This is a genomic window from Pseudomonas vanderleydeniana (genome assembly GCF_014268755.2).
Lineage (GTDB): Bacteria > Pseudomonadota > Gammaproteobacteria > Pseudomonadales > Pseudomonadaceae > Aquipseudomonas > Aquipseudomonas vanderleydeniana.
This window is the reverse complement of sequence record NZ_CP077093.1, coordinates 5167783-5283125: the sequence shown is the minus strand read 5'-3', so window position 1 is coordinate 5283125 and position 115343 is coordinate 5167783. Positions and strand designations below refer to the sequence as shown.

Here is a 115343-nt window from a genome sequence, read left to right as displayed (position 1 = left end):
AGGGCGAGAGGGCGAAGATTTGGCATTTATCCGATATTCCCTTTGAGGCTGGGCACGGTACCGCGGGCGATCGCCGCCAGGGCGAAGCCGAGACCGGCCATCAGGATGATCGCCGCACCGGACGGTACGGGCAGGTCGAACAGGATCGGCAGCAGGATGCCGCTCAGGGTGCTGACGGTGGCGATCGCCACGGAGATCCAGAAGAAGCCCTTGAGCGACTGGCTGAGCAGGCGCGCGGCGGCAGCCGGGATCACCAGCAGGGCACCGACCAGGATCGCGCCGATGACCTTGACCGCGGCCACGGTGATCAGCGTTACCAGCACCACGAACAGGTAGTCGAGGGCCTTCACCGCGACGCCGCGTACGGCGGCCAGCTGTGGGTTGAAGCTGGCCAGCATGATCCGGTTGTACAGCGGCAGGCTCAGGCCCAGCACCAGCGCACCGACCACCAGCAGTACCAGCAGGTCATTGCCGTTGACTGTCAGGACCGAGCCGAACAGCACGTTTTCCAGGATGTGGATGTTGATCTTGCCGGCCAGTATCAGCAGCAGGCTGGCGCCGAGGGCCAGCGACACCGAGAGGAACACCCCAATCAGCGTGTCCGGGGCCAGGCCGGTACGGTTGCGCAGGTAGTTGAGCAGCACGCCGAACAGCAGGCAGTAACCGAACAGGCTGCCGTAGGGGCCGGTGTAGGGTTCGCCGAGCAGGATGCCGATGGCGACGCCAGTCAATGCCGCGTGACCTACCGATTCGGAGAAGAACGCGAAGCGCTTGACCACCACCAGGGTGCCGAGGCCACCGAGTACCGGGCCGATCAACAGACCGGCGAGCAGCGCATTGATCACGAAACCATAGGCCAGTGCCGCTGGCAGCAGGCCGTCGGCGGCCCAGCCCTGGATCATCAGGCGAAAAGCTTCATAGGTCATGGTTGAGTGGCCTCGCCGCGTGGGTGAGTGGAAAACAGCGTCAGCAGGCGCTCCGGCGTCAGTGCTTCGGCGGGGCTGGCATCGAACAGGATCCTGCGGTTGAGGCCGGTGACCCGGTCGGCCAGGCGCTTGACCGCCTCCAGGTCGTGTTCGATCCACAGCACGGTGATGCCGGCGCGGCGCCACTCACCGAGCAGGCGCTCGAACACCTGGATACCGGCCTCGTCGAGGGCCGACATCGGCTCGTCGAGCACCAGCAGTTGCGGTGGCGGGATCAGCCCCTGGGCCAGCAGCACCCGCTGGCGTTCTCCGCCCGACAGGGCACCCATGCGCCGCTTGCGCTTGTCCTGCATGCCGACCCGCTCCAGCGCTTCGCCGATCGCCCCGGCGAAGTGCCGCGACAGGCCGAGGAAGGCCGGGCGGCGCTGGCACATGGCAGCCATGAAATCGTCGACGGTCATCGGCAGGCCACGGTCGAACTCCAGTGCCTGGGGGACGTAGCCGATGGTGCCCGGTGCACCCTGCCATTGCAGGCTCAGGTGGCCCTGGTGCGGCATCTGCCCGAGCAGGGTCTTGATCAGCGAACTTTTGCCACCGCCGTTGGGACCGACCAGCGCATGCACGTGGCCGGGGCGGACCTGGAAGCTGACGTTGTCGAGAATGGTGGTGCGGCCCAGGGTCAGGTTGATCCCGTCGAAGTCCAGGGTCGGCCCGCTGGCGATGCGCTCGATGCTCTCGGCGGCGGTCATGCGCCCGCCTCCTGGATCGCCTTGACCACGGTGTTGAGGTTGTTGCTCATTTCCTTCTCGTACTTGTCGGCGGTGTAGTCACCATAGGAAATGTGCGACAGCGGGTAGAGCTTCACCCCGGACTCGCGCTGGATGGTCTCGACGTAGGTGGACGGGAAGTCCAGCTCCGAGAAGATCACCTTCACATCCAGCTCGCGCAGTTGGTCGATGGTTTTCTTCAATTGGCTCGGACTCGGCTCGATCCCGTGGGCCGGCTCGACCACGGCGGTGACTTCCAGGCCGAACTCGCGCAGCAGATAGTCATAGGCCGCATGCACCGTCGCTACCCGCAGGTCGGCGTTGGGCGCCTGGGTCAGTTTCGCCAGGGCGTCGGCGCGCAGCTGGCGCAGGCGCTTGCCGTAGGCGCGGGCGTTGGCGGTGTAGAACTTGGCGTTGTCCGGGTCGAGCTTGCCCAGTTCGCGGGCGATGTTGTTGACCTGGGCGATGGACGCGCTGATGGACAGGAAGGTGTGCGGGTTGACCACCTTGCCGGCGCCACGTGCGGCGATACCGGTGGCAGCCAGCAGCGGTACGTTCTCGTTGGCCTCGATCAGCGGGATCTGTGGTTTCTCACTGGCGGCGATCATGCGGTCGGCGAAGTCGTCGTGGCCGACTCCGTTGAGCACGATCACGTCCAGCGTGCCGATGCGCTTGATGTCCTCGGCCCGTGGCTCGTAGGCATGGGGGTTGAAGCCGGCCGGGATCAGCGGCACCACCTCGGCCTTGTCGCCGACGATATTGGCCACGTAGCTGTAGTAGGGGTGCAGGGTGATGCCGATGCGCAGGCGTTTGGCGGTGTCGGCATGGACCTGGAAGGTCGACAGGAGCGGCGCGAGCAGCAGGGCCAGGAGCAGGCGACGGCGGCTGAACAGGGCTGAAATGGACATGAGGGGGCGATCTTCTCCGGGTGAACGGTGTTTGGAGCGGCTCAGTGGCGATGCTGGCGGGTCACGCCGGCGTCGAATTGCGCGACCACCTGCTGCCAGCCAGCGGCAATCAGGGCGCTGTCGGCAAGGTCGCCGGGCACTGTCGGGTTGGCGTTGCGCGTGAGCCAGATATCCGGCGCGGCATTCGCGTCACTGCCGATCCGCATCAGGAACGAGCCGGCTGTCGTCGAGACCTGGCTCAGGCCGAGGTACGCGGGCGACTCCAGCAACTGCCAGCGGTGGCCGCCGCGACTGACCGAGCTGGCATCCTGGGCGAAGGGCGCGAAGCCTTCCTCGGCCAGTTGCGCGGGGGAGGGCAGGGCCTGCTGGTCCTGCTGCAGCAGGTGGATCTCGTCGAGGGTGACCCGCAGGTCGGCGTAGATGCCCTGTTCGCCCGGCGTGAGGTCGCGGCGGGCATCCAGTTGGTGGGCCGCGACCGGCGCGACATCCTGTTTCTCGCCGTGCAGGGCCACCACGGAGCCGGCGACCAGCAGTACGATCAGGCAAAACAGCAGGACGTAGAGGGTTTCGTGGCCGGCACCGGCGGGGCGTACAACCTGGGTGGTAGAGGTACTCATGGGGCTTCGATGTCCGCCTTGTCGACTTCCACGACATGGCCGGGGCCGGCGTCGAAGAGTACGTAGAAATCGGTGGCAGGTTTCTTGAAGGTCAGCGTCGAGTCGTCACCGAGCTTGCCGGGCACCAGTACGGTTTCGTCATAGCCGATCACGTCCAGGGTCACGCCGGCCGCACCGCTGCCATCGGAAAAGCCGCCCTTGCACTGGATCTGCTCGGCGTCGATCTGCTTGCATTCGCACATCGGGTTATGTGCCCAGGCATTCAGGCTCAGACCGCTGGCGGCGATCAGTGCTGCGCTGCTCAGCAGGCGTCGCAGGGGAGCGCAAGAGGTGAAACGAGGCAATGGGGTCATGGGCGTGCACCTTGTTTTTTCAACCAGGCCATGGTCAGTGGCGATGCCTGGCTCAGGGGAATGGAGGCCTGGTGGACCGAACCGTCCCAGCCTTCGAGAGTGACCCACAGCTCGGCGTCGTCGGCGGTGTTCTGCGGGATCGGCACCACGGCGCCCATGCGGTAGGGGGTGCCGAAGAAGATCACCCCGGCGGCGCGCAGGCTGCGTGGCTTGCCAACCCGCAGGTAGGTGGCCTTGACCTGCTCGCCGCAGCTGGCACAGAGCGTGGCATTGAAACTCTTGAAATAGCCGGCAGGGCCGTCGCGGCGAGGCGCCTCGTCCCACAATTCGGCCAACTGCAGGCTCCAGGGCCCGGCCTGCAACTCATGGACGTGCTGGCCCAGCCCGGTGTCGCCACGAAACAGCGCCGCATCGGAGAAGTAGCGCGGCATGAAGCCCAGCGGAATCAATACCAGCAGGATGTTCAGGTGAAAGCGCCACTTGTGCCAGAGGCGGCTCAGGGGCGAGATCGGGTGTACGGCTTCGGCCTTGCTCACAGGTTGACCTCCGGGGTTTCGGCGCCGAGGGTGGTACGGGGCCTGGCCTTTTCGGCTCGCTCGGCCTTGTTGCTGCGTTTCAGGGCATTGAGCGTGGCCAGCGCGGTGCGCTTGCTCCAGATCAGCAGGCCGCTGAGGACCATCATGCTCAGCAGCAGGCCGAAGAAGAACCAGATCAGCTTGACCCACAGCCCACCGAAGTCACCGGTGTGCAGCGGTCGCATGGACTCGGTGACGAACTCCAGGCCCGTGCGGTCCGACAGCAGGCGCGACTGTTCGACCTTGCCGTTGTAGGGGTTCAGTTCCAGGGTCTGGTACATCAGTGGGTACCAGCTTCGGCCGCCGACCTCGAAGGCACTGTAGGCGTTGCCCGGCAGGCTGATGAAGCTGGCATCGAGCCCGGGTACCTGTTGCTGGGCGATGCGCAGGGCTTCGTCGGCACCGAGTCTCGGGGCCGCTCGACCATCGGCCGTCAACGGTGCGCTGTCGTGGGAGATGATGGCCGGGATGGGCCGGGTGGCGATGCTGATCTGGTTGTCGGCGAGAATCGCCTGGATCAGGAACCAGGTGCCGGTGATGGAGATCACCGCGATGAACCAGATCGACCAGATCCCGCTCAGGCGATGGAAGTCCCCCCAGAAGATCCGGGCCCCGTGGTTGAAACGCAGGGTTGGCTTGAGAAACCCTTTCCAGAAGCGCTTGTAGACCACCAGGCCGGTGATCAGCGAGGCCAGCATCGGTATACCCAGCAGCGATACCAGGTACCAGCCCCAGCTGTAGCCGTTGGTGAACGGCACCAGCCACCAGCCATGCAAGGCCCGGGTGAAGTTCTTGAAGTTGAACTGCGGACTGATGCCCTGGATCACCCCGGTGTAGGGATTGACGTAGACCGTCACCGAGCGTCCGTCCGGATAGCCGATATCGGCCAGCAGGGCGAAGTGGCTTTCGTCCGGGCGCTGGATCGACTGCACGATCAGCTCGGGCTCATTCTTCTTGATGGCGGCCAGCACCTGGTCGTAGCTGAGCAAGGGCGCGTCATCGGAGGGTTTGCTGGCGCGGATATCGGGGTTGGCCAGCCAGACGATCTCCTGGCTGACCACCGCCAGGGTGCCGGTGACACAGACGATCAGGACAAAGAACCAGATGGGTAGCGCCAGCCAGCTATGGACCAGGAACCAGATTTTCGAGCGGGACTTCTTGGACATGGAAAGCGGATTCTCGACATCGGAGGAGGGTGCGGGGCCTGAGAGGGACCGCGCGCCCGAAAAAACCGGTCGTGGCTTTTGCCTACGCGAACGGCTGCATCTAAATGAGACGAATGAGCGGGCAAAAAACGCAGGGCTATATGAAAGTAAATGTTTCAGTGGCCGACAGCCGGTGTCCGGCACCGGCTAATTTTCCCCCTCGACCATCCGTTCCCTCCTGTGAAACCCGCTGTGTCCCACGTTCGGGCGTTGGGGCGGCGGCCGAGGATCAAGGGAGAAGAGTCGTCATGAACAATGCGTTGAGTTTGGATATCCGGCCGCTGCTGACCGGTTCGGGCACCTTGCCCATGCTGATCCAGGCGCCTGAGCCCGGGCTTGACCTGCGCGAGGCGTTTGCCGAGTGCAAGGTCCTGATCGACCAGCACCTGTACCGGGCCGGCGGTGTCCTGTTGCGCGGTTTCGATGTGGGCGGTCCCGAGGCTTTCCGTGAGTTCGCCGCGGCGTTCGGGCATCCGCTGCTCAACTACGAGTTCGGTTCGACTCCACGCAGCAACGTGACCAAGGGGGTGTACACCTCCACCGAATACCCGGCGCACCAGAGCATTCCGCTGCACAACGAGCAGGCCTACACCCTTGAGTGGCCGATGAAGATCTGGTTCTACAGCGTGATCGCGGCCCAGACCGGTGGCGAGACGCCGATCTGCGACAGCCGCGAGGTCTATCGCCGGATACCGGCGCGTATCCGCGAGCGGCTGGTCAGCAAGGGCCTGATGTACGTGCGCAACTTCGGCAACGGCCTGGACGTGGACTGGAGCCAGGTTTTCAATACCGAGGATGAAGCGCAGGTCGAGGCCTACTGCCGGGCCCATGCCATCGAGTGCGAATGGAAGGATGATGGCGAGTTGCGTACCCGCCAGCGTTGCCAGGTGGTGGCGCATCACCCGGTGACCCGGGAAATGGTCTGGTTCAACCAGGCGCACCTGTTCCACGTTTCCAACCTGCAACCGGAGGTGCGCGAAGCGCTGCTCGAGGTGGTGGACGAGGAAGACCTGCCGCGCAACGTCTACTACGGCGACGGCTCGGCCATCGAGGTCGACCTGCTCGACGAGGTGCGTGGCGTGCTGGACGAATGCACCATCAGTTTCCCCTGGCAGGAAAACGATGTGCTGATGCTCGACAACATGCTCGCCGCCCACGCCCGTTCGCCGTTTACCGGCAAGCGCAAGGTGGTGGTGGCGATGGCTGAGGGCTATTCGCAGCCCGCCGACTGACGTCACTCGTCGCAATTGCCACGCCGATCCGCAGATTTTTACCGCTCTGCTTCGCCATACCCGAGAAACCGCCTGTCGGCACGCTAAATCCTCGGGTTGGCGGTTCGTCCTTGTTGATACGACCAGGCCCCACCGGCCGTGCCGCCGATCAGCAAGGACCCTCTCACATGAAGCCCCAAGACGCACAGAAACTCGCTCGCCGTTTCATCGAGCTGCCCCAGGACAAGCGCCGTATCTTCCTGGCTGCCATGGACCGGGAGGGCGTCGATTTCTCGCTGCTGCCCATCGCCGCCTGCGAGGGCGTCGCCGAGCGGGACGGCCTGTCCTACGCACAACAGCGCATGTGGTTTCTCTGGCAGCTCGATCCCCACAGTGCGGCCTACAACCTGCCAATGGCGGTGCGCCTGGATGGGCCGCTGGACCTGGCGGCGCTCGAGCAGGCCTTCAGTGCCCTGGTGGCCCGGCATGAATGCCTGCGCACGACCTTTGGCCAGGACGGTGAGCGGGCGTTCCAGCGCGTCGCCCCGGCGACAGCCGCCGCGGTGCGGGTAGACGACCTGCGGGCCCTGGACGAACCACGGCGGCGGGCTCGCGCACGGCAGATCATGGCCGAGGAAGCCGGGCAGGCGTTCGACCTGCAGCAGGGGCCGCTGCTGAGCATTCGCCTGTTGCGCCTGGACGAACAGGAACACGTGCTGCTGCTGACGCTGCACCACATCATTGCCGACGGTTGGTCGATGAACATCCTGATCGAGGAGTTCAGTCGCTGTTACGACGCTTGCGTGGCCGGTACCACGGCCGAGCTGCCGGCACTGGCCGTGCATTATCGCGACTACGCACTGTGGCAGCGCAGTTGGCTCGAAGCCGGAGAGCAGGCGCGGCAACTGGCCTACTGGCGTGAGCACCTGGGAGAAGAGCATCCGGTTCTCGAACTGCCCACCGACCGGCCGCATCCTGCCCAGGCCAGTCATCGTGGCGCACGCCTGGAGGTGCAGGTCGACCGCGAGCTGCGCCAGCGACTCAAGAGCCTGGCCCAGCGTCAGGGCGTGTCGCTGTTCGTGGTGCTGCTGGCGTCGTTCAAGAGCCTGCTGCATCGCTACAGTGGCCAGAGCGATATCCGCGTGGGCGGCCTGATCGCCAACCGCACCCGCAGCGAGACCGAAGGCCTGATCGGCTTTTTCGTCAATACCCAGGTACTGCGCAGTGATGTCCGCGGCCAGACTCCGTTCGTCGAGTTGCTGGAGAGCCTGCGCCAAGCCTCCTCGGGCGCGCAGGCGCATCAGGAGCTGCCGTTCGACGCCCTGATCGAAGCCCTGCAGCCGGCCCGCAGCCAGAGCCACAACCCGCTGTTCCAGGTGATGTTCAATCACCAGCCGCTGGTTACCGACGTGCAGGGCCGGCAACTGGCGAGCGGGTTGCGGGTCGCCCACCTGGACGACGAGCAGGGTATTGGAGCGGCCCGCCAGCACGCGGCCGCCAGCGACCTGATGTTGGAAACCCGCGAGGAAGGCGAGCAGCTGTTCGCGGCCTTCACTTATGCCACCGATATTTTCGACGGGGCGACCATCGAGCGCCTGGCCGGGCACTGGCGCAACCTGCTGGTTGCCGTGTGCCAGGACCCGCAGCGACCGATCGGCCAGTTACCGATGCTGGCGGCAGCGGAAGTCACTGGCCTGTTGGGCAACGGTGACGAGAGCGTGGCGCCTGCGGACAGTCCGTTGTCGATGGTGCAACTGTTCGAGGCCCAGGCCCGTCGCAGTCCCGAGGCGACCGCGCTGGTTCTGGCCGATGCGGCCCAGGCGCCGAGCCTGAGCTATGCCGAACTCAATCGCCGGGCCAATCGCCTGGCGCATCTGCTGCGTGGGCACGGGGTGGGTCCGGAGGTGCTGGTGGGGTTGGCGATCGGGCGCACGCTGGATCTGGCCGTGGCCATCCTGGCGGTGCTCAAGGCGGGCGGTGCCTATGTGCCGCTGGACCCGCAAATGCCGCCGGCGCGCCTGGCCCATGTGCTGCAGGACAGTGGTCTGAAACTGCTGCTGACCCACAGCCAGTGGCTGGACGGCCTGCCGCCGCTGGATGATGTCGAGGCCTTGTGCCTGGACCGTATCAACGACGGCGGTTATGCCCAGGCCGACCTGGAACTGGCGCCGGCCCCGCAGTCGCTGGCCTATGTCATCTATACCTCAGGCTCCACTGGCCGGCCCAAGGGCGTCGGTATCAGTCACCAGGCGCTGACGGAGTTCGTCGCCCGGGCCACGGAGTACAGTGGGTTGCTGGCGAGCGACCGGGTTCTGCAGTTCGCCACCAGCAGCTTCGACGGCTTTGTCGAGCAGTTCTTCCCGCCGCTGAGCCTGGGAGCCTGCGTGGTGCTGCGTGACGAGCGGCTGTGGGACAGCGCCACGCTGCACGAAGCGATCCTGCGTCATGGCATCACCCTGGCCGACCTGCCGGCGGCCTATTGGCACCTGCTGGTACAGGACTGGGCGGCCCGTCCACCCGCCGGCTATGGCGCCCTGCGCCAGATCCATATCGGTGGCGAGGCCATGGCTGTCGACGGTCTGCGCCTGTGGCAGCAGGCCGGGTTGGGTGGCGTGCGCCTGGTCAATACCTATGGCCCGACCGAGGCGACCGTGGTCTCCAGCACCTACGACTGCACCGGGCTGTCGGCCGAAACGGTGTCCTGGCGCGGTGTGCCTATCGGTTTCGGCCTGGCTCGGCGGCGCCTGCTGGTGCTCGATGGCGATCTTGAACTACTGCCTCAAGGTGCCATCGGCGAGTTGTACATCGGTGGCCCGGGCCTGGCCCGTGGTTACCAGGGCCAGTCGGCCCTCACTGCCGAGCGCTTCATCGCCGATCCCTTCACCCCGGGGGAGCGGCTCTACCGCACCGGTGACCGTGCGCGCCTGCGTGAGGATGGCGCGGTGGAGTACATCGGCCGGGTCGACCATCAGGTCAAGGTCCGCGGTTTTCGCATCGAACTGGGTGAGGTCGAGTCGCGCCTGCTGCAGTGTCCCGGTGTGCGTGAGGCGGCGGTCCTGGCGCTGCCCCTGGCCGGTGGCACGCAACTGGTCGGCTACCTGGTGGCCGACCAGGTCCTGGAGCCTGCGCAGCAGAGCGTCTGGCGACTTGCGGTCAAGGCGTCCCTGCAGGGCCGGCTGCCGGACTACATGATCCCCTCGCACCTGCTGGTATTGCCACGCCTGCCGCTGACCCCCAGCGGCAAGCTGGACCGCAAGGCCCTGCCGGTTCCCGATCCGAGCCAGTTGCAGGCCAGCTACCGCGAGCCCCAGACCGACACCGAGCGCTGCCTGGCGGGGATCTGGGAAGAGGTGCTGCAGGTGCCGAGGGTCGGGCTCGACGACCACTTCTTCGAGTTGGGTGGGCATTCGTTGCTCGCGGCCCAGGTGATCGCCCGGGTCAAGACGCGCCTGGAGGTCAGCCTGCCGCTGCGCAGCCTGTTCGAAAAACCGCTGCTGAGCGAACTGGCCGCCGAGCTGGCGACGCTGGGGCAGGGCGCTGCAGATAACGACTGGGCCGACATGGAACAGTTCATGAGTTCGTTGGAGGAGTTTGGAGCATGAGTGGCAACCCTGCGGTACGTATCGCCAAAAGATTCATCGGCCTGCCGCTGGAGCAGCGTCGGCAGTTCCTGGCGAAGCTGAGCGAGGAGGGCAAGGACTTCAGCCTGTTGCCGATGCCGGTCAGCCGCCATGATGTGGCGCGGATTCCCCTGTCCTATGCCCAGCAGCGCCTGCTGTTCCTCTGGCAGCTCGACCCCACCAGTGCCGCCTACAACATGGCGGCGGGCCTGCGCCTGCACGGCCAGCTCGACGAGTCGGCGTTGCAGCGTGCCTTCGAGCATATCGTCGAGCGCCATGAAGTCCTGCGCACGGTGTTCCTGATCGATGGCGAGCAACCCTGCCAACAGATCCTCGGGCACCTGGCGGTGCCGCTGACCCGGCTGGACCTGTCGGGTTGCGCCAACGAGACGCGTGAGACCGAGCTGGCCGAGCGGGTGGGGGCGATCACTGCGCAACCCTTCGACCTGCTCAACGGGCCGCTGCTGAGGGCCAGCCTGATCCACCTGGCTGCGGACGAATGGGTGTTGGTGGTGAGCATGCACCATATCGTTTCCGACGGCTGGTCGATGGATGTGATGGTCAGGGAGTTCGTCCAGGCCTACCAGGCGTTCAGCCAGGGGCGCGAACCGGGCCTGGCCGACCTGCCGCTGCAGTACGCCGACTATGCGATCTGGCAACGCAGTTGGCTGGAGGCCGGCGAGGGGGAACGGCAGCTGGACTACTGGCGCCGGCAACTGGGCGAGGAGCAGCCGCTGCTGGACGTCGCCGCCGATTTCCCGCGGCCGCCCGTGCAGAGTTTCGAAGGGCGGACCCTGAAGTTCGACTTCGGTGCCGAACGCTCGCGTCAATTGGCGGCCTTTGCCCGCAGCCAGGGCATCAGCCTGTTCATGCTCGTGCTGGGCGGCTACTCGCTGTTTCTTTCGCGCCAGTCCGGCCTGCGTGACATCCGGGTCGGCGTGCCGAATGCCAACCGCGGCCGCCCGGAAGTCGAAGGCCTGATCGGCTTTTTCGTCAACACCCAGGTACTGCGTTGCGAAGTCGACGAGCGCCAGAGTTTCCTCGACCTGCTGGGCCATCTGCGCGAAAGCAGTTTCGGCGCCCAGGCACACCAGGAGTTGCCGTTCGAACAACTGGTGGACGCCCTGGCGCCCGAGCGCAACCTGGACCACAACCCGCTGTTCCAGGCCAAGTTCAACCAGAACGTCGGCATGCAGAAGCAGCGCTCGATGCAGTTGCCGGGCCTGAGCGTGGCCGAGTACCCGCTGCACAAGGACGGTACGCACTTCGACCTGGCCCTGGACATCACCGACGACGGCACGTTGATCCATGGCGAGCTGACCTATGCCAGCGACCTCTACCAACACGCAACGGTCGAGGGCTTTGTCCCGGCATTGCTCGAGCTGTTCGATGCATTGCTGCAGGCCCCGCAGGCTCCGCTGTTCAGCCTGAACCGAGCGCTGCCAGCACTGCCGGCAGTCAGCCTGGAGAGCGCGCCGCTGGTGTTGCAACACTGGGATGCCCAGGTTCGTCGCCAGCCCGAAGCGCTGGCCGCGCGTTGCCTTGGGCAAACCCTGAGCTTCGCCGAACTGGACCAGGCTGCCAACCGCCTGGCCCATCACCTGCGCATGCGGGGCGTGGGCATCGGTGAGCCGGTCGCGGTGCTGATGGAGCGTTCACTGGATTGGCTGACCAGCCTGCTGGCGATTCTCAAGGCGGGTGCGGTGTACATGCCGCTCGATACCAAGGCCCCGGATGAGCGCCTGCGGCAGATGCTCGAACGGGCCGGTGCGCGACTGTTGCTGGGCAGTGAGGACGATACACGACTGGATGGCCTGGTGCCGTCCGGCTGCGCCGCCCAGGCATTCAACCCGACCGACTGGCGCGAGCAGCCGGCCACTGCACCACGACTGGAGCTGTCGGCCCAGTCTGCGGCCTATGTGATTCATACCTCCGGCTCCACCGGGCAACCCAAGGGCGTGCTGGTCAGCCATGGTGCCCTGGCCAGTTACGTGCAGGGCCTGACACAGCGCCTGGACCTGGCGCCAGGCGCCAGCATGGCTCTGGTCTCGACTATTGCCGCCGACCTCGGGCACACCATGCTGTTCGGCGCCCTGTGCGGCGGTCGCACCCTGCATGTGTTGCCGGAGGCGCTGGGGTTCGACCCGGACGGCTTTGCCCAGTACATGAGCGAGCACCGAGTCGGCATCCTGAAAATCGTTCCCGGGCACCTCTCGGCCCTGTTGCAGGCGACCCGTGCGGCCGATGTCCTACCGGAACACGCACTGATCGTCGGTGGCGAAGCCTGCTCGCCAGCGCTGGTGCGCCAGGTTCGCGAGCTGAAGCCGGGCTGCCGTTTCATCAACCACTACGGTCCCAGTGAAACCACCGTTGGCGTGTTGACCCACGAAGTGTCCGCCGCCGCAGCCATCGACCGTGGCATTGCCATCGGCCAGCCGCTGCCAGGTGCCCGGACCCTGGTGCTGGACGATGTGTTGAACATCGCTGCCGTGCAGGTGCCGGGAGAGTTGTACATCGGTGGTGCCAGTGTCGCCCTGGGTTACCTGGGGCAACCGGGGCTGACGGCCGAGCGCTTCCTGCCGGACCCTTATGGCGAGCCGGGCAGCCGGGCCTACCGCAGCGGTGACCGGGTGCGCAGCAACCGCCAGGGCCTGCTGGAGTTCATGGGGCGCAACGACGACCAGGTGAAGATCCGCGGCTACCGCGTCGAACCGGCGGAAGTCGCCCGGCTGATGCAGGGCTTCGACTCGGTCGCACAGGCTGCGGTCCTGGCGTTGTCGATGGAAGACGACGCCACGCGCCTGCAACTGGTGGCCTACTGCGTGCCGGCCGCCGGCAAGGTTTTGCAGGTCGAGGAATTGCGCCAGCGCCTGCAGGCTTCTCTGAGCGACTACATGGTTCCAGCGCAGATCCTGCTGCTGGAGCAACTGCCGCTGACCGCCAACGGCAAGCTGGACAAGCGGGCCTTGCCCAAGCCGGGCCTGGTCAAGCAGCAATACACCGCGCCGGTGGGCGAGATCGAGGAGAAGCTGGCGGCGATCTGGGCCGATGTGCTCAAGCTGGAGCGGGTCGGCAGCACGGATAACTTCTTCGAGCTGGGCGGCGACTCGATCCTCAGCCTGCAGATCATCGCCCGGGCCAAGCGCCAGGGGATCAAGCTCAGTCCCAAGCAGTTGTTCGAGAAACAGACCATCGCCCAGCTGGCGACGGTGGCCAAGCTGATCGAAAAGAAAGCGGCCGTCGAGGCACCGCGACAGATCAGCGGAGAACAGCCATTGCTGCCGATCCAGGCGCGCTTCTTCGAAATGGATGTTCCCCAGCGTCATCACTGGAACCAGTCGGTCATGCTCAAGCCGCTGCAGGTGCTGGAGCCCAAGCATCTGGAAATGGCGCTGGCCAGCCTGCTGGAGCATCACGATGCCTTGCGCCTGGGCTTCTCCGAGCAGGGCGGGCAGTGGCAGGCCCGTTATCAGCCGGCCAACAATGCCGTGCTGTGGTTGCGTGAACTGGATGACACGGCCGGGCTCACTGCCCTGGCCGATGAGGCTCAGCGCAGCCTGGACCTCAAGGACGGCCCGCTGTTGCGTGCATTGCTGGTGCAGTTGCCCGAGGGTGAGCAGCGCCTGCTGTTGGTCGTACATCACCTGGTGGTCGATGGTGTGTCCTGGCGGGTGCTGCTCGAGGACCTGCAGAGTGCCTACACCGCCATCGTTGCCGGCCGTACCGTGCAGTTGCCGGCCAAGAGCAGTGCATTCCAGCTCTGGGGCGAACGCCTGCAGGCATACGCATGCAGCGAGGCACTGGCAACCGAGCGCGGTTACTGGTTGGGCACCTTGGCCGAGTCCGGTGCACAACTGCCTGACGAGCATTTGGAACATCCGCAGCCTGGTGTCGGTCATGCCGCTTCGCGGTTGAACAAGGCGTTGACCCGGCAATTGCTCAGCGTTGCCCCGGCCGCCTACCGTAGCCAGATCAACGATCTGCTGCTGGCTGCCCTGGCCCGGGTTCTCTGCGACTGGAGCCGACAGCCGTCGGTGCTGATCCAGTTGGAGGGCCACGGTCGCGAGGATCTGTTCGATGACCTCGACCTGAGTCGCACGGTCGGCTGGTTCAGCAGCCTGTACCCGGTGCGCCTGACTCCACAGGCGGACCTGGGCGCCTCGATCCGTGCGGTCAAGGAACAACTGCGGGCGGTACCGAACAAGGGGATCGGCTATGGCCTCCTGCGTTACCTGGCGGATGCGGATTTCTCCCGTCAGTTGCAGGCCTTGCCTGAAGCGCGGGTGACCTTCAACTACCTCGGGCAGTTCGACGGTAGCTTCGATCAGGCCGAGGGCGCACTGTTCGTGCCCAGTGGCGAGAGCAGCGGTGCCAACCAGGCCGAAGAGCGCCCGGCCAACTGGCTGAGCCTCAATGGCCAGGTATTCGACGGCGAACTGGAACTGGACTGGGGGTTCAGTCGCGCGCGCTATCAGCCTGCGACCATCGAGGCCCTGGCCCGCGCCTATGAGCAGGAACTGGGCCGCCTGGTCGAACACTGCAGCCAGGGCGGCCAATTGGGCGTGACGCCGTCCGATTTCCCGCTGGTGACACTGACCTCGGCCCAGCTGGCGCGCCTGCCGGTGGCCATGGCGGATATCGAGGACATCTACCCGCTGTCGCCGATGCAGCAGGGCATCCTGTTCCATGCGGTCGACGAGCCGGATGGCGCGGCCTACACCAACCAGCTACGGGCCGATGTGCGCCACCTGGACGTCGAGCGGTTCCGCGCGGCCTGGCAGCAGGGCCTGGACCGCCATGAGGTCCTGCGCTCGGTATTCGTCTGGCCGCAGGACCTGGCGGCACCGTTGCAGGTCGTTCGGCGCCAGGTGCAGATCCCGCTGGTGGTGCATGACTGGCGCGGACGCAGCGACCTGCCGGCAGCCCTCGAGCAACTGGCACGAGACGACCTGGCGGCAGGTTTCGAGTTGGGCCAGGCCCCGCTGTTGCGCTTGATCCTGGTACGTACCACGGCCAGCGATTACCACCTGATCCACACCAGCCACCATATCCTGATGGACGGTTGGAGCACGTCGCAACTGTTCGGCGAAGTGCTCCAGCGCTATGCCGGTGCCGCCGTCCCCCAGGGGGCTGGCCGCTATCGCGACTACATCGAATGGCTCGGCCAGCGTGACGCCCAGGCCAGCCAGGCTTTCTGGGCCAACGTCCTGGCCGAGCTGCAGGAGCCGACCCGCCTGGCCAATGCCGTGGGTTGCCGGCAGGGGCTGACGGCCGGGCATGGCGAGCACGAACACCGGTTTGGCGCGGCCCTGACCGCCGACCTGAACCGCTTCGCCCGCGAACACAAGGTCACCCTCAACACCCTGGTGCAGGCCGCCTGGCTGGTCATGCTGCAGCGCTACACCGGGCAGGACTGCGTGGCCTTTGGCGCCACCGTGGCGGGTCGACCGACCGACCTGGCCGGGGTGGAGCAGCAGATCGGCCTGTTCATCAATACCCTGCCGGTGGTCGCTGCACCCTCTGCCCAGTTGCCGGTGGCGACCTGGTTGCAGCAGGTGCAGGACCTCAACCTGGCGCTGCGCGAGCACGAGCATACCCCGCTGTACGATATCCAGCGCTGGGCCGGGCTTGGTGCGGGCGGGCTGTTCGACAGCCTGTTGGTGTTCGAGAACTACCCGATGGCCGAAGCTCTTGGCCAGGCTTCGGAAACGGGTCTCGAATTCACCGCTATCCGTCGCCAGGAACAGACCAACTACCCGCTGACGCTGGTGGCGGTCACGGGCGCCGAACTGAGCCTGGGGCTGAGCTATGACCGGGCCTGCTTCGATGCCCCGACCGTGGCGCGCCTGGGGCGTGAGCTCGAGCACCTGCTACGGGCCTTCATGGCCGAGCCGCAACAGGCGCTGGGCAACCTGGAACTGCGGGTTGGCGCGTCGCGCCAGGCGGCGCTGGACTGGGGCAGGGGCACAGACACGGCGACTGACCCGCGTGACGTGCTCACCCGCCTCAATGCCCAGGTACTGGCCCAGCCGCAGTCCCCGGCGATCCTGTTCGCCGAACACGAAGTGGACTATGCGAGCCTCGACCGCAGTGCCAATCGCCTGGCCCACAAGCTGCGCGAGCTCGGTGTGGGGCCGGAAGTGCGGGTCGGCGTCTGCCTGAGCCGCACCCCGCGGATGATCGTCAGCCTGCTGGCGATTCTCAAGGCCGGCGGCGCCTACGTGCCGCTGGACCCCGAGTATCCGCAGGAGCGCTTGCTGCATATGCTGGAGGACAGTCGTGCGACGGTACTGTTGAGCGAGTCGCGCCTGCTGCGGTTCCTGCCACGGGACCTGTCGTCCCGAGTGTTGCTGGTGGAGGAGGGTGAGGACTGGCTGCAGGCCTATCCGGCCCAGGCCCCAGCGGTTTCGATCCTGCCGCAGAACCTGGCCTACGTCATCTACACCTCCGGTTCCACTGGCAAGCCCAAGGGGGTGGCGATCAGTCACGGCAACCTGGCGGCGCTGATCCAGTGGTCCCTGGGCGTCTATGGTATCGAGCAGTTGCGCGGGGTACTGGCCTCGACCTCGATCTGCTTCGATCTGTCGGTCTGGGAGATCTTCGTCACCCTCGCGGCTGGCGGCTACCTGGTGCTGGCGGACAACGCCCTGGCCCTGGTCGAGCTGCCGCAGCGCGAGCGGGTCAGGTTGATCAACACCGTACCGTCGGCGATTGCCGCCCTGCAGCGCGCCGGACAGATCCCGGCGTCGGTGAGCACCATCAACCTGGCCGGTGAACCCCTGAAGCAGACGCTGGTGGATACCCTCTATGCCAGCACGACGGTCAAACAGGTCTACGACCTCTATGGTCCGTCGGAGGACACCACCTACTCGACCTTCACCCTGCGCACCGCCCAGGGCTCGGCGAATATCGGCCGGCCGCTGGACAACACCGACGCCTACCTGCTCGATACCCAGTTGCTGCCGGTGCCGGAAGGGGTGGCGGGGGAGCTGTACCTGGCCGGTTCCGGGGTCTCCCGTGGTTACCTGATGCGGCCGGGGTTGACTGCCGAGCGCTACGTGCCGAACCCGTTCGGGGTTGCTGGCGACCGCCTGTACCGTACTGGCGACCTGGTACGCCAGGGCGAGCGGGAGCAGATCGAATACATCGGGCGGGCCGACCACCAGGTGAAGATTCGTGGTTTCCGGATCGAACTGAGCGAAGTCGAGGCGCGCCTGCTGCAACTGCCGTCGGTGCGCGAGGCCGTGGTGTTGGCCCAGGACGGGGCGGCGGGCAAGCATCTGCATGGCTATGTCGTGGCGACGCAGGCCAACGATGATGCGCGAGCCTTTGCCGATGGCTTGCGTACGGCGCTGGCCGGGCAACTGCCGGCGCACATGGTGCCGAGCCATCTGCACCTGATCGACGCCTTGCCGCTGACCCCCAACGGCAAGCTCGATCGCAAGGCGCTGATCGCCCTGGGCGGCAATCCGTTGCAGAGCCACTACCAGGCGCCGCAGACGGAGTTGCAGCGCGAGGTCGCCAGCCTCTGGCAGGAAGTGCTGGAGGTCGAGCAGGTGGGCCTGGGCGACAACTTCTTCCAGCTGGGCGGTCATTCGTTGCTGGCGACCCTGGTGGTGACGCGGATTACCGAGCGCCTGGGCGACAAGATCGCGCTCAAGGAATTGTTCGCCGCGCAGACGCTGCAGGCTTTCTGCGAGCGCATCGAGGCCCTGCGCGGTGGTTTGTCACCCGCTCAGGATGAATTGGCTAAATCGCTGGAGGCCCTCAAACGTCTATCCCTCGACGATCTGGAAAAACTGGTTTCCTGACCGGTTTCTTGACTGATTTTTTGAGAGGGAACAAGGCGTGCAGGAGTTAATCGAGTCGGTAGGGCAACTTTCGGCGATGCAGCGAAAGGGGTTGGCCACTCTGCTCAAGCAGAAGGGCATCAACCTGTTCGAGATCGCGCCGGTGTTCAAGCGTGCGGCTGATGAGCCGCTGCGCCTGTCCTACGCTCAGCAGCGCCAGTGGTTCCTCTGGCAATGGGCGCCGCACAGTGCGGCGTACAACATTGCCATGGCCCTGCGCCTGCAGGGGCGGCTCGATGTGACCGCGTTGCAGGGCAGCCTGCAGGCTCTGGTAGCGCGTCACGAGCCCCTGCGCACGGTGTTCACCGAGACCGACGGCCAGCCGCTGCAGGTGGTGCTGCCGAGCGGGGCGTTCGAGCTGCCGGTCGAGCGCCTGGCCGCGGGCGAGGGTGACGCGCGGGTCCAGGCGTTCGTGCTCGAACACAGCCAGGCACCTTTCGATCTGCGCAAGGGGCCGTTGATGCGGGCCGCGCTGTTGCGGGTGGCGGACGACGAGCACGTGCTGGTGCTGACGCTGCACCACATCGTCGCTGATGGCTGGTCGCTGCAGGTGATGATCGAGGAGCTGGTGCAGTGCTACCAGAGCCTCAGCCAGGGCCTGCCTCTGGAATGGCCGGCCCTGCCGATCCAGTATGCCGACTATGCGCTGTGGCAGCGTCACTGGATGGAGGCGGGCGAGCAGGAGCGCCAACTGGCCTACTGGCAGCAGGCACTCGGTGGTGAGCAGCCGGTGCTGGAGCTGCCGACCGACCATCCTCGTCCCGTGTCCCGCAGTTTTGCCGGGGCGAGCTGCAACCTGACCCTGGACCTGGCGCTCAGCGACGGGCTCAAGGCCCTGGCCCGGCGCGAGAGTGTCAGCCTGTTCAGTGTGTTGCTCGCGTCATTCCAGGCCCTGTTGCATCGCTACAGTGGCCAGGCCGATATCCGTGTCGGCGTGCCGGTGGCCAATCGCGAACGACCTGAGGTCGAGCGCCTGATCGGCTTTTTCGTCAATACCCAGGTGCTCAAGGCCGAGGTCGACGGGCAACAGTCCTTCGAGCAACTGCTGCACCAGGTCTGGCTGACGGTGCAGGAGGCCCAGGCCCACCAGGACCTGCCCTTCGAACAACTGGTCGAGGCCCTGGAGCCGGGTCGCAACCTGAGCCACAGCCCGCTGTTCCAGGTGATGTTCAATCACCAGGCGCAGAGCCGGCTCAAGTCCGGTACCGACCTGGACGGCCTGCGCATCGAGCCGCTGCAGTGGCAAAGCCAGACCGCCCAGTTCGACCTGGTGCTCGACACCCACGAGCAGCCCCATGGCATCGAGGCGGTATTCAAGTACGCCACCGACCTGTTCGAGCCGGCGACCGTAGAAGCCTTGCTGCAGCACTGGGCGAGCCTGCTGCGGGCGATCGTCAGTGATCCGCGCCAGCGTATCGCCGAATTGCCGCTGCTGGACGCCACGCAACAGCAACAGGTGCTGGCGCGCTGGAACCCGGCACCGCAGGTGCACCCGGTCGGGCGTTGCCTGCATCAGCTGATCGAGGAGCAGGCCGAACGGCATCCGGACGCCGTCGCCGTGCTCTGCGCCGGTGAGCGACTGACCTATGCCGAGCTCAATACCCGGGCCAACCGCTGGGCCCATCGGCTGATCGCCCGTGGGGTGGGCGCCGATGTGCTGGTGGGGGTTGCGGCCGAGCGTTCGCTGGAGATGATTGTGGCCCTGCTCGCGGTGCTCAAGGCCGGTGGTGCCTACGTGCCGCTGGACCCGACCTACCCCGAGGAACGCCTGCGCTACATGATCACGGACAGTGGCCTGAAGCTGCTGCTGGCCCAGGGGCATCTGCTGGAGCGCCTGCCGGTGCCGCTGGATGTCGAGTGCCTGGACCTGGGGGCCACTGACGTGGAGGGCCGGCAGGACAACCCGCTGGCGCGGGTCGACGTCGATAACCTGGCCTATGTGATCTACACCTCCGGTTCCACCGGCAAGCCGAAGGGCGCGCTGCTGCCCCACCGCAACGTGCTGCGCCTGTTCGACGCCACCCAGCACTGGTTCGGCTTCGACAGCCAGGACAGCTGGACGCTGTTCCATTCCTACGCCTTCGATTTCTCGGTCTGGGAAATCTTCGGTGCCTTGCTCCATGGCGGCCGGCTGGTCGTGGTGCCGCACGAGGTCAGCCGTTCGCCCGAGGCCTTCCACGCGTTGCTGTGCGAGGAGCGCGTGACGGTGCTCAACCAGACGCCCTCGGCCTTCAAGTCGCTGATGGCGGTAGCGTTGGCATCACCGCGTGAACTGGCGCTGCGCCAGGTGATCTTCGGTGGCGAGGCCCTGGAGGTGCAGAGCCTGCGCCCCTGGTTCGAGCGCTTCGGCGAGCACTCGCCGACCCTGGTCAACATGTACGGCATCACCGAGACCACCGTGCACGTGACCTATCGGCCATTGTCGCTGGCCGACCTCGACCAGGCGGCGGGCAGCCCGATCGGCGAGCCGATCGTCGACCTGTCCTGGTATCTGCTGGATGACGCACTGAACCTCACGCCAACGGGCTGCATCGGCGAGTTGTATGTTGCCGGTGCGGGCCTGGCGCGCGGCTACCTGAACCAGGCGGGGCTGACGGCTACGCGCTTCGTCGCCAACCCCTTCGACCCGCAGGGTGGGCGGCTCTATCGCACCGGCGACCTGGCGCGCATGCGCAGCGACGGGGTGATCGACTACATTGGCCGGCGCGACCAGCAGGTCAAGATCCGTGGTTTCCGGATCGAACTGGGTGAAATCGAATCGCGGCTGCAGGCGCATGACCAGGTTCGCGAGGCTGCGGTACTGGCCCTGGACGGGCAACTGGTGGCCTACCTGGTGGCGAGCGATGCGACCCTGCTGGCCGATGCCGAGCGCCAGGCCGCGCTACGCGTGGCGTTGCGCGACGATCTGAAGCTGCACCTGGCCGACTACATGGTTCCGGCCCACCTGATGCTCTTGCCGGCACTGCCGCTGACCGCCAATGGCAAGCTCGACCGCAAGGCCCTGCCGGCCCCCGACACCGCGCTGTTGCAGCAGGCCTATGTCGCGCCGCGTAGCGCGCTGGAGCAGCAACTGGCGGCGATCTGGAGCGAGGTGCTAAAGGTCGAGCGGGTCGGCCTGGGCGACAATTTCTTCGAGCTGGGTGGGCATTCGCTGCTGGCAACCCAGGTGATCGCCCGCGCGCGTCAGGCCCTGGGCATCGACGTGGAGCTGCGCAGCCTGTTCGAAACCCGCGACCTGGCCGCCTTTGCCGCCAGTGCCGGGCAGGGGGACGGCACGTTCGCGCCGGCGTTCGTCGCCGCCGATCGCCAGGCACCCCTGCGCCTGTCCTATGCCCAGCAACGCCAGTGGTTCCTCTGGCAACTGGAACCGGACAACAGCGCCTATCACATTCCTGCCGCCCTGGCTCTCAACGGTCGCCTCGATGCGCCGGCACTGCGCCGCAGCTTCGAGGCCCTGGTCGCACGTCACGAAAGCCTGCGCACCACCTTCGCCCAGCAGGATGGCGAGGCGGTGCAGGTGGTGCATCCGGTGGCGAGCTTCGAGCTGCCGATCGAGCTGCTGGAGGGCGCTGACAGCGCATCCCTGGCGGCCCGCATCGACCACGAAGTGCTGGCCCCCTTCGACCTGCAGCAGGGGCCGTTGCTGCGTGCCCGCCTGTTCCGCCTTGGCGAGGAACGCCATGTACTGGTGGTGACGCTGCACCACATCGTGTCTGACGGTTGGTCGATGCCCATCATGGTCGATGAGCTGATCGAGGCCTATGTGGCCTTCAGCCAGGGCCAGTCGCCGCAGTCCAGGCCGCTGCCATTCCAGTACGCCGACTATGCCCAGTGGCAGCGTGACTGGATGGAAGCCGGCGAGCAGGCACGGCAACTGGCCTACTGGCGTGACCAGTTGGGCAGCGACCAGCCGGTGCTGGAACTGCCGACCGACCGGCCTCGACCTTCGTTGCAGAGCCATGCCGGTGCCCGTACCCAGGTCGAGCTGGATCGTGCCCTGGTAGAGGGACTCAAGGGTATGGCCCGGCGGCAGGGTGTGACCCTGTTCATGCTGCTGCTGGCCTCGTTCCAGGCGCTGCTGCATCGTCATTCGGGACAGAACGACATCCGCGTTGGCGTGCCGGTGGCCAACCGCAGCCGGGTGGAAACCGAAGGTCTGATCGGCTTTTTCGTCAATACCCAGGTGCTGCGTGCCGAGTTCGACCTGCACACCCGTTTCGACCAACTGCTGCAGCAGGTCAAGCAGGCGGTCCTGGGTGCCCAGGCTCACCAGGACCTGCCCTTCGAGCACCTGGTGCAGGCCCTGCAACCGGAACGCAGCCTGAGCCACAGTCCGCTGTTCCAGGTGATGTACAACCACCAGACCGAACTCAAGGGGGCCGTGCGACCGCTGCCGGGTCTCGAGATCGAGGCGCTGGACAGCGGCAGCCCTACCGCCCAGTTCGACCTGACCCTGGACACCTTCGAAAGCGAGGATGGCCTGCGTGCGGCGCTGACCTATGCCACCGCGCTGTTCGACGCGGACACCATCGAGCGCCTGGCCGGGCATTGGCGCAACCTGCTGCAGGCCCTCGTCAGCGGCGGCGTGGAGCAGGCGGTCGCCGAGCTGCCATTGCTCGATGCCCGGGAAACGCAGCGCGTGCTGCAGGACTGGAGCCGGATCGAGGGTCACTACCCGGCCGAGCAGTGCGTGCATGAACTGATCGAGGCCCAGGCGCGGCGCACTCCCGATGCGGTGGCGCTGGTCTTTGGCGAGCTGCAGATGAGCTACCGCGAGCTGGACGGCCAGGCCAACCGTCTGGCCCACAAGCTGCGGGACATGGGCGTCGGTCCGGAAGTGGCGGTGGGGATCGCGGTCGATCGCGGGCTGGACATGGTGGTCGGGCTCCTGGCGATCCTCAAGGCCGGGGGTGCCTATGTACCGCTGGACCCGGAGTTCCCCGAGGACCGCCTGGCCTACATGATGCAGGACAGCGGCATTCGCCTGTTGCTCAGCCACAGCCCGTTGCTGGCACAACTGCCGGTGCCGGCGGGATTGCCGGTGTTGTGCCTGGACCAGGCCGCGGACTGGCTGCGGGGTTACGACGAGCAACCACTGCCAGGCCTGGCCCGGTTGCACAACCTGGCCTATGTGATCTACACCTCCGGCTCCACCGGCAAGCCCAAGGGCGTGGCTATCGAACACCACGCCCTGAGTGCCCACTGCCCGGTGGCGATCGAGTATTTCCGCCTGGTGCCGCAAGACCGCGTGCTGCTGTTCTCCACCCTGAACTTCGATGGTTTCGTCGAGCAGCTGTTCCCGGCACTGTGCCGTGGGGCGGGCGTGGTGGTGCGGGGCAACGAGGTCTGGGACAGCACCACCTTCCAGCGTGAGGTACTGCGTTCGGGTATCACCGTGGCGGACCTGAGCACGGCCTACTGGTACCTGCTGGCCCAGGACTTCTGTCGCCTGGGGCTACGCGACTTCGGTGCGCTGCGCCAGGTCAGCGCCACCGGCGAAGCAATGCCGGCCGAGGGTATCAACCTGTGGAAGCAGGCGGGTCTCGAACACATCCGCCTGCTCAACACCTATGGCCCGACCGAAACCACCATCACCGCCAGCTACCTGGAATGCGCGCCCTACGTGCGTGGCGAGCTGCCCCGGCCGGTGCTGATGCCGATCGGCCGGCCGCTGGGCGCGCGGCGCATGTACATCCTCGACGCGGCGTTCAACCCCGCGGTGCAGGGTGGCAATGGGGAGCTGCTGATCGGCGGCGCGTTGCTGGCTCGTGGTTACCACCAGCGGCCGGCGCTGACCGCCGAGCGTTTCATCCCGGACCCGTTCGACGAGCAGGGTGGTGGCCGGCTGTACCGCACCGGTGACGTCACCCGCTATCGCGACGGGGGCCTGATCGAGTACGTGGGGCGCATCGACCACCAGGTGAAGATCCGTGGCTTCCGTATCGAGCTGGGCGAGATCGAGGCGCGCCTGCAGGAACATGCACAGGTTCGCGAGGCCCTGGTGATCGATATCGATGGACCGTCCGGCAAGCAGCTGGCGGCCTACCTGGTACCGCACGATCCGGCGCTGGCCACGGCGGATGCCGCTACCCGGCAGGCCCTGCGTGGACAACTGCGTGACTACCTCAAGGCGGGCCTGCCGGACTACATGGTCCCGGCTCACCTGCTGGTCCTGGCGCAGATGCCCATGACCCCCAACGGCAAGCTGGACCGCAAGGCACTGCCCAAGCCGGACCCGAGTCTCTGGCAGCAGGACTACGTGGCACCGCGCAACGAGCGGGAGCAGCAACTGGCCGCGATCTGGGCCGAGGTACTGCAGGTCGAGCGGGTGGGACTGCACGACAACTTCTTCGAGCTGGGTGGCCATTCACTGTTGGCGGCCCAGGTGATCTCCAGGATTCATTCGAGTCTTGGCGTCGACATTCCTCTGCGACTTATTTTCGAGAAACCGCAATTGAACGAATTTTCCCAAGCATTTGAAGACGCAGGCCTGGCCCTGACCGATGACGGGCTGTCCGACATCGAACGCATGATGAACGAAATGGCGGAGGCCTGAGATGGACAAGACCACAGCACAACGGATTGCCCAGCGCTTCGTCGGCCTGCCGCTGGAACAGCGCCGCCAGATCCTGCAGAAGATGAGCGAGACCGGGCAGAGCTTCAAGCTGTTGCCGATCGCCGAGACACGCCATGATGTCCCGCGGATTCCGCTGTCCTACGCCCAGCAGCAGATGTTGATCCTCTGGCAGCTGGACCCGGAAAACAGCGCCTATAACGTGCCGATGGCGGTACGCCTGACGGGAATCCTGGACGAGGCGGCGATGGGCCGGGCCCTGGCCCTGCTGGTGCACCGCCACGAGGCCTTGCGCACCCGCTTCGTCTCGGTCGAGGGCGAGTTCCACCAGGAAGTCCTTGACGAGTCGCAGGTGCTCCTGCAGCGCGTGGACATCGCCGTTGAACCTGTCGAGACCCGCGAGGCGCGCCTGCAGGCGCGGGTGGCGGCCGAACTGGCCACCCCCTTCGACCTGCTGCTGGGGCCGTTGCTGCGGGTTCGGCTCTGGCGCCTGGACGAGCATGAGCACGTGCTGACCCTGTGCATGCACCACAGCGTCTCGGACGGCTGGTCGGGCGAGTTGCTGGTGCAGGAGTTCATCCGCTTCTACCTGGCCGAAGTCAGCGGCCAACCGGCAGGGCTGGCGCCGTTGCCGATCCAGTACGCCGACTACGCGATCTGGCAACGTGCCTGGCTGGAAGCCGGCGAGGGTGAGCGCCAACTGGCCTACTGGAAGCAGCAACTGGGCGAGGAGCAGCCACTGCTGGAGCTGCCGCTGGACCATGAGCGCCCGGCGGTGGCCAGTCATCGTGGGGCCATCGTCCACGCCAACCTGCCGCCGCAACTCTCGGCCCAGCTCAAGGCCCGGGCCCGGCAGAATGGCCAGACCGTCTTCATGCAGGCCCTGGCGGCCCTGGCCGTGGTGCTGGCACGCAGCAGTGGCCAGGCGGACATCCGCATCGGCGCGCCGAATGCCGGACGCAATCGCGAGGAACTGGAAGGGCTGATCGGCTTCTTCATCAATACCCAGGTGCTGCGCATCCAGGTGGATGAGCGTGACAGCCTCGAACAGTTGCTGGAGCAGGTCAAGCAGGTGGTCAGTGGTGCGCAGTCCCATCAGGAACTGCCGTTCGAACAACTGGTGGATGCCCTGGCCCCGGAGCGCAACCTGAGCCACAACCCGCTGTTCCAGGTCAAGATCAACCAGAACGTGCTCGCCGCACGCGGCAAAAGTGCTCCGGTACAGTCGGCCCTGAGCGTCGAGGCCTTCGCCATCGGCGTGGCCGATGCCCGTTTCGACCTGGCCCTGGACTTCACCGATACCCCGGAGGGGATCGAGGCCGAGTTCACCTACGCCACCGACCTGTTCGAGGCCGGCACCATCGAGCGCCTGGCCCAGGCCTGGCAGCAGGTGCTGGAACAGATGGTCGATGCCGCCCAGGCACCCTTGCTGGAGCAGCCAGGCGTTGCGGCCGATTACCCGGCCGCCGCCCAGGCACCGTTCCCCTGCAGCGATTTCCTCGCGCTCTGGGAGCAGGGCCTGCAGGCCGGCCATGGCAAGCCGGCGCTGCGCTGCGGGACGCAAGTGATCGACTATGACGAGCTGGAGCGCCGCTCCAACCAACTGGCGCGCCTGCTGCAGGTCGAGGGCATTGCGGCCGGGGCCGTGGTCGCGCTGTGCCAGGAACGCTCCATCGACTGGGTGGTGAGCCTGCTCGCGGTGCTCAAGGCCGGTGCGGTGTACCTGCCGCTGGATAACCGCCAGCCGGTCGAGCGCCTGCAACAACTGCTCAAGGACAGTGCCGCAGCCTTGTTGATCCACGCTCCGGGCGATAGCCTGGCGGCCGGCCTGGGTGTGTGCCCGGCGCTGGCTCCGGTCGAGGGGCAGTGGGCCGTGCAGGACGATTCGGCACTCGGCCTGGCGGTCGATCCCGAACAGCCGGCCTATATCATCTACACCTCCGGTTCCACCGGGCAGCCCAAGGGCGTGCTGATCAGCCAGCGTGGCCTGGCCAACTACGTTCAGGCGGTGTTGCAGCGCCTGCAACTGGCACCCGGCGCGAGCCTGGCGCTGGTTTCGACCATTGCCGCGGACCTGGGGCATACCCAGCTGTTCGGTGCCCTGGCCACCGGCCGGTTGCTGCACCTGATGTCCCATGAGCATGCCTTCGACCCGGACAGCTTCGCCGCCTACATGCACGAACACCGGGTCGATGTGCTGAAGATCGTCCCCAGTCATTTGCAGGGCCTGTTGCAGGCCGGTCGTGCGGCGGATGTGCTGCCACGGCAGTTGCTGATCCTCGGCGGCGAAGCCAGCAGTTGGGCGCTGATCGAGCAGGTCCGCGAACTGGCGCCGGACTGCCGGATCATCAACCACTACGGCCCGACCGAAACCACCGTGGGCATCCTGACCCACGAAGTGCATGAGCGTCTGGACGGTTGTCGCAGCGTACCGGTCGGCCTGCCGCTGGCCAACGACCGCGCGCAGGTGCTGGATGCCTACCTGAACCCGGTGGCCGAGCGTGTGCCGGGTGAGTTGTACCTGGGGGGCGCGGGCCTGGCCCAGGGCTACCTGGGGCGTGCGGCCATGACCGCCGAGCGTTTCGTGCCCGATCCCGCATCGCGCCAGGGCGAACGCCTTTACCGGGCTGGTGACCGGGCGCGCTGGGTCGATGGCCAGGTGGAATACCTGGGGCGCGCCGACGACCAGGTGAAGATTCGCGGCTACCGGGTCGAGCCGGGAGAAGTCGCCCAGTGGCTGCTGGGGCTTGCGGGCGTGGCCGAAGCGGTGGTGCTCGCACTGCCCCTGGAAAGTGATGCCACGCGCCTGCAACTGGTGGCCTACTGCGTGGCCGCGCAAGGCGCCAGCCTGAGTGGCGAAACCTTGCGCCAGCAATTGCAGGCCGGGCTGCCGGAGTACCTGGTACCGGCGCATATCCTGATGCTGGAGCGCCTGCCGTTGACCGCCAACGGCAAGTTGGACAAGCGGGCACTGCCCGTGCCGGGCGCGACCCAGCAGCGCTATGTCGCGCCGGTTGGCGAGATCGAGGAGAAGTTGGCCGCCGTCTGGGCCGATGTGCTCAAGCTGGAGCGGGTCGGCAGCACGGACAACTTCTTCGAGCTGGGCGGCGACTCGATCCTCAGCCTGCAGATCATCGCCCGGGCCAAGCGCCAGGGCATCAAGCTCAGTCCCAAGCAGTTGTTCGAGAAGCAGACCATCGCCCAGCTGGCGACGGTGGCCAAGCTGATCGAGAAGAAGGCCGCCGTCGAGGCGCCGCAACAGGTCAGCGGCGAGCAGCCGTTGTTGCCGATCCAGATGCGCTTCTTCGAAACGCAGATCCCCGAGCGCCATCACTGGAACCAGTCGGTGCTGCTCAAGGCCCGTGAAGCCCTGGATGCCGCGCATGTCGAGCAGGCACTGTCGACCCTGGTCGGGCAACACGACGGCCTGCGCCTGAACTTCGAGGAGCAGGCCGACGGCTGGCGGGCCCTCTACCGGGCGGATCAGCCCGGCGGCATGCTGTGGGTGCGCGATCTGTCGTCGTCCGCCGAACTGGCCGGGCTGCTGGACGAGGCACAGCGCAGCCTGGACCTGGCGCAAGGGCCGTTGCTGCGTGCGGTGCTGGTGAACCTGCCGGCTGGTGAACAACGCCTGTTGCTGGTGATCCATCACCTGGTGGTCGATGGTGTGTCCTGGCGCGTGTTGCTGGAGGACCTGCAAACGGCCTACACGGCCATTGCCCAGGGCCAGCCGCCCTTACTGGCGGCCCGTAGCAGCTCGCTCAAGACCTGGGCCGAGCATTTGCACCAGCATGCGCGGAGCCCGCTGATGGAGCAGGAGCTGGCCTACTGGCAGGAGCAGTTGCGCGGTGTGAGTGATACCTTGCCCTGCGACCGTCCCGACGGCGGCCAGCAGCGGCGCCATGTCGCCTCCGTGCAGACGCGGCTGGGCGCCGAGCTGACCCGGCAGTTGCTCCAGCAGGCCCCTGCGGCCTACCGCACCCAGATCAACGACCTGTTGTTGACTGCCCTGGCGCGGGTCATCAGCCGTTGGACGCGGCAGCCCGATGCGCTGATCCGCCTTGAAGGGCACGGTCGTGAAGACCTGTTCGAAGGGCTGGACCTGAGCCGCACCAGCGGTTGGTTCAGTACCCTCTACCCGGTCCGGTTGAGCCCCGAGGATTCGCTGGGTGGCTCGATCATGGCCATCAAGGAACAACTGCGTGCGGTGCCGAACAAGGGCATCGGCTACGGCCTGTTGCGCTACCTCGGTACGCCGTCGGCGCGCCAGGCCCTGCAAGGCCTGGCCGAGGGCAGCATCGTTTTCAACTACCTGGGCCAGGTCGAGCAGGGCGGTGATCGCGACAATGGCTTGTTCCAGCTCGCTGGCGAGGACAGCGGCCAGGGCCAGGACCAGGCCGCACCGCTGGGCAGCCTGATCAGCATCAATGGCCAGGTACAGGGCGGCGAACTGGAGTTGCACTGGGAGTTCAGTCGCGAGGTCTTCGACACGTCCACCCTGCAGCACCTGGCCGACGAGTATGCCCGGGAGCTGGAGGCGCTGATCGTCCACTGCGCCGCAGGTGCCGGCCAGGGCGTGACGCCATCGGACTTCCCGCTGGTTCGCCTGGGTCGTGAGCAACTGCAGCGCCTGCCGGTGGCAGCGCGGGACATTGCCGATATCTATCCGCTGTCGCCGATGCAGGAAGGGTTGTTGCTGCACACCCTGCGCGAAGCCGGTTCGGGCATCTACCTGATGCAGTACTGCTACCTGATCGACCATGATATCGACCGTGAGGCCTTCACCCGTGCCTGGTGCACGGTAGTCGAACGGCATGAGGTGTTGCGCACCTCGTTCTGCTGGGATATCGGCGACACGATCGTGCAGATCGTGCGGCGCAATGTCGCCCCGGATATCCGCTTCATGGATTGGCAAGGCGTGGACGCCGCCGACTACGAGGCCCGCCTGAATGCCGAACTGAGCGCCGAACTGCAACAGGGCTTCGACCTGGCCGGCGAAGTACCGTTCCGCCTGCGGCTGATCCAGCTGGGGCCGCAACGCTATGGTTTTGTCCTGAGCAATCACCATATCCTGCTCGATGCCTGGTGCCGCATGGGGATCGTGGCGGAGTTCTTTGAACTGTACGCGGCCGAGGTCGAGGGTCGTACCACGCACCTGCCGCTGCCACCGCGCTACCGGGATTTCATCGCCTGGCTGCAGGGGCACGACGAGCAGGCTTCCAGGACATTCTGGGAACGTGAGCTGGCCGGTTTCGAGCAGCCGACCGCCTTGCCGTTCGACCGGTTGATCAGTCGCGATGCCGGGACCTCGTCGACCGGTGACTGCCTGACGCGTCTCAGTGACGAACAGACCCGGCAGTTGTCCCGGATCGCCCAGTCCAGCCAGCTGACGCTCAACACCCTGGTGCAGGCGGCCTGGTCGGTGGTGCTGCACCGCTACAGCGGTGATCGCGACGTACTGTTCGGGGTCACGGTTTCCGGGCGTCCGGTGGAGTTCCCCGAGATGCAGGCCACGGTCGGGCTGTTCATCAACAGTATTCCGCTACGCGTGCGGATTCCCGGCGCGCAGAACCCGCAGACGGTCAAGGCCTGGCTGCAGGGGTTGCAGGAACACAACCTCGAGTTGCGCGAGCATGAGCACCTGCACCTGGTGACCATCCAGGGTGGCAGCGAGGTCGGCAAGGGCCAGGCGCTGTTCGACAGCCTGTTCGTGTTCGAGAACGCGCCGATCGAGGACAGCATCGGCGAACAGGCCGATAGCCTGAAGATCGAGTCCGGTTCCTCGCGGACCCACACCAACTATCCGATCACCGTGGTGATCTACCCAGGCTCCAGCCTGGGCCTGCACCTGTCCTATGACCAGCGTCTGTTCGAACAGGCAACCGTCGAGCGCCTGCTCGTTGACTTGCGTGAGGTGCTCCAGGCGTTTGCCGAGGGTATCGAGCTGGACTTCCAGGACCTGGTGGCGACATTGCAGACGCCGCTGGCGCCGGGCAACGATGCGGGCGACACACCCGCTGGCGATCTCGACCTGGGTTATGCACAGCTGTTCCAGCGGACCGTGCAGCGGGTGCCACAGCAGGTGGCGGCGACCTGCCAGGGGCAGGGCTGGACCTACGCCGAGCTGGATCGGCACAGTACCCGCATGGCCCAGGCATTGCAGGCTGCCGGGGTGTTGGCCGACGACCTGGTGGCGGTGCTCGGTGAGCGCGGCCTGCCCCTGCTGGGCATGGTGGTCGCCGGGTTCAAGGCCGGCGCCGGTTACCTTGGGCTGGATCCCGCGCTGCCGGCCCAGCGGCTGGCGGATATCCTCACCCTCAGCGGCAGCCGTGTGCTGGTCTGCAGCCATGGTTGCCGGGAACTGGCCGGGCAGTTGCTCGCGCGTATCGACGACCAGGCCCGGCCACGGCTGCTGGTCTGGGACCAGGTGCTGGAGCAGGATGCGCCCGCCGCACCACCGGCGGCCTTGCCTCTGGTCACGGCTCGTCACCTGGCCTATGTGATCTTTACCTCGGGTTCCACCGGCCTGCCCAAGGGCGTGATGGTGGAGCAGGGCGGGATGCTGAACAACCAGTTGAGCAAGGTGCCCTACCTGGGACTGACCGAGCAGGATGTGATCGCCCAGACCGCTTCGCAGAGTTTCGACATTTCCGTCTGGCAACTGCTGACCGCCGCTCTCTGCGGGGCCCGCGTCGAGATCGTGCCTTCGCCCATCGTCCAGGACCCGGCCGCCCTGCTCAGGCATGTGGAGCAGACGGGCATCACCGTGCTCGAGGTGGTGCCGGCCCTGATCCAGGGGCTGCTCGACCAGCCCGTGGCGCGGTTGGCGAGCCTGCGTTATCTGTTGACCACGGGCGAGGCGATGGCCCCGGCGCTGGCTGAGCGCTGGTTGCGCCAGTATCCCGATATTCCATTGATCAACGCCTATGGCCCGGCCGAATGTTCCGACGACGTGGCCTTGCACCGGGTGCAGTTGCAGGACCGCGAGCGTGCCTACCTGCCGATCGGCCTGGACACCGATCACAACCGGCTGAGCGTTCTCAACGATCTGCTCGAACCGATGCCGGAGCGCGCCACGGGCGAACTGCATATCGCCGGCCTGGGAGTTGGCCGTGGCTACCTGGGCGATCCGAAGCGTACGGCACTGAGCTTTGTGCCCAACCCGTTCGGCCTGACGCCGGGCGAGCGCCTCTACCGTAGCGGCGACCTGGTTCGTCGCCGGGCTGCCGATGGCGTGCTGGAGTACGTCGGGCGCACGGACTACCAGGTGAAGATTCGCGGCTTCCGTATCGAACTCGGCGAGATCGAGGTGCGCCTGCAGCAGCATGGCGCGGTGCGCGAGGCCGTGGTGGTCGATATCGACGGCCCTGGCGGCCGGCAGCTGGCGGCGTACCTGGTGCCGAGGGACAGCGGCTGGACGGCGGACGATGTCCCGGCGTTGCGCGAGCAGCTCAAGGAGCATCTGCGCGAGCACCTGCCGGAGTACATGGTGCCGACGCACCTGGTGGTACTGGAGCGCATGCCGCTGACCGCCAACGGCAAGCTCGACCGCAGGGCCTTGCCCAAGCCGGACGTCAGCTTGTTGCAGCACCACTATGTGGCGCCGCAGACCGAGCAGGAGCAGCAGTTGGCCGCTATCTGGGCTGACGTGCTGAAGGTCGAGCGGGTGGGCATGGACGACAACTTCTTCGAGCTGGGCGGGCATTCGCTGCTGGTCATGCAGGTGATGGTGCGCATTCGTGACCAACTGCATGTCGAGGTCTCGCTCAACGAGTTGTTCGAGCTGCCGGTGCTGGCGGACTTCAGTTGCGCGGTCCGGCAGAAAACCGGTCAAAGTGACCAGGCACAGGATGAATTGGCTAAATCGCTGGCTGCCCTCAAACGTCTTACTGCGGAGGAAATCGATAATTTGATCGCATAGCGGGAGAACATCAAAGTGCAAGAGCTGCTCGACTCCGTAAAATCGCTGTCCATCCGCGAGCGCAAGGCGCTCTCGGCGTTGCTCAAGCGACAAGGGGTGAACCTGTACGGGGTGACCCCGATTTTCAGGCGGGAGTCAGAGTCGTCTTCGGCGCTGTCCTACGCCCAGCAACGCCAGTGGATTCTCTGGCAGCTGGAGCCGGGCAGCGCCGCCTACAACATCCCCACGGCCCTGCGCCTGAAGGGAAGCCTGGACACCGAAGCCCTGCGACGCAGTTTCGAGGCGCTGATCCGGCGCCACGAAACCTTGCGCACGACCTTGCGCGAGGACGCCGGGCAGGTGCTGCAGGTGATCCATCCGACCGATGTTTTCACGCTGGCGCCGGAGCGCCTGGCGACCCCGATCAGCGAAGACCTCGACGAACAGATCCGCGCTTGCGTGGAGGACGAAGTGCAGCGGCCCTTCGACCTGGAGCAAGGTCCCCTGCTGCGGGTTCGGCTGCTGCAGATCGCCGAACAAGACCATGTACTGATCCTGACCCTGCACCATATCGTTTCCGATGGCTGGTCGATGCCGATCATGGTCGACGAACTGGTCCGCCTGTACGACGGTTTCCGCCAGGGCCGCGAGGTCGAACTTGCCGCCTTGCCGATCCAGTACGCCGACTACGCCCAGTGGCAGCGCGACTGGATGGAGGCGGGCGAGCAGGAACGCCAGCTCGGCTACTGGAAGGGCCAGTTGGGGGGCGAGCAACCGGTGCTGGAACTGCCCGTCGATCGACCGCGCCCCTCCCACCAGAGCCTGGCCGGACAAAGCCTGGCCATCGATCTGGCGCCGCAACTGGCCCAGTCCCTCAAGGCCGTTGCCAGGCAGCAGGGCGTGACCCTGTTCATGTTGCTGCTGGCATCGTTCCAGACCCTGTTGCACCGTTATTGTGGGCAGACCGACATCCGCGTTGGCGTCGCCATTGCCAACCGTAGCCGCGTGGAAACCGAAGGGCTGATCGGCTTCTTCGTCAACACCCAGGTCCTGCGGGCCGAGATCGATGCCCAGGCACCTTTCAGCCAGTTGCTGCAACAGGTCAAGAAAACCGCACTCGATGCCCAGGCCCACCAGGACCTGCCGTTTGAGCAGTTGGTGGAGGCCTTGCAGCCGGAGCGCAGCCTGAACCGTACGCCGCTGTTCCAGGTGATGTACAACCACCAGACCCAGGTGCGTGGCGAGGCACGCGAACTGGCCGGTTTGCGTGTCGAGGGCTTGTCCTGGGAAAAACGTACCGCGCAGTTCGACCTGACCCTGGACACCTTCGAAAGCGACGAAGGCCTGGGAGCGGCCTTCACCTATGCGAGTGACCTGTTCGACCCCGCGACCATCGAGCGCCTGGCCGGGCACTGGCGCAACCTGCTGCAAGCCATCGGCCGGGATCCGCAGCAGCGTATCGCCGCGCTGCCGATGCTGGACGCGGCGCAGCAGCAACAGACCGTCAAGGCCTGGAATCCGGCCCCTGCGGCCTACCCGGGCAGTGCTTGTGCGCATGAATTGATCGAGGCCCAGGCCCTGAAGGCGCCGGATGCAGTGGCAGTGACCCATGGCGCCAGCAGCCTGACCTATGGCGAGTTGAACCGTCGTGCCAACCAGCTGGCGCACCATCTGCGCGCCTGTGGCGTCGGGCCGGATGTGCTGGTGGGGCTGGCGGTGGAGCGGGGCCTGGAGATGCTGGTCGGCCTGCTGGCCATCCTCAAGGCCGGGGGGGCCTATGTGCCTCTGGACCCGGATTACCCCGAGGATCGCCTGGCGTACATGATCCAGGACAGCAACATCCGCCTGCTGCTGACGCAAAGCCACCTGGCCGGTCGCCTGCCGGTCCCCGACAGCGTGCGCAGCCTGTGCCTGGACCAGGAAGGCGACTGGCTGGAAGGTTATCCACAACAGAACCTGCCGACGCTGACCGACCCCGACAACCTCGCCTACGTGATCTATACCTCGGGTTCCACCGGCAAGCCCAAGGGCACGCTGCTGCCGCACCACAATATTCTCAGGCTGTTCCAGGCCACCGACGCATGGTTCGGGTTCGGGCCGCAGGATGTCTGGACGATGTTCCACTCCTATGCGTTCGACTTCTCGGTCTGGGAGATCTTCGGGGCGTTGATGCACGGTGGCCGCCTGGTCATCGTGCCGCGTGATATCAGCCGTTCGCCGCAGGATTTCTACCCACTGCTGCTCAGTGAAGGGGTCACGGTGCTGAACCAGACGCCTTCGGCGTTCAAGCAACTGATCCGGGTGGCCTGCGAGGCACCGCCGTCGCCTTCGCCGCTGGCCTTGCGCTACGTGGTATTTGGCGGCGAAGCCCTGGATGTTGGCAGCCTGCAGCCCTGGTTCGAGCGTTTTGGCGATCATCAGCCGCAACTGGTCAACATGTACGGCATTACCGAAACCACGGTGCACGTGACCTACCGACCGATCAGCCGCGAAGACCTGCTGCAGGCGGGCGTCAGCCCGATCGGCGAGGTCATCCCCGACCTGTCGTGGTACGTGCTGGATGCCGATTTCAACCCTGTGGCCCAGGGCTGCAGTGGTGAACTGCATGTCGGCCGTGCCGGCCTGGCACGCGGCTACCACCAGCGTCCGGCACTGACCGCCGAGCGTTTCGTCCCTGATCCGTTCGACGAGCAGGGCGGTGGCCGACTGTACCGTGCGGGCGACCTGGCCCGTTATCGGGGCGAAGATTGCATCGAATACATCGGGCGCCTGGACCATCAGGTGAAGATTCGCGGTTTCCGCATCGAGCTGGGCGAAATCGACGCCCGGCTGCGCGAGCATGCCGCTGTCCGGGAAGTCAGCGTCATCGATATCGACGGTCCGGGCGGCAAGCAACTGGTAGCCTACCTGGTGCCGAGCGACCCGGCGCTGCTGGAGGCGGATCCGCAGGTCCAGGGCCAATGGCGGCGTGACCTGCGCGAACACCTCAAGTCCGTGCTGCCCGACTACATGGTGCCAGCCCACTGGGTCCTGCTGCGCCAGATGCCCCTGACCGCCAACGGCAAGCTGGATCGCCGGGCCTTGCCTGCACCCGACGTTGCGCAGACGCAGAAAAGCCATGTGGCCCCCGTGACCACCGTGCAGCAGCAGGTGGCGCAGATCTGGGCCGAAGTGCTCAAGATCGAGCGGGTCGGGCTGGACGACAACTTCTTCGAACTGGGCGGCCATTCGCTGCTGGCGACCCAGGTCATCTCGCGGATTCGCCAGGGCCTCGAACTGGAGCTGTCGTTGCGCGATCTGTTCGAGGCCCAGGACCTGGCGGCGTTCGTGCGCAATGTCGAGGGTGGCGGCGGCGCCCCGATTGCGGTCGCGGCCATCGAACCGGCCGACCGGACCCAGCCGCTGCTGCTCTCCCATGCCCAGCAGCGCCAGTGGTTTCTCTGGCAATTGGAGCCGGATAGTGCGGCCTACAACATTCCGGCGGCCCTGCAACTGCGCGGCACACTGGATGTCGAGGCCTTGCGGCGCAGCTTCGAGACGCTGATCGCCCGCCATGAAAGCCTGCGCAGCACCTTCCGGGAGGAGGGCGAGCAGACCGTGCAGGTCATTCATCCGGCCACAACCTTCGATTTGCCGGTGGAACGCCTGGCGCAAACCCCGGCGGCCGGGCGCGAAGCGGCCATTCGCGGTTACGTCGAGCGTGAAGCCGCGTGTGCCTTCGACCTGGTGCAGGGACCGCTGCTGCGAGTCCGCCTGCTGCAGGTGGCGGACACCGAACATGTGCTGGTGCTGACGGTCCACCACATCGTCTCCGACGGATGGTCCATGCCCATCATGGTCGACGAGCTGGTGCGCTTGTACAGCGCCTACCACCAGGGTGTGGCTGTCGACCTGCCGGCCTTGCCGGTGCAGTACGTCGACTACGCGCAGTGGCAACGGCGCTGGATGGCCGAGGGCGAACAGGCCCGCCAACTGGACTACTGGACCGGGCAACTGGGAGGCGAACAGCCGGTGCTCGAACTGCCCACCGACCGTCCGCGGCCGACCCTGCGCAGCCAAGTCGGCGAGCGCCTGGCCATCGATCTGCCGCCCGGCCTGGCCGATGGCCTGCGGGTCGCGGCCCGGCAGCAGGGGGTCACCCTCTTCGTGTTGCTGCTGGCTTCGTTCCAGACCCTGTTGCATCGCTACAGCGGGCAGGCCGACATCCGTGTCGGGGTGCCGATCGCCAACCGCAACCGGGTCGAAACCGAACGCCTGATCGGCTTCTTCGTCAATACCCAGGTGCTGCGTGCCGGGTTCACCTCGAGCATGACCTTCAGCGAGCTGCTGCAGCAGGTCCGGCAGACGGCCCTGGAGGCCCAGGCGCACCAGGACCTGCCATTCGAGCAACTGGTCGAGGCGTTGCAGCCCGAGCGCAGCCTGAGCCACAGCCCGTTGTTCCAGGTGATGTTCAACCACCAGGCCGAAGGCGCGGGCGAGTTGCATACGCTACCCGGCCTGACGGTCCAGGGACTGTCCTGGGACAGTCATGTCGCCCAGTTCGACCTGGCCCTGGACACCCATGAGCATACCGAGGGCCTGAGCGCCGCGCTGACGTACTCCAGCGCACTGTTCGACCGCTCGACCATCGAGCGCATGGCCGGGCACTGGCGCAACCTGCTGGCGGCCATTGCCTGCGGTGCCCACCGGCGCGTGGTCGAACTGCCGATGCTGGGCGACGACGAGCGCCAGCGCATCATCGTCGACTGGAACCGGAGTGAGGCCCGTTACCCGACCGATCGCTGCATTCATGAGCTGATCGCCGAACAGAGCCGTGTAACACCGCAGGCGACGGCCCTGCTGTTCGATGATGCGGACATGAGCTACCAGCAGCTGGACCGGCATTCCAACCGACTGGCGCGCCAGTTGCGGGAGCTGGGCGTCGGCCCGGACGTGCTGGTCGGCGTGGCCCTGGAACGCGGCCCGCAGATGCTGGTAGGCCTGCTGGCGATCCTCAAGGCTGGCGGCGCCTATGTGCCGTTGGACCCGGATTTCCCGGCGGATCGCCTGGTGTACATGGTGCAGGACAGCGGGCTGGCGTTGCTGCTGACCCAGAGCCACCTGGGCCTCCACCAGGCCGTGGGGGCCGAAGTGCGCAGCCTGTTCCTCGACTCGTCGCAGGACTGGCTGCAAGGGTTCAGCGACGCACCGCTGGCCAATCTGGCACAGCCGGGCAACCTGGCGTACGTGATCTACACCTCGGGTTCCACCGGCAAGCCCAAGGGCGTCGCGGTGCCCCACGGGGCGCTGGTGAACTTCCTCTTCAGCATGGCCGAACAGCCGGGTATCGAGTCTTCGGACCGGGTGTTGTCGTTGACCTCGCTGTCCTTCGACATCGCCGGGCTGGAGCTGTACCTGACCCTGATGCGCGGCGCCGCCGTGGTGCTGCTGCGTCAACAGCAGAACAAGGACCCGCAGGCCTTGCTGGAGATCATCGGCAAGCAGCAGGTCACGATGATCCAGGCGACGCCGTCGACCTGGCGCATGTTGCTCGACAGTGCACCGCCAGGCTTGCTGGCCGGCTGCCGGATCCTCTGTGGCGGCGAAGCGCTGAGCGCAGAACTGGCACAGCGGCTGATCGAGCAGGCCGGGCATGTCTGGAACGTCTATGGCCCGACCGAGACCACCATCTGGTCGGCGCGGCACTACCTGACCTCGAGCGATGACATCTGGCTCGGCCGGCCGATCGCCAACACCCGCCTGCATATCCTCAGTGATGACCTCGACCTGCTGCCGCCGGGGGCCCGCGGCGAGCTGCTGATCGGTGGCGACGGCCTGGCGCGGGGTTACCACCAGCGTCCGCGGCTGACCGCCGAGCGGTTCATCCCGGACCCGTTCGACCCGACGGGGGGCGGCCGCCTGTACCGTACCGGCGACCTGACCCTCTACCAGGGTGACGGCGTGATCGAGTACGCCGGGCGTCTGGACCACCAGGTGAAAATCCGCGGTTTCCGGATCGAGCTGGGCGAAATCGAGGCGCGGCTGCAGGAACATGCCGGTGTCCGTGAGGCCGTGGTCATCGATATCGACGGCCCGGCGGGCAAGCAACTGGCCGCCTACCTGGTGCCCGAGGAGGCGAGCCCGGCCCAGGCGAACGAGGCGGCGCAGGACGTGCTCCAGCGCGAGCTCAGGGATTGGTTGAAGGCCGGCCTGCCGGACTACATGGTGCCGTCCTACCTGATCCAGCTGGAGCGGCTGCCGTTGACCCCGAACGGCAAGGTCGACCGCAAGGCGCTGCCGGCGCCACAGGCCAACCTGTCGCAGCTCGCCTATCAGGCGCCGCAGACCCCACTGGAACAAGCCCTGGCCGGGATCTGGCAGGAGGTGCTGAAGGTCGAACGGGTTGGCCTGGGCGACAACTTCTTCGATCTGGGCGGGCACTCGCTGATCGCGACCCAGGTGATTTCCCGAGTGCGCCAGGGGCTCGATGTCGAGCTGCCGCTGCGCACGCTGTTCGAAGCCGACAACCTGGCCGGGTTCGCCGAACGGGTTGCGCAGGGTACGCTCAACCGGGCGCCTGCCCTGTTGCGCAGCGGACGTGACCGGCCGCTGGCGCTGTCCTATGCCCAGCAGCGCCAGTGGTTCCTCTGGCAACTCGACCCGGACAGTGCCGCCTACAACATCCCGGCCGCCCTGCGGCTCGAGGGGGCGCTGGATGTCGAGGCGCTGCGGCGCAGTTTCGAGGCCCTGTGCGAACGGCATGAAGTACTGCGTACGACGTTCCACCAGGACGGTGAGCAGGCGGTGCAGGTCATCCATCCCGCCGCCGCGTTTTCGCTGGCGGTCGATGCCGACGTGCAACCGGCCGGCGAGGCGGAGATCGCCAGCTACGTCAATGAGGAAATCCGCCGTCCATTCGACCTGGAGTACGGCCCGCTGGTGCGGGTGAAACTGCTGCGCCTGGCGCCGCAGACTCATGTGCTGGTGCTGACCGTGCACCACATCGTTGCCGATGGCTGGTCGATGCCGGTCATGGTCGACGAGCTGGTACAGTTGTATGAAGCCTGCAGCCAGGATCGCGAGATCGAATTGCCGGCGCTGCCCATTCAATATGCCGACTATGCCGTGTGGCAGCGGCAGTGGATGGAGGCGGGAGAGCAGCGTCGGCAGCTGGATTACTGGCAGGCCCAGCTGGGGGGCGAGCAGCCGGTACTCGAGCTGCCACTGGACCGGCCACGTCCGACCCAGCAGAGCCATGCGGGTGATCGGCTGTCGGTCGAGCTGGACGCGCAACTGGTCCAGGCCCTGAAAACCACGGCGCGCGAGCAGGGCGTCACTCTGTTCATGCTGCTCCTGGCTTCGTTCCAGACCTTGCTGCAGCGCTACTCCGGGCAGGACGATATTCGTGTGGGCGTCCCGGTCGCCAACCGGACCCGGGTCGAGACGGAACGGCTGATCGGTTTCTTCGTCAACACCCAGGTGCTCAAGGCCCGGTTCAATGCGGCGCTGACCTTTGCCGAACTGCTGCAGCAGGTCAAGAGAACCGCCTTGCAGGCCCAGGGGCATCAGGACCTGCCGTTCGAACAACTGGTCGAGGCGCTGCAACCGGAACGCAGCCTGAGCCATAGCCCGCTGTTCCAGGTGATGTACAACCACCAGAGCCAGGTCAGTGGCGAAGGGCACCAGCTGTCCGGGCTGCAGGTGCAGGGACTGGTGCTGGACAGCCATACCGCGCAGTTCGACCTCACCCTGGACACCAGTGAGCACGAGCAAGGCCTGGGGGCGACCCTGACCTATGCCACCGCGCTGTTTGACCGCAGCACCATCGAACGCATGGCGCGTCATTGGCGGGCATTGCTGGTAGCGATCGGCAGCGATGCGACCCGGCGGATCGCCGACCTGCCGTTGCTGGACGACACCGAACGGCAGCAGGTCGAGCGGCAGTGGAACCGTACCGCGGCGGAGTATCCGGAGCAGGCCTGCGTGCATGGCCTGATCGAGGCCCAGGCTACACGCACGCCCGAAGACACGGCGCTGATCTGGCGCGACGGGCGCATGAGCTACCGGCAGCTGGACCTGCGTTCCAACCAGTTGGCGCATACCTTGCGCCAGGCGGGCGTGGGACCTGATGTGCTGGTGGGGATTGCGGTCGAGCGTGGTCCGGACATGCTGCTGGGCCTGCTGGCGATTCTCAAGGCCGGCGGTGCCTATGTGCCGCTGGACCCGGACTTCCCCGGGGACCGGCTGGCCTACATGATGCAGGACAGTGGCCTGCAACTGTTGCTGACCCAGAGCCCGCTGCTGGAGCACCTGCCGCTTCCCGAGGGCGTGCGCAGCCTCTGCCTGGACCGTGAAGAACAATGGCGCGATGGCGTGGACGATGCGCCGCTGGCGAATCTGGCCCTGCCGGACAACCTGGCCTATGTGATCTACACCTCGGGTTCCACCGGCAAGCCCAAGGGCGTCGAGGTACGCCACCAGGGCCTGACCAACTTCCTCTTCAGCATGGCCAGGCAGCCAGGGATCGATGCCCGCGACCGGGTGTTGTCGCTGACTTCGCTGTCATTCGATATCGCCGGCCTGGAGCTGTACCTGCCGTTGATGTGTGGTGCCTCGGTGGTGTTGCTGGACAACGGTGGTAACAAGGACCCGCAGGCGCTGGTCGAGCTGATCGAGCACAACGCGGTCACCCTGGTCCAGGCGACCCCGTCGACCTGGCGCATGCTGCTCGACCAGGCGCCGGCCGGCCTGCTCGCCGGACGCAAGGTCCTCTGCGGCGGCGAGGCGTTGAGCGCCGAGCTGGCGCAGCGGTTGATCGAGCAGGCCGGGCATGTCTGGAACGTCTACGGCCCGACCGAGACGACGATCTGGTCCGCCGCCCATTACCTGACCGCCAGCGACGATATCTGGCTGGGCCGGCCGATCGCCAACACCCGCCTGCATATCCTCGGGGATGACTTCGAGACCTTGCCGCTGGGCGCGCGCGGTGAACTGCTGATCGGTGGTCACGGCCTGGCGCGTGGCTACCATCAACGCCCGGGACTGACCGCCGAACGCTTCGTGCCCGATCCGTTCGACGAGCAGGGCGGCGGGCGCCTGTACCGCACGGGAGACCTGACCCGTTATCGCGAGCAGGGGGTGATCGAGTACGTCAGCCGTCTCGATCACCAGGTGAAGATCCGTGGCTTCCGTATCGAGCTGGGGGAAATCGAGGCCCGCTTGCAGGAACATGCCGCGGTCCGCGAAAGCAGTGTCATCGATCTCGATGGGCCGACAGGCAAGCAGCTGGCAGCCTACCTGGTGCTCAGTGACGTGGGCGCCGAGCAGCCCTGGGCGTCGTTGCACGCACAGCTCAAGGCGCACTTGAAGGCCGGCTTGCCGGACTACATGGTGCCCGCGTACCTGGTGCTGCTGGAGCGGATGCCACTGACCCCGAACGGCAAGCTTGACCGCAAGGCGCTGCCGCTGCCGGAGGCCAGCGCGCTGCAACGTACCCATGTCGCTCCGCGGACCGAACTGGAACAGCGCCTGGCCGACATCTGGGCCGAGCTGTTGAAGGTCGAGACGGTCGGCTTGAACGATAACTTCTTCGAGCTGGGCGGGCATTCGTTGCTGGTGATCTCCCTGGTCGGCCGGCTGCGTGAGGCCTTCGATGTGACGATCAAGCTGCATGACTTCCTGCTGATGGAGACATTGGCCGACCTGGCCGACTTCATGCGCGAAGGCGAGGCGAAAGTGAAGACGCCGGTCATCGGCATGAACGGCTGCCGTACCGATAGCGCTCCGCTGTTCTGCCTGCCGCCGGGCGGTGGTGGTACCTACTCCTACTACCCGTTGGCGGGGCAACTGAAGGACAACCGGCGAGTCTACGGGCTGGTCAACAAGAGCTATGTGGTGCCGGGTTGGTTCGACCGCTCATGGGAAGAAATGGTCGGCTACTACGTCCAGCAGATCCGCCAGACCCAGCCTGAGGGACCCTACAACCTGCTGGGTTGGTCCCTGGGTGGCGCCCTGGCGATCGAAGTGGCGCATGTGCTGGAGCAGGGTGGCGACCAGGTGAGCTTCCTCGGCCTGGTGGACACCAGCCTGCCGGCGGCACTGCAGGTCTTTGCGCCCGAACAGGAGCCGGCGCCGGATGCCGCAGCACCGGAGCAGAGCCTGTTCGCGAACCTGGTCGGCAGCCTCCTGGCCTTCGTCCCCGGTGTCGAGGAACAGGCCATTGTCGGGCTGATCGAGCAGGCGCGGGCGCAGTGGACCGACGAGCAAGTGATTGCCGACTGGGTCATCGACCAGGTCGCGTTGGCCGGTGGTGTCAGTGCCGACGGCTTGCGCGAGGTCTACCGCGATATCGCCGTGCAGGATGAAATCGAGACCGGCTACCGCCTGCTGCGCACCAATGCGATCCTGAGCGAGGCTTTCACGCTCAAGCCGTTGCAGGTCAAGCCGGACTGCTGGTGGGCGGGGGCGAGCAAGACCGCCGAGGAAATCGGCGCGGCGCAGGCCGTCCTGGCGCAGCAGTGCGCGTGCAACGGACTGGCCGCCTCGACGGCGCTGGAGGAGAACCATGACAGCATCATTCTCTCCCAGGCCTTGTTGACGGCGGTGCTGGAGCGTCTGAAGTCAGTCTGACCGAGCAGGCGGGACATGAAAAAGCCAGGGCCCATGCCCTGGCTTTTTCATGTTGTGAATGGAAGTGTGGCTACGGTCTTCCTGCTGGTGACCTGTGACCTGTGACCTGTGACCTGTGACCTGTGACCTGTGACCTGTGACCTGTGACCTGTGACTTGTGACCCTATGACTTGTGACCCTATGACCTATGACCTATGACCTATGACCTGTGACCCTGTGACCCTGTGACCCTGTGACCCTGTGACTGGTGATCTGGTGATCTGGGGCGAATCAACTTGTTGTGGCGAGCGGGCTTGCCCGCGCTGGGGCGCGCAGCGGCCCTGAAACCTGCATCCCCGATGTACCAGAAGTACCGGGTGCGGAGGACTTGCGGCCGCTTCGCAGCCGAGCGCGGGCAAGCCCGCTCGCCACAGAATCAGTCGCCCATAAAAAAACCAAGGGTCGCCCCTTGGTTCTTTTAACGCCAACCTTGTGCGGTCAGAAGTCGCCGCGCAGGGTGACCATGAAGTTGCGAGGTTCGCCGTAGTAGCTGCCGCGACGCAGCTCGCCGGTCGCCTCGTAGTACTTCTTGTCGAAGACGTTCTTCAGGTCGAACGACAGTTTCCAGTTGTCGTCCAGCTTGTACTGCGTGCGTGCATCCCAGATGGCCCGGCCCGGGTTGGGAATATCCTGGCCGTTGAAGTGCGATACGTAGCCACTCTGGGTCGATACACCGCCGCCCACGCTCAGGCGATTCAGGTCGCCTTGCAGGTTGTACATGGTGGAAACGCGCAGCATGTGTTTAGGCGTTTCCGAGTCGATTGAAGATCCGTCGTCGTTGCGGGTGATGTTGTAGGTGTAGCCGGCGCTCATCTGCCAGCCGGTGGCAACTTCGCCGCTGGCTTCCAATTCTACGCCCTTGCTGGTGCTGGGGGGACCGTTTACATAGCAGGTGCCGGTGTTGGGGTTTAATGTCGCGCAGATGCTCGAATCAGCAGTAGTGTCTTCCTGGGACAGATCTTTCTGCTTGATGTAGAACACGGCGGCGGAGACGTTCAGGCGGCCATCATACAGCGCACCCTTGATGCCGGTTTCATAGTTCGAACCCAGGGTCGGTTTCAGGCTCTTGCCGGTTTCGGTCCGGTAATTGCTCTGCGGGCGGAAGATATCGGCATAGCTGGCGTACCACGACCATTCTTCGTTCAGGTCGTAGATAAGCCCGGCGAACGGTGTGAATTTATTGTCTTCACGGTAGTTGTTGGGTGTAGCTTTGGTCGGTGTGGCAACATAGTCATACCTCGTATTGTCGTTCTTGTACCAGCTTAGACGGCCACCAAGCACCAGACTCAGGGGCTCGGCCAGGCGCAGGCGCAGGGTGCTGTAGAGGCCATACTGACGCTGGGTGATATCGTCCAGGCTCTGCCAGGCCGGCTGTTCCGGCTTGGAGATAAGGTGGTGGTTAGGATCGAAGACGTCAATCGGCAGGTCGATTCCTACCAGCGACTGCTTGCTCAGAATGTGTTGCTGCGACCAGTTGGCACCGACCATCAACTCATGGGTCAGGCCAAAGGCGTCGAAGTTGCCCGAGATATGGCCGTCGATACCCTTGCTGGTGACGTATTCACGGCGGAACTGTGTGTTGCTGAGTTCGGTACCGCTCTGGGTGACCGGGTTCAGAACACCCTGCGAGTAGGCCACGCGCTGGTTGAACATGCTCTGCGACTGGGTCACCGACACCTTGCTGGTCCAGTTGTCGTTGAGATGATGTTCAAGGTCGGCAAAGACCTCGTTGACCTCGATTTCGTGGCGGTTCCAGTCCTGGCCCAGCGAGGTGGAGCGCGAAACGTCGATCTCGCGACCGTTGCTGTAGCGAGGCAGGCCGAAAATTGTGTAGCCATGATAGAGCGTGCGTTGATGGCGCAGGCCGACCGCCAGGGTTGTGGAGTCGTTCAGGTCGGCTTCGACGATGCCGTACAGTAACGGGGTTTCAGAGTTCAGCCCATCCTGGAAGTAGCCGCGATCCTCATAGGCGACCACGGCACGACCGCGCAAGGTGCCTTGCTCGTTCAGTCGGCCCCTGCCGTCCAGGTCCATGCGGTAGTTGTCCCAGGAACCAGCGCTGGTGCTGATCGAGAAGTGCGGGTCGGCAGTTGGGCGTTTGCGCACCAGGTTGACCGCGCCGCCTGGGTTGCCGGCACCGACCAACAGCCCGGAGGCTCCACGCAGGACCTCGACGCGGTCGAATACCGCCATGTCAGGCCGGATCCAGCCGGTCATGTTGTAGGCCAGTCCGGGAATGCCATCGATCATGTAACTGTCGTCTTCCAGGGTAAAGCCCCGGGAGTTGAAGACGTTACCGCCGAAGTTACGGTTGGAGCGGGTGATACCGGTAGTCTGTGCCATCACCTCATCAAGCTTGGTGAGGTTCTTGTCATCCATCTGCTGGCGGGTCACGACGGTGACCGACTGCGGCGTTTCCCGCAGCGAATGCGCGGTCTTGCCGATGGTCACCGCGCCGGTGGTGTAGGAGCCGGTGCCGTCGGTGCTGGTACCCAGCACCTGGGACTGGCCGCTGATGGTGGTGGCCGACAGGTTCAGGCCCGAGCTGCTGGTGGCTGCAGTGCTGCTCAGGGTCAGGGTGTCGCCCTGGAAGCTATAGTTCACACCGGTGTTCTTCAGCAGTTCACCGGCCGCCTGGCCGGGCGTGAGCTTGCCCTTGACCGCTGCCCCCTGCAGGCCCTTCACCCGCTCCGGGTTGTACAGCACCTGGATATTGCCCTGGCGCCCCAGCTCCTGCAGGGCCGCCGCCAGTGGCTGGGCGGCGATGTTGAACTCGAACTCCTGGGCCTGTACCTGCGCAGCCATCGGCAGTGCCAGCGCCATCCCCATGGCGCCGAGCGTGACAGGCGAGCGCAGCATCTTGCGAATCAGCAAGGCTGTGCTCAAGGGGGTCAGTCGGTGTGTTGTCGGCATTCTTTCAGCTCTTTCTAAGTGTGGAAAAGCAACTAGGAATTGTTATTACTTGAGAAGAAGACGCACCAGCCCGACAAAATCGGAAAACAAAGCAGAAAAAATTTGGTGAGGGGGCTTTCTTCCATGACCGTTGCGTGCGGGACGCAATGCGGCGGGACTGTCGTGGCACTGGCTATAGGAAGAACGAACGGGCGGGAGAACAATTTAGGTGGGTTCACCCCGCGCCTTGCGCGCGGGGTGACGGGGGTCAGGCGGGTACGGCCTCGCGTTGCACCCGTTCGACCTGGATCTGCCCGGCCTGCATGCGCACCAGTTGGTCGGCCACCGGAAAGTAGCGGTCATCGTGTGAGATGACGATGATGGTCTTGCCCTGGTCGCGCAGCTCGGGCAGCAGCTCGGTGTAGAACACCCGACGGAAGGCCGGGTCCTGGTCGGCGGCCCATTCGTCGAACACCAGCACCGGGCGTTGTTCCAGCCAGGCATTGAGCAGCGCCAGGCGCTTGCGCTGGCCGGTGGACAGGTCCGTGGTGCTGAAGCTGCCGTCGCGGATGCTGACCTTGTGGGCGATGTCCAGGCGCTCCAGGTACTTGATCGATTCCGGCGGCAGTGGCGTGCCGCCCTGGGCTACTTCGTCGAAGAGGTAGTAGTCGGCGAAGATGGTGGTGAACAACTGGCGGTAGTCGTCCAGGGCCTGGGCGGTGACCGGCGCGCCATTGAGGCGGACTTCGCCCTGTTGTGGCGTGTACAGGCCCAGTAGCAGCTTGATCAGGGTGGTCTTGCCGCAGCCGTTCTCGCCGACGATGAAGACGATCTCGCCCTGGCGGATGGTCAGGTCGACCGGACCCAGGTGAAACGGCGGCACACCTTCGACCGGTGGGTAGTCGTAGCGCAACTGGCGCAGCTCGATGCTCTGCAGCGGCGTCGGATCGATTACCCGGTCGTTGACCAGCAGATGCGGCTCTGGCGAGGAGAAGCGCCACGACAGCTCGGCGATACGGCGGAAAGCGATCTCGGCGCGACTGATGCTCGGGATGGTCGTGACCAGTCGCTCCAGCGGGCCCTTCATGTACAGCATGACCAGCACGAAACCGCCGAGCACGGTCTTGTCGGTACTCGGCCAGAGCGCCTGGAAGGTGATGGCGATACCGATGACCGCGAAGAACAGCATCGAGCCGAACGTCTCGGCGCTGACGAAGATGTTCGCTGCACGGATGTTGGCCTGGCTGATGCGCTCGGTGGTGCCGTGGATCTGTTGGTCGTGCATGAACTGCCGGCGCTGGCGCTGGATGCGCAGCTCCTTGGAACCGGCGGAAATCGCCTGGTAGTGCTTCTGCAGTTCGTCTTCGCCGTCCCGTGCCCGCAGGATGCTGCGCATGCCGATACGGTGGGCGAGCCACTGCGCGCCGCTGCCGATGATCACGGTCACCAGGGTCAGGGCGAGGATTTGCCAGGACAGTGCGGCCAGATAGGCCAGGCAGCCAACCGTGACGGTGAAGGCGATCACCATCGGCGCCACCGACAGGGCGAAGGTGCTGATGGTGCTGACATCGTTGAGCAGCACCGGGATCAGCCGATGGGCACGATAACGTTCCAGTTGCTCGATGGGTGCCACCAGCACCTTGGCGGCCAGTTCCTGCCGCAACCGGGCGACCACGCGCTGGCCGACGTAGTTGGTCAGCAGGTTGGAAACCGTCGAGCAGGCCAGGGTCAGTATGCACAGGCCGCCAAACAGCAGGGCGATACGGGTGTCCGGGCCACCGGTCGCATTCATGGCGTCGTTGATGGTCGCCAGCAGGGCGGTGACGCTGAGGCCGCTGACAACCCCCAGGGCGGCCGAAAGAACCACCAGCAGCCAGAAGGGCTTGAGGATCCTCAGGGTTTCCTGGGCGAGGCTTTGTGCTTGGAGAGGCATGGGGGCTACTCGTGAAGGTCTTCGGAAACAGGCGCCGCGCGCGGCGCCCTGAACTCTTTAGACGAGTGTTTTGCGGTGGGATTTAGAGTTCGCGGACGACGCGAAAACCCAGCCAGTCGCCACGGGTGTATTCGCTGCGTTCGTTGCGGTTGGCGGAGCGGGAGAAGACCGGCGCTTCGGTCCAGTCATTGCCACGGATCGAGCGGCGGTCCTCGCATTCCTGGCTGTCCAGGCGCGGGCTGCCGTCGGTCGGTGCACCCGTGTAGGTGTCGACATAGCAGTCGGCGGTCCACTCCCAGACATTGCCGTGGCCGTCATAGACGCCGAAGGCATTGGGCGGGAAGCTGCCGGCCGGCGAGGTGTAGCTGAAACCGTCCGCCGGGCCATAGGTATTGGCGTGCTTGGCGATGCTGTACTCCTTGCCCTCGTCGAAGGGGAAGGGGAACGGGCCTCGGGTGCCACCGCGCACGGCGTATTCACGCTGGGCTTCGCTGACCAGGTGGTAGGCCTTGCCGGTTTTCTTCGACAGCCACTTCGCATAGGCCTCGGCCTCGCGCCAATCCATGCAGACCGCCGGCTGCCGGTCGCTCATGGGGTAGCGTGGCTCACCGGCCAGGCATTCGCGACCCGGGCGGGTATCGCCGTCCGGCATCGTGTAGCCGGTGCTGTGCAGGTAGGCTTTCCATTCGCCGGCCAGGACCTGAAAGCGGCTGATGGCGAAGGCCTTCTTGAAGGTGACCTCATGCATCGGCCCTTCATCCGGTTCACGACCGATCTCGTCTTCCGGACTGCCCATGGTGAAGCTGCCGGCGGGCAGTACCACCATTTCCGGGCAGTCCTTGCAGTCCTTGAACACCTTGCCCGGCAACGGCGTGCTGGCGGCCAAGGCGGTACCGGACAGTCCCGCCGCGCACAGGGCGGCAAGGGTCATGGCCGAGCGAAGGCCGGCACGGGATCGGATGCTGGGGGATTTTGCTGTCATGGGATATCTCGCAGGCAGAAATCTGAACACAATGGGCGGTACCGCAAGGCCAGGCTCACAGCTGCTGGCCCAGCAGGCTCATGAAACGATCCAGTTCGGCTTCGGTGTTGAGCAGCCCGGGGGCGGTACGCACCACCGGCCCGACGTCGCGGTCCACCGCATCGACCACCACCTTGTTTTTCAACAGTGTGGCGGCGACCTTGTCGCTGTCCTGGCCCTTGACCCGGAAGAAGCTGAAACCAGCCGACAGCTCCGGGCTCATGGGCGTGACCAGTTCGATGCGCGAATCGGCCTGCAGGCGTTGCTTGAGCTCGCTGTTGAGGGCGTGGATCCGTGCCTGGACATCGGCCTTGCCCAGCTCCAGGTGCAGTTCGAAGGCCTGGTCCAGGGCCCAGCGATGTTCGAAGGCGTGATAGCCACCGGGGCTCATCGAAGTGGCGAAGTTGGTGTCTTCGGAAAAGGTCGGCTCCAGTGGCGTAACGTCCCGGAGTTCTTCCGAACGGGCGCAGACGATGCCAGTGCCGCGCGGACCGAACATCCACTTGTGGGTACCGGCAATGAAGAAGTCGCAGTGCATGTCCGGAAAGTCGAGGTTGTCGACACCGAAGCCATGGACGCCGTCGATCACGTAGAGAATACGGTCCTTGTCGTCGCGGTTGCGGTTCCTTTCCGCCACCAGCTTGCCGATCTCGCCGATCGGCAGCTTGACCCCGCTGCCGGACTGTACCCAGGTCATGCCCAGTACACGGGTTTCGGGCTTGATCGCACGAGCGATATTGCCGAGTACCTCGTCGGCCGAGACGCGGTGGGCGTCCTGGAACAGGCTGATCTTGCGCACCCGGGTGCCTTGGCGTTCGGTGCGCAGGCGCAGGGTGTTGCGAGTCGAGTAATGCTCATGCTCGGTGGTGAGGATTTCCTGGTCGTGGCGAACATGGATGCCGCCGTAGATCATCGCCAGGCCTTCGGTGGTGCTGCCGGTCAGGGCGATCTGGCCCGGCTGGGCCTTCAGGTAGCGCCCGGCGGCGTGACGCACCTGGCTTTCGCGCTGCCAGGTTTGCGCCAGGTCCCAGTCCATCGCCAGGCCCGGGTTGCGATCGATGGCTGCGCGATGGCGTTCGATGGCGTCGCGCACCGGCTTGGGGTGGCTGGTGACCAGGAAGTTGGAGAAGTGCAGGTAGTCCGGGTCCTGGTCGAACAGCTGGCGTAGCCGCGCCCATTTGTCGCCACCTTGCGCGGGGCTGGCGACCGGTGCCGAGGCAGCGGCGGCAAGGTCCAGGCGGGTACCGAGCGGCAGGCTGGCGGCGAGCAGGCCGGCCTGCTTGAGAAAGGTTCTGCGGTCAGTCATGAATGATCACTTGGACGGTCTGGATAATGGATCGGTGCCCAACGGGAACGCGTCGGGCCGTTTTCCGCACGAAGGGGGACCGGGGGATGCTCAGTGCCTGGCCGCCTTCTGCACCTGGTCCCAGACCCGCAGGAAATTGCCGCCCCAGAGCTTGGCGATGTCCGCTTCGGAGTAGCCACGCTGGAGCAGTTCGGCCGTCACGTTGCGGGCTTCGCTGACATCCTTGAAGCCATCGATGCCGCCGCCGTCGTTGAAGTCCGAACTGATGCCGACGTGGTCGATGCCGATTTTCTTCACCGCATAATCGATGGCGTTGCCAAAGTCCTTCAGGTCGGCCTTGGGTTCCTTGTCGAGGATTGCGTACAGCTCGCTGGCGTATTCGCCGAAGCGTTGTTCCGGCCAGACGGTGATGATCGGGTCGCCGGGCATCAGCGCCATGGCGAGGTTGGGCAACGGCGGCAGGTCGAAGCGCTTGCGCAGGGCGTTGAGCTTGTCCTGGGTCGGCTGGCTCAGGGGGCGCAGGTAGGCGGGGAAGGCGACGATCTGGACCACGCCGCCGCTGTTCTTGATCAGTTGCATTTCCTGGTCGCTGAGGTTGCGTGGAATGTCCACCAGCGCGCGCGGTGCCGAGTGCGAGGCGACCATGGGCGTGCGGCTCAGCTGGCTGACCTGTTCCAGGGCCTTGGTCGACATCTGCGAGACATCGATGATCACCCCCAGGTCGTTGAGACGATGCACCGCCTGCTTGCCGATTTCGGACAGGCCGCCCAGGGCGTCGGGGGTATCGTTGAGAAACGGCAGCGGGCGGGACGAGTCGGCCCAGTCGTTGTTGCCCACGTAGCTGAAACCGAACATGCGCATGCCGCGCGCGGTCCAGGTGTCCAGCAGGCTGAGGTCATGGCCCAGTGGGTAGGCATTGAGCATGCTGATGAAAATCGCGAACTTGCCTTCGCCATGCAGCCTGCGCATGTCATCGGGGGTGTAGGCGATGCCGACGCGATTGGGGAAGTCACGGACCATCCCGGTGATGATCTTGTAGCGCACTTCCTGCTGCTTGCGCGCCTCGTCGACGAAGCCTGCCGTCGGGTGATGCGGAGCGTTCGCGCCGTTCCAGATCTCCGGCCAGCCGAATACCGTCAGGGCGGCGGCGGACAGGCGCCCGCGGTCGGCCTTGACCAGATCGAACTGGCCGGAACCGTCCTTGTCCGCCTCGCGGCCTTCGGCGCCGAAAGTCAGCGGCACGGTGATGTGGCTGTCGAACGAGATTATCCGCTCCTGCAGCTCGTCCGCCTGCTTGACGATATCCAGCGGGTAGCCGGGATTGGACCAATACTGCCAGCCCAGCCAGGCCGAGGCGGCGCCGATGGCCAGGGCCAGGGGCAGACCGATATAGAGAGCCTTTTTCGAACGCGGTTTTGTCATTGCCATCTCATTCTGGTTCGCAGGTCACAGGCAGCCACAAGGGCTTTTGCTATCTGGGAGGAACGAGTGGAGGTGCAGGGAATTTAGCGCTTTCGTGTCACGCGACAGGCTAAATTTCCCCCAGGGTTCAACGTCCTAGCTGGGATAAGGCCTGCTTCAGGGCTGACACAGGTAGGGCGATGACGATTTCTCGACGAGGGTTCATAGCAGGCCTGGCGCTTACCGGCGCCGCCATCCCCGCGGCTTATTACGCGCAGCGTGAACTGACGCGCGAGGACGAGCCCATCACGCCGGGCGAGGCCACGGTCGACCTGCCGGACACTGCGGGCCAGCGCCTGGCCAACAACTTGCGCGGGGTCTGGAGCATCCGTTTCGAGGGTCGCGATGCCGGCCTGGCGGGACTACCGCTGGAAGGGGTGCAGGTGTTGCTCGATATCGCGCCGCGTGGTCGCGGGGTGCGCGGTTTCATCGATACGGCCGAGGGCCTGCGCGGTGACGCCGAGCCACGGTTGCGTATCGTCGGCGACCTGGCGGTGGCCGACGGTGCCCGGTTGTTCTGGCGCCTGTTCCGCGGCTCGGAGGTGTTCCCCGAGTATGAGTTGAGCATGATCCTCGACGAGGTCTGGGGCACTTACGGCAATGCTGGCAGTGGCACCCTCACCGGGCGTATCGAGCGCCTCGACCGGCCGCTGGCGTTGACCCAGCTGGACAGCCGTTTCGTCGCCACCAAGCACACCTTTCCCGAAGCCCGCGAACGCATCGGCCTGAGTGCACCCCTGCTGGCCTGGCTGGTGTCGCCCGAGCATCGGCTATTCCACCAGCTCTGGCATGCCACCCGGGACAAGTGGCACAAGTTGCCCGAAGACAAGCGCGATGGCCTGCGCGGCATCGGTTGGCAGCCCGGTCCGCGCGACAAGGAGCGTGATGCCCGAGGGCCGCGCAAGGACCGCAATGGTTCGGGGGTCGACTTCTTCTTCATGCACCGGCACATGCTGCAGGCGGCGCGGGCTATCCAGCCGTTGCCGTCCTGGCGCCGTTTCCCGCAGCCGCAGCCGGAGCTGGAGCGTGACCGCCAGGGGTTCATCCGTTACTTCGACAACCATGACGGCTGGGCGGTACCGCCGACCTGGCTGGCCGAGGACGATGACGACTACAGTCAGTGGGTCAGCGACATCAAGAGCGGCGAGACCTACCACAGCAACTTCCAGGTCTGGGAGTCGCAGTACACCGATCCGCGCTATCTGTCCAAGCTGACCCTGGGCCAGTTCGGCTCGGAGCTTGAACTGGGCCTGCACGACTGGTTGCACATGCGTTGGGCCGCGGTACCGCGCGACCCGTCCAACGACGCGCCGGTGCCGATGGCCCGCGAGTTCACCGATTTCGCCCCGCGTTGGTTCCAGCCGGAGAACGACTTTCTCGGTGACCCGTTCTCTTCCCACGTGCACCCGGTGTTCTGGTTGTTCCATGGCTGGATCGATGATCGCATCGAAGACTGGTTTCGTGCCCATGAACGCTTCCATCCGGGCCAGGTCACGCGACTGCAGGTCAATGGCGTGCCGTGGTTCGCGCCCGGGCGCTGGGTCGAGGTGGATGATCCGTGGCTGGGCCCGAGCACCCATGGATGCAGCACCACGCCGGGCCTGAGCATCGGCAAGTCGGTGGAGATGGATCCGGAGACCATGAAGCTGGCGCTGCGTATCACCTTCGCCGACGAGAAGGGCTTGCCCGACCTGCTGCGACGGGTACCGCGGCGCCCTTGGTATGCCCGGCACCTGTCGTTGAAAGATCGTTTCTTCTAAAGTCCCTGTGGATGGGCGCGAAGCGCCCTGCGAGGCATTCCCACGCGGAGCGTGGGAACGATCGGATGCGGAGCGTGGGAGCGATCGATGCGAAGAGTGGGAGCGATCTACGCGGAGCGTAGGAGCGATCGATGGCTGCTGCAAGGCCAATGCAGGGCTGCTGAGGCTTGGTGTGGCGAGCGGGCTTGCCCGCGCTGGGCCGCATTGCGGCCCCAGGTCCGGCCACTGCGGTGTATCAGGATGAGCTCGGCGGCGCCGGGTTTGCGGCTGTTTGGCAGCCGAGCGCGGCGGTGCGGCGTCCCGACGAGCCCGCTCGCCACAGGTTAGACCACCCAGGCACTGAGGGCCGCCCCGGGCAGCCATTCGTGGATCGTTCCCACGCCCCGCGTGGGAATGCAGCCAGTGACGCTCAGCGTCACCCGCGCCGAAACAGGTTCAGCGCTCGCTCCAGCCCCCACCCAACGCCTTGTACAAGGCGATGCTGGCCTGCAGGCGGCTCAGTCGCAGTTGCACATTGGATCGTTCCCACGCCCCGCGTGGGAATGCAGCCAGTGACGCTCAGCGTCACCCGCGCCGAAACAGGTTCAGCGCTCGCTCCAGCCCCCACCCAACGCCTTGTACAGGGCGATACTGGCTTGCAGGCGGCTCAGTCGCAGTTGCACGTTCAGGTCTTCGGCGGCATACAGCGTGCGTTGTGTTTCCAGTACGGTCAGCAGGTCTTCGGCCCCAGCCCGGTAGCGACTCTGGGACAGTTCGAAGGCGGCCTTGGCCTGCCGCAGTTCTTCCTCCTGCCACTGGCGTTGCTGATCCAGGCGCTCGATGCTGTTGAGCGCCTTTTCGACATCGGCAAAGCCATTGATGATCGCCCCGCGATAGGTCTCCAGCAGTTCCTCTTCGCGGGCCGTGGCCTTGTCCCGTCCCGCCCGCAGGCGGCCGTTGTTGAAGATCGGTGCGACCAGCCCGGCGGTCAGGTTGTAGAACGGCGTGCGCAGGGCCTTGGAAGCCTCGCTGGACTCCGAGGCCAGTTGGGCACTCAAGGTCAGCTTCGGCAGCATCGCCGCCCGTGCCACCTTGACGTCGGCCTGGGCCGCCGCCAGTTGCGCTTCGGCGCGGGCGATGTCCGGGCGGCGACTCAGCAGCTCGCTGGGCAGGCCGGCATCGATCCGTGGCCAGCTCAGGCTGGAGAAGGGCCGGCTGCCAATCTGCAAGGCCTGCACCGGTTGACCGAGCAGGGCGGCCAGGCTGATCAGCGACTCCCCGGCCTGTTGCTGGATCAGTGGCAACTGCCGCTGCTGGGCGGCGACCAGGCTTTTCTGCTGGGCCAGTTCCAGGGCAGTGGCCGAGCCCGAGTCGTAGCGGGTCTGCACCAGCTTGAGCACACTTTGGGCGTTGACCAGGTTCAGTTCGGCGATGTGCTGCTGTTCGCGGGCGGACAGGGTGCGGGCGTACTGGTCGGCGACGCTGCCGAGCAGGGTCAGCTCCACCGTGGCCTGGTCGAATTCGCTGGCACGCAGGCTTTGCAGGGCGCTATCGCGAGTGGCGGCCAGCCCGCCCCAGAAGTCCACCTCGTAGGTGGCGGTAAGGCCGGCACCGAAACTCTTGCTGTTGTTGTCGCTGTCGGCGGTGCCGTGCAGCAGCTTGCTGCGGCTGGCGTCCAGGTTCAGGTCGAGCTGTGGCAGCAGCGGGGCGCCGGCGATCACTGCGCTGGCCCGGGCCTGGCGCACTCGTGCGGCGGCGGCAGCGATGTCGTGGCTGTCCCGGCGTGCCTGTTCGATCAGTTGGTCGAGTTCGGGGCTGCCAAATTGTCGCCACCACTGGCGGTTGTCCTGTTGCATGGCCTGGCGTTGGGCAAACTGCCAGGCGGCTGGCGGCGCCAGGCCGCTGTCCGGGTTGGAAGCGGGGCCGCTGCAGGCATTGAGCAGCAGGCAGACCGTAAGCAGGGAGAGTTGCGGCTTCATAGATCGATCATTCACTGGTAAGGGCTGCCACCGGATCGAGCCGGGCGGCTTTGCGGGCCGGCATGAAGCCGAAGATCACGCCGGTGACCAGGGCGCAGGCGAAGGCACCGGTCACGGCGGCCAGGGAGAAGGCCACCGCGACCTTGCTCAGTATCAGGATGCCGCCGACGCCCAGGGCCAGGACCACGCCGGCCAGGCCGCCGACCACCGAGAGCATCACCGCCTCGGTCAGAAACTGGCGCAGGATGTCTCGCTGGCGGGCGCCGGTGGCCATGCGGATACCGATTTCCCGGGTACGCTCGCGTACGGTCATGAGCATGATGTTCATCACGCCGATCCCGCCCACCAGCAGCGAGATGGCGGCAATCGAACCGAGCATCAGCGACAGGGTGTTCTGGGTGCGGGCCTCGGCCTGGATCATCGCCGCGTTGTTGGTCAGGCGGAAGTCGCGCCGGCCGTTGTGCAGGGTCATCATCACCTGGTCGATGGCACGTTCGGCGTCCTTGACGTTGCGCCCGTCGCTGGTGGCGATGGCCACGTATTCCGGGTTGTGGGTGCCGAACAGGCGGACGCTGGCGGCGGAGTAGGGGATTGCCACCCGCTCGTCGCTGTCGGTTTCGCCGGAGGTGGCACCTTTTTCCTGGAGTACGCCGACGATCTGGAACGGCACGTTCTCGATCAGCAGGTACTGGCCAATGGGGGTGGGCAGGTGCTGGAACAGCTTTTCGCGGATCTTGTGGCCGATCACCGCCACCGCTGCGCCACTGCGCGCATCCTCCTGGGTGAAGTAGCTGCCTTCGACCACCGGCCAGTTGAAGATCGCCGGGAACTGCGTGTCGTTGCCGCCAACATAGGCGTTGTGGTCCAGGTTGCCGAAGCGCACCGTCGCATCGTTACCATTGACCGGCATGATCATTTTCACCTGGGGCAGTGCCGACAGCGCCGCCACGTCGTCCAGGGTGATGATGCCCAGTGGTGCGCGGGGCGCAGGGGCGGCGCCGCTCAGGTAGATGATGTTCGAGCCGAAGGCGCCCATCTGGGCGATGACCTGGCGCTTGCTGCCTTCGCCCACCGCCAGCATGACCACCACCGAGGCGACGCCGATGACGATGCCGAGCAGGGTCAGGGCCGTGCGGAAGCGGTTGATCCACATCACCCGCCAGGCGGCCTGCACGGCCTCGAGCAGTTCGCTTTTCCAGGCGCCGTTGTATTCGCTGCCGTCGCTCAGGCGCTGGCGCAGGTCCACCGCCTGCAGGGAGCCCGGGTTGGCGCTGGGCGGGGCGGCGCCGGCCTGCCGGGCGCTGTCGCTGATGATCAGGCCGTCACGGATCTCGATGATGCGCTTGGCGCGGGCCGCGACCTCGCGGTCGTGGGTGATCAGGATCACCACGTGGCCCTGGCTCGCCAGTTCGTCGAGCAGGGTCATCACCTCGGCACCGCTGTGGCTGTCGAGGGCGCCGGTGGGTTCGTCGGCGAGAATGATGTGGCCGCCGTTCATCAGGGCACGGGCGATCGACACCCGTTGCTGCTGGCCGCCGGAGAGCTGGTGCGGGCGATTGCCGCGACGGCTTTCCAGGCCCAGGCGGTCGAGCAGGGCGGCGGCGCGGGCATGGCGCTCGGCCGCCGGGGTGCCGGCGTAGATGGCCGGCATCTCGACGTTTTCCTGGGCTGATCCGGAAGGAATCAGGTGATAGCCCTGGAACACGAAGCCGAAGGCCTCGCGACGCAGCCAGGCCAGCTCGTCGGTGTCCAGTTCGGCCACCGGCTCGCCGGCGAAGCGGTAGCTGCCGGACGTGGGGCGGTCCAGGCAGCCCAGGATGTTCATCAGGGTCGACTTGCCCGAGCCGGAGGCGCCGACGATAGCGACGAACTCGCCGGCATGGATCGACAGGTCGATGCCGCGCAACACTTCCACCAGTGGGCTGTCGTCACCACCATAGGATTTACGGATGTCCTGCAGTTCGATCAGTGGCGTTTGCATTCAGCCTCCGCTACCGACGGCCGGACCGATCAGCAGATGATCGCCTTCGGCCAGGCCGTCGAGTACCTGGATGCGCAGGCGATCGCTGATGCCGGTGCGCACTTCACGGGTCTCGATCCGGCCTTCGGGGGTGACGACCCGGGCCGTCTGCCGGTGCGGGTCGTGGCCACCCTGCAGGGCGGCGATCGGTGCGGTGAGGACGTTCTGCGCACGGTCGGCGACGAAGAACACCTGGGTGGTCATTTCCGCCATCAGGGCCTGGTCGGCGTTGTCGACATCCAGCAGCACGGTATACAGCACTACCCGTGCGGCACCGCTCTTGCTGCTGCCGCTGGGGCTGTTGCTGCCGCTCTGGCTGGACTGTTCCAGGGGCTTGGGCGGTACCGGCAGGATCTGCCGCACAGTGCTGCTCCAGCGCCGGTTGCCGCCGCTGAGGGTGGTGAAGTAGGCACTCATGCCCGGCTTGACGTGGCCGATGTCGGCTTCGGAGACTTCGGCCCAGACCGTCATTGGCGACAGTTTGGCGATCCGCAGGATCAGTGGCGTCTGTTGCTGGGCATTGAGCGTCTGGCCCTCGCGGGCATCAAGGGCGACCACGGTGCCGGCCATCGGCGCGTAGATGCGGGTATAGCCCAGCTCCGCCTCGTCGCTGCGCAGGCTGGCCTGGGCCTGGAGAATCTGGGCCTGGAACATGTCGATGCGCGCCTGGGTGGTACGCATCTCGGCCTGGGCACTCTGGATGTCCTCGACGCGAGTGGCGCCGCCGGCATTGAGTTGCAGTTGGCGCTGGTACTTCTGCCGGGCCAGTTCATGCAGGGCACGCTGCTCCTGGAGCTGGGCCCTGAGGTTTTCGATGGAATAGCGGCCCGCGTCGAGCTTGGCTTTCTGCGTCGAGGGATCGATCTCGACCAGCAACTGGCCTTCTTTCACCTGGTCGCCGACCTCGACGTGGATCTTGTGGATCTGCCCGGAGGCCTGGGCACCGACATCGACGTAGCGGCGTGGTTGCAGGGTGCCGAGGGCAGTCACGCTGCTTTCTATGTCACCGCGGTTGACCGTGACGGTGGCGAAACTGTCGCGCCCCGGAGGCAGGATCTGCCAGGCGGCGAAGGCGACGACAGGGATCAGGCAGAGCGAGACAAGCAGGGCGCGTCGGGTGCGTCGAGGACGTTTCATGCAGGGTTCCAGCCGATGGAAGATCGATCCGTGATCACGCCAGCGGGTTGTTTCCGGCTGCTGGCGGGGACACGGGAGATTTCAGTTAGACGAGAAGCCCCAGTGTGAATTTAAGTCTTTGTCCGGCACTGTTTTTCCAGACATTTCAGGCTTTTGTCCGGGAGCACTTTAAATCTATATGAGAATTACTATAAATTACACATCCTCAAACTGCCATCATCGAGCCCTGGCTGCCGATGACTCAAGGACCGGCCCCCGCCGAGCGTGCGGACAGGAGTCATGTTGGAAAACTACTACCGTGAACTGGTGTGTTTCCTCAATGCGAAACTGGGCAACCGCCAGGTTGTCGAGGATGTGGTGCATGATGCCTATCTACGTGTGCTGGAGCGCTCCAGCGAAACACCGATCGAACAACCGCGGGCCTTCCTCTATCGCACGGCGATGAACCTGATGATCGACGATCATCGGCGTAACGCCGTGCGCCAGAACGAACCCTTGGCAGTGCTCGATAGCGATGAGCGGTTTTTCAGTCCCTCTCCGCAGACGGAGCTGGATCATGACCTGCGACTGCTCATGCTGCAGCGCGCCCTGGCCGAACTGCCGAGGCTGTGCCGCGACAGTTTCATGCTGCGCAAGCTCGAGGGCCTGTCGCACCCGGAAATTGCAGAGCGCCTGAATATTTCCCGCAGCCTGGTGGAAAAACATATCGTCAATGCGATGAAACACTGCCGCGCCCGCATGCGTCAGTGGGACTGTGAATGACCTTGACCGGCGTCAACCTGAACCCTTCCTGAAGAACCTTCCGGTAGCCCGGCGAAACACCTTGTTACCGTTTACGCTGCAAATGTCGAAGTGTAAGCTTCGCGCGTTTTCATCCATTGCGGAGGCCCATGTGGGTACTTGTTCGAGTGACAGTAGTCGGCCGGTTCCGATGACCGGCATATTCTCGGCAAGATAACGCGCAGCCTTTCCCTGCCGTTGTCTCGCCCGAAAGCGAGAAGCGGCATCCCGATGACAGCCCCTGGCGGCTGTCTCCCGAAGTCCTTTTCCCGACGCTGAACAGCCTGTGATGCGCCCCTGTGGCTCGTCGCGACGCTATCGACACGCCTGGCATTCCTGCCCGGTGGCCGGCTGCGCCTGTCCCCCCTGGGGAGCGGTGCGGCGTGGCGGTATTGCGCATGCGGTTTCTGCTCGCAAGATCAACGTCGCCCGTCTTTCTGCCCTGGCAGGAGATGGGCCGGTGGCGCGGGAGTCAGCCCCATGAAACTCACCCTGTTGAAAGAATTCTTTGCCGGTTTTCTGCGGACCCGGCATTTCGCCCGGCACTTCCGCCGCCTGGCCCTGCTCGAGAGCATGACCGACGCCACGGTCAGCCGCGAGGTCCCGCCGACCCTGGCGCAGACCCTGGTGGCGGCTGCCAACGATCATCCCCAGGGGCTGATGGAGCGTCTGGGCGCGCATGCCGACGGCTTGAGCGAAGCCCAGGTCCAGGCGCTGCGCGAGAAGTTCGGGCTCAACGAGGTCGAGCATGAGCAGCCGCTGCCTTGGTGGACGCACCTGTGGCACTGCTACAAGAACCCCTTCAACCTGCTGCTGACCCTGCTGGCACTGATCTCCTGGCTGACCGACGACCTCAAGGCCGCCACGGTGATCTTCTCGATGGTGGTGCTCTCGACCCTGCTGCGCTTCTGGCAGGAGGCCAAGTCGAACAAGGCCGCCGATGCGCTAAAGGCCATGGTCAGCAACACCGCGACCGTCATGCGCCGGGATTTCGCCGCGGACACCTCGCCGGTGTTCGGCAGGTTCCACGCCAGTGCCACGCAGGTGCAGGGTGCCCAGCGCATCGAACTGCCGATCCGCCAACTGGTGCCGGGCGACCTGATCGTGCTCTCGGCGGGCGACATGATCCCTGCCGACTGCCGGGTGCTGAGCGCCAAGGACCTGTTCGTCAGCCAGGCGGCGATGACCGGTGAATCGATGCCGGTGGAGAAATTCGTCCGCCAGATCGACCCCAGCGCGACCAACCCGCTGGACCTGGACAACATCCTGTTCATGGGCACCAACGTGGTCTCCGGTGCCGCCACCGCCGTGGTGCTGGCCACCGGCAACAACACCTACTTCGGCGCCCTGGCCCAGCGGGTCAGTGCCACCGACCGCGCACCGACTTCATTCCAGCACGGCGTGAACAAGGTCAGCTGGCTGCTGATCCGCTTCATGTTCGTGATGGCGCCACTGGTGCTGTTCATCAATGGCTTCACCAAGGGCGACTGGATGGAGGCGCTGCTGTTCGCGCTGTCGATCGCCGTCGGCCTGACCCCGGAAATGCTGCCGATGATCGTCACCTCGACCCTGGCCAAGGGCGCGGTATTCCTGTCGCGCAAGAAGGTCATCGTCAAGCGCCTGGACGCGATCCAGAACTTCGGCGCGATGGACGTGTTGTGCACCGACAAGACCGGCACCCTGACCCAGGACAAGATCTTCCTGGCCCGCCACGTCGACGTCTGGGGCGAGGAGTCCGAGGACGTGCTGGAAATGGCCTACCTCAACAGCTACTACCAGACCGGCCTGAAGAACCTGCTCGACGTCGCCGTGCTCGAGCACGTCGAGATCGACCGCGAGCTGCAGGTCGGCACCGCGTTCCAGAAGGTCGACGAGATTCCATTCGACTTCAATCGCCGGCGCATGTCGGTGGTGGTGGTCGAGCAGGACCATCCGCACCTGCTGATCTGCAAGGGCGCGGTGGAAGAGGTGCTGTCGGTGTGCACCCGGGTTCGTCATGGCGAGGCCGAGGAGCCGCTGACCGATGAACTGCTGGCGCGGATTCGCCAGGTTACCGCGGCCTTCAACGAGGAAGGCCTGCGGGTGGTGGCGGTAGCCGCGCGTTCGATGGAGGCCGGCGATGATGTCTACAGCCTGGCGGATGAGCAGGACCTGACCCTGATCGGCTACGTCGCCTTCCTCGACCCGCCCAAGGAAAGTACCGCGCCGGCGCTGCGTGCGTTGGCCGAGCACGGTGTCGCGGTGAAGGTGCTGACCGGTGACAACGAGCTGGTCACCGCCAAGATCTGCCGCGAAGTCGGCCTGGAGCAGCAGGGTCTGCTGCTGGGCAACGATATCGAACGCATGAGCGACAAGCAGTTGGCCAAGGCGATCGAGACCACCAACGTGTTCGCCAAGCTGACCCCGTCGCACAAGGAACGCATCGTTCGCCTGCTCAAGGCCAACGGGCACGTGGTCGGTTTCATGGGCGACGGCATCAACGACGCGCCGGCCCTGCGCACCGCCGACATCGGTATCTCGGTGGACAGCGCCGTGGATATCGCCAAGGAGGCGGCTGACATCATCCTGCTGGAAAAGAGCCTGATGGTGCTGGAGGAGGGCGTGCTCGAAGGTCGTCGGACCTTTGCCAACATGCTCAAGTACATCAAGATGACCGCCAGTTCGAACTTCGGCAACGTGTTCTCGGTACTGGTGGCCAGCGCCTTCATTCCGTTCCTGCCGATGCTGCCGATGCACCTGCTGGTGCAGAACCTGCTGTACGACATCTCGCAGATCGCCATCCCGTTCGATAACGTCGACGAAGACCTGCTGCGCAAGCCGCAGCGCTGGCAGCCGGCGGACGTCGGGCGCTTCATGTTCTTTTTCGGGCCGATCAGTTCGATCTTTGACATCACCACGTTCGCCTTGATGTGGTATGTCTTCGATGCCAACACCCCGGACCACCAGACGCTGTTCCAGTCGGGCTGGTTCGTGGTCGGCCTGCTGACCCAGACGCTGATCGTGCACATGATCCGCACGCCGAAGATTCCGTTCCTGCAAAGCCGCGCGGCGATGCCGCTGATGGTGATGACCGCAATCATCATGGCGGTGGGGATCTTCCTGCCGATGGGGCCGCTGGCGCACTACTTCAAGCTGCAGGCGTTGCCGTCGCTGTACTTCGTGTTCCTGCCGGTGATCCTGCTGGCGTACATGGCGCTGACGCAGGCGGTGAAAGGCTTCTACAGCCGCCGGTTCGGCTGGCAGTGAGGGCCGTTTTGCGGCTGCCTTGCAGCCGAGCGCAGGCAAGCCTGCTCGCCACAGGGTTGTAGCCAACCAGGGGGCGATAGCCTGGGTGGTCGGTTAGAGAACATCATCGAAAATGGAGTGAATGGATGAAGGCCCTCGACAACATCAACCTCGATTCGTTGACCGATACTCTGGTCAGCCTGAGTGCGGCCTTCATCCTCGGTGGCCTGATCGGCTTCGAGCGCCAGTACCGCCAGCGCACCGCCGGCCTGCGCACCAACGTGCTGGTGGCGGTCGGGGCGGCGATCTTCGTCGACATGGCCAACCGCCTCGGTGGTGCCGAGGGCGCGGTGCGGGTGGTCGCCTACGTGGTCTCCGGCATCGGCTTTCTCGGTGCCGGGGTGATCATGCGCGAGGAGGGCAACGTTCGTGGCCTGAACACCGCTGCCACGCTCTGGGCTTCGGCGGCGGTCGGTGCCTGTGCCGGGGCCGACCTGATCCTCGAGGCGCTGCTCGGCACGCTGTTCGTGCTGGCGGCCAACACCCTGCTGCGACCGATCGTCAACTACATCAACCGTCAGCCGCTCGATGTGGTGTCGGCGGAGGTCACCTACATTCTTTACCTGAGCGCCCTGCGCGCCGAGCAGAAGGTCGTGCTGTCGCTGCTGGAAAAGGAACTGGAACGCAGCAACTACCCGGCCAGCGACGTCGAGGTGCGTCCGGTCGGCGACGACGAGGTGGAAATCGAGGCGACCCTGGCAGCCAACTCGATCGACGGCGATGAGCTGGATGCGCTGGTGGCACGCCTGTCGACGTCCAGTCGCGTGCAACAGGCGTTCTGGAGCCCGAGTACCACCGATTGAGCCGCATCTTCCGCTGCGAAGGCTTGGTCTTGGGATTATTCCTACATATCTCTCGGGAGGCGGTCGCTAAAGTGCGCGATCCGTCCGGTCGGCCCGCTAGGTCGCAAGAGGGCCGTGCTCAGGCAAGCATCCAAGAACTTTCCTACACTTGAGTTCGGTGGATTCCTTTCTCTTTCGATCGATGCAAGCACGTACCTGTCTCAAGCAGTGGCCGGCGTACTTCACAAGGATTTGCGATGCGTACAGCACTGATTGTGGACGATCACCCGTTCGTTCGCCTGGCTATCAAGATATTGCTGGAGAAACTCGACTATGAAGTGGTGGCCGAGGCCGACAACGGCGTCGATGCGGTGCAGCGGGCGCGGGAGCTGGAGCCGCAGTTGATCGTGATGGACCTGAACATTCCCAGGCTCGATGGCCTGGAGGTGATCACCCGGATCACCTCGCTGGGGCTGCCGGGCAAGATCGTGGTACTGACCGAGCAATCGCCGGAGTTCTACTCCGAGCGCTGCATGCGTGCCGGGGCCTTGGGCTACGTGTCCAAGACCGCCGAGCTCGATGAACTGCAACTGGCGGTACGGGCGGTGATGCTCAACAAGAGTTTCTTTCCCCGCCTGGAGGACCCGGGGCGCATGGCGACCCATGTCAACGAGTCCGAGGCGCGGCAGATCGAGAACCTCAGCAACCGCGAGCTGAGTATCCTGCGCTACATCGCCCGGGGCATGAAGAACAAGGAAATCAGCGCGCTGATGCTGCTCAGCGACAAGACCGTCAGTACCTACAAGACCCGGCTGATCGACAAGCTGAACCTCAAGTCGGTGGTGGCGCTGGCGGAGTTCGCCAAGCGCAACCAGTTGCTCTGACGGTCAGTCCCAGGCCGGGGCGAGGCCGGCCGGGCTGGTCAGCCGGTGACCGCGCTCGAGGCCGGCGATGAGTGCCATGTCCTGGTCGTTCAGGCGCAGTTCGCGGGCCTTGAGGTTGCCAGCCAGGTTTTCGCGTCGGGTCGAGGACGGGATCACCGCGTAGCCCAGTTGCATGGCCCAGGCCAGGGTCACCTGGGCCGGGGTGGCCTGGTGGCGCTCGGCGATCTGGTGGATCACCGGGTCCTTGAGCACTTCACCATAGGCCAGGGTCATGTACGAGGTGACCTGGATGCCCTGGCTCTGGGCGAACGCCGCCACCTTGCGGTTCTGCAGGTAGGGGTGCAGTTCGATCTGGTTGGTGGCGATCTGTTCGGCACCGACCGCGGCGATGGCTTGCTGCATCAGGTCGACGGTGAAGTTGGAGATACCGATCTGGCGGGTCAGGCCCAGCTGCTTGGCTTCCAGCAACGCGGCCATGAATTCGGCGACCGGCACTTCGTTCCCGGGCGATGGCCAGTGGATCAGGGTCAGGTCGAGGTAATCGGTGCCGAGCTTGCGCAGACTGTCCCTGAGGCTGGGGATCAGCTTGTCCTTGGCGAAGTTGGCGACCCAGATCTTGCTGGTGATGAACAGCTCATCGCGGGCTACGCCGCTGGCGGCGATGGCCTGGCCGACTTCGGCTTCGTTCTCGTAGATCTGTGCGGTGTCGACGACCCGGTAGCCGAGATCGAGAGCGGTCCTGACCGAATCGATGACGACCTGGCCCTGCAGGCGAAAGGTACCGAGGCCAAAGGCGGGGACAGACATGGTTGACTCCTGGAATGACGGTGGGAATGGGCAGGAGTATCCCCATCCCTATCTTTGAGAAAAATACAGGCTGGGGAAAAGGAATCTTTACCACCCGGCACGAATTCACGTGTCCAGGTGGGGTGGACGCGGAGCGTCCTTGGATGCATTCCCACGCAGAGCGTGGGAACGATCGACGGAGGGCGAGGGAACGATAGGCGCAGGGCGGGGGGAACGAACGACGCAGGGCGAGGGAGTGATCGGCGCAGGTCAGGGGAGCGATCGGTGGGGCTTTTAACCCCCCACTCGCTGATAGTTCCCACGCTCCGCGTGGGAATTCAGCCTGTGACGCTCCGCGTCACACCACATCAGCTCACACCACTCCTTCACCCATCCCACCGCTGAATCTCGATCAACCCCTCCAGGCCGGCATAGTTGCGAGCACTGGAGTAACGCCAGTGCTCCGCCAGGTCGACATAACCCCGTTTCACCGGGTTGTGGTGGATATAGTCGAGCTTTTCCCGCATCACCCGCTCGCTGCACACCAGCTCCGCATGTGAGCCCTCCTGCCAGAGCTGATAAACCCGGTCCCGCTTGTGTGCTCGCTTGCTGAAGCGCAGGCGCTGCAGGGCTCGCTGCGCATTGTCCTGCTGCAACTGGTCGATGATCCGGCGGGCGGTGAACGACTTGAAGCTGCTCAGGCAGCGGTTCAACTCCGGTGCCTGGGCGACGAAGTGCAGATGATTTTCCAGGACCACGTAGCCATGCAGGCGCAAGCCCTGGTAAGCCTGCTGATAGCGCCAAGATTCCAGCAGCAGGCTGACCAGGGCGGGGCGAGTGAATAGCGGTAGCCACTCCATGACGGTACAGGTGAGAAAGTGCGGTTGGTCGGGTTCGATGATGGTGTAGCGGCTTCTGCCCATGAGATCGTCCGTGATTGGGTGTGGGCTCGGTGACGCAGAGCGTCGATGGCTGCATTCCCACGCAGAGCGTGGGAACGATCAGTTGAGTCTAGGCGCGCCTGGAGCATTACCAGCCTGGCAAGTGTCAGCAAATCCTTCCAAGCCGGTTGTCACCGCCATCAGCATCTCCCATCACGGTCGTGCAACACGCACCGATGATTCCCACGCTCTGGACTGCCCCACACCGATAGCTGCGACGCTCCGCTCCCGCACCGATGGCTTCCACGCTCTGGACCACCCCACACCGATAGCTGCGACTCTCCGCTCCCGCTCCGATGATTCCCACGCTCTGGACCTCCGCACACCGATCGTTCCCACGCTCCGCGTGGGAATGCCTCCCGTGACGCTCCGGCGTCACAAGCGCACACCCGCATCAGGTCATCATCCGCATCCCAATCGTTCGTTCCATGGCTGGGACGATGAGGTTGATTTTTGCCGACTACCGCTAAAAACGCAGCGAATCTAAGCTATGCCCCATGACTTGATGGAGGCATCCATGAAAAAGATTCTTGGCATCTATACCAGCCCGCGCGGCCACTGGGTCGGCGACGGTTTCCCGGTGCGCACGCTGTTTTCCTACGATGGCCTGGGCCAGCGGATCAGCCCGTTCCTGATGCTCGATCACGCCGGTCCCGCCGAATTCACCCCGACCACCGAGCGTCGTGGCGTCGGCCAGCACCCCCATCGCGGTTTCGAAACTGTGACCATCGTCTATGACGGCGAAGTCGAACACCGCGACTCCACCGGCGCCGGCGGCATCATCGGCCCGGGCGACGTGCAATGGATGACCGCGGCGGCGGGAATCATCCACGAGGAGTTCCATTCCGAAGCCTTCGCCCGCCGTGGCGGCCGGCTGGAAATGGTCCAGCTGTGGGTCAACCTGCCGGCGCGTGACAAGTCGGCGCCGGCTGGCTACCAGGGCATCCTCGACCGCGACATCCCGAACATCGCCCTCAAGGACGGTGCCGGCCACCTGCGCCTGATCGCCGGCGAGTTCGAGGGCCAGCGTGGCCCGGCGTGGACCTTCACGCCGATCGATGTCTGGGACCTTCGCCTGGCCGGCGGCAAGCCGCTGGACCTCGACCTGCAGGCCGGCCACAACACGGTGCTGGTAATGCTGCGCGGCAGTGTGCGGATCAACGGCGAAGCACTGGCGAGCGCCGGGCAACTGGTGGTGTTCGAACAGGCCGGCGAGCAGCTGCGGCTGGAGGCCGATGGCGATGCCATGCTGCTGTTGCTCAGTGGCGAACCGATCGACGAGCCGATCGTGGGCCATGGGCCCTTTGTGATGAATACCGAGGCCGAAATCCACCAGGCATTCGTCGACTTCCACAGCGGTCGTTTCGGCCAGATGGATGACTGAACACAGGCTGTGAGCCGTGGGTGAAAGCGGGCTATCCTTGGCGCCTGCAGCTGTCCAGCTGTTTTCGGAGCCGTGCGATGCCTGACCTGTTCACCCAACAACCCCTGTTGCTCGATCACCCGCTGCTATGCGCGCTGTTTCTGCTGGTGATCGACCTCCTGCTGTGGCGCCTGCTCGGTTCGCGTAGCGGCAACTGGAAGCTGGTGGTGCGCCTGAGCGTGTTTTCGCTGTACAGCCTGGTGTTGTTCAACGAAGGCATGAACCCGATGCAGATCGCGCCGTGGCCTGACGATATCCCGCGGCACCTGGCGGCTACCGGATTGCAGATCGGCTGGTGGCTGTTCGGCGCGCGGACCCTGACGGTGCTGGTCGGCACGGTGATGATGCAGCGGGTCGGCCATGCCGGCCGGCTCTTGCAGGACGTGCTGGGGGCGATCATCTTCCTGATTGCGATCATCGCGGCGGCGGCCTATGTCCTCGACCTTCCGGTCAAAGGCGTGCTGGCGACCTCCGGCGCCTTTGCGATCATCGTCGGCCTGGCCTTGCAGAGTACGCTCAGCGACGTGTTCTCCGGCATCGTGCTCAACACCACCAAGCCCTATCAGGTCGATGACTGGATCTCCATCGACGGTACCGAAGGCCGGGTGGTTGACATCGATTGGCGCGCGACCCGCCTGCAGACCTCCCAGGGCAGCCTGGCGGTGGTGCCCAACTCGCTGGCGGCGAAGGCGCGGATCATCAACTTCAGCCGTCCCAGCGACGTGCACGGCTTGACCATCAGCCTGCAGGTCAGCCCTCATGTGCGGCCCCATGTGGTGATCGAGGCGCTGGAGCGTGCGGTGCTCGGGTGCCGGGCACTGCTGACCACGCCGGCCCCGAGCGTGGCGCTGAAAAGTTCCGGCGCGGCCGGTGTGGAGTATGAAATCACCGGTTTCGTCGCGAGCATGGGCCTTAAGCGCGAGGTGCGCAACCAGCTGTTCGACCTGGCGTTCCGGCATTTGCAGGCGTCGGGCGTGAGCCTGCTGTCGGCGGCGGAGAGCGCATTGCCGAGCAGCACCTCACGGCCACGGGCGTTGCTGGAGAGCTCGCCTATCTTCTCGACGCTGCGTTCCGAGGAGAAGGAAACCTTCAGCCAGAACATGGTGCCGCAGCTGTTCCGGGCTGGCAGCATGATCCTGCCGCGCGGTGAGGTCAGCGATCACCTGTTCATCATCGAATCGGGCGTGGTGTCGGTGACCCTGCTGCGTGGCGACAAGCCCAGCGAAGCGGCACGGATGGGCCCGGGCGAGGTGATCGGCGAGGCCGGAATCGTCGCCGAGCAGGGGATGCCGGCGGACTTCACGGCCAAGACCGATTGCCTGCTGTACCGGATCGAGAAGGAATACCTCAAGCCCTGCCTGGATGCCCGGCATGATATCGGCGAGGCGATGAGGACCCTGGTCGACCATCGCCTGCATGCGGCGCAGAACTTTACCCGCGAAGTGCCCAAGCCGGAGGTCAAGCGGGGGTTCATGCAGTGGCTGCGTAGCCGTGGACTGTAGGATTGGGAGTAGCGGCTTGTAGCGGTGCGCCGCGCTCGATCAGAAATCCACGGTCGCCGAGACTTTCAGGGTTCGCGGTGTGCCCTGGGTCAGGTAGCCGCCGTTGGCCGAAGCCCAATAGGCGGTATTTGCCACGTTCTCCAGGTTGGCCCGCAGGGTGACTTCCTTCTCGTCCAGCTTGAAGCGATAGCGCGAGCCCAGGTCGAAGCGGTTCCAGCTCGGCAGGCTCAAGGTGTTGCTGGCGTTCGCGTATTGCCCGCCGGTACGCAGCATCCGTGCGCTCAGCGCCGCGCCCTCGATACCCGGTACGTCCCAGTCGGCGCCCAGGTTGAACTGGAAGCTCGGTACGCCGATCGCGCGGTTGCCATCGTTGGTGCCGTTGAGGGTACCGGTCAACTCGGTCTTCATCACCGTCGCGCCACCCAACAGGCGCAGCCCCTGCAGCGGCTCGCCGAACAGAGTCAGCTCGACGCCCTTGTTGATCTGCTCACCCTCGACCCGGAAAATCCGGTCGGAACCGGTGTAGCTGGAAGGCTGCTCAATGCGATAGACGCCCAGGCTGCCGCCGTAGCTGTCCATGTCCACCCGTACCCCGGCCTCGACCTGCTTGCTGCGCACCGGCGCAAAGGTCTCGGTGCTGTTGATCGCGGTGGTGGGGGCTGACGGACCCTTGGCCAGGCCTTCGATGCGGTTGGCATAGAAGGACACATGGTCCCAGGGCTTGATCACCAGGCCGTAGACCGGCGTGGTGATCGACTCGTCGTAGCTGGCGTTGTGCACGCCGGTGACGGTGTTCCAGCCGTTGACCACGATGGACTGGCGGCGTGCACCGACGGTCAGCAGCACGCGGTCGTCGAGAAAGCCCAGGGTGTCGGCTATCGCCGTGCTGCGGATCTGGTTCCGACCGACCACCCGAGGGTCATGGATGTCGCTGCCGAACGAAGTCGCCACCGGCCGTGGCCGCGGAACCACATCGTAGATATTGTTGAAGTAGCGCCCGGCACTGGCGATGTTCTCGTAGGCCGAGCGCTGTTCGCCCCACATGCCGGCCAGGCCGAAGCTCAGTTGATGGCTGACCGGGCCAGTCTGCAGGTGGCCGTTGAGCCCGGTCATCAGGCTGCGGTTATCCTCGGTGTGGGGCGAGTAGAGCATGCCGCCACGGGCGTTGCCGCTGGTGTCGGTGAGGGTCAGCGAAGAGTACACGCCGTTTTCCCGGGTGTACTTGGCGCCACCGGCGACATAGCCGGTCCAGTTGTCATTGAAGTCATATTCGGCCCGGGCCATGCCGAAAGTGTCTTCCAGTTGCGAGTAGCTCCAGGACTGGGCGTAGTTGTCCTTGGCCGATGGCGCGTGGGGCACCTTGTCCAGGCTGGCGTCGAGGTAGATCACCGGCCGGCCCTGGTTGATCACCTGCTTCTGGTAGCCGAGATCCGCCGACAGCCGCAGGCGTTCGCCGCGATAGTCCAGGCCGAGGGTGGCGAGGGTCGAGCGGCGGTCCTCGTCGTCGATCCCGCTGTCGCCCTCGCGTTGCAGCAGGTTGAGGCGGGCGCCGAAGCGGTTGTCTTCACCGAAGCGTTGGCCCAGGTCGACGTGCGCGCCGGTGCGGCCGGAGCCACCGGCATCGAGGGTGACACTGCGGGTCGGTATGTCCCCGGCGCGCTTGGGTTGCAGGTTGACCCCGCCGCCGATGCCGCTGCCGCCGGGGGTGACGCCGTTGATGAAGGCGTTCGGCCCCTTGAACAGCTCGACCCGCTCCAGCGCCTCGGTGGCGATGATCTGCCGTGGCAGCACACCGTACAGGCCGTTGTAGGCGATATCGTCACCGTTCAGTGGCAGGCCGCGGATCACGAACACCTGGGAGAAGTTGCCGAAGCCGGAAGACTGGCGTACCGAGGCATCGTTGAGCAGCACATCGCCGACGGTTTGCGCCTGCTGGTCGCGGATGGTCTGGGCAGTGTAGCTGGTGACACTGAAGGGCACGTCCTCGACCGACTGGTTGCCGAGCAGCCCCAGGCGGGCACTGCGGGCCACCTGGCCACCGCTGTAGACCTCGGCGTCGGCGGCGGACTCGCCGCTGATGGTGGTCGCGCCCAGCTCCAGGGCTCCATTGGATTCGACATGGGGGGCGAGGGTGTAGCCGCTGGTGCCGCTGCTGATCAGGTCGAAGCCGCTGCCGTGCAGCAGTTGCTGGAAGCCTTCGAGGACGCCGTAGTTGCCGTTGAGCCCGGGGCTCTGGCGATTGCCCAGCAGGGCCGGGTCGAAGGACAGCGGCACGCCAGCACTGACGGCGAACTGCGCCAGCACCTGGTGCAGCGGGCCGGGGGCGATGCGGTAGTGGCGTGGGGCATTTTGCGCAGTGATTTCGTTGGCGTGGCCGCTGGCGGGCAGGGTGACGCCGAGGGTCAGGCCAAGGGCCAGGGTCAGCGCCTGGAGCGGCAGGCGGGACGTCAGGGGGTGGTGCCTGGAGGTCATCGAGCAATCATTCCTGTCAGGAGCGTGGAAACGCAGGGGGTTATCCACACACCGGACGAGCGTGAAAAAGGTATCAGTGAAACTGTAGATACTCTGTTCCCGGTCAAGCTTCGATCGTTCCCACGCTCGGCGTGGGAATGCCTCCCAGGACGCTCAGCGTCCGCTCTTGCGACGCAGAGCGTCACGGGCTGCGTTTCCACGCCGAGCGTGGGAACGATCAAGGATGACGCGGGTCTCTGATGCCCCGTGGTGTCTGGGCTACCCTCGCGAGCAATCGAGTGTCGACCGGCTGCACCTACAATCAGGCTCGACCCTCGACCGACACCCAATAACGGGTCAACCGGCTGACCTTCAGCGGCAAGGTGTTCTGCAGCAGTTGCAGGCTCGAATCGGTGTCCTTCAGTGAAAACGCCCCCGACACCCGCAACTCGGCCACCGTCGACTGGCAGCGCAACACCCCGGGCCGGTAGCGCCCCAGTTCCTGCAGCACATCCGCCAGGCGCATGTCGCGCGCCAGCAGCATGCCGCGGTCCCAGGTCAGGCTGGCAATGTCGAAGTGCTCCACCGGCCCGATCCGGCTGTAGTGCAACCCCGCGCGTTGCCCGACCTGCAGCGTCGAGCTGGCCCCACCGGCCTGGGCCTCGAGCTCAACGGCGCCTTCGAGCACCGCGACCTCACTGCGTTGTCCGTCGATCCGCACGTTGAAGCGGGTGCCCAGCGCTCGCGCAGTACCTTGCGGGGTCTCGACGATGAACGGTCGGTAGGTCGGTGACGGGTCGCGGGCGGTGCTGACCAGGATCTCGCCGGTCAACAGGACCAGCCGGCGCTCCTGGCCGCTGAAGGCGATGTCCAGCGAGCTGTCGGTGTTGAGCAGGACCTGACTGCCATCGGCCAGGTTCAGGGTACGCTGTTCGCCGACCGCGGTGCGCTGGTCGGCCGTCCATTGCTCCCAGGTGCCGCGCTGCCAGGCCACGCCAAGGGGGGCAGCCAGCAACAACAGGCCGATACGGTTCAGCACCTGGCGGCGACCGAGGCCCTGCTGGCGTTCGGTGCGCTTGAGGGTGTCCCTGACGATTGCGGCGGGCACGCTGCGAAAGTCGCCGAGCACCGCTTCGGCCCGCTGCCAGGCCTGGGCATGTTCGGCACTGCGCTGGCGCCACTGTTCGATGGCCAGGCGATCAGCTGCCGAGGCCGTGCCGGAATGCAGTTGCACCAGCCAGTCGGCGGCTTCGCCGAGGATACGCGGGTTGATCGGGGCTTGGCTCATCAGGCGACGCTCAGGCAAGCGATGAACGCATCACGCATGTAGCGCTTGACGCTGATCAGCGAGACGCCCAGGCGTTCGGCGATCTCCTGGTAGGTCAGGCCGTCGATCTGCGACAGCAGGAACGCCTCGCGGGTCTTGCGTGGCATCTCCTGCAGCAGCGCCTCGATCCGCCACAGGGTTTCCAGGATCAGCAGGCGGGTTTCCGGCGACGGCACTTCCTGCGGTGGCAGGTGGGCGATGGTTTCCAGATAGGCCCGTTCGACCTCCTGGCGGCGCCAGCGGTCGACCACCAGGCCCTTGGCGATGTGCGTCAGCAGCGCGCGCGGCTCGCTACCCAGCGAGCGTGCGGCAGGGCGGCTGAGCAGGCGCAGGAAGGTATCGTGGGCCAGGTCCGCGGCATCGCAGCTGTTGCCCAGCTTGCGGTTGAGCCAACCCTGCAGCCAGCCGTGATGCTCGCTGTAGAGCGTGTGAATATGCGGGTGATGGGCTGACGACATGGCACCGACTGCTCGCTGGAGCGCATCCTGCGTGAATGTAATTAAGAATTGATCTCATTCTAGCGGTGTGTGCCATGGGCTGGCAATTGCCGTGTGTCAACGAGCGTGCCGAGGGATCAGGCGATCTGCTTGAGCAGCTCCAACACCCGGTCCAGCGACGGCTGGATATCCAGGGTTTCGATCGAACCGTAGCCCATCAGCAGGCCGGTGCGTGGCGGTGCGGTGTGGAAGAAGGGCGCCAACGGGTACAGCCCGACTTCGAACCTTTTCGCCAGGTCGATCAGTTGCGGGATGTCCACCGCGCCGCGATTGAGGATCGCCAGGTGGTAGCCGGCCGTGGAGTGGATGCGTTCGAACCAGGGTGACAGGTCGCCGTCCAGCCGTTCGATGAGCTTTTCGCGACGGCTGGCGTAGGCCTGGTGGCAGCGGCGGATATGCTTGACCAGGTAACCGTCGTTGATGAACTTGGCCAGGGCCCACTGGGCCAGGGTCGCGGTGTGCCAGTCGGTCAGTTGCTTGGCCGAGACCAGGGCCTTGAGCAGCCCCGGCGGCGCCACCAGGTAGCCCAGGCGCAACTCGGGCAGCAGCGTCTTGGAGAAGGTCCCGACATAGGCCACCAGGCCATGCTGGTCGAGACTCTGCAGGCAATCGGTGGGCCGTCCCTCGTAGCGGAACTCGCAGTCGTAGTCATCCTCGATGATGATCGCGCCCAGCTCGCGTGCGCGTTCCAGCAGGGCCTGACGGCGTTCCAGGCTCATCGGCATGCCCAGCGGGAACTGGTGCGCCGGGGTGACGTAGATCAGCCGCGTGCCCTCGGGAATCGCCTCGACCCGGATGCCCTGTTCATCCACCGGTACGCCCACCACCCGCGCGCCCTGGGCGGCGAACAGCAGCCGGGCCGGCGGGTAGCCGGGGTCTTCGACAGCGACCAGGCTGCCGGGCTCCACCAGCACCCGGGCGACCAGGTCCAGGGCCTGCTGGGCGCCATTGGTCACCAGCAGGTCGCTGGCGTTGCAGCGCACGCCCCGGGCAAAGCCGATATGCCGGGCAATCGCCTCGCGCAGCATCGCAATACCCTCCGGCTGGCTGTACAGACCACGGGCCTGGGCGGTCTGGCGCAGGGCGAAGAGCACACAGCGGCGCCATTCGTCGTGGGGGAACTGGTGCTTGCTGGTGGCGCCGCCGAGGAAGTCGTAGCGCAGGGTGCCGAGCGGGTGGTGCAGCGGCACCGAGGCCTCGCGCCACTGGCGTACCACTGCCGCACCGGCCAGCTCCTCGCCCTGGGCCGGGGTGCGCTCGCGCGGGGCATGCGAGGCGACGAAGGTACCGGCACCGACCCGGCCGATCAGCAGGTTGTCGTAGGTCAGTTGGGCGTAGGCATCGGCCACGGTCTTGCGCGATACCCCCAGCTGTTCGGCGAGCAGCCGGGTCGGCGGCAGCTGCGTGCCTGCGGCCAGTTGGCCGGTGGTGATGGCGCTGCGCAGTTGGTCGGTGATCTGCCGGGCCAGGTCGCGACGACCCTCGAGGGTGATGTGCAGTTCCATGTGAGGGCTCGCTGGAAGGAGAGGGTGGTGCGGGTCAGCCCGCAGTTTAGCCTGCGGCCGGTGTCCTTGGCAGCGGTCGCCGATTGGCTTCCCGATCTTGCCCGGAATTGGCTATTTGGCTTGTGGCCTCGCGGGCTTAACGTAGCGCCATCAACCACCTGTCAGGAACACTGCCATGCAACCTCGTATCGATTTCTACACCGCTTCGCCGGATGCCATGAAAGCCATGATGGCGCTGGAGGGGGCGGTGAACAAACTGCCGCTGGAAAAATCCCTGCTGGAACTGGTGAAGATGCGCACTTCGCAGATCAACGGCTGCGCCTTCTGCCTGGACATGCACAGTGCCGATGCGCGCAAGGCCGGTGAAACCGAGCGGCGCCTGTACACCCTGTCGGCCTGGCGTGAAACGCCGTTCTTCAGTGCCCGTGAGCGGGCCGCCCTGGCCTGGACCGAGGCGCTGACCCGGGTTTCGGAAACCCACGCCCCGGACGAGGACTATGCGCTGCTCAATGCCGAGTTCAGCCCGGCCGAGCAGGTCAACCTGACCTTGGCGATCAACACCATCAACAGCTGGAACCGCCTGGCGGTTGGTTTCCGCAAGATGCCGACCGAGTGATCGGCTGTACGGTGGTTTTTTCTCGCCACTGAGCCTGTTGTCGCCGCGTGCGCCTGTTCTAGAGTGCGGGTACTTGTACCCGCCCAATGGGGAGCGTTACCGGATGTACAGCCAGTTGCAGCCACCAGCCATGCCTGAAGAGTTTCATTCGCGGATCTACGCCGGGGAGGTGTTCGCCCTGGCGTTGCCGGCCATGCAGGCACTGGTCGAGGCGGCTCGTGGCCTGCTGGAAGAGACGCTGTATCCCTTCGAGCCGACCCGGATCCATCAGCACCTGGATCACGTCCAGCAAGCGCAGTGCTTCACGCGCCTGCAGACGCTGTTCCATCGACATGACGGCATACAGCGCAGTTGGGCGCAGGTGCTCGACAGCCTGGGGCTGGCCGCCGGCGGCATTGCCTGTGATCGCCTGCACCTGCGTTTCCAGCCACCGCACCCACCGGGCGAGGCCGCACCGCGCGACCGTGCCACCGCGACCATCGCCTTCCATCGCGACACCTGGGGTTCGAACCTCTATGCCCAGACCAACTGGTGGGCGCCGATCTACCCGATCAGCGCCGGGCGGACCTTCGCCATTTATCCACAGCTCTGGCAACGGGCACTGGCCAACAGCAGTGCCGATTTCGACCTGAGCCGGGTGCTGCAACGCTCGCACCGCGATGGCCGCAACTCGGTGGACGCCGACCAGGCGATTCCCCACCTGCTGGAGCCCATCGACGATGAAGTGGCGGTGCCGGTGGTGATCGACCCCGGTAGCCTGCTTGCGTTCTCCGGCGCCCACGCCCATGCCGGAGTGCCCAATCACACGGACCGGACGCGGATCTCCTTCGAAACCCGCACGGTCTGTATCGACGATGTGCTGGCCGGTCGCGGCGCACCGAATGTCGACGGTCGCGCACCGTGGCGCTCGCCGGGTTTCTTCCGGCGGCTGAGCGATGGCCGGCGCCTGCATGAGGTGCTCGGTTGCGATTATCTCCAGGCTTGCGAGCCGCTGACGCTGCTTCAGCGTCCCTGACGAGCCTGCAGGCGGGCGAACAGCAGCATGCCAGCGAGCATCGCCGCGACGAACACGGCGCTCTGCCAGTGCCCGCCGGGCAGCAGCACCAGGGCCGGGCCCGGGCAGATTCCGGCGATCCCCCAGCCCACGCCGAACAACAGGCTGCCACCGACCAGGCGGCGATCCAGCTTTCGTGTAGCGGGTATCTGCATGGGCGCGCCGAGCAGCGAGCGCGGCTGTTTCATTGCCCAGTGAAACGGCAGCCAGGCGCTGCCGATGGCGCCGAGCATGACCAGCGCGAGGGAAGGATCCCACTGTCCGCCGATATCGAGGAAGGCCAGGACCTTGGCCGGATTGCTCATGCCCGCCAGCAACAGACCGAGGCCGAACAGCAGGCCGGCGAGGAAGGCTGTCAGCTTGCGCATGCTCAGTACCCCACCAGGTGACGCAGTACCCAGACCGTCAGGAATCCCGCCAACATGAAGCTCAGCGTGGCGACGATCGATCGTGGCGACAGGCGTGAGATGCCGCACACGCCATGCCCGCTGGTACAGCCGGAACCGTAGCGGGTACCGATGCCGACCAGCAGGCCGGCGACGGCGAGCGTGAAGCCGTTGCCTTCGAACTCGACCACGTGCGGCAACTGGAACAGCCCCCAGGCCAGCGGTGCCGCCAGCAAGCCGAGCAGGAACAGGGCTTTTTCTGCACGTCCTTCGCCACCTCGCTGCAACAGGCTGCCGAGCAACCCGCTGATGCCGGCGATCCGGCCGTTGAACAGCACGAACAGGCTGGCGGCCAGTCCGATCAGGACCCCGCCGCCAAGGGCGGAAAGGGGCGTGAAATGCAGCGTATCGAGGGACATGAGGACTTCCTGATCAGGTGTGGCCGGCAAGGCCCAGTGCATTGAGAACCAGCATCAGCGCGGCGAGGAACCCGGTCAAGGCAAACAGTTGCTGCAGTCTGGGCCCGGCCAGCCGTCCGGCGACCTGGCGGCCCAGCACCAGGCCGACCACCGCGCCGGCAGCGAATGGTGCACCGACCGACCAGTGCATCACGCCCGACAAGGTGGCCGTGACCACGCTGCCGGTCGACACCAGGGCGATCACCGCCAGGGAGGTGGCGACGATGCTCTTGCTGTCGAGGTTGGTATAGCGGGTCAGCGCCGGGATGATCACGAAACCGCCACCGACCCCGAGCAGCCCCGAGAGCAACCCGGACAACATGCCGGTGATGGTCAGCGCCCGGGCGCAGGGCAGGGTCCAGCGCAGGCGTCCCTGCAGCGGGTTGAGCACGCAGGGCAGGAATTCGGCGCGTGGCGCCGGCTGGCCGTGTTCGAGTTCGTGGCGGGCCTTGTTGAAGATCCGTGCGCAGGCGTAGACCATCACGACGGCGAAGCCCAGCGCCAGCGGCTCGTTCGGTAGTCGGTGGGCCAGCCACAACCCCACGGGGGTGAGCAGGATGCCGATGCCGGCGATGAAGCCGGCGGCGCGATAACGCACGATACCCTGGCGCAGCCCGAGCAGGGCGCCGACGGCTGCGGCCAGGCCGACCGCCAGCAGGCCGATCGGCGCGGCCTGGGCCATCGACAGACCCAGCGCGAACACCAGCAGCGGCACCGCCAGGATGCCCCCGCCGGCGCCGGTCAGGGCGAGGATCGCGCCAATCAGCAGACCGAGCCCGCTGCCGAGCAACATGGCTTCGTTCATGGGGCTGACGTGTCCGCCTGCAGGGTGGGGCGTGCCAGCCATTCATGGCCCTTGAGCATGCCGCGCCAATACAGCGGTGGCAGCAGTCGTTCCTTCAGCCACCAGGCCAGCCGGGTCGGCCGGCGACCGTCGAGCAGCCAGGGAGCGAAGGTCGGTGCCAGCTTGCCACCGTAGGTGAACTCGGCGAGGACGATCTTGCCGCGCTCCACCGTCAGCGGACAGGAGCCATAACCGTCGTACACGGCCGGACGTGCCAGTCGACCGAGGGCCACCAGCACGTTGTTCGCCACCACCGGGGCCTGCTTGCGTGCCGCCGCGGCGGTCTTGGCGTTGCTGGTGTTGGTGACATCCCCAAGGCCGTGGATGTTGGCGAACTGGCGATGGCGCAGGCTGGCCGGGTCGACATCGACCCAGCCGGCGGCGTCGGCCAGCGGGCTGTTGCGAATGAAGTCCGGGGCGATCTGCGGTGGTACCACGTGCAGCATATCGAATGGGCGCACCACGGTTTCCCGGCTGCCGTCGGCCAGGGTGCGGGCGAAGGTCGCCTGCCTGGCGGGGCCGTCGACAGCCACCAGGTTGTGGCCGAACTGCAGGTCCACGGCGTACTTGCCGATGTACTCCATCAGCGCCGGCACATAGTCGGGCACGCCGAACAGCACCGCGCCGGCGTTGAGGAAGCTCGCCTTGACCTGGCCCTGACGGCCGGTTTTGCGCCAATGGTCGCAGGACAGGTACAGCGCCTTCTGCGGCGCCCCGGCGCACTTGATCGGCATTGGCGGCTGGCAGAACAGCGCCTGGCCTTGCTTGAGCTCCTGCACCAGTTTCCAGGTGTAGGGCGCCAGGTCATAGCGGTAGTTGGAGGTCACGCCATTGCGCCCGAGGGTTTCCTCCAGGCCTTCGATGGCGCCCCAGTTCAGCTTCAGGCCGGGACAGACGACCAGCTGCTGGTAACCGATGCGGCGCTGGTCGGCCAGCACCACGCAGTTGGCCTCGGGCTCGAAGGCACTGACTGCGGCCTTGATCCACTGCACGCCGCGCGGGATCAGCGACGCCAGCGGGCGGGCGGTCGACTCGGGGCTGAACACCCCGGCCCCGACCAGGGTCCATCCCGGCTGGTAGTAATGGGTGTCGGCCGGATCGATGATCGCGATGTCCAGGCCGGGGGCGCGGGCCAGCAGGCTGGAGGCAGTGGCGATGCCGGCGGCACCGGCGCCGATGATCAGGACCTGGTGTTGAGGGCGGGTATTCGAATTCATGGGAACGGGGCCTGGTTCAAAGGGAGTTCAGTGGAATCTTCAGGTAGCGCACGCCGTTGTCTTCCGGCTCCGGCAACTGGCCGCTGCGCATGTTCACCTGCACCGAGGGCAGCATCAGCACCGGCATGTCGAGGGTGGCGTCGCGGGCTTCACGCATGTTGACGAAGGTGTCTTCGTCGATGCCGTCATGGATGTGGATATTGCGCGCGCGTTGCTCGGCCACGGTGGTCATGTATTGCAGCTCGCGGCCGCCCGGCAGGTAGTCGTGGCACATGAACAGCCGGGTCTGCGGCGGCAGCGCCAGCAGGCCCTGGATCGAGCGGTACAGGGTGCGTGCATCGGCGCCGGGGAAGTCGCAACGGGCGGTGCCGTAGTCGGGCATGAACAGGGTGTCGCCAACGAAGGCAACGGTTTCATCACCGTCGTGAATCAGGTAGCTCATGCATGCCGGTGTGTGTCCGGGGGTGTGCAGGGCGGTGGCGCGCAGGTTGCCGATGGCGAACTCGCCGTGGTCGGCCAGCAGCACATCGAACTGGCTGCCATCGCGGCGGAACGCGCTGCCTTCGTTGAACAGCTCGCCGAACACCTGCTGCACCTGGGTGATATGGCTGCCGATCGCTACCTTGCCTCCCAGTTGCTCCTTGAGGTACGCCGCCGCCGACAGGTGGTCGGCGTGCACGTGGGTTTCCAGGATCCACTCGACCCGCGCGCCCAGTTCGCGAATCCGCGCGAGCAGGCGGTCGGCCGATTCGGTGCGGGTGCGCCCGGACTTGGGATCGTAGTCGAGCACGCTGTCGATCAGCGCACAGCAACGGGTGTCGCGATCCAGCACCAGGTAACTGATGGTCCAGGTATTGGGATCGAAGAAGGCTTCTACGGTCAGCTTGTCGCCGATGTTCATTGCGTACTCCAGGCAAAGAGGGATGGCGGCCGAGGGAGGCGGAGTCATCCCTTGTTCGTCGAGGATTTCAATAAGCATGCCAACGGACGGAGGTGCGCTTTTCCCACTGTTCATTGACGTTTGTCAGCACAGTTGGCGGAGTTTTGTGTATCTGGAAATCAGTTTGGCAGAAATGGCAGTATCGATGGCAGTCAGTGGCAGTAAAATGGCAGAGTCCAGCGCTCTGTATTAAGCTGCGGCCTTCGTCCCGGAGCCGCCATGAACCTGATTGCCACCGATCTCTCCCAGCCTGACATGCAGGCACTGGTGTCCTACCTCGAGCACGACGTGCAGCCGACCATCGTTCTCGACACCGACTACAACATCGTCGCGGCCAATACCGCCTACCAGCGCCAGTTCGGCGTCGAGGATCGGCCGCATGTCGGCGCCAAGTGCTATCGGGTTTCGCACCAGTTCGCCGTGCCCTGCGACCAGGCCGGTGAGCATTGCCCGATGCGCAAGGCCCATGAAACGCGCCTGCCCGAACGGGTCCTGCACATCCACCACACTCCACGCGGGCCGGAGCATGTCGATGTGGAACTGCGTCCGTTGCTCGGCCGCCAGGGCGAGGTGGTCGGCTACGTCGAGCGGCTGAACAGCGTTGCGGTGGCTGCGGCGCAACCCCAGCACCAGGGCCTGGTGGGGCGCTCGGTGGCGTTCAAGGACGCACTGACCGCGTTGCAGCGGGCGGCGCCGTCGCCGATTCCGGTGCTGCTGCAAGGTGAGTCGGGGACCGGCAAGGAACTGTTTGCCCGTGCCCTGCACGAAGGCAGCCCGCGGGCCGGTGGGCCGCTGGTGGTGGTCGATTGCACCGGCCTGACCGAAAACCTGCTGGAGAGCGAACTGTTCGGCTACGAGAAGGGCGCCTTTACCGGCGCCTTGCAGCGCAAGATCGGCCTGGCTGAAGCGGCCCATGGTGGCACGCTGTTCCTCGACGAAATCGGCGAGGTGCCGCTGGCGATGCAGGTCAAGCTGCTGCGGCTGATCGAGTCCGGCAGCTTCCGTCCGGTGGGCAGCCTGCGCACCGTGCACTCGGACTTCCGCCTGGTCTGTGCCACTCACAAGCCGCTCAAGGACATGGTCGGGGCGGGCAGCTTCCGCCAGGACCTGTTCTATCGCATCAGCGCTTTCCCGATCCGCCTGCCGGCGTTGCGTGAACGCAGCGATGACTTGCCGCTGCTGATCGACAGCCTGTTGCAGCGCTTGGCGCCGGGTGCCGTGCCGCGTATCGACCCGCAGGCGCTGCGGGCGCTGACCCTGTACGCCTGGCCGGGCAATATCCGTGAGTTGCGCAATGTGCTGGAACGGGCGCGGTTGTTTACCGACGACGGGGTGATTCGGATACAGGATCTGCCAGCGGAACTGCGCAACGAGGCTCCCGTGGCTGCCGTGTCGGCGCGTCTTCGCGGGCGCAAGGACCTGGAGCAACTGGCCCATGCGCTGGAGGTGTTCGAAGGCTCGCGCAGCGAGTTGGCGAAGGAGTTGGGAATGAGTGAGCGGACGTTGTATCGGCGGTTGCAGGCGCTGGGGGGCGAGGGCTTTTCTGCCATGGTGGACAAATGATTGGTGCCGTCAGGTTCCTGCCGAGATGATGATCGACCGTATTTTCCGGATCGGGATTACACCTTCTCGTCGCATTAGGCCAATGAGCCGATTCGCACTGCCGTGGATGATTGAGCACTGAAACATCGGGCGAGTACGCTGGACCTGCACGGTCCAGTGTCGCCCCGGACGAACTACCGGCGCATGCTCATGCCTTTCGTACTGTTGAATCACATCGGGAAACTGCGAAGGCTAGGGCGGTTTGGAACCGGGTGGTTTTCTTAAGATGTTGCAAAAATTATTCCGGGTAGAATCATTGTTTCAAGATTTGGCTTTAGAGTAGATTGAAATTCTAAAGGAATAGTGGGGTGATGCCAATGAGGCAGAATTCTGATTTCATGACATGGTGGGTCGATGTCAATTTGCGCTTTGCTAGTTGTGGTTCGGCTGATGAGCTGTTTCGGCAGATTGAAAATGAAATCTATGGGCTGGGGTTCGACTGTTTTGCCTATGGCTATCGTCGCCCGGTGCCCTTCAATCAGGGGGAAGCGCATCTCGTCGGTACCTATCCTGAAGAATGGCTCAAGCGCTACAACGAAAAGGGCTATGGGGCTACCGATCTTTCTGTCATCAAGGCTCGGAGCCAAGGGCTTGTGGTCTGGCAAGACCATGGTGAATTGCTGGACTCCAGGTTGTTCTGTGAGGCGCGTGAATGGAACCTGAACATTGGCGCAACCTTTGTGGCCAGAGGCAGAAACCAGACGTTGCACATGCTCGGTATTTCCAGAAGTGATGAGCCTATTGGCGCTGATGAAGTCCTGCTGCTCAAACTCAAGCTTCGATGTATCACAGAACTTCTTGAAGATAATCTGCAGTGCCCTGGCAGCGTTGCCCAGGCAGAGATTCTATTGAGCACCCGCGAAGCTGAAATATTACGGTGGATTGCTGATGGTAAGTGCTCAAGAAGTATTTCTGAAATATTGAGTCTTTCAGAACATACGGTCAATTATCATGTTAAGAGCATTCAGCGAAAGTTTGGTTCCAGCAATAGGGTGTTGACAGCGGCTTATGCGGCGGCCCTCGGTGTTATTTGATTGGTGGACTGTGTTTTTTCTGGATTCTATTCCCTGAGCTATCGGCATGGCTGGAAATTTCATGCTGCTTGAGCTTTCCTGTACGGTTTGCCTGGTCGATGAATCGATCATGCATGAGTGCTGGTTTTTTCGCTGATTTTCCTTCCTGAACGTCATCTCTCTCTTTTCTGAAAATAAAGTGTTTCTTATTTTTTCCTTGCGCGTCGGACTACTAATTTTGGTAGTTGCGGCTCTGCGGTTTTGTCCATAGGGTTTAAATGGTCAGAATTGCATAGGGAGAATTTTTCCGATGTATCGATTTATGTGCAGACGTTTCGCTGATATGGATCAGGCTGCGCTTGAACGGCTAGGTCGATTTCGTCATGAAGTATTCATTGGCAAGTTGCGATGGGATGTGGCGAGCGTACATCCGAAGCCGGGCGTCGAGATTGATAAATTCGATGCAGAGGGAACGATTTTTATCATGGCCTTGGACAGTAAAGGGAAATTAGTTGGCTGTACACGGCTGCTGCCAACAACGCGTCCTTACCTGCTCGGCGATGTTTTCCCAAGACTCTGCGAGAAGCCTGTCCCGCGTGATGCCAAGGTTTGGGAGTTGTCGCGCTATGCCGCCGTTTCTTCGGTATCGGGGACGCTCGGCATCAGCCTGTTCAAGGCGTCTATGCAGCTTGCCCATACGCAGGGCGTACGCGATGTGGTGGCCGTTACCACGCAATCCCTAGAGCGTTATTTTCTGCGTCATGGTGTCGAACTATGCAGGCTGGGCGGTTCCTTTACGAGGGGGAAAGACCGGTTGGTTGCACTGTGTTTCTCTACAGGCCAGTTTTCTAATTTCACTTGTGGGTTGAGTCTGGAGAATTTCTTTCAGGGTTCTCTGGGTAAGAATTTAGCTATTGCTCTTTAGTTGTTTTTCTTAAGCGGAAATATTTTTACAATTAAAAATGATCTTCTACGTGTGGAGATAGAGATGGTCTACGATGTTGTTGTGGTCGGTAGCGGTGCTATTGGTGGCTCCATTGCATTCGAACTTGCAAGTCGCGGACTTAAAGTTTGCCGGGTAGGTGAAACAAGTCGAGTCAATGCGGCCTCCAGGGCGGCGGGTGCAATGAATGGCTGCTTTGGTGAGATTACCAGCGGTTTGTTGGCCAGTGAGCATGGTCGCTTGAAGCTGACGATGGATATCCAGGCCAAGGGTATGTGGGCACAATGGAGCGAACGTCTGGCACAGGCTTCCGGCAATCGCGAGGAGTTGCTGACGGCATGTGGCACCCATGTGATCCTCAACTCTGCCGGTATGGCGGATATCGACAGTGTCAACTATGCCGCGATCAAAAAGTCTCTGTGTGATTACCAGGTGCCCTATAACGAGGTCGTTCCCGAACGATTGAATTGGATCAAGGCCAACGATCTGGTTCGACCGATGCAGTCGTTGCTGATCCCGGATGAAAATGCGCTTGATTCGCACCTGCTTCTTGAAAAGCTGGACGCTGCTTTGGTGGGATGTGGAGGGGACCTTGTCACGAGCAACGCTCGTCGCCTGATAACCGAAGGTCGAGTTGCCACAGGCGTTGTGCTGGAAAATGGCCAGCAGATTACCGGCAAGCACGTCGTGGTGGCGGCCGGTGTTCAATCGCTGGAACTGTTCGACACGCTGGACGATATAAAAAACCGAATTCCCCCCATGTTTGCCGGTTACGGCGTGTCCATCCTGGCCAGGCTCAAGCCAGGCCAGACGACGCCCTCGACCGTTATCCGTACGCCCAATCGAGCTTTCGCCTGTGGATTGCACTGCGTGCCGCGATCGGCGGACTTGCTGTATATCGGTGCGACCAACATCCTGGCTGAAAAGCCTCGTTCCCATGCACTGATTTCCGATGTGCAGTTTCTGCTCGACTGTGCGGTCGACCAGCTCAACCTGGATCTGCATGACGCCGAAGTCGTCAGCATCCAGGTTGGAAACCGACCCATTCCGGCTGACGGCTTTCCATTGATTGGCCAGTGCGAGTACGAAGGCCTCTGGCTGGCCACCGGTACCTATCGGGATGGTCTGCATCAGTCGCCGTTGCTGGCCTCATGGATGGCGGACCAGATACAGGGTGTACCCAACCGCCTTGACCTATCTCGTTTCGCGCCGGTACGTCAGCCGCTTCAGGGCCTGGCTCGCAGCAGTACGGTCGCCGAGACGGTGAAGCAGATGTTTGCCACGGGTTATGAGTACCGTTGGGACATCAAGCCTTACTGGACACCATTGCTCGATAAGGGCATGACCGATAACTACACGACACTGATCGAGTCGTTGCATCCATATTTCACACCACCTCCCGAACTGGTTGCCTTTTCCTACCTTTACCGATCGATGTACGAACGCCTGGCACGTTACTACGAGGCCTGGTCATGATTCATCCACCGATAGAACATGAGCAGGCCACGGCCTTGGATAGCCTGACGAGAGCAGGCGTATGGGATCCGGCGGGTGACCTCAAGGCTATCGCAGGCAAGCATTTCCCTCCGGGAGCCGAGCCCGATCGCCAAAGGCTGTCGATGTTTCGCCTGGATGTGGCCGAACGCTGTGCCCGGACGCCGCTGGGGCATATCTTGGGGTACGCGGATTTTGCCGACCTGCGTTTTGTCTTAGGGAGCGGTGTGTTCATCCCTCGTTTGCAGAGCATGGCGATTGTGCGTTGGATCGAGCAGAACCTGGCGCTGGACAGTCGTTCGACGGTGTACGACTTGTGTTCGGGAGTAGGTGCCATCGGCCTAGCGCTAGGGACAAGAACGGGAGCCAGTGTGGTTTGCGTCGAGAACGATGCGCTCGCACAAGCCTATCTCAGGCGCAACATCCATCGACTCTGTCCAGGGCGTCATGACGTGATCCTGTACGAGTCTGATATCACCCGGCTCGACCGTTTCGAACAGGCTCGTTGCAGTGTCGACGTAGTCGTGTCCAATCCTCCGTATGTTCCTGCGGGGACCGAGCTTCTGCCTGAATGGGGTGTGCACCATCCGTCTGAAGCCATTTACGCGAATGATCAGGGAATCGGACTGATCGAAGCCTCTGCGCGGCTGGCCAGTTTCATTCTCAAACCGGATGGCACCGTCTTGATCGAGCATGGCGAGGCCCAGGGGGATAAGGTCAGGTCGATGCTCGGACGGCATGGCTTCGGTTCGATTCGGACTTTTGTTGATGGACGCTTCGGCGATTCGACGGGACCTGCCGTCGTCACTGTAGGGAGCAAATTATGAAAAACATGGATGCACGCCTTGAAGCAGCTACCAATGACAACTGGATGACTATCCGCCAGCAGCGTACCAGCGGGGCCCTCGGTAGCGCATCGGATGATGGCCTGACAAGTTTCGAGGTGGTTTCGCGAGAAGGTAAGGAAGTCGAACTATCCGATGGTTCGATCTGCACGGAGTTTATTTCATGCTCCTACCTGGGGCTTGAAAGACATCCCAAGCTGGTCATGGCGGCGCAGTCGGCCCTGGAACGAATCGGCATACATCTTTCAGCGAGTCGCAGTGCCATGAGCCCGGTTTATCTACGACAGTTGGAACAGTTGCTGTCCGAGATCTACCTCGGGGCGGACGTGACGGTATTCACCTCCACCAGCAATGCCCATCTTGGTTTATTGCCGTTGCTGGGAAGCGGCACGATGGAAGGTTATCCGACCAAGCGCTCGGTCATGTGGCTGATCGACCGAACGGCTCATGCGTCTATGCAGGTCTTGCGGGGTGTCATGTCGCAGTTCGGCGCAGTCAAGCGAGTCGATACGCAGGATATCGATGCGCTCAGGCAGACGCTTGTGCAATGCAACAGGGAACAGATGACCCCGATCCTTTTGGTCGATGGTGTCGGCTCAATGTCGGGTTTGCTCCCGGTTGGTGATCTGAGCGACTTGCTGCAGTCCCATGCCGGCTACCTCTATATTGATGATGCACATGGTATTTCGATCACCGGCAGGCATGGTGCTGGTTATGCCTTCGAGAATCTGGGCTACCGCTTGCCATCCAATACGCTTATTGCAGGGTCGCTGAGCAAGGCTTTTGGCGGCGCGGGTGGTTTTATCGTGCTCAAGCACGGTTACAACGCAAAGCAACTGCGAGCGCTGGCCAACCCGCTGGTGTTCGGTCATACCATTTCCGTACCGCTGCAGGCTGCCAACGTTGCCGCAGCGCAGATTCACCTGTCTTCCGAGATATCGTCCCTTCAAGACGCACTGTGGTCGAATGTCCGGAGCCTCGATAATCAGGTCTCCCAACGCATGATGAATGCTTCTCTGCGGGCCCCTATCCGGGGAGCGCTATTCGAGTCCGAGCAGCAGGGCGTCATGGCTGCCGCTGCCTTGCGGGCTTCAGGGTTGATTGTGTTTCCAGTGTTCTATCCGATCGTGGAGAGCGGCAAGGCCATGCTGCGCTGTGCAGTGTCGGCTGCTCATACATCGGGACAGATCGACGCACTGGCCTGTCAGCTCAATCAGCAATTGGGCCGGACAACGGCCTGACGATGCTAAACAGCAAGGACTATGACAATGAATGCAGAGAGGAATGCTGCGGCTGGGCAGCGGGATCTTCAGCCGTATCGTCAGCAATTGGATCGGATCAACCACTCACTCGTGGACCTGCTGGCTGAGCGCATGGAGGTATGCCGGACGATTGCCCAGGTCAAATTCACAAGTGGAATTCCGATGATGCAACCGCATCGAGTCACCTCCACCCTGGACCAGGTGATGGCGCTATCTCAATCGTGTCAGTTGCGCCCGGAATACCTGGGACGGGTTTTCGAGTTGATCATCAAGGAAACCTGTGATGAGGAACTGCGCATCATGGAAGCACTCGGCCAGTCACGAGGGGGGGAGTGAGGCATGCGTACCCTGATTGTCGATAACTTTGACTCGTTCACCAACAACATTGCCCAGTACGTATTCGAGGCATGTGGCGAGCAGCCATGCATAGTGCCCAATTCCACTGCTTTCGAGCAGCTCGATCTCGATGGTTATGATGCCGTCATTCTGTCTCCTGGCCCCGGGCATCCTGCACGCAGTGCCGATTTTGGCGTGTGCCGAGAGGTACTGGAGTATGCGCGGATTCCGGTATTGGGTGTTTGCCTGGGGCACCAGGGAATCAACTGCTTTTTTGGAGGAACGGTCGAGCACGCACCGGAGCCCGTACATGGCTACCGAACCCGTATCAGTCATTCGGGTACTGGCCTTTTCTCCGGGATACCCCAGGCATTCGAGGTCGTCCGTTATCACTCCCTCGTGTGTACACAAGTACCTCCCTGCCTGGAGGTCACGGCGCGTTCCGACTGCGGCCTGATCATGGGGCTGGCTCATCGTGAACGGGCGATCTGGGGCGTGCAATTCCACCCGGAGTCCATCGACTCGGATTATGGCCTGCTGGTCATCCGCAACTTCGTTCGTCTTGTCGACGAAACACGTTTGCGTCAGGGCGGGCAGCACAAGGCAGACCCTGTGATACAGGCATTGCAAACGGCAGGTGGCTTGATTGACCTGTCGCTCGATTTCGAACTCGTTAAAGAGAGCGCCGGGCCCTCGCAGATGTTCAAGACCCATTTCGCAGGAAAGTCGGCAGCGTTCTGGCTCGATAGTGAATTGTCGGACCGACCGCAAGCCAGGTATTCGGTGATGGGGGCCTGTGATCGTGAGTCCGCGCTGGTATTTCGGTATGACGTCAATCGCCGGTTGCTGTCGATCGAGGGCCCCGCGGGGCAGTCCTGTATCGAAGGGGATTTCTTCGAGTTGATGGCCAGCATTGTCGATCAGCTTGGCGGCGGGCGTCAGCATGAGGCACCGTTTCCCTTCGGGGCCGGGCTGGTTGGCTACTTGGGTTATGAGCTCAAGGCACTGACCGGTACCGGCATACGGAACGTGCACATATCCGAATTGCCTGATGCGCTGTTCTACATGCCTCAGAACATGCTGGTCTTCGATCATCGGACCGAATGCACTTACCTTTGCCACCTTTGGGGCGAGCGTCTTGTATTGAAACCGGTGGATGATGTTGAGCCGTTGCGCTATCAGCCATTCGCGCCAGGTCCTGTGGCCGAGTCGGCGCTGCAATTGGCCGACTGCTCACAGACCTACATGAAGAAGATCAATGCTTGTCTGCAGCAGATTGTTAATGGCGAATCATATGAAATCTGCCTGACCAACCGTGCGAGCCTCGAATGCAGGGAGGATCCGCTCAGCAGCTATCTCCGTATGCGTAGCATCAGCCCAGTACCCTATGGCGCCTATATTTACACCGAAGAGTTCTCCATCCTTAGTGCCTCGCCCGAAACGTTTCTGTCAATTGATGGTAGGGGGCGCATTGCCTCCAGGCCTATCAAGGGCACGCGCCCGCGCGGGAAGAGTCATGAGCTGGACGACCAACTCAAGCGTGAACTGGCCAACTCGGCCAAGGATCGTGCTGAGAACCTCATGATTGTCGACCTCGTACGCCATGACCTGAATAGCATCTGCGTACCGGGTTCGGTGAAGGTGCCGAAAGCGTTCGATATCGAAAGTTACTCTTCGGTACACCAATTGGTCTCGACCATCGAAGGACAGTTGCGTTCAGGGGTCAACGCTTTCGCTGCGATCAAGGCCTGTTTCCCTGGCGGATCTATGACCGGAGCGCCCAAGGTGCGCACCATGGAAATCATCGACAAGCTGGAGTCTTCAGCGCGTGGTGTGTACTCCGGAGCCATGGGCTGGATCGGATTCGATGGTTACACCGACCTCAGCATTGTCATCAGGACGACGGTGATCAAGGACGGCAGGGCCTGTTTCGGCATAGGTGGTGCAATCGTGGCTGATTCGGATCCGTCGGAAGAAATGCACGAAACGCTGGTTAAGGCCAGCGTGCCGTTTCATAGCATCAAGGCGGGGGAGATGGCCGTTGAATAATTTTCTGATTTTGGGGGGCTCAGGCATTGTGGGCGGCTTCATTGCCGGTATTCTGCAAACACGCGGACATGCAGCGGTGATCGTGGACCTTGTACCATCGCCCCTTGCCGACCACCGGGTAATGGATGCGCTGAGTTTGCCCGACAAGGCGCCGTACTTGCTCGAGGCCGCCAGCGCAGTCGTTTTCGCCTTACCAGAGGATATTGCGATACAGGTGCTCGAGCGCTACGCCGCTTCTTCATCCTCGATAAAGGTCATCATCAATACCTGTTCGGTACAGGGGCCTTTTCAACGCAACGCCCAGGCATTGTTTCCGGAGGTACCTTGCGTCGGCATCAATCCCATGTTCTCCCCGACGCTGGATTGTCGCGGGCGTCCGGTGGTGTTATGCGAGCGCGCATCCAGCAAGGAAGGAGATTGGCTCGAGGCGCTGTTGCATGAGCAGGCAATGCTGGTCAGGCGTTTGTCGCCAGAGGAGCATGACAAGGTAATGGCTGTTTGCCAGACGCTACCCCACGCCGCGATCCTGGCGTTCACCATGGCGTTGTCGAGGAGCCAGTGTGATCTGGAAACGATACAGGCGTTGGCACCACCGCCAATGAGAACTCTGCTAAGCCTGTCTGCCCGGATCCTGCTGAACGCACCTGTCACATACTGGGATATCCAGAAACATAACAGTGCGGGTCAGTTGCAGCGCGATCGTCTGGCGGACAGTCTGGGCAGGCTGGACCATCTTTGTCGGCTCGATACCCCGGAGCGTTTTGCTGAAGAGATGGCCACGGCGCGCCGGCAACTGGGACGGTATGTCGAGGACTATGGCGAAACCTGTGAACTATTGTTCACCGTTTTAAATCCCTTGGGGAGGCATGACTGATGCAGGGAGCAGCAAGTCAACTCGTTTCCATCATCAAGGATCGCTCAAAAGGGGCGGCCTTGCTCGTTATCATGCTGCCCGTTTTGTTGGTGACCATTGATAACACCATTCTCAGCTTCGCTCTACCCCGTATCGTGACGGCTCTGGGCCCCTCGGCCTCCGAACAGTTGTGGATGATCGATGCCTATTCCCTGGTGCTGGCCGGATTACTGGTGACCATGGGCAGCACGGGCGATCGTGTCGGGCATCGTCGGATGCTGTGCCTGGGCTGCAGCGGCTTCGCCGCCGTTTCCGTGTTGGTGGTCTTTTCCCAGCAGGCCTGGCACCTGATTGCCGGGCGTGTGCTGCTGGGCTGCTTCGGGGCGATGATCCTGCCGGCAACCCTGGCTCTCATTCGCACTGCTTTCGACGATCGTGAAGAGCGTCGCCTGGCTGTGGCGGTCTGGGCAACCTGTCTGACTATCGGTTCGGCATTGGGGCCGCTGCTGGGCGGCTTGTTGCTACAGTATTACGATTGGCAATCGGTATTCTTGGTGGCCTTGCCCTTTCTGTTGCCTGTACTGTTGCTGGCGTCGTCGATCACCGAATCGTCACGGCTGCCAGGTGTACCGACCGACTATCTGAGCATTCTGCTGAGCCTGGGGGCAATGTCCGGCGTCATGCTGGCACTCAAGCATCTGGCGACCGTCGGTGCTGATACCCAGGCACTGCTTTGGGCGGTGGCCGGTTTATTGCTGATGGTTGCCTTCGTGCGTCGCCAGTTGGTGCTGGAGCAGCCGCTGCTGGATCTCAAACTGTTCGCCTGGCCCGTGTTCAGTGTATCGATCACGGTCAATCTGGTGAGCCTGGGAATGTTGGTCGGTTTCATTTTCTTCGCCACCCAGTTGCTGCAGTTGGTATTTGGAATGTCGCCGCTGACGGCAAGCCTGGTCCTCATACCCGGTCAGGTGCTGGCGATTATCGCAGGCATGGCCATTGTGCCGGTTGCGCAACGTGTCCCGCCTAACCTAATCATCAGCGGCTGCTTGCTGGTTGCGGCGGCGGCTTTCACGGTGATGGCGCTGCTTCCGGCCACTATGCTGACGGTTTGCACGGCGTTCGTATTGCTGAATGTCAGCGTGGCGGCCATCACGAGTGTTTCCAACGACCTGGTGCTGTGCTCGGTGCCAGCCGATAGGGCAGGCAGTGCGTCGTCAGTCAGTGAAACGGCCTATGAGGTTGGCGTGGTGTTGGGGACCACCTTGATTGGAGGGGCGGTGGCGGCGCTGTATCGATTGTCGTTGGTCCTGCCGGAAGGTGTGTCCGAAGACGTCGTGAGTGCGGTGGAGACGCTGGGCGGTGCGTATGCGATCAGCCAAACGCAGCCTGATGCTGCGGCAGCGGGGGTGCTGGAGGCGGTCAATAGCGCATTCCTGGAGAGTGTGGCTATTTCCAGTGCTCTGGTGGCGGGAGCCATCGTGTTGTTTGCACCGCTGACTTATCGTTATCTGCGCAGATAGAGAAGGCTGCCGGCCGTTGCGCAGCATGTGCCTGGAGCCGTTTTCCCGTCGCACCAACCCTTGAATCCCTGGCTCGCCGCTCTACGGCAGCGGTGTCCGGTAAAAACCGAAAGGGGGCGAGCGCCCCCCTTTTGGCGTGGTCTCCGAGTGACGAGCGGCCCTTTCAGACTCGAAACTCAAGGTTTGAACGTGCATATGGCTATCGATCCACGGTAAGTGGCCCCGCCTCATTTCATCATCACCGCCGTCAATATCAATGGGCTGAAAGATGTTTACCGTGCACGAGTGACACGGAGCCTGGCAAGGTCAATTCAGCGGTCGAGCGTGCAGAAAACGCTAGGCGCAACTCCTACATGCATTGCACTATTGCCCACTGATTTCTTTTGTGGGCGCCCAGACCGGCACTCGTTTTACCGGGAAACCAGTCAGTGAACGGACTCGTTGTCATCACCACCTACTTCAACCCCTGCGGCTACGCCACCCGCCGGAGCAACTACGACTTGTTCATCGCCGGCATGCGCAGGGCCGGGGTGACCTGCATCACCGTCGAATGCGCCTTCGGTGACGAGCCCTTCGAACTGCCACCGAGCCTGGACGTGATCCAGGTCCGCGCCCGCACGCTGCTCTGGCAGAAGGAGCGCCTGCTCAACCTGGCCGCGTCCTGGCTGCCGGGCAACTGCCGCTACGTCGCCTGGCTCGACTGCGACATCCTGTTCGACAACCGCTCCTGGGCCAAGGACCTGGTGCGCACCTTGCGTGAGTACCCCGTGGCCCAGGTCTTCGAAAGCTGCCTGCGCCTGGAGCGCGGCAACGTCGAGGGCGCCACGGCCGACATCGCGCATTCCTTCGCGGCGATCATGCAGCGCCAGCCCGACAGCCTGGACGCCGGCCGCTACGACCTGCATGGCCACACCGGCTATGGCTGGGCCATGCGGCGCGAGATCTTCGATGAAGTGGGCCTCTACGAGTGTGCCGTTTCCGGTAGCGCCGACCACTTCATGGCCCATGCGATCTTCGACGACTACAACTTCTGCATCCGCAACGCCCTCAAGCACGATACCCGGCAGATCGACCACCTCAAGGCCTGGGGTCGGCGCTTCCATCAACGGGTGCAAGGCCGCCTCGGTGTGGTGCCGGGTCGCATCCGTCACCTGTGGCATGGCGATGCCGTGAACCGCCGCTACTTCCTGCGCATGCATGACATCACCGACCTCGGCTTCGACCCCTGGACCGACTTGCAGATCGTCCCCGGCGCCCCACTGGAGTGGGCCGAGGGCATGGACAAGCCGGGGCTGCGCCAATACTTCGCCAACTACTTTGCCAGCCGTCGCGAAGACGGCAGCCAGGCGATTCAGGAGAACCCTGCATGAATGACTTCCACAATCCCGACCTGGACGACGCCATCGCCGAACTGAGCGATGTGCTCGCGGCCCTTGAGTGGCGCACCCAGGACAACGAGCGGGTCATCGACAAGCTGGCGCGCCAGCGCAAGGCCTATCTGACCCAGGTGACCTACGACCTGCTGCCGAAGCTGTCCAACGGGGTGCTGGCGAAACTGCGCGACCAGGTACCAGGGTTCGTCACCCAACAGGTGCAGGACAGCTTCGACAGCCAGCGCAAGTTTCTCGGGCTGTTCGCCAGCAAGGATTACGCCCATACCCTGGCGCTGTTGCAGACCCGACTGGCCAGCCACCTCGACCAGCTCCAGTATGCCGGGCTGCGCGAGCGCGACGGCGAGATCGGCGAGGTGTCGGCGCAGGGCGAAGGGTTGCAGGTCCAGCGCAAGGCGACCGGGGAACTGCTGGCGCTGCTGCGCCAGGCACGGCAGCAGGACACGCCGTTGCCGCCGCAGGTGCAGGAGCAGGTTCGGCATCTGGCCTCGCTGGCCCGGGCGGCTCGCAAGGAGGATGACCGGCCGTATGTCCCGGATCGGGATTACGCGTCTTCTTCGCGATATGCCAGTGAGCCGAGTCGCACGACGGTGGATGATTCGGTGCCTACACACCGGGACAGTCCACTGGACCTGCTGATTTACTGGGCGACGGACATGACGACCAGCCTGCGGACGTTGGTGATCGATACGGTCGAGGAGGCGAAGCGTGATGTGGATGCGCTTCGCCAGGAGGTGACTGGCGAGCCGACCGAGCCTGGGGCAACGGCGGAACCGAGGGAGTCGGGTTCTTCGCAGTCGTCTTCGGTGGGCGATTCGATGGTGCCGGCTGCAGTGACGGCAGGGGTGACGGCTGCTGCGGTGACCGGGGCAGTGATTGCTACGGATGATAGTTTGGGGTTGTTTTCGTGATTTGACGTTGCGTTTGATCAGCTAGAGTCGTGTGGGAGACGGAAATGAAACAGTCCCTATTCTTCTTTGTGAATCGCTGAGGTGAAGGTGGCAATGAAACGGATTTCCTGGTTGTCAGTTGTTTTATGGCCCCTGTTCACATTCCATGGTTTTGCCAATGATGTTGACGTAACCCACCAGTCAAGCGAAGTTGCAACAGCCGATCACACCACGCGCAAGGATGCATTCATGAATCGCTACGAAGGCAAACCCTTTCTAAAGTTGGTGGATCTCTATGTTTTAAAATCCATTGACGGGATTGAGCCAGAGCAACTGAGCATGCTGGCTCAATTGGAGCCAAAACTCCGTGAGACTTACGCCATGCAGGGCACTTGGTTTGAAATAGTTGCCAAGCAGATGGACTTTCCAGATGAGTTGCCCGGTCGTATCAACGCCTTATGGATTTCCTATTCCGAACGCATGCGGAAAGAGGGTATTGATGCCGACCCGATGATGTTCACCTACGGATTTGTGGATTCCAACCTGGTTGCTGATTAGAAGGGCTCCTGGCAGATAGCTGCCTTTCTATCAGATGTGATACAGGGTCGAATACCAACTTTGATTGTCACGATTCCCTTTGATCGTTCCCACGCTCCTGCGCGTGGCTGCCTTACAGGACGCTCGGCATTCGCTTCTGCGGTGACGCGGAGCGTCATGGGCTGCATTCCCACGCAGAGCGTGGGAACGATCAATTCGTCCTCGGCGGGGGACTCGGTGGTGCCGGTTGCGGTGGCGGCCGGCGTGACGGCAGCAGCGGTGATTGCCACGGATGATAGTTTGGGGTTGTTTTCTAGGTGAGCTATTGATCAGAAGCTGACGTTGATCGTTCCCACGCTCCAGCGTGGGAACGCCTCACAGGACACACCTGGCGTCCGCTTCTTGGGCGAAACGGAGCGCCAGAGGCTGCATTCCAAGCAGAGCGTTGGAACGATCGCCGGTGTATTGATCGTTCCCACGCTCCAGCGTGGGAACGCCTCACAGGACGCTTGGCGTCCGCTTCTTGGGCGAAACGGAGCGCCAGAGGCTGCATTCCAAGCAGAGCGTTGGAACGATCGTCGGTGTATAGGGGGGGACATTGCCGGGAGCAGAAACCAACTTTCGGGTCAGTATCGGGTCTACCGTGTTAGATTGCCGAGATTCGTTGCCCATCACGAATGGCCTCAGCGGTCCCACCAAGAGCGATACTCATGCAAGCAACGGCCCGCGAAGTTCATGTACCCCCGGTTCTGCAGGATCTGCGAGCCGGCACGGCCGAACTGCACGTCGCACTGGAAAAACGTCTTCCCTTCTTCTCCGATACTCTCGACTCGAATGCCTTTCAACGGTTGATGCAGGCCTACTACGGCTTCTATCGACCGCTGGAAAACGCGCTGCACGGCAGCCGCGAACTCCCTGCCGACTTTGATCTGGCATCACGTCTCAAGGCGCAGACGCTGCGCTCCGATCTCAACACCCTGGGCCTGTCGTTCGAGGCGATCGATAGCCTGCCGACCTGCCCGTCACTGCCCGTGATCGACTCCGGCGCCGCCTGCCTGGGCGTGCTCTATGTACTGGAGGGGGCGACGCTCGGCGGGCAGATCCTGCGTCGGGAAATTTCCACGCGCCTGGGCCTGGAAGCCGACAGCGGCGCGGCGTTCCTGCACGTCTATGGTGAAGCCACCGGACGGCGCTGGCGCGACTTCATCGAGTACCTGGGCCGCCGGCCGATGGACGCCGATGAGCGCGAAGCGGTCGTCGCCGCGGCGCAATCCACATTCAGCAGCTTCGAGCGCTGGCTCGAAAGCCGGGAGGTACTGGCATGAACCCGCAAGACAAGGAGGCGTTCGAAGAGTTGCTGGCCAACTGCGCCAACGAGCCGATCCAGTTTCCCGGCGCCATCCAGCCCCACGGCCTGCTGTTGACCCTGAGCGAGCCGGCGCTCGAGATCATTCAGGTCAGCGCCAACGTCGAACCCCTGCTGGGTCGTGCGCCGCAGAAGCTGATCGGCCAGCCATTGCAGCACCTGCTGGGCGAGGAATACATCGTTGCCGTGCGCGAGGCGTTGCGGCAACCGGCGTTCCTCGATGCGCCGCCGTTGCATTTCCAGCTCAACGGCACCTCGTTCGAGGGCTTGTTGCACCGGCATGCCGGCGTGCTGATCCTGGAACTGGAGATCCACGTCGAGAATTTCCGCTCGCTCAACGTCGCCGGCAACCAAACCCATCTCGGGCGGATGCTGCAGCGGCTGCAGGCGGCGAAGTCGCTGCAGGCGCTGTACGACATCTGCGTCAAGGAACTGCAGGCGATGACCGGTTACGACCGGGTGCTGATCTACCGTTTCGAGGAGGAGGGCCACGGCCAGGTCATCGCCGAGGCTTCTTCGCCGTCCATGGAGCTGTTCAACGGGCTGTTCTTCCCGGCGTCCGATATTCCCCAGCAGGCCCGTGAGCTGTATCGCACCAACTGGCTGCGGATCATCCCCAATGCCGACTACGAGCCGGTGCCGCTGGTGCCGAAGCTGCGCCCGGATACGCAAACCCCGCTGGATCTGAGTTTCGCGACCCTGCGCAGCGTGTCGCCGATCCACTGTCAGTACATGAAGAACATGGGCGTGCTGTCATCGATGAGCATTTCGCTGCTCAAGGGCGACCAGCTCTGGGGCCTGATCAGCTGCGGCAACCGCCTGCCCCTGCACGTGCCGCATGAACTGCGCGTGGCCTGCCAGACCATCGGCCAGGTGCTGTCCTTGCAGATCAGCGCGATGGAGGCGCTGGAGGTCAGCCGCCAGCGTGAAGCCAAGGTCGAGGCCCTGGCGGTGCTCAACCAGGCGATGATCGATTCGCCACAGAATGTCTTTGACGGCCTGGCCCACCAGCCGCAGGTGCTGATGGAGCTGGTCAATGCCGGCGGCATCGCCATCATCGAAGACAAGCATTTGCACTGCTACGGCAACTGCCCGGCGCCGCAAGAGGTTCGTGCGCTGCACCAGTGGTTGCAGGCGTCCGGTGAGCCCGTGTTCGCCAGCCATCACCTGGCCAGTGTCTACCCGCCGGCGGCGCACTATCAGCAGGTGGCCAGCGGTGTGCTCGCCATGAGCCTGCCCAAGCCGGTGGACAACGGTGTGCTGTGGTTCCGCCCGGAGGTGAAGGAAAGCATCAACTGGAGCGGCGACCCGCGTAAACCGCTGGATCTGGAGAACTCCGAGACCGGCCTGCGCCTGCGCCCGCGCACCTCTTTCGAGATCTGGAAGGTCGAGATGGCCGGGATTTCCACCAAGTGGAGCCACGGTGACCTGTTCGCGGCCAATGACCTGCGCCGCTCGGCGCTGGAAAACGACCTGGCCCGGCAGGTCCGTCGTGAGCAGGAGGCGGTGCGCGCCCGTGATGACCTGGTGGCGGTGGTCTCGCATGACCTGCGCAACCCGATGACGGTCATCTCGATGCTCTGCGGCATGATGCAGAAGACCTTCAGTTCGGACGGCCCGCATACCTCGCGGCGCATTTCCACGGCCATCGATACCATGCAACAGGCCGCCGGGCGCATGAACACGCTGCTGGAGGACCTGCTCGACACCTCGAAGATCGATGCCGGGCGCTACACCATCAAACCGCAGAAACTCGATGTCGGGCAGATGTTCGAAGAGGCGCAATCGCTGCTGGCACCGCTGGCACATGACAAGGACATCAGCATTTCCTTCGAGGCCGACCCCGACCTGAATATCCATGCCGACCCCGAGCGGCTGTTCCAGGTGCTGTCGAACCTGGTCGGCAACGCGATCAAGTTCACCCCACGGCTGGGGACGGTCGGCGTGCGTGCGCAATCATCCGGTGACGAAATCGTCTTTACCGTACGTGACAGTGGCGAGGGCATTGCCCGGGAGCACCTGCCGCATGTGTTCAGCCGCTACTGGACGATGAAGGAGGGCAATCCGACCGGTACCGGCCTTGGGCTCTACATCACCCAGGGCATCGTCCATGCCCATGGCGGGCAGATCGTGGCCAACAGCGAGCCGGGGCAGGGCGCCGAGTTTCGCTTCACCTTGCCGATGTTCAAGGAAAGCGCCTGATATCGGGCCGCGCTCTTGGGGGACGCGGAGCGTCGGCGGCGGCATTCCCACGCTGGAGCGTGGGAACGATCAGCGGGATGTGGGGTGGTGATCCAATGCAACGCAGTGTTTGATCAGCTTTGCGCGGACGGCGTGTCGTTCTGGCTGGCCTCTTCAGCCATCTTCAGGCGGTCGGCCTTGCTGATGTACTTGGGTTTGTTCTTCGGCGCCAGTTTGGCGCTGGCCTTTTTCGCATGGGCCTTTAGCAGTTGGCTGATTTTCTTGCGGCGGTTCATGTTCCGACTTCCTATTCCTTGTGGGAATGAAATGAATAAAAATTATAAATTTCAGTAATTATCATCTTCAGCATAGAGTGGTTTCAAGATGAATGGAGGCCATCATGAGACCGGAACCGCAAAGCTCCAGTGCGAAGTTCGATGTATCACGTGCCGCAGAATACGGCATTCAAAGCCGGGTAGCCCTGGCCGGCTACGATGCCTGTCATGAGTTGACGGCCTGCATCCTGGCGGCGAGCCTTTCGAGCGGACGCGCCGCGCGCATACTGGTCGTCGGCGTCGGTGGGACGGCGCAGGAAATCATCAACATGTCCGCCTTGGAGCCGTTATGGACGTTCGTGGGCGTGGACCCGGCGCCAGCCATGCTGGAGACCGCCGCAGCGAACCTTGAGGCCCATGGGCTGATGGAGAAGACACAGCTGGTGCTGGGGACCGTTGAGGACCTTGCACTCGACGAGCCTTTCGATGCGGCGACCCTGATCGGCGTGCTGCACCACGTGCCCGGCGATGAGCCCAAGCGACAGCTCCTGCGCTCGATCCAGGCCCGCCTCAAGGCCGAGGCGCCGTTCGTCGTGGCATGCAACCACTACCGCTATGCGGAACAGCCGTTGTTGCTCCAGACCTGGGCCGAGCGCTGGCGGCAGCAGGGGGCGACGCCGGACGAGGTCAAGGCCAAGCGCGCCAGGATCATGCAGGGGGCCGATCCGCCCAGTTCGGAGCAAGCTGTTGGCACGCTTTTGCAGGAATGTGGTTTTGGTCCGCTTCAACGTTTCTTCAGCAGCTTGTTCTGGGGAGCCTGGGTGACCCATAAACAGGCGTGATCCTATGCGTATCACCGATGAAGCTGCGTTTCACTCCACGTAGCGCAGCCACAAGTACCGTCGACCGGAAATTGCCCCGGCAAAGATCGAAGCCAGGGCAATCCGGTTCTCGTCATCGACGTTGTAGAGCGCGCAGAAATCGCTCGCTACGGCTTCGGCTACGGACTCATCGGCCGGCTCTGCCCGCAGGAAACCGAGATAGGACGCGCCCACTCCGATCAATTCATAGCCATGTCTGGCGGCCAGGTGCTGCGCCACGGCATGGTTCTGCGCAGGGCTCAGGTCACAGGTGAAATAGCCGTTGGGAAAGGCCGCGAGCCCCAGGGATGAATGCTCGACTGGCACCACGAGGGCCGAGACGGGCTGGTCGAGCAGCGAGACCGGATCTTCCTGGTAGGCAACCCATTCCAGGATGGCCTCATCATCGAGGCTCAGGCCATGGGCGCAAGCGTCGTCGAATGAAACCGCGGCAACCCGCTCGGTGAAGTTGCGCAGGCAGATGGCGAACTCGGCCTTTGTCGTCGGATAGCCCAGGTACTCGCCATTCTCGAAACACTCCGCGGGCAAGTTGGCGATGTCCTCGTCCGTGGCATCGTCCAGGTCGATGCTGTGGCGCGCATGCCCTGAGGTGTAGCGGGCCTGGGGCAGGTCGTCGAGGGAGAGCAGGGGGATGAAACCGGGATGATTGGCGGCGATCATCCGATGGGCCTCGAGCAGGTCGTCCAGACTGGAGATAGCGCTCACGCTGTATTCGTCGCAGGTGCCGGCCGACGGGTTGTGAGGCATTGCGTTACCAACAAATTGGATGTCCATCGAGGGGCTACCTGCTCCATGTCGATACTGAAATAAGGGGGCGAGTGTCATGGCGGCGTTGCCGTCAAACCTTGTGGTGCTCCAGCAGAAAGTCGACGAACACCCTGACCCGGGCCGTCATCGCCGTACCCCCGGCAAACACCACGTGGATCGGCTCGCGGTCGCCGGGGTTGTAGTCCTCCAGCAACGGCACCAGCCGGCCACTCTTCAATTCTTCGGCCACCGAGAACGCACCAATCCGGGCAATACCTGCACCGAGCAGGGCCAACTGAGCCAGCGCCTCGCCGCTGCTGCACTCGATGCTACCGCCGATCTTCAGCGAAAAATGCTGCCCATCGCGCAGAAACGGCCAGTCGGGTTCGGCCCGGCGAAAGTTGAAGCGCAGGCAGTTGTGCTGCAGCAGGTCTTCCGGCTGGCGGGGCGTGCCGTGGCGCTCCAGGTATTCGGGGGAAGCGACCACGACCTGGCCGGTTTCGCCGATGCAGCGGGCGCTCAGGGGGCTGTCGGGCAGGTGGCCGAAACGCAGGGCGACGTCGGCCTGGCCGCCGAGGATGTCGACGACCTCGTCGCCGAGCATGAGGTCGACGAGGATCTTCGGGTAACGCGCGCTGAACGCCGCCACCAGCGGCACCACGGTCAGCCGGCCATGGGCCAGGGCGGCGCTGACGCGCAGGCGACCCTTGGGCACGCCCTGGTCGGCGATCGCCTCTTCGACTTCGTCCATGTCGGCAAGGATGCGCCGTGCACCGCGCAGGTACGCTTCGCCCTCGGCGGTGAAGGTCAGGGCGCGGGTGGTGCGCAGCAGCAGGCGGGTGCCGATGCGCTGTTCGGTGCGGGCGATGATGCGGCTGACCGCCGATGGCGTCAGGCCCAGGGCCTGCGCTGCGGCCGACAGGCTGCCTTCCTGCGCCACCTTGACGAACACTTCCATCTCGCCAGAGCGACCGTTGAAATCCATTTGTGCCTCGTAAGCAAAGGTGATTGCCAGAAAAGCAGGCTACTGCGGTTAAGTTACGAATTGTAGCATTTGCCGCACAGATGAGGAGTCAATCACATGCGTATCAATCCCCCCCTTGTAGCGCTTTCCATCGGTGCCTTCGGCATCGGTGTCACGGAGTTCGCCCCCATGGGCATGTTGCCGAGCATTGCTGCCGATCTCGGTGTTTCCATTCCCGCGGCCGGCCTGCTGGTCAGCGCCTATGCGATGGGCGTCCTGATCGGCGCGCCGTTGATGACCCTGGCTACGGTCAGGGTGCCGCGGCGTTATCTGTTGATCGGCCTGATGGCGATCTTTGCCCTGGGCAACCTGATGTCGGCGATGGCCACCAGCTACGAAAGCCTGCTGGTCGCGCGGATAGTGACCTCACTCAACCATGGCGCCTTCTTCGGTGTCGGCTCGATCGTCGCGGCCAGCGTGGTTGCGCCGGACAAACGTGCGGGGGCGGTGGCGGCAATGTTCATGGGCCTGACGTTGGCGACTATCGGCGGTGTGCCGCTGGCGACCTGGTTCGGTGAACTGATGGGCTGGCGCACCGCGTTCTGGGGCATTGCCGCCCTGGGCCTGGTCGCGATGGTTTCGCTGTGGTTCGCCCTGCCCAACCTGCCGTTGCCGAAGAACGATGGGGTATTGGCCGAGATCCGGGTGCTGGGCCGCGGTCCGGTACTGTCGGCGTTGGCGTTGACCGTGGTGGGGTCGGCGGCGATGTTCACCGTGTTCACCTACATCGCACCGATTCTCAGCCATGAGACCCATGCCTCCACGGCCTTCATCACCGGCATGCTGGTACTGTTCGGCGTCGGCCTGACCCTGGGCAACATGTGGGGCGGCAAGGCGGCGGATCGCTCGATCGACCGTACCCTGGTCGTCTCGCTGGTGGTACTGATCGCCGTGTTGCTGGCGTTCTCGGTGCTGGTACGCTGGCCGCTGCCGGCCGCGGTGGCGATCCTGGTCTGGGGTGTTGCCAGTTTTGCCCTGGTACCACCGTTGCAGATGCGCGTGATGGAGGCGGCCAAGGATGCGCCTAACCTGGCCTCGGCAGTGAACATCGGTGCCTTCAACTTCGGCAACGCCATTGGGGCGGCCCTGGGCGGCGCGGTGATCAATGCGGGGCTGGGCTACCCGGCGATTTCCCTGGCCGGTGCGGCGATGGCGGCCCTGGGGCTGTTGATGGTGCTGGTGTTTGCCTGGCGCGCCAGGGCCGGTGTGGCCAAGGCCGAATACCGGGTCGATGCGGCTTGACGCGCGACGTGCAGTTTCGGACATTGCTGGCAACGCCATCCAGTTGACGGAGCCAGGGCCACGATGATCGACCGCGAACGACTCCACCGAGACGGTTGTATCCTGCTGCGCCAGGCGATTCCCATCCAGTGGCTGGATGAGCTTCGCCGCGTGTTCGATGCCGGGGTGAAACCCTCGCAGCAGTGGCCGGTGCCGCGTGGCCTGGACTGGCGCCATTCGCTGCTGGATCTGGAGGCCAGGGTCCAGGCCGTCTGCCGCCTGCCGCCGGTACTGGCGGCAGTCGGCGAGCTGATCGGCGAGCGCTTCTTCCTGTCCCAGGTCGAGGGGCGCGAGCCACTGGCCGGTGGTGGTCACCAACAGTTGCACCGCGATCTGTCGGCGCTGCGGCCGGGCGACACGGTCAATGCGCTGGTCTATCTCGATGATTACGGCCCCGGGAACGGTGCGACCCGCATCGTCCCCGGCAGCCATCGCCCTGAGCCCGCGGCGGCGCCGTTCGATTTCAATGACGAGTCCCACTCCGTGCAGGTTTGCGGCACAGCGGGCGACATCCTGGTGTTCGATGCCGACCTGGTGCATGCCGGCAGCCTGAACGCCAGCGGTGCTCGTCGGCGTACGCTGCTGGTCGGCTATTTCGCCGAGTCCCTGTATGCGTCCCATCTGCAGACCCTGGGCCTGCGCAGCATCCGGATGGAGACGAGCGAGCGCTTCGAGCCCATGGCTGTGGCGCCATCATCTCTCTCTTCGAGAGACCGCGTTTTGGAATGAATTGCGACTATTAATAGTAAGCATTACTATTAACGACCCGCCTTCATAGCCCGCCGCCATGAACTTCCAGCCACCGCGCAGACCCGGTTTTTTCGAGCACTACGAAGAATTGATCGGCACCTGGACCCGCCGCCTGCGCAACCGCCAGAAGGCCGAGGACCTGGCTCACGACACCTTCGTACGGGTGTTGGAAAGCAAGGCCGAGAGTGTCGAGCAGCCGCGCGCCTACCTGCACCAGACCGCGCGCAATATCGCGGTGGATGCCTATCGTCGCGAAGACCGGCGTGGCGCATTGGAACTGGAAGCGATCGAGCACAGCGCGCCGCCTGGCGGCGACCCGGAGCATTTCATGCACGCCATCCAGTTGGCCGATTCCATCGAGCGGGCCCTGGCCGAATTGCCGGTCAACTGCCGCAAGGCTTTCGTCTGGCAGAAGATCGAGGGCCTGAGCCAGGCCGAGATCGCCGAACGCCTGGGACTGTCCAAGAACATGGTCGAGAAGTATATGATCCGCACCCTGCGGCATCTGCGCGAACGCCTGGATGGCGCTGGGCAATGATGGGCAAGGCGATGCACACTTCACCCGGACAGGACTTTCCATGATGGATACCCGTGACTGCAACTGCGATCCCACTACGGTTCGCGACGAGGCCGCCGCCTGGTTCGTACGGGTCCAGGAGGCGCCGCTGAGCGCAGCGCAGCAGGCCGAGTTCGATGCCTGGCGTAACGAGCATGCCCTGCATCAGGACGAGTTCGATCTGCTCAAGGGGCTCTGGAGCGCTACCGACCTGTTGCCCCGGGCGCGTTTGCAGGCGCTGTGCGAGGCTGCGCCGGAACGTGTCCCGCGCCGACCGCTGCTGCGTTACGCCGTGGCGGCTGGGGTGGTTGCGGTAGCGGTAGGCCTGGGGCTGTTCAGCGGCCTGAATCACCCGGCGCCCTATAGCGCGACCTTCACCACGGTGCTCGGCGAACGCCGCCAGGTCGCCTTGCCCGATGGTTCTGTCATTGATCTCAACAGCCGCAGTCGGGTGGTGGTGAATTACGAGCGCGATCGGCGTTCCGTCGAGCTGGAGCAGGGCGAGGCGATGTTCAGCGTCGAGCACGACAGCGGCCGGCCATTCGTGGTGCAGACCGGTGTCGGCAAGGTGACGGTCACCGGCACCCGCTTCGACGTGCGCCGCGACCCAGCCCAGACGCGTGTGGTGGTGGAGGCGGGGACGGTCAAGGTGCAGGGGCGCAATGCGGGTGACGACCAGTTCGTCAGCCTCACCGCCGGCCTCGGTACGCGTGTCGACGCCCAGGGCAATGTCGCGGCGGCCCAGGCGGTCAATCCGGAAGAACTGACGGCCTGGCGCAGCGGCAAGCTGGTGTTCAACAACGCGAGCCTGGCCGAAGTGGTCAGTGAAGTCTCGCGCTATCGGGACAAGCCGCTGACGGTCGCCACGTCGGCGGTGGGCAACCTGCGCCTGACCAGTGTGTTCAGGGTCAACGACACCGACGCCTTGCTCAAGGCCCTGCCGAACATCCTGCCAGTGGCCGTGCGCAGCCGTGCCGATGGCTCTCAGGAAATAATTTCAAAATAGATTCAGGTTTTTTTCGAGTTCGTCGTCTTCTGTCCAACTGCAACTGGTTTGCATTAACAGTCGCATGCATTTGTGAACAACAGGACAAGGTCAGACGTGAACAACAACAAACCCAGCGCGCTTTACCAGGCGATCCGCCGTGCACTGCCAAGCTCCCAGGCCTTGGCCCTGGCACTGACGGTGGCCGGTGCGGCGACCCTGAGCCAGATGGCCCAGGCCGATACCGCCATTCATATCCAGGCCCAGCCACTGGCGTCGGCCTTGAGCCAGTTGGGCCAGCAGACCTCCCTGCAAGTGTTCTTCAATCCGCAACTGGTGGCCGGCAAGCAGGCTCCGGCGGTCGACGGCAACCTGTCGCCGGAGGAAGCGCTGAACGTACTGCTGCGCGGCAGCGGCCTGGGCTACGACCTGCAGGACGGCTCGGTCACCTTGCGTGCGGCCGTGCCGGCCGCCAGCGGAGCCCTTGAGCTGGCACCGATCGACGTCAAGGTCGTGGGCGACTGGCTCGGCGACGCCGACCAGGCGATCGTGCAGAACCATCCGGGCGCGCGCACCGTGGTGCGGCGCCAGGCAATGGTCGAGCAGGGCGCGATGAACGTGAAGGACGCGCTCAAGACCGTGCCTGGCGTGCAGGTGCAGGAAAACAACGGTACCGGTGGCAGCGACATTTCTCTCAACGTCGGTGTGCGTGGCCTGACCTCGCGCCTGTCGCCACGCTCGACCGTGCTGATCGACGGCGTGCCGGCGGCGTTCGCGCCCTACGGTCAGCCGCAGCTGTCGATGGCGCCGGTCTCGGTCGGCAACCTGGACAGCATCGACGTGGTTCGCGGGGCCGGTTCCGTGCGCTACGGACCGCAGAACGTGGGGGGCGTGATCAACTTCGTGACCCGGGCGATTCCGGAGAAATTCTCCGGCGAGGTTGGCACTACGCTGGAAACCACCCGCTACGGTGGCGTCAAGCACCTGGACACGGCGTTCCTCGGTGGCACCGCCGATAACGGTTTCGGCGCAGCGTTGCTGTACTCCGGCGTGAAGGGCCAGGGCTATCGCGAGAGCAACAACGGCAACGACATCAACGACGTGCTGCTCAAGACCCATTGGGCCCCGACCGAGGTCGACGACTTCTCGCTGAACCTGCACTACTACGATGCCAACGCCGACATGCCCGGCGGCCTGACCCAGAAGCAGTACGATGCCAATCCCTACCAGTCGGTGCGCGACTACGACAACTTCACCGGCCGGCGCAAGGACATCTCCTTCAAGTACAAGCGGCAGGTCGATGACCAGACCCAGGTCGAGGTGCTGACCTACTACACCGACAGCTTCCGTGGCAGCAACATCGCCGCCCGTGACCAGAAGACCCTCAGTTCCTTCCCGCGCAGCTACTACACCATCGGCGTCGAACCGCGTGCCTCGCGGGTGTTCGAACTGGGCGAAACCAGCCAGGAAGTCAGCGTCGGCTACCGTTACCTGCGCGAGGCCATGCACGAGTCCTCCAGCCGCGTGGCGCTGGTCAACAACGTGCCCACCATCACCCCGACTTCCGACGGCCATATTTTCCAGGATCGTACCGGTGGCACCGAGGCCAATGCCTTCTACATCGACGACAAGATCGATATCGGCAAATGGACCATCACCCCGGGTATCCGCTTCGAACGCATCAATACCGACTGGCACGAGCGCCCGGTACCGGGCACCAACGGCGTGCCGGTGCAGGAGAAGAACCGCAGTGTCAGCAGCAACGAGCCGTTGCCGGCGCTGAGCGTGATGTACCACCTGTCCGATGCGTGGAAACTGTTCGCCAACTACGAGACCTCGTTCGGCAGCCTGCAGTATTTCCAGGTGGCCCAGGGCGGCAACGGCAACAGCACCGCCAACGGCCTGCAGCCGGAGAAGGCCAAGACCTACGAGCTGGGTACGCGCTACGACAATGGCATCTGGGGCGGCGAGGTCACGCTGTTCTACATCGACTTCGCCGATGAGCTGCAGTACGTCAGCAACGATGTAGGCTGGACCAACCTTGGCGCGACCAGGCACCAGGGGGGCGAGACCTCCGTGCATTACGACCTGTCGGACCTGAACCCGGCACTCGACGGCCTGACGGCGAACCTGGGCTACACCTACACCAAGGCCACCTCCCAGGGCGACATCCCGGGCTTCAAGGATCGTGACCTGCCATTGTACTCGCGCCAGGTGCTCAACCTCGGCCTGCGCTACGCGATCAATCGCTGGACCTACAACCTCGACGGCTTCGCGCAGTCGGCCCAGCGGGCTCCCGGGACCGGCACCAATGCCGACGGTAGCTTCAACGGCAACTACATCACCCAGCCAACCGCTGATGGCCAGTACGGCAACATCCCCGGCTACATGACCTGGGATGTACGCGGGGCGTATGACTTCGGTGCGCAGTTGTCGAACCTGAAGCTGGGAGCGGGGGTGCGTAACGTGTTCGATCAGCGCTACTTCACCCGTTCCAGCGACAACAACGCGGGGATCTATGTGGGTGAACCGCGGACGTTCTTCGTGCAGGCGAGCGTGGGCTTCTGATTCGCCAGAGTCTTTTACAGGGCCTGTAGGAACCGAACCTTGTGATGAGCGGGCTTGGTCGCGCTCGGCTGTGCAGCAGCCGTAAAACCTGGCAACCGAGTTGCACCTGATACTCCGAGGGTGCCGGTTTGGGGGCGCTTTGCGCCCCAGCGCGGGCAAGCCCGCTCGCCACAAGTCGGGCCTGGCCCAAAGTGGCTCAAACCCGCAGGATCCTGCCGCTGGCGGCCACGCCCACCAGCATCAGGGCGATCAACAGGAAAGCCAGGCTCAGGCTGCTGGCATGGGCGATGAAACCGATCGCCGCCGGCCCCGCCAGGATTCCCGCATAGCCCAGGGTGGTGATCGCCGGCACGGCGATGCTTTCCGGCATGACCTTCTGCTTGCCCACGGCGGTGTACAGCACCGGCACGATGTTCGAGCAACCGGCTCCGACCAGGGCATAACCCACCAGCGCCGCTTCCCAGGCTGGGGCCAGGGTTGCAAGGGCCAGTCCGGCGGCGGCAGTGAGGCCGCCCATCACGATCACCCGCTTGGCGCCCAGACGTCGCACGATGGCGTCGCCGGTCAGCCGGCCGACCGTCATGGTCAGGGCGAAGGCAGCGTAGCCAAGCCCGGCATAGGCATCCGGCACCTGGCGCTCGGCACTGAGAAACACCGCGCTCCAGTCCAGCATCGCCCCTTCGGCGAGAAACACGATGAAGCACAGCAGGCCGATGAACAGCACGACACCGTGGGGCACGGCAAAGGCCGGGCCGGAGCTTTCACTGCCATAGGGCAACAGGTGCGGCGCGGCCTTGAGCAGCGCGATCACCAGGAACAGGATCACCACGCCGATGGCCCCCAGCGGTGACAGGCCCAGGCCGAGCAGGGCGCTGACCCCGGCCGCACCGGCGATCCCGCCGAGGCTGAACAGGCCATGGAAACCCGACATCATCGTCTTGCCGCTGGCCCGTTCGACGATCACCGCTTGCAGGTTCACCGTGGAATCCACCGTGCCAAGCCCGGCGCCGAACAGGAACAGGCTGAAGACCAGCAACGGTACCGAGCTGACGGTCGCCAGCAGCGGCAGGGCGACGCAGATCAGCAGGGTGCCGACGGTCAGCACGCGGCGGCAGCCGAAGCGCCCGGCCAGGGCGCCGGCCACGGGCATGGCGATGATCGATCCAACGCCGAGGCACAGCAGCAGCAGGCCGAGCGTGCCTTCATCGAGCCCGGTACGGGCCTTGGCATAAGGCACCAGCGGTGCCCAGGCGGCCACGCCGAAACCGGCGATGAAGAAGGCGATGCGGGTCGACATCTGTTCCAGGCGCCCGGGGCGGGTCGGGGCGTGGGAGGTGAGGGCAGTCATGAAAAATCCTTGTGAGGTGCTGGGCGGCCGCCTTTAGCCGGCTCCTACAGTGGGCGGTGACGCAAGCAGGACGGGCGTACGATGCCGATCCTGCAGGAGCAGGGCTTGCCCGCGAACACAGACGTTCGAGGGCCGCTGAAGGCAAACAGTTCCAGTCTCAGCGCAAGCGCCCGACGATATCGGCGATGCTGCTGAGTACGTCCTTGCCCAATTGTGCCGAACGCTTGCCCGACCAGCCGGTGCGTGCGTCCGGAGCGTCGTCGTTGTCCTTGAAGGGCATCTCCAGGGTCAGCGACAGGCAATCGTACTGTTGACCGACGCTGTTGCAGGCCAGGGTCATGTTGGCTTCGCCTGGCAGGTCACGGGTATAGCCATGGGTGGTCTGGAAGTCCCGGGTCAGGGCACTGAGGTGGCTGCGAAAATGTTGCTCCAGCTCGGCGATCCGCGGGGTGTAGCCCGGGTTGCCTTCGCAGCCGGCGGTGAACACATAGGGAATCTCTTCGTCGCCATGGATGTCGAGGAACAGGTCCACGCCATGCTTGGCCATCTGTTGCTGGACGAAGAACACTTCCGGGCTGATTTCCTGGCTGGCGCTCTGCCAGGCGCGGTTCAGGTCCTGGCCCATGGCGTTGGTGCGCAGGTGGCCGTGGAAGGCGCCGTCCGGGTTCATGTTCGGTACCAGATACAGGTCGGCAGCGGCCAGCAGTGCGTTCAACTCCGTGTCGTCGCGGTTCTGCAGGCGTTCGATCACACCTTCCATGAACCACTCGGCCATGTGTTCGCCGGGATGCTGCTGGGCGATCAGCCAGACCTTGCGCTTGCCTGCGTCGCCGTTGCCCCTGCGCAGCAATGGGATATCCCGGCCCTCGGCGCTCTTGCCGGTGGCCAGCAGTTCGGTGCCGGCGTGGGTCAGGGCCTGTTCGATCAGCCAGTCATGCCGTTCACGGCTGTAGGGTTCGAAGTAGGCGAACCAGGCGTGCGGCTGTTCGGCCTGGAACTGGATGTGCAGGCTTTCACCGTCGAAGCGGGTGTCGGTCCGGAACCAGTCGTGATGGTCGTGGGAGGCGGCGGCACGATAGCCGGTCCAGGCCTTGTTGTAGGAGGACTGGCTGGCATTGGTCAGTTCGAAGGTATAGGACTGGCCCGGTTGCAGGCCTTCGACCTTGAAATGGAACCACTGGAAGTGCTGGCTGCGGGTATCCGGCTCGATGGCCAGCAGCAGGTGCTGTGGGTGGCTGGCGTCCAGTACCTGGATGTTGCCGCTGTCGAAGTCGCTGCTGATTTTGAGTGAGGGCAGAACCACGGTCATAGTCTATGTACCTGATTATGATGTCTTGTGGTTGCTACTTTACACGGCAAGGGGCCGTTGGCCGAGGCTCGTCAGGCCTGGCGCGGCGAGGGGGCGTCGTCCCTGACGCCATGTCAGGGTAGTGTTTATGATATTGATTCTCAAGTACTTCAGTCATTTTTCCGATCGATTGCCCTGGCTGGCAGCCTTTCATTGAGCAATGGTCCTTTGCTATCATGCGCGCCATCGCGACTGCCCCATTAAGATGGCAGCGCCCAAGTCTTCATTAGCCTGAAGCGAACCCTTAAAAGGGTGCAAAAAAAAGACCCGGCAAAAAGCCGGGTCAAAAACCGTGATTAGCCTGATGAGGAGATAATCCAGGAGTCCGACCTAAGGTCTCCAGGGTTATCGACTGATCTCGCGACCAGCTGCTTGCAATAATAATCATTATCATTTGCAAGTCAATTGTTTTCCTGCCTCTTTCGGAAATTATTTTCCAGCCCCCCTTCAGACTGCGATTGCCTCTGTCATCGGCCATTCAGCGTCGCTCGTCTGTGCGCGCGTGCTTCATGGCGCCGGGTACTGCATGTTCACGGCACGATCAACCATGGCCTTGGCCATGTCGATCATGTGCACCACCGAGAACGCCAGGTCGCGGGAAGAGCCCTGCAGGGCGTCGGCCGCTTCATAGGCGGTGGCGGCGGCGCAACGCAGCAGGTCGGAGGCATGGATCATCGCTTCTTCGGCGCTGAGGTTATGGCGCACGGTGAACAGCCGGTCCTCGCTGATGCGATAGGGACTCCCCTCGGCAATCGAGCTTGAAACGGTTGGTTTCAAATAATAGTCGAGCGCCCGTCGGGTCGCGGGCCCGTCCCTGAGCGAGTCGTAGGTGGGCGTGGTGTCGATATCGATCTGGGTCTTGGTGCTGGAAGTCATGGAGAGCCTGCCTTTGAGGGGAGTTCGAAACAGCAGCTCCAGATTAGTACTTAATGTACTTGTATGCTCGTAGTATATAATACATTTTGTGTATTGATCCGCCGAGTACAGGCCGTATTGTGCCGTCCATGGATAAATGGATTGCACTGGTGAGAGCCAAGCTGCGCGAGCTTGACCTCACGCAAGAGAAACTCGGAGAACGCGTTGGGGTATCCCAGGGCGGTGTCGGTCATTGGCTGAACAAGCGCCGCCAGCCGGACCTGGAGACCATGAACAAGGTCTTCCTGGCCCTGGGGCTCGGGCATCTGGAGATCGCGCTGGTGATCCGCGACCGTTCGGTGGCGGTTCAGTTGCCTGCCGAGCGCGACGGGCAGCCCTACGACACCACGTCGGCATTCCGCTACCCGGTCAGTGACTGGCGTTCGGTGGTGCACACCCGCGAGCCAGGGATGGAGAGCAACGTCGCCGCGTATTACGAGGTGGCCGATCACTACGCCACGGGCGCGGCGTTCTGGCTGAAGGTGGCGGGGGATGCGATGACCGCGCCGTTGGGTCTCAGCGTTCCGGAAGGGATGTTGATCCTGGTCGATCCGGACCTGGAGGCCGAGCCCGGCAAGCTGGTGATCGCCCGCCTGCGCGACAGCGAGGAGGCGATATTCCGGCAGTGGGTGCAGGAGGGTGGCCAGGATTACCTGAAGCCGTTGAATCCGACGTATCCGAAGATACTCTTTACCGATGATTACAGCATTATCGGCGTGGTCGTACAGGCAACGGCGAAGTTCTGATGGTGTTCACGGACTTTTAGGCGGTTGCTTCTGTAGGGGCAGGGCCTGCCCGCGAGTGAGCCCGCTAGCTCGTTAAAAGCTTCGCGGGCAAACCACGCTCCTACAGGTCGACGGACTTTATTCCAGCTCGACCAACGCACTCCCTTCGGCAACCATCTCGCCTTCCTGGCAATGCAGCGCCTTGATCACCCCGGCCTGAGGGGCACGGATGCTGTGTTCCATCTTCATGGCTTCGAGCACCACCAGTTGCGTTCCTGCCTCGACCGCCTGGCCGACCTCCACCAGGATACGCACGATGCTGCCATTCATCGGTGCCGTCAGGCCGCCCTGGTGGCCGTGGCTGGCCTCGACCGCGGCGATCGGGTCGAAGGCGCTGATCGCCAGCAGTTCGCCCTGCCATTGCAGGTACAGCTCGCTGCCCTGGCGGATCAGCCGATGGCGCCGGCGCACACCCGAGTGCTCGATTGACAGCGTTTCACCCTGCAAGGTGATGGCCCAGTCCGTTGCCAGTGTCACCGCCCGATCCTCGTTGCGGCAGCTCAGGTGCAGCACGGTTTCGTTGGGCAGCCCGCAGCGCAGGCCGTTGCGGTCGGACCAGGGCGAAGCCGGGTCGTCCTCGCGGCGGCGCTCAGGCAGGCTGCGGATCCAGGCCTGGGCCGCCACTTGCCAGAACTCGTCGCCCAGCGGTTCGGCGGGCGGCAGCAACTGCTCCTGGTAACGCGCAATGAAGCCGGTATCCAGTTCCGCCGCGGCAAAGGCCGGATGCCCGATGATCCGCCGCAGGAACGCGACGTTGGTCTTGAGCCCGCCGACCGCGAACTCGTCGAGCATCGCCAGCAGACGCAGGCGTGCCTGTTCGCGGGTTTCGCCCCAGGCGATCAGCTTGCCCAGCATCGGGTCGTAGAACGGCGAGACGCTGTCGCCCTCGGCTACACCACTGTCGACCCGTCGGCCCGGCCCGGCCGCCGATTCGCGGTAGACCTCCAGGCGTCCGGTGGCCGGCAGGAAATCATTGCCCGGGTCTTCGGCGTACAGGCGTACTTCGATGGCATGGCCCAGCAGCGGTACGTCCTGCTGGCTGATCGGCAGGGTTTCGCCGCTGGCCACGCGGATCTGCCAGGCGACCAGATCGAGGCCGGTGATGGCTTCGGTGACCGGGTGCTCGACCTGCAGGCGGGTGTTCATCTCCATGAAGAAGAACTCGCCGCGTGAGTCCAGCAGGAACTCCACGGTGCCGGCACCGACGTAACCGATGGCTTGCGCTGCCCGCACCGCCGCTTCACCCATGGCCTGGCGTAGCGCCGGGCTGAGACCGGGGGCGGGAGCCTCCTCGACGACCTTCTGGTGGCGGCGCTGGATCGAGCAGTCGCGCTCGTTGAGGTAAAGGCAGTTGCCATGGCGGTCGGCGAACACCTGGATTTCCACATGGCGCGGCTTGAGCAGGTACTTTTCCACCAGCATTCGCGAGTCGCCGAACGACGATTGCGCTTCGCGTTGTGCCGAGGCCAGCGCTTCGGCCAGTTGCCCGGGTTCCTCGACCACCTTCATGCCCTTGCCGCCGCCGCCGGCGGTGGCCTTGAGCAACACCGGGTAGCCGATGCGGGAGGCGGCTTCGCGGAATGTCTGCGCATCCTGCGCTTCGCCATGGTAGCCGGGTACCAATGGCACGCCGGCGGTTTCCATCAGGGCCTTGGCCGCGGACTTGCTGCCCATGGCGTCGATGGCCGTGGAGGGTGGTCCGAGAAAGACCAGTCCAGCGGCCTCGACCGCGCGGGCGAAGTCGGCGTTTTCCGAGAGGAAGCCATAGCCGGGGTGGATCGCCTGGGCGCCACTGGCCTGGGCGGCGGCAATCAGCTTGTCGATTCGCAGGTAGCTTTCGGCGGCCTTGCTGCCGCCCAGGTCGACGCGGATATCGGCCTCGCGGCTGTGGCGGGCGTCACGGTCGATGGCACTGTGCACGGCGACGGTGGTCAGGCCCATGGCCTTGGCGGTACGCATCACCCGGCAGGCGATTTCGCCACGGTTGGCGACCAGCAGGGAGGTGATCACAGTGGCGCTCATCAATGAGACTCCTTGTTGGTCGATCCGGCCTGCCAGGCCGGTGGGCGTTTTTGCAGGAAGGCACGCAGGCCTTCCTGGCCTTCGGGGCTGACCCGGATACGGGCAATGGCGTTTTCACAGTAGCGGCGCAGGGAGGGGGTGAGGGCGCCGCTGCCGACTTCGCGCAGCAGGTCCTTGCTCACCCGCATCGCCTGCGGGCTGTTCTGCAGCAGGTTGTCGATCCAGGTCTCGACCTGCCGCTCCAGTTCGGCGGCTGGATAGCATTCGGCCAACAGGCCGAGTTCGCGGGCACGCAGGCCACTGAAGCGTTCGGCGGTGAGCGCGTAGCGGCGGGTGGCGCGCTCGCCGATGGCCTGGACCACGAAGGGGCTTATCACCGCCGGGGCCAGGCCGATGCGCACTTCCGACAGGCAGAACTGGGCGTCCTCGGCTCCGATGGCCATGTCGCAGCAACTGATCAGGCCCAGGGCACCACCATAGGCCGCGCCCTGGACCACGGCGAGGGTCGGGACTTTCAGTCGGGCCAGGTTGTACATCAGCTCGGCCAGTTCGCGGGCGTCGTCGAGATTGGTGTGGTAGTCCATTTCAGCCGATTGCTGCATCCAGGCCAGGTCGGCGCCGGCGCTGAAGTGCCGGCCGCGGGCGCGCAGGAGCAGGAAGCGCAGGCTGGCGTCGGCCTGGATCTTGTCCAGCGCGAGGATCAGTTCGCGGATCATCTCGGCGTTGAACGCGTTGTTCTTGGCTTCGCGGCTGAGCCAGAGGGTGGCGAAACCGCGCGGGTCGGTGTGCAGTTCCAGGGTGTTGAAGTCGGTCATGGTGTTTCGCTCCGATTGGAGAGTTGCAGCGTTTGATCGAATACCGTTGCCCTGTAGGAGCGTGTGGGGCCTTTGGCGGTCCCTGGAGCCTATTCGCAGGCAAGCCACGCTCCTACAGACTGTGTGCGGACTACATGCGGAACACGCCGAACCGGCTCGGCTCGATCGGCGCATTGAGCGTCGCCGAGAGGGCCAGGCCGAGGATGTCGCGGGTCTGTGCCGGATCGATCACGCCGTCGTCCCACAGGCGGGCGCTGGAGTAATACGGATGGCCCTGGTGTTCGTACTGGTCGAGAATCGGCTGCTTGATCTCGGCTTCCTGCTGCGCCGTGAAAGCCTGGCCGCTGCGTTCGCTCTGTTCGCGCTTGACCTGCACCAGCACGCCCGCCGCCTGCTCGGCTCCCATCACGCCGATCCGCGCGTTCGGCCACATCCACAGGAA

At 64.3% G+C, this 115343-nt stretch carries 72 protein-coding genes and 1 pseudogene (2 of these 73 only partly in view); 37 read left to right on the top strand and 36 right to left on the bottom strand.

The window, feature by feature from the left end; genetic code table 11:
* The 8 genes and pseudogenes from HU752_RS23600 to HU752_RS23565 form a co-directional block, all read right to left on the bottom strand.
* Positions 1-26, bottom strand: the start of a protein-coding gene (locus tag HU752_RS23600; protein WP_186687588.1) for a metal ABC transporter solute-binding protein, Zn/Mn family. It extends 937 nt beyond the left edge of the window; 26 of the gene's 963 nt are visible here — the first part of the coding sequence; its start codon is at positions 24-26; its stop codon lies beyond the left edge, outside the window.
* Positions 27-926 carry a metal ABC transporter permease gene (locus tag HU752_RS23595; protein WP_186687583.1) on the bottom strand — a complete coding sequence of 300 codons (900 nt, stop codon included), beginning with the start codon at positions 924-926 and terminating at the stop codon, positions 27-29. It lies immediately after the preceding gene.
* Positions 923-1675: a metal ABC transporter ATP-binding protein gene (locus HU752_RS23590; RefSeq protein WP_186687581.1), complete on the bottom strand. Its 753-nt coding sequence runs from the start codon at positions 1673-1675 to the stop codon at positions 923-925. The genes HU752_RS23595 and HU752_RS23590 overlap by 4 nt, the downstream gene beginning before the upstream one ends.
* Positions 1672-2653: pseudogene (locus HU752_RS23585) on the bottom strand (metal ABC transporter substrate-binding protein). The gene HU752_RS23590 and the pseudogene HU752_RS23585 overlap by 4 nt, the downstream one beginning before the upstream one ends.
* Positions 2643-3218, bottom strand: a complete 576-nt coding sequence (locus tag HU752_RS23580; RefSeq protein WP_186687575.1) for a DUF6162 family protein — start codon at positions 3216-3218, stop codon at positions 2643-2645. The pseudogene HU752_RS23585 and the gene HU752_RS23580 overlap by 11 nt, the downstream one beginning before the upstream one ends.
* The gene (locus tag HU752_RS23575; protein WP_186687572.1) at positions 3215-3571 is read right to left on the bottom strand and encodes a hypothetical protein; all 357 of its coding nucleotides are present in this window, start codon (positions 3569-3571) and stop codon (positions 3215-3217) included. The genes HU752_RS23580 and HU752_RS23575 overlap by 4 nt, the downstream gene beginning before the upstream one ends.
* Positions 3568-4107: a PA2404 family protein gene (locus HU752_RS23570; RefSeq protein WP_186687569.1), complete on the bottom strand. Its 540-nt coding sequence runs from the start codon at positions 4105-4107 to the stop codon at positions 3568-3570. Before HU752_RS23570 ends, HU752_RS23575 begins: the two co-directional genes overlap by 4 nt.
* Positions 4104-5312, bottom strand: a complete 1209-nt coding sequence (locus tag HU752_RS23565; RefSeq protein WP_186687566.1) for a PepSY-associated TM helix domain-containing protein — start codon at positions 5310-5312, stop codon at positions 4104-4106. The genes HU752_RS23570 and HU752_RS23565 overlap by 4 nt, the downstream gene beginning before the upstream one ends.
* 287 nt (positions 5313-5599) lie before the next feature.
* Here HU752_RS23565 and HU752_RS23560 point away from each other — a divergent pair, with 287 nt between their 5' ends.
* From HU752_RS23560 to HU752_RS31850, 6 genes are all read left to right on the top strand, one after another.
* Positions 5600-6583, top strand: a complete 984-nt coding sequence (locus tag HU752_RS23560; protein WP_186687563.1) for a TauD/TfdA family dioxygenase — start codon at positions 5600-5602, stop codon at positions 6581-6583.
* A gap of 167 nt (positions 6584-6750) precedes the next feature.
* Complete coding sequence (locus HU752_RS23555) at positions 6751-10164, top strand: non-ribosomal peptide synthetase (protein WP_186687550.1); 3414 nt, start codon at positions 6751-6753, stop codon at positions 10162-10164.
* Positions 10161-17993 carry a non-ribosomal peptide synthetase gene (locus HU752_RS23550; protein ID WP_186687548.1) on the top strand — a complete coding sequence of 2611 codons (7833 nt, stop codon included), beginning with the start codon at positions 10161-10163 and terminating at the stop codon, positions 17991-17993. Before HU752_RS23555 ends, HU752_RS23550 begins: the two co-directional genes overlap by 4 nt.
* A 37-nt stretch (positions 17994-18030) precedes the next feature.
* The gene (locus HU752_RS23545; RefSeq protein WP_437182282.1) at positions 18031-24588 is read left to right on the top strand and encodes a non-ribosomal peptide synthetase; all 6558 of its coding nucleotides are present in this window, start codon (positions 18031-18033) and stop codon (positions 24586-24588) included.
* Position 24589: 1 nt separating this feature from the next.
* The gene (locus HU752_RS23540) at positions 24590-32527 is read left to right on the top strand and encodes a non-ribosomal peptide synthetase (RefSeq protein ID WP_186687546.1); all 7938 of its coding nucleotides are present in this window, start codon (positions 24590-24592) and stop codon (positions 32525-32527) included.
* Positions 32528-32542: 15 nt separating this feature from the next.
* The gene (locus HU752_RS31850; protein ID WP_186687543.1) at positions 32543-43114 is read left to right on the top strand and encodes a non-ribosomal peptide synthetase; all 10572 of its coding nucleotides are present in this window, start codon (positions 32543-32545) and stop codon (positions 43112-43114) included.
* Positions 43115-43591: 477 nt separating this feature from the next.
* On the opposite strand, the gene HU752_RS23520 is transcribed toward HU752_RS31850, so the two are convergent.
* From HU752_RS23520 to pvdM, 5 genes are all read right to left on the bottom strand, one after another.
* On the bottom strand, positions 43592-46066 hold the full coding sequence (locus tag HU752_RS23520) for a TonB-dependent siderophore receptor (protein ID WP_437182281.1): 2475 nt from the start codon (positions 46064-46066) through the stop codon (positions 43592-43594).
* A 247-nt stretch (positions 46067-46313) separates the two neighbouring features.
* Positions 46314-47978, bottom strand: coding sequence for a cyclic peptide export ABC transporter (locus HU752_RS23515; protein ID WP_186687540.1), 1665 nt, complete (start codon positions 47976-47978; stop codon positions 46314-46316).
* A gap of 82 nt (positions 47979-48060) precedes the next feature.
* A complete protein-coding gene (gene pvdO, locus HU752_RS23510; RefSeq protein WP_437182386.1) occupies positions 48061-48909 on the bottom strand; it encodes a dihydropyoverdine dehydrogenase in 849 nt (282 codons plus the stop codon).
* A gap of 106 nt (positions 48910-49015) precedes the next feature.
* Positions 49016-50305: a pyoverdine-tailoring periplasmic protein PvdN gene (gene pvdN / locus HU752_RS23505; protein ID WP_186687535.1), complete on the bottom strand. Its 1290-nt coding sequence runs from the start codon at positions 50303-50305 to the stop codon at positions 49016-49018.
* Positions 50306-50395: 90 nt separating this feature from the next.
* Positions 50396-51727: a pyoverdine-tailoring dipeptidase-like protein PvdM gene (gene pvdM / locus HU752_RS23500; RefSeq protein ID WP_017905478.1), complete on the bottom strand. Its 1332-nt coding sequence runs from the start codon at positions 51725-51727 to the stop codon at positions 50396-50398.
* Positions 51728-51906: 179 nt separating this feature from the next.
* Between pvdM and pvdP the strand changes: the two genes are divergently transcribed.
* Positions 51907-53526 carry a pyoverdine maturation tyrosinase PvdP gene (gene pvdP / locus HU752_RS23495; RefSeq protein ID WP_186687533.1) on the top strand — a complete coding sequence of 540 codons (1620 nt, stop codon included), beginning with the start codon at positions 51907-51909 and terminating at the stop codon, positions 53524-53526.
* 584 nt (positions 53527-54110) lie between these two features.
* Here the strand turns inward: pvdP and HU752_RS23490 are convergent.
* From HU752_RS23490 to HU752_RS23480, 3 genes are read right to left on the bottom strand one after another with little or no spacing between them, the layout of a single operon-like run.
* Positions 54111-55484, bottom strand: coding sequence for an efflux transporter outer membrane subunit (locus HU752_RS23490; RefSeq protein WP_186684120.1), 1374 nt, complete (start codon positions 55482-55484; stop codon positions 54111-54113).
* Positions 55485-55491: 7 nt separating this feature from the next.
* Positions 55492-57465, bottom strand: a complete 1974-nt coding sequence (locus tag HU752_RS23485) for a MacB family efflux pump subunit (RefSeq protein WP_186684118.1) — start codon at positions 57463-57465, stop codon at positions 55492-55494.
* Positions 57466-58641, bottom strand: a complete 1176-nt coding sequence (locus HU752_RS23480; RefSeq protein WP_186684116.1) for an efflux RND transporter periplasmic adaptor subunit — start codon at positions 58639-58641, stop codon at positions 57466-57468. It lies immediately after the preceding gene.
* Between the two features lie 279 nt (positions 58642-58920).
* Between HU752_RS23480 and HU752_RS23475 the strand changes: the two genes are divergently transcribed.
* The 4 genes from HU752_RS23475 (at position 58921) to HU752_RS23460 (ending at position 64372) form a co-directional block, all read left to right on the top strand.
* Entirely contained in the window at positions 58921-59403 is a 483-nt protein-coding gene (locus HU752_RS23475) for a sigma-70 family RNA polymerase sigma factor (RefSeq protein WP_186684114.1), read from the top strand.
* 498 nt (positions 59404-59901) lie between these two features.
* Positions 59902-62667, top strand: a complete 2766-nt coding sequence (gene mgtA / locus HU752_RS23470; RefSeq protein WP_186684112.1) for a magnesium-translocating P-type ATPase — start codon at positions 59902-59904, stop codon at positions 62665-62667.
* Positions 62668-62792: 125 nt separating this feature from the next.
* Positions 62793-63509, top strand: a complete 717-nt coding sequence (locus HU752_RS23465) for an MgtC/SapB family protein (protein WP_186684103.1) — start codon at positions 62793-62795, stop codon at positions 63507-63509.
* Positions 63510-63745: 236 nt separating this feature from the next.
* A complete protein-coding gene (locus HU752_RS23460) occupies positions 63746-64372 on the top strand; it encodes a response regulator transcription factor (protein ID WP_186684101.1) in 627 nt (208 codons plus the stop codon).
* A 3-nt stretch (positions 64373-64375) separates the two neighbouring features.
* Here the strand turns inward: HU752_RS23460 and dkgB are convergent, their stop codons facing one another.
* Together dkgB and HU752_RS23450 are read right to left on the bottom strand one after the other, a co-directional pair.
* Positions 64376-65179, bottom strand: coding sequence for a 2,5-didehydrogluconate reductase DkgB (gene dkgB, locus HU752_RS23455; RefSeq protein WP_186684099.1), 804 nt, complete (start codon positions 65177-65179; stop codon positions 64376-64378).
* Positions 65180-65544: 365 nt separating this feature from the next.
* Positions 65545-66081: an REP-associated tyrosine transposase gene (locus tag HU752_RS23450; RefSeq protein WP_186684097.1), complete on the bottom strand. Its 537-nt coding sequence runs from the start codon at positions 66079-66081 to the stop codon at positions 65545-65547.
* 535 nt (positions 66082-66616) lie between these two features.
* Here HU752_RS23450 and HU752_RS23445 point away from each other — a divergent pair.
* Both HU752_RS23445 and HU752_RS23440 read left to right on the top strand, forming a co-directional pair.
* Positions 66617-67483 carry a pirin family protein gene (locus HU752_RS23445; RefSeq protein WP_186684095.1) on the top strand — a complete coding sequence of 289 codons (867 nt, stop codon included), beginning with the start codon at positions 66617-66619 and terminating at the stop codon, positions 67481-67483.
* Between the two features lie 77 nt (positions 67484-67560).
* Positions 67561-69024, top strand: a complete 1464-nt coding sequence (locus HU752_RS23440) for a mechanosensitive ion channel domain-containing protein (RefSeq protein ID WP_186684093.1) — start codon at positions 67561-67563, stop codon at positions 69022-69024.
* A 39-nt stretch (positions 69025-69063) separates the two neighbouring features.
* On the opposite strand, the gene HU752_RS23435 is transcribed toward HU752_RS23440, so the two are convergent.
* The 4 genes from HU752_RS23435 to pdxR all read right to left on the bottom strand — a co-directional run bounded on the left by HU752_RS23435 (position 69064) and on the right by pdxR (position 74804).
* On the bottom strand, positions 69064-71496 hold the full coding sequence (locus HU752_RS23435) for a TonB-dependent receptor (protein ID WP_186684086.1): 2433 nt from the start codon (positions 71494-71496) through the stop codon (positions 69064-69066).
* Between the two features lie 301 nt (positions 71497-71797).
* Entirely contained in the window at positions 71798-72763 is a 966-nt protein-coding gene (locus HU752_RS23430) for a FecR domain-containing protein (protein ID WP_186684084.1), read from the bottom strand.
* Positions 72763-73260, bottom strand: a complete 498-nt coding sequence (locus tag HU752_RS23425) for a sigma-70 family RNA polymerase sigma factor (protein ID WP_186684082.1) — start codon at positions 73258-73260, stop codon at positions 72763-72765. Before HU752_RS23425 ends, HU752_RS23430 begins: the two co-directional genes overlap by 1 nt.
* 116 nt (positions 73261-73376) lie before the next feature.
* Complete coding sequence (gene pdxR / locus HU752_RS23420; protein WP_186684080.1) at positions 73377-74804, bottom strand: MocR-like pyridoxine biosynthesis transcription factor PdxR; 1428 nt, start codon at positions 74802-74804, stop codon at positions 73377-73379.
* A 175-nt stretch (positions 74805-74979) separates the two neighbouring features.
* Here pdxR and HU752_RS23415 point away from each other — a divergent pair, with 175 nt between their 5' ends.
* Both HU752_RS23415 and HU752_RS23410 read left to right on the top strand, forming a co-directional pair.
* Entirely contained in the window at positions 74980-75420 is a 441-nt protein-coding gene (locus HU752_RS23415) for a carboxymuconolactone decarboxylase family protein (RefSeq protein WP_017905496.1), read from the top strand.
* Between the two features lie 103 nt (positions 75421-75523).
* Positions 75524-76435 (top strand): phytanoyl-CoA dioxygenase family protein, encoded by a 912-nt coding sequence (locus HU752_RS23410; protein WP_186684078.1) that lies wholly within the window; start codon positions 75524-75526, stop codon positions 76433-76435.
* On the opposite strand, the gene HU752_RS23405 is transcribed toward HU752_RS23410, so the two are convergent.
* Genes HU752_RS23405 through HU752_RS23385 form a run of 5 tightly spaced genes read right to left on the bottom strand, consistent with a single transcriptional unit; the run spans position 76423 to position 80280 of the window.
* Positions 76423-76842: a DUF6691 family protein gene (locus HU752_RS23405; RefSeq protein ID WP_186684076.1), complete on the bottom strand. Its 420-nt coding sequence runs from the start codon at positions 76840-76842 to the stop codon at positions 76423-76425. The two genes, HU752_RS23410 and HU752_RS23405, sit on opposite strands and share 13 nt — an antisense overlap.
* A gap of 2 nt (positions 76843-76844) precedes the next feature.
* Positions 76845-77279, bottom strand: a complete 435-nt coding sequence (locus HU752_RS23400; RefSeq protein WP_186684074.1) for a YeeE/YedE family protein — start codon at positions 77277-77279, stop codon at positions 76845-76847.
* 13 nt (positions 77280-77292) lie between these two features.
* Positions 77293-78123, bottom strand: a complete 831-nt coding sequence (locus HU752_RS23395; protein WP_186684072.1) for a sulfite exporter TauE/SafE family protein — start codon at positions 78121-78123, stop codon at positions 77293-77295.
* Positions 78120-79379 carry an NAD(P)/FAD-dependent oxidoreductase gene (locus HU752_RS23390; protein WP_186684070.1) on the bottom strand — a complete coding sequence of 420 codons (1260 nt, stop codon included), beginning with the start codon at positions 79377-79379 and terminating at the stop codon, positions 78120-78122. Before HU752_RS23390 ends, HU752_RS23395 begins: the two co-directional genes overlap by 4 nt.
* Before the next feature lie 16 nt (positions 79380-79395).
* Positions 79396-80280, bottom strand: a complete 885-nt coding sequence (locus HU752_RS23385; protein WP_186684068.1) for an MBL fold metallo-hydrolase — start codon at positions 80278-80280, stop codon at positions 79396-79398.
* A 258-nt stretch (positions 80281-80538) separates the two neighbouring features.
* On the opposite strand from HU752_RS23385, the gene HU752_RS23380 reads away from it, so the two are divergent.
* From HU752_RS23380 to HU752_RS23310, 15 genes are all read left to right on the top strand, one after another.
* Positions 80539-81882, top strand: a complete 1344-nt coding sequence (locus HU752_RS23380) for a sigma-54 interaction domain-containing protein (RefSeq protein WP_186684066.1) — start codon at positions 80539-80541, stop codon at positions 81880-81882.
* 350 nt (positions 81883-82232) lie between these two features.
* Positions 82233-82955, top strand: coding sequence for an autoinducer binding domain-containing protein (locus HU752_RS23375; protein ID WP_186684059.1), 723 nt, complete (start codon positions 82233-82235; stop codon positions 82953-82955).
* A gap of 289 nt (positions 82956-83244) precedes the next feature.
* Entirely contained in the window at positions 83245-83859 is a 615-nt protein-coding gene (locus tag HU752_RS23370; protein ID WP_186684057.1) for an acyl-homoserine-lactone synthase, read from the top strand.
* Between the two features lie 63 nt (positions 83860-83922).
* Positions 83923-85353, top strand: coding sequence for an NAD(P)/FAD-dependent oxidoreductase (locus HU752_RS23365; protein ID WP_186684055.1), 1431 nt, complete (start codon positions 83923-83925; stop codon positions 85351-85353).
* Positions 85350-86198 (top strand): N5-glutamine methyltransferase family protein, encoded by an 849-nt coding sequence (locus HU752_RS23360; RefSeq protein ID WP_186684053.1) that lies wholly within the window; start codon positions 85350-85352, stop codon positions 86196-86198. Before HU752_RS23365 ends, HU752_RS23360 begins: the two co-directional genes overlap by 4 nt.
* Positions 86195-87457, top strand: a complete 1263-nt coding sequence (locus tag HU752_RS23355) for an aminotransferase class I/II-fold pyridoxal phosphate-dependent enzyme (protein ID WP_225920063.1) — start codon at positions 86195-86197, stop codon at positions 87455-87457. Before HU752_RS23360 ends, HU752_RS23355 begins: the two co-directional genes overlap by 4 nt.
* Before the next feature lie 27 nt (positions 87458-87484).
* Positions 87485-87814: a chorismate mutase gene (locus HU752_RS23350; protein ID WP_225920062.1), complete on the top strand. Its 330-nt coding sequence runs from the start codon at positions 87485-87487 to the stop codon at positions 87812-87814.
* Positions 87815-87817: 3 nt separating this feature from the next.
* Positions 87818-89863, top strand: coding sequence for an aminodeoxychorismate synthase component I (gene pabB, locus HU752_RS23345; RefSeq protein ID WP_186684049.1), 2046 nt, complete (start codon positions 87818-87820; stop codon positions 89861-89863).
* The gene (locus HU752_RS23340) at positions 89856-90737 is read left to right on the top strand and encodes a prephenate dehydrogenase dimerization domain-containing protein (protein WP_186684047.1); all 882 of its coding nucleotides are present in this window, start codon (positions 89856-89858) and stop codon (positions 90735-90737) included. Before pabB ends, HU752_RS23340 begins: the two co-directional genes overlap by 8 nt.
* Positions 90737-92236 (top strand): MFS transporter, encoded by a 1500-nt coding sequence (locus HU752_RS23335; protein WP_186684044.1) that lies wholly within the window; start codon positions 90737-90739, stop codon positions 92234-92236. The genes HU752_RS23340 and HU752_RS23335 overlap by 1 nt, the downstream gene beginning before the upstream one ends.
* A gap of 428 nt (positions 92237-92664) precedes the next feature.
* Positions 92665-93606, top strand: coding sequence for a hypothetical protein (locus HU752_RS23330; RefSeq protein ID WP_186684043.1), 942 nt, complete (start codon positions 92665-92667; stop codon positions 93604-93606).
* A complete protein-coding gene (locus tag HU752_RS23325; protein ID WP_186684041.1) occupies positions 93603-94538 on the top strand; it encodes a hypothetical protein in 936 nt (311 codons plus the stop codon). Before HU752_RS23330 ends, HU752_RS23325 begins: the two co-directional genes overlap by 4 nt.
* Positions 94539-94631: 93 nt before the next feature.
* Positions 94632-95075: a hypothetical protein gene (locus HU752_RS23320; protein ID WP_225920061.1), complete on the top strand. Its 444-nt coding sequence runs from the start codon at positions 94632-94634 to the stop codon at positions 95073-95075.
* A 689-nt stretch (positions 95076-95764) separates the two neighbouring features.
* Positions 95765-96379, top strand: a complete 615-nt coding sequence (locus HU752_RS23315) for a biliverdin-producing heme oxygenase (protein WP_186684039.1) — start codon at positions 95765-95767, stop codon at positions 96377-96379.
* On the top strand, positions 96376-98622 hold the full coding sequence (locus HU752_RS23310; RefSeq protein WP_186684037.1) for an ATP-binding protein: 2247 nt from the start codon (positions 96376-96378) through the stop codon (positions 98620-98622). The genes HU752_RS23315 and HU752_RS23310 overlap by 4 nt, the downstream gene beginning before the upstream one ends.
* Before the next feature lie 113 nt (positions 98623-98735).
* Here the strand turns inward: HU752_RS23310 and HU752_RS23305 are convergent, their stop codons facing one another.
* The gene (locus HU752_RS23305) at positions 98736-98897 is read right to left on the bottom strand and encodes a DUF2986 domain-containing protein (RefSeq protein ID WP_186684028.1); all 162 of its coding nucleotides are present in this window, start codon (positions 98895-98897) and stop codon (positions 98736-98738) included.
* A 104-nt stretch (positions 98898-99001) separates the two neighbouring features.
* Between HU752_RS23305 and HU752_RS23300 the strand changes: the two genes are divergently transcribed.
* Positions 99002-99718 carry a class I SAM-dependent methyltransferase gene (locus tag HU752_RS23300; protein ID WP_186684124.1) on the top strand — a complete coding sequence of 239 codons (717 nt, stop codon included), beginning with the start codon at positions 99002-99004 and terminating at the stop codon, positions 99716-99718.
* 30 nt (positions 99719-99748) lie between these two features.
* On the opposite strand, the gene HU752_RS23295 is transcribed toward HU752_RS23300, so the two are convergent.
* Positions 99749-100504: a hypothetical protein gene (locus HU752_RS23295; protein ID WP_225920060.1), complete on the bottom strand. Its 756-nt coding sequence runs from the start codon at positions 100502-100504 to the stop codon at positions 99749-99751.
* A gap of 91 nt (positions 100505-100595) precedes the next feature.
* On the bottom strand, positions 100596-101489 hold the full coding sequence (locus HU752_RS23290; RefSeq protein WP_186684024.1) for a LysR family transcriptional regulator: 894 nt from the start codon (positions 101487-101489) through the stop codon (positions 100596-100598).
* A gap of 96 nt (positions 101490-101585) precedes the next feature.
* On the opposite strand from HU752_RS23290, the gene HU752_RS23285 reads away from it, so the two are divergent.
* From HU752_RS23285 to HU752_RS23265, 5 genes are all read left to right on the top strand, one after another.
* Positions 101586-102770, top strand: a complete 1185-nt coding sequence (locus HU752_RS23285; protein WP_186684022.1) for an MFS transporter — start codon at positions 101586-101588, stop codon at positions 102768-102770.
* A gap of 63 nt (positions 102771-102833) precedes the next feature.
* Positions 102834-103538, top strand: a complete 705-nt coding sequence (locus HU752_RS23280) for a phytanoyl-CoA dioxygenase family protein (protein ID WP_186684020.1) — start codon at positions 102834-102836, stop codon at positions 103536-103538.
* Between the two features lie 58 nt (positions 103539-103596).
* Entirely contained in the window at positions 103597-104097 is a 501-nt protein-coding gene (locus HU752_RS23275) for a sigma-70 family RNA polymerase sigma factor (protein ID WP_017905517.1), read from the top strand.
* Positions 104098-104137: 40 nt separating this feature from the next.
* Positions 104138-105121, top strand: a complete 984-nt coding sequence (locus HU752_RS23270; RefSeq protein ID WP_186684012.1) for a FecR family protein — start codon at positions 104138-104140, stop codon at positions 105119-105121.
* A gap of 96 nt (positions 105122-105217) precedes the next feature.
* Complete coding sequence (locus tag HU752_RS23265) at positions 105218-107668, top strand: TonB-dependent siderophore receptor (RefSeq protein WP_437182279.1); 2451 nt, start codon at positions 105218-105220, stop codon at positions 107666-107668.
* Between the two features lie 196 nt (positions 107669-107864).
* On the opposite strand, the gene HU752_RS23260 is transcribed toward HU752_RS23265, so the two are convergent.
* The 3 genes from HU752_RS23260 to HU752_RS23250 all read right to left on the bottom strand — a co-directional run bounded on the left by HU752_RS23260 (position 107865) and on the right by HU752_RS23250 (position 111240).
* A complete protein-coding gene (locus tag HU752_RS23260) occupies positions 107865-109016 on the bottom strand; it encodes an MFS transporter (RefSeq protein ID WP_186684010.1) in 1152 nt (383 codons plus the stop codon).
* Positions 109017-109173: 157 nt separating this feature from the next.
* A complete protein-coding gene (locus HU752_RS23255) occupies positions 109174-110325 on the bottom strand; it encodes a M14 family metallopeptidase (RefSeq protein ID WP_186684008.1) in 1152 nt (383 codons plus the stop codon).
* 546 nt (positions 110326-110871) lie between these two features.
* Positions 110872-111240 carry a DUF6124 family protein gene (locus HU752_RS23250; RefSeq protein ID WP_186684006.1) on the bottom strand — a complete coding sequence of 123 codons (369 nt, stop codon included), beginning with the start codon at positions 111238-111240 and terminating at the stop codon, positions 110872-110874.
* Positions 111241-111368: 128 nt separating this feature from the next.
* Here HU752_RS23250 and HU752_RS23245 point away from each other — a divergent pair, with 128 nt between their 5' ends.
* Entirely contained in the window at positions 111369-112025 is a 657-nt protein-coding gene (locus HU752_RS23245) for a LexA family protein (protein ID WP_186684004.1), read from the top strand.
* Between the two features lie 117 nt (positions 112026-112142).
* Here the strand turns inward: HU752_RS23245 and HU752_RS23240 are convergent, their stop codons facing one another.
* From HU752_RS23240 to HU752_RS23230, 3 genes are all read right to left on the bottom strand, one after another.
* Positions 112143-114086: an acetyl/propionyl/methylcrotonyl-CoA carboxylase subunit alpha gene (locus tag HU752_RS23240; protein WP_186684002.1), complete on the bottom strand. Its 1944-nt coding sequence runs from the start codon at positions 114084-114086 to the stop codon at positions 112143-112145.
* Positions 114086-114901 carry a gamma-carboxygeranoyl-CoA hydratase gene (locus tag HU752_RS23235; protein WP_186683994.1) on the bottom strand — a complete coding sequence of 272 codons (816 nt, stop codon included), beginning with the start codon at positions 114899-114901 and terminating at the stop codon, positions 114086-114088. The genes HU752_RS23240 and HU752_RS23235 overlap by 1 nt, the downstream gene beginning before the upstream one ends.
* A 130-nt stretch (positions 114902-115031) precedes the next feature.
* Positions 115032-115343 carry the end of a carboxyl transferase domain-containing protein gene (locus HU752_RS23230; RefSeq protein WP_186683992.1) on the bottom strand. Its footprint extends 1296 nt past the window's final position, so the window shows 312 of its 1608 coding nt (coding positions 1297-1608); its start codon lies beyond the right edge, outside the window; it ends in the stop codon at positions 115032-115034.

Coding starts and splice junctions, on each gene's coding strand:
- dkgB (WP_186684099.1), bottom strand. CDS start 65,179: ATGTCTGTCCCCGCCTTTGGCCTCGGTACCTTTCGCCTGCAGGGCCAG.
- HU752_RS23295 (WP_225920060.1), bottom strand. CDS start 100,504: ATGCCTCACAACCCGTCGGCCGGCACCTGCGACGAATACAGCGTGAGC.
- HU752_RS23565 (WP_186687566.1), bottom strand. CDS start 5,312: ATGTCCAAGAAGTCCCGCTCGAAAATCTGGTTCCTGGTCCATAGCTGG.
- HU752_RS23430 (WP_186684084.1), bottom strand. CDS start 72,763: ATGAGCCAAGCCCCGATCAACCCGCGTATCCTCGGCGAAGCCGCCGAC.
- HU752_RS23270 (WP_186684012.1), top strand. CDS start 104,138: ATGATGGATACCCGTGACTGCAACTGCGATCCCACTACGGTTCGCGAC.
- HU752_RS23475 (WP_186684114.1), top strand. CDS start 58,921: ATGTTGGAAAACTACTACCGTGAACTGGTGTGTTTCCTCAATGCGAAA.
- HU752_RS23325 (WP_186684041.1), top strand. CDS start 93,603: ATGAATGACTTCCACAATCCCGACCTGGACGACGCCATCGCCGAACTG.
- HU752_RS23355 (WP_225920063.1), top strand. CDS start 86,195: ATGAAAAACATGGATGCACGCCTTGAAGCAGCTACCAATGACAACTGG.
- HU752_RS23380 (WP_186684066.1), top strand. CDS start 80,539: ATGAACCTGATTGCCACCGATCTCTCCCAGCCTGACATGCAGGCACTG.
- HU752_RS23595 (WP_186687583.1), bottom strand. CDS start 926: ATGACCTATGAAGCTTTTCGCCTGATGATCCAGGGCTGGGCCGCCGAC.
- HU752_RS23440 (WP_186684093.1), top strand. CDS start 67,561: ATGCCTGACCTGTTCACCCAACAACCCCTGTTGCTCGATCACCCGCTG.
- HU752_RS23540 (WP_186687546.1), top strand. CDS start 24,590: ATGGACAAGACCACAGCACAACGGATTGCCCAGCGCTTCGTCGGCCTG.
- HU752_RS23415 (WP_017905496.1), top strand. CDS start 74,980: ATGCAACCTCGTATCGATTTCTACACCGCTTCGCCGGATGCCATGAAA.
- HU752_RS23480 (WP_186684116.1), bottom strand. CDS start 58,641: ATGAAACGTCCTCGACGCACCCGACGCGCCCTGCTTGTCTCGCTCTGC.
- pdxR (WP_186684080.1), bottom strand. CDS start 74,804: ATGGAACTGCACATCACCCTCGAGGGTCGTCGCGACCTGGCCCGGCAG.
- HU752_RS23555 (WP_186687550.1), top strand. CDS start 6,751: ATGAAGCCCCAAGACGCACAGAAACTCGCTCGCCGTTTCATCGAGCTG.
- HU752_RS23515 (WP_186687540.1), bottom strand. CDS start 47,978: ATGCCTCTCCAAGCACAAAGCCTCGCCCAGGAAACCCTGAGGATCCTC.
- HU752_RS23305 (WP_186684028.1), bottom strand. CDS start 98,897: ATGAACCGCCGCAAGAAAATCAGCCAACTGCTAAAGGCCCATGCGAAA.
- HU752_RS23390 (WP_186684070.1), bottom strand. CDS start 79,379: ATGAATTCGAATACCCGCCCTCAACACCAGGTCCTGATCATCGGCGCC.
- HU752_RS23370 (WP_186684057.1), top strand. CDS start 83,245: ATGTATCGATTTATGTGCAGACGTTTCGCTGATATGGATCAGGCTGCG.
- HU752_RS23245 (WP_186684004.1), top strand. CDS start 111,369: ATGGATAAATGGATTGCACTGGTGAGAGCCAAGCTGCGCGAGCTTGAC.
- pvdP (WP_186687533.1), top strand. CDS start 51,907: ATGACGATTTCTCGACGAGGGTTCATAGCAGGCCTGGCGCTTACCGGC.
- HU752_RS23385 (WP_186684068.1), bottom strand. CDS start 80,280: ATGAACATCGGCGACAAGCTGACCGTAGAAGCCTTCTTCGATCCCAAT.
- pvdM (WP_017905478.1), bottom strand. CDS start 51,727: ATGACAAAACCGCGTTCGAAAAAGGCTCTCTATATCGGTCTGCCCCTG.
- HU752_RS23465 (WP_186684103.1), top strand. CDS start 62,793: ATGAAGGCCCTCGACAACATCAACCTCGATTCGTTGACCGATACTCTG.
- HU752_RS23520 (WP_437182281.1), bottom strand. CDS start 46,066: ATGCCGACAACACACCGACTGACCCCCTTGAGCACAGCCTTGCTGATT.
- HU752_RS23460 (WP_186684101.1), top strand. CDS start 63,746: ATGCGTACAGCACTGATTGTGGACGATCACCCGTTCGTTCGCCTGGCT.
- HU752_RS23300 (WP_186684124.1), top strand. CDS start 99,002: ATGAGACCGGAACCGCAAAGCTCCAGTGCGAAGTTCGATGTATCACGT.
- HU752_RS23405 (WP_186684076.1), bottom strand. CDS start 76,842: ATGCGCAAGCTGACAGCCTTCCTCGCCGGCCTGCTGTTCGGCCTCGGT.
- HU752_RS23250 (WP_186684006.1), bottom strand. CDS start 111,240: ATGACTTCCAGCACCAAGACCCAGATCGATATCGACACCACGCCCACC.
- HU752_RS23375 (WP_186684059.1), top strand. CDS start 82,233: ATGCCAATGAGGCAGAATTCTGATTTCATGACATGGTGGGTCGATGTC.
- HU752_RS23285 (WP_186684022.1), top strand. CDS start 101,586: ATGCGTATCAATCCCCCCCTTGTAGCGCTTTCCATCGGTGCCTTCGGC.
- HU752_RS23395 (WP_186684072.1), bottom strand. CDS start 78,123: ATGAACGAAGCCATGTTGCTCGGCAGCGGGCTCGGTCTGCTGATTGGC.
- mgtA (WP_186684112.1), top strand. CDS start 59,902: ATGAAACTCACCCTGTTGAAAGAATTCTTTGCCGGTTTTCTGCGGACC.
- HU752_RS23255 (WP_186684008.1), bottom strand. CDS start 110,325: ATGACCGTGGTTCTGCCCTCACTCAAAATCAGCAGCGACTTCGACAGC.
- pabB (WP_186684049.1), top strand. CDS start 87,818: ATGCGTACCCTGATTGTCGATAACTTTGACTCGTTCACCAACAACATT.
- HU752_RS23425 (WP_186684082.1), bottom strand. CDS start 73,260: ATGTCGTCAGCCCATCACCCGCATATTCACACGCTCTACAGCGAGCAT.
- HU752_RS23280 (WP_186684020.1), top strand. CDS start 102,834: ATGATCGACCGCGAACGACTCCACCGAGACGGTTGTATCCTGCTGCGC.
- HU752_RS23360 (WP_186684053.1), top strand. CDS start 85,350: ATGATTCATCCACCGATAGAACATGAGCAGGCCACGGCCTTGGATAGC.
- HU752_RS23290 (WP_186684024.1), bottom strand. CDS start 101,489: ATGGATTTCAACGGTCGCTCTGGCGAGATGGAAGTGTTCGTCAAGGTG.
- HU752_RS23275 (WP_017905517.1), top strand. CDS start 103,597: ATGAACTTCCAGCCACCGCGCAGACCCGGTTTTTTCGAGCACTACGAA.
- HU752_RS23580 (WP_186687575.1), bottom strand. CDS start 3,218: ATGAGTACCTCTACCACCCAGGTTGTACGCCCCGCCGGTGCCGGCCAC.
- HU752_RS23310 (WP_186684037.1), top strand. CDS start 96,376: ATGAACCCGCAAGACAAGGAGGCGTTCGAAGAGTTGCTGGCCAACTGC.
- HU752_RS23350 (WP_225920062.1), top strand. CDS start 87,485: ATGAATGCAGAGAGGAATGCTGCGGCTGGGCAGCGGGATCTTCAGCCG.
- HU752_RS23575 (WP_186687572.1), bottom strand. CDS start 3,571: ATGACCCCATTGCCTCGTTTCACCTCTTGCGCTCCCCTGCGACGCCTG.
- HU752_RS23590 (WP_186687581.1), bottom strand. CDS start 1,675: ATGACCGCCGCCGAGAGCATCGAGCGCATCGCCAGCGGGCCGACCCTG.
- HU752_RS23560 (WP_186687563.1), top strand. CDS start 5,600: ATGAACAATGCGTTGAGTTTGGATATCCGGCCGCTGCTGACCGGTTCG.
- HU752_RS23260 (WP_186684010.1), bottom strand. CDS start 109,016: ATGACTGCCCTCACCTCCCACGCCCCGACCCGCCCCGGGCGCCTGGAA.
- HU752_RS23240 (WP_186684002.1), bottom strand. CDS start 114,086: ATGAGCGCCACTGTGATCACCTCCCTGCTGGTCGCCAACCGTGGCGAA.
- pvdN (WP_186687535.1), bottom strand. CDS start 50,305: ATGACTGACCGCAGAACCTTTCTCAAGCAGGCCGGCCTGCTCGCCGCC.
- pvdO (WP_437182386.1), bottom strand. CDS start 48,909: ATGACCCTTGCCGCCCTGTGCGCGGCGGGACTGTCCGGTACCGCCTTG.
- HU752_RS23485 (WP_186684118.1), bottom strand. CDS start 57,465: ATGCAAACGCCACTGATCGAACTGCAGGACATCCGTAAATCCTATGGT.
- HU752_RS23435 (WP_186684086.1), bottom strand. CDS start 71,496: ATGACCTCCAGGCACCACCCCCTGACGTCCCGCCTGCCGCTCCAGGCG.
- HU752_RS23365 (WP_186684055.1), top strand. CDS start 83,923: ATGGTCTACGATGTTGTTGTGGTCGGTAGCGGTGCTATTGGTGGCTCC.
- HU752_RS23550 (WP_186687548.1), top strand. CDS start 10,161: ATGAGTGGCAACCCTGCGGTACGTATCGCCAAAAGATTCATCGGCCTG.
- HU752_RS23335 (WP_186684044.1), top strand. CDS start 90,737: ATGCAGGGAGCAGCAAGTCAACTCGTTTCCATCATCAAGGATCGCTCA.
- HU752_RS23490 (WP_186684120.1), bottom strand. CDS start 55,484: ATGAAGCCGCAACTCTCCCTGCTTACGGTCTGCCTGCTGCTCAATGCC.
- HU752_RS23235 (WP_186683994.1), bottom strand. CDS start 114,901: ATGACCGACTTCAACACCCTGGAACTGCACACCGACCCGCGCGGTTTC.
- HU752_RS23450 (WP_186684097.1), bottom strand. CDS start 66,081: ATGGGCAGAAGCCGCTACACCATCATCGAACCCGACCAACCGCACTTT.
- HU752_RS23320 (WP_225920061.1), top strand. CDS start 94,632: ATGAAACGGATTTCCTGGTTGTCAGTTGTTTTATGGCCCCTGTTCACA.
- HU752_RS23410 (WP_186684078.1), top strand. CDS start 75,524: ATGTACAGCCAGTTGCAGCCACCAGCCATGCCTGAAGAGTTTCATTCG.
- HU752_RS23445 (WP_186684095.1), top strand. CDS start 66,617: ATGAAAAAGATTCTTGGCATCTATACCAGCCCGCGCGGCCACTGGGTC.
- HU752_RS23400 (WP_186684074.1), bottom strand. CDS start 77,279: ATGTCCCTCGATACGCTGCATTTCACGCCCCTTTCCGCCCTTGGCGGC.
- HU752_RS23315 (WP_186684039.1), top strand. CDS start 95,765: ATGCAAGCAACGGCCCGCGAAGTTCATGTACCCCCGGTTCTGCAGGAT.